The 115,343-nt window shown below is 46.1% G+C and carries 111 protein-coding genes, 1 other RNA gene, 1 pseudogene and 1 riboswitch (1 of these 114 only partly in view); of the genes and pseudogenes, 102 read left to right on the top strand and 11 right to left on the bottom strand.

Going from position 1 to position 115,343, the window contains the following annotated elements; genetic code table 11:
• A protein-coding gene (locus tag A8806_RS17820) for a transglutaminase-like domain-containing protein (RefSeq protein WP_109732509.1) crosses the window boundary here: on the top strand, positions 1-157 show its 3' end. It extends 2,312 nt beyond the left edge of the window; only the last 157 of its 2,469 coding nucleotides appear in the window; its start codon lies beyond the left edge, outside the window; the stop codon is at positions 155-157.
• Between the two features lie 145 nt (positions 158-302).
• Here the strand turns inward: A8806_RS17820 and A8806_RS17815 are convergent, their stop codons facing one another.
• Positions 303-1,184, bottom strand: a complete 882-nt coding sequence (locus A8806_RS17815; protein ID WP_109732508.1) for an Rpn family recombination-promoting nuclease/putative transposase — start codon at positions 1,182-1,184, stop codon at positions 303-305.
• Between the two features lie 378 nt (positions 1,185-1,562).
• On the opposite strand from A8806_RS17815, the gene A8806_RS17810 reads away from it, so the two are divergent.
• A complete protein-coding gene (locus tag A8806_RS17810) occupies positions 1,563-1,790 on the top strand; it encodes a hypothetical protein (RefSeq protein WP_181368770.1) in 228 nt (75 codons plus the stop codon).
• Between the two features lie 153 nt (positions 1,791-1,943).
• On the opposite strand, the gene A8806_RS17805 is transcribed toward A8806_RS17810, so the two are convergent.
• The 4 genes from A8806_RS17805 to ytvI form a co-directional block, all read right to left on the bottom strand.
• Complete coding sequence (locus A8806_RS17805) at positions 1,944-2,582, bottom strand: GNAT family N-acetyltransferase (protein ID WP_109732506.1); 639 nt, start codon at positions 2,580-2,582, stop codon at positions 1,944-1,946.
• Between the two features lie 15 nt (positions 2,583-2,597).
• The gene (locus tag A8806_RS17800; protein ID WP_181368769.1) at positions 2,598-3,200 is read right to left on the bottom strand and encodes an MATE family efflux transporter; all 603 of its coding nucleotides are present in this window, start codon (positions 3,198-3,200) and stop codon (positions 2,598-2,600) included.
• Positions 3,201-3,280: 80 nt separating this feature from the next.
• Positions 3,281-3,478 (bottom strand): oligosaccharide flippase family protein, encoded by a 198-nt coding sequence (locus A8806_RS17795; protein ID WP_109732504.1) that lies wholly within the window; start codon positions 3,476-3,478, stop codon positions 3,281-3,283.
• Positions 3,475-4,572 carry a sporulation integral membrane protein YtvI gene (gene ytvI, locus A8806_RS17790; protein WP_109732503.1) on the bottom strand — a complete coding sequence of 366 codons (1,098 nt, stop codon included), beginning with the start codon at positions 4,570-4,572 and terminating at the stop codon, positions 3,475-3,477. Before ytvI ends, A8806_RS17795 begins: the two co-directional genes overlap by 4 nt.
• Before the next feature lie 146 nt (positions 4,573-4,718).
• Here ytvI and A8806_RS17785 point away from each other — a divergent pair, with 146 nt between their 5' ends.
• Both A8806_RS17785 and A8806_RS17780 read left to right on the top strand, forming a co-directional pair.
• Positions 4,719-5,519 carry a MerR family DNA-binding transcriptional regulator gene (locus tag A8806_RS17785; RefSeq protein WP_109732502.1) on the top strand — a complete coding sequence of 267 codons (801 nt, stop codon included), beginning with the start codon at positions 4,719-4,721 and terminating at the stop codon, positions 5,517-5,519.
• 160 nt (positions 5,520-5,679) lie between these two features.
• Positions 5,680-6,873: an MFS transporter gene (locus A8806_RS17780; protein ID WP_109732501.1), complete on the top strand. Its 1,194-nt coding sequence runs from the start codon at positions 5,680-5,682 to the stop codon at positions 6,871-6,873.
• 93 nt (positions 6,874-6,966) lie between these two features.
• On the opposite strand, the gene A8806_RS17775 is transcribed toward A8806_RS17780, so the two are convergent.
• Together A8806_RS17775 and A8806_RS17770 are read right to left on the bottom strand one after the other, a co-directional pair.
• A complete protein-coding gene (locus A8806_RS17775) occupies positions 6,967-7,263 on the bottom strand; it encodes a hypothetical protein (RefSeq protein ID WP_109732592.1) in 297 nt (98 codons plus the stop codon).
• A gap of 126 nt (positions 7,264-7,389) precedes the next feature.
• Positions 7,390-8,628, bottom strand: a complete 1,239-nt coding sequence (locus A8806_RS17770) for a DUF6128 domain-containing protein (protein ID WP_181368768.1) — start codon at positions 8,626-8,628, stop codon at positions 7,390-7,392.
• Positions 8,629-8,911: 283 nt separating this feature from the next.
• Here A8806_RS17770 and A8806_RS17765 point away from each other — a divergent pair, with 283 nt between their 5' ends.
• Together A8806_RS17765 and tadA are read left to right on the top strand one after the other, a co-directional pair.
• On the top strand, positions 8,912-9,394 hold the full coding sequence (locus tag A8806_RS17765) for a hypothetical protein (RefSeq protein WP_109732499.1): 483 nt from the start codon (positions 8,912-8,914) through the stop codon (positions 9,392-9,394).
• A gap of 20 nt (positions 9,395-9,414) precedes the next feature.
• Positions 9,415-9,900: a tRNA adenosine(34) deaminase TadA gene (gene tadA, locus A8806_RS17760; protein ID WP_109732591.1), complete on the top strand. Its 486-nt coding sequence runs from the start codon at positions 9,415-9,417 to the stop codon at positions 9,898-9,900.
• Between the two features lie 88 nt (positions 9,901-9,988).
• Here tadA and ffs read toward each other — a convergent pair.
• Positions 9,989-10,252: signal recognition particle sRNA large type (ffs, locus tag A8806_RS17755), an RNA gene on the bottom strand.
• Between the two features lie 202 nt (positions 10,253-10,454).
• Here ffs and A8806_RS17750 point away from each other — a divergent pair.
• The 66 genes and pseudogenes from A8806_RS17750 to A8806_RS17420 all read left to right on the top strand — a co-directional run bounded on the left by A8806_RS17750 (position 10,455) and on the right by A8806_RS17420 (position 79,327).
• Positions 10,455-12,158, top strand: coding sequence for a B12-binding domain-containing radical SAM protein (locus A8806_RS17750; RefSeq protein WP_109732498.1), 1,704 nt, complete (start codon positions 10,455-10,457; stop codon positions 12,156-12,158).
• Between the two features lie 66 nt (positions 12,159-12,224).
• A complete protein-coding gene (gene nth, locus A8806_RS17745) occupies positions 12,225-12,851 on the top strand; it encodes an endonuclease III (RefSeq protein ID WP_109732497.1) in 627 nt (208 codons plus the stop codon).
• A 207-nt stretch (positions 12,852-13,058) separates the two neighbouring features.
• Positions 13,059-14,681 carry a VanW family protein gene (locus A8806_RS17740; RefSeq protein ID WP_109732496.1) on the top strand — a complete coding sequence of 541 codons (1,623 nt, stop codon included), beginning with the start codon at positions 13,059-13,061 and terminating at the stop codon, positions 14,679-14,681.
• 27 nt (positions 14,682-14,708) lie between these two features.
• Entirely contained in the window at positions 14,709-15,707 is a 999-nt protein-coding gene (locus A8806_RS17735; RefSeq protein ID WP_109732495.1) for an AIR synthase-related protein, read from the top strand.
• Between the two features lie 39 nt (positions 15,708-15,746).
• On the top strand, positions 15,747-16,238 hold the full coding sequence (locus A8806_RS17730; RefSeq protein ID WP_109732494.1) for an Lrp/AsnC family transcriptional regulator: 492 nt from the start codon (positions 15,747-15,749) through the stop codon (positions 16,236-16,238).
• Positions 16,238-17,407 (top strand): aminotransferase class I/II-fold pyridoxal phosphate-dependent enzyme, encoded by a 1,170-nt coding sequence (locus A8806_RS17725; protein ID WP_109732493.1) that lies wholly within the window; start codon positions 16,238-16,240, stop codon positions 17,405-17,407. Before A8806_RS17730 ends, A8806_RS17725 begins: the two co-directional genes overlap by 1 nt.
• Positions 17,408-17,413: 6 nt before the next feature.
• On the top strand, positions 17,414-17,905 hold the full coding sequence (locus A8806_RS17720; RefSeq protein ID WP_109732492.1) for a tRNA (cytidine(34)-2'-O)-methyltransferase: 492 nt from the start codon (positions 17,414-17,416) through the stop codon (positions 17,903-17,905).
• 14 nt (positions 17,906-17,919) lie between these two features.
• A complete protein-coding gene (locus tag A8806_RS17715; protein ID WP_109732491.1) occupies positions 17,920-18,639 on the top strand; it encodes a GntR family transcriptional regulator in 720 nt (239 codons plus the stop codon).
• A gap of 397 nt (positions 18,640-19,036) precedes the next feature.
• Positions 19,037-19,903, top strand: coding sequence for an aldo/keto reductase (locus A8806_RS17710; protein ID WP_109732490.1), 867 nt, complete (start codon positions 19,037-19,039; stop codon positions 19,901-19,903).
• A complete protein-coding gene (gene dctP, locus A8806_RS17705; RefSeq protein WP_109732489.1) occupies positions 19,900-20,928 on the top strand; it encodes a TRAP transporter substrate-binding protein DctP in 1,029 nt (342 codons plus the stop codon). The genes A8806_RS17710 and dctP overlap by 4 nt, the downstream gene beginning before the upstream one ends.
• Entirely contained in the window at positions 20,921-21,421 is a 501-nt protein-coding gene (locus tag A8806_RS17700; protein WP_109732488.1) for a TRAP transporter small permease, read from the top strand. The genes dctP and A8806_RS17700 overlap by 8 nt, the downstream gene beginning before the upstream one ends.
• A 1-nt stretch (position 21,422) precedes the next feature.
• A complete protein-coding gene (locus tag A8806_RS17695; protein WP_109732487.1) occupies positions 21,423-22,727 on the top strand; it encodes a TRAP transporter large permease in 1,305 nt (434 codons plus the stop codon).
• Positions 22,728-22,738: 11 nt separating this feature from the next.
• Positions 22,739-23,167, top strand: a complete 429-nt coding sequence (locus A8806_RS17690) for an HIT family protein (RefSeq protein ID WP_109732486.1) — start codon at positions 22,739-22,741, stop codon at positions 23,165-23,167.
• 30 nt (positions 23,168-23,197) lie between these two features.
• Positions 23,198-24,205: a TRAP transporter substrate-binding protein gene (locus A8806_RS17685; RefSeq protein ID WP_109732485.1), complete on the top strand. Its 1,008-nt coding sequence runs from the start codon at positions 23,198-23,200 to the stop codon at positions 24,203-24,205.
• A gap of 26 nt (positions 24,206-24,231) precedes the next feature.
• Positions 24,232-24,729, top strand: a complete 498-nt coding sequence (locus tag A8806_RS17680) for a TRAP transporter small permease (protein ID WP_109732484.1) — start codon at positions 24,232-24,234, stop codon at positions 24,727-24,729.
• Complete coding sequence (locus A8806_RS17675) at positions 24,722-26,005, top strand: TRAP transporter large permease (protein ID WP_109732483.1); 1,284 nt, start codon at positions 24,722-24,724, stop codon at positions 26,003-26,005. The genes A8806_RS17680 and A8806_RS17675 overlap by 8 nt, the downstream gene beginning before the upstream one ends.
• 43 nt (positions 26,006-26,048) lie before the next feature.
• A complete protein-coding gene (locus tag A8806_RS17670; protein ID WP_109732482.1) occupies positions 26,049-27,032 on the top strand; it encodes a C-terminal binding protein in 984 nt (327 codons plus the stop codon).
• 4 nt (positions 27,033-27,036) lie between these two features.
• Positions 27,037-27,810 carry an HpcH/HpaI aldolase family protein gene (locus A8806_RS17665; protein ID WP_109732481.1) on the top strand — a complete coding sequence of 258 codons (774 nt, stop codon included), beginning with the start codon at positions 27,037-27,039 and terminating at the stop codon, positions 27,808-27,810.
• Between the two features lie 19 nt (positions 27,811-27,829).
• Positions 27,830-28,660: a transketolase gene (locus A8806_RS17660; RefSeq protein ID WP_109732480.1), complete on the top strand. Its 831-nt coding sequence runs from the start codon at positions 27,830-27,832 to the stop codon at positions 28,658-28,660.
• A gap of 54 nt (positions 28,661-28,714) precedes the next feature.
• The gene (locus tag A8806_RS17655) at positions 28,715-29,641 is read left to right on the top strand and encodes a transketolase family protein (RefSeq protein ID WP_278321123.1); all 927 of its coding nucleotides are present in this window, start codon (positions 28,715-28,717) and stop codon (positions 29,639-29,641) included.
• A gap of 12 nt (positions 29,642-29,653) precedes the next feature.
• Positions 29,654-31,132 carry an L-arabinose isomerase gene (araA, locus tag A8806_RS17650; RefSeq protein ID WP_109732478.1) on the top strand — a complete coding sequence of 493 codons (1,479 nt, stop codon included), beginning with the start codon at positions 29,654-29,656 and terminating at the stop codon, positions 31,130-31,132.
• Positions 31,133-31,169: 37 nt separating this feature from the next.
• Positions 31,170-32,045 (top strand): D-psicose 3-epimerase, encoded by an 876-nt coding sequence (locus A8806_RS17645; RefSeq protein WP_109732477.1) that lies wholly within the window; start codon positions 31,170-31,172, stop codon positions 32,043-32,045.
• 303 nt (positions 32,046-32,348) lie between these two features.
• Entirely contained in the window at positions 32,349-32,657 is a 309-nt protein-coding gene (locus A8806_RS17640; protein ID WP_109732476.1) for an ATPase, read from the top strand.
• Between the two features lie 86 nt (positions 32,658-32,743).
• Entirely contained in the window at positions 32,744-34,762 is a 2,019-nt protein-coding gene (locus tag A8806_RS17635; RefSeq protein WP_109732475.1) for a V-type ATP synthase subunit I, read from the top strand.
• Positions 34,759-35,235 (top strand): V-type ATP synthase subunit K, encoded by a 477-nt coding sequence (locus tag A8806_RS17630; RefSeq protein ID WP_109732474.1) that lies wholly within the window; start codon positions 34,759-34,761, stop codon positions 35,233-35,235. Before A8806_RS17635 ends, A8806_RS17630 begins: the two co-directional genes overlap by 4 nt.
• Positions 35,236-35,321: 86 nt before the next feature.
• Positions 35,322-35,912 carry a V-type ATP synthase subunit E gene (locus A8806_RS17625; protein WP_109732473.1) on the top strand — a complete coding sequence of 197 codons (591 nt, stop codon included), beginning with the start codon at positions 35,322-35,324 and terminating at the stop codon, positions 35,910-35,912.
• 121 nt (positions 35,913-36,033) lie between these two features.
• Positions 36,034-37,005: a V0D/AC39 family V-type ATPase subunit gene (locus tag A8806_RS17620; RefSeq protein WP_109732472.1), complete on the top strand. Its 972-nt coding sequence runs from the start codon at positions 36,034-36,036 to the stop codon at positions 37,003-37,005.
• Entirely contained in the window at positions 36,998-37,318 is a 321-nt protein-coding gene (locus A8806_RS17615; RefSeq protein ID WP_109732471.1) for a V-type ATP synthase subunit F, read from the top strand. The genes A8806_RS17620 and A8806_RS17615 overlap by 8 nt, the downstream gene beginning before the upstream one ends.
• A 40-nt stretch (positions 37,319-37,358) precedes the next feature.
• On the top strand, positions 37,359-39,125 hold the full coding sequence (locus A8806_RS17610; protein ID WP_109732470.1) for a V-type ATP synthase subunit A: 1,767 nt from the start codon (positions 37,359-37,361) through the stop codon (positions 39,123-39,125).
• Positions 39,126-40,502 (top strand): V-type ATP synthase subunit B, encoded by a 1,377-nt coding sequence (locus A8806_RS17605; protein ID WP_109732469.1) that lies wholly within the window; start codon positions 39,126-39,128, stop codon positions 40,500-40,502.
• Between the two features lie 24 nt (positions 40,503-40,526).
• A complete protein-coding gene (locus A8806_RS17600; RefSeq protein WP_109732468.1) occupies positions 40,527-41,198 on the top strand; it encodes a V-type ATP synthase subunit D in 672 nt (223 codons plus the stop codon).
• 218 nt (positions 41,199-41,416) lie between these two features.
• The gene (locus tag A8806_RS17595) at positions 41,417-41,962 is read left to right on the top strand and encodes a hypothetical protein (protein ID WP_109732467.1); all 546 of its coding nucleotides are present in this window, start codon (positions 41,417-41,419) and stop codon (positions 41,960-41,962) included.
• A gap of 70 nt (positions 41,963-42,032) precedes the next feature.
• Positions 42,033-42,542 carry a shikimate kinase gene (locus A8806_RS17590; RefSeq protein WP_109732466.1) on the top strand — a complete coding sequence of 170 codons (510 nt, stop codon included), beginning with the start codon at positions 42,033-42,035 and terminating at the stop codon, positions 42,540-42,542.
• Between the two features lie 206 nt (positions 42,543-42,748).
• Positions 42,749-44,041, top strand: coding sequence for a UDP-N-acetylglucosamine 1-carboxyvinyltransferase (locus tag A8806_RS17585; protein ID WP_109732465.1), 1,293 nt, complete (start codon positions 42,749-42,751; stop codon positions 44,039-44,041).
• A gap of 329 nt (positions 44,042-44,370) precedes the next feature.
• The gene (locus tag A8806_RS17575; RefSeq protein ID WP_242996169.1) at positions 44,371-45,813 is read left to right on the top strand and encodes a CapA family protein; all 1,443 of its coding nucleotides are present in this window, start codon (positions 44,371-44,373) and stop codon (positions 45,811-45,813) included.
• Entirely contained in the window at positions 45,806-46,375 is a 570-nt protein-coding gene (locus tag A8806_RS17570) for a GNAT family N-acetyltransferase (RefSeq protein ID WP_109732463.1), read from the top strand. Before A8806_RS17575 ends, A8806_RS17570 begins: the two co-directional genes overlap by 8 nt.
• Positions 46,376-46,499: 124 nt before the next feature.
• Positions 46,500-46,597: riboswitch (SAM riboswitch) on the top strand.
• Positions 46,598-46,777: 180 nt separating this feature from the next.
• On the top strand, positions 46,778-47,965 hold the full coding sequence (gene metK, locus A8806_RS17565; protein ID WP_109732589.1) for a methionine adenosyltransferase: 1,188 nt from the start codon (positions 46,778-46,780) through the stop codon (positions 47,963-47,965).
• Positions 47,966-48,177: 212 nt separating this feature from the next.
• Positions 48,178-49,242: a sensor histidine kinase gene (locus A8806_RS17560; protein WP_109732462.1), complete on the top strand. Its 1,065-nt coding sequence runs from the start codon at positions 48,178-48,180 to the stop codon at positions 49,240-49,242.
• Entirely contained in the window at positions 49,235-49,927 is a 693-nt protein-coding gene (locus A8806_RS17555) for a response regulator transcription factor (protein WP_109732461.1), read from the top strand. The genes A8806_RS17560 and A8806_RS17555 overlap by 8 nt, the downstream gene beginning before the upstream one ends.
• Before the next feature lie 143 nt (positions 49,928-50,070).
• On the top strand, positions 50,071-51,450 hold the full coding sequence (locus tag A8806_RS17550; protein WP_109732460.1) for a TrkH family potassium uptake protein: 1,380 nt from the start codon (positions 50,071-50,073) through the stop codon (positions 51,448-51,450).
• A 43-nt stretch (positions 51,451-51,493) separates the two neighbouring features.
• Entirely contained in the window at positions 51,494-52,147 is a 654-nt protein-coding gene (locus A8806_RS17545; RefSeq protein WP_109732459.1) for a potassium channel family protein, read from the top strand.
• Between the two features lie 42 nt (positions 52,148-52,189).
• Entirely contained in the window at positions 52,190-52,969 is a 780-nt protein-coding gene (gene rlmB, locus A8806_RS17540; RefSeq protein WP_109732458.1) for a 23S rRNA (guanosine(2251)-2'-O)-methyltransferase RlmB, read from the top strand.
• A 308-nt stretch (positions 52,970-53,277) separates the two neighbouring features.
• A complete protein-coding gene (gene deoC / locus A8806_RS17535) occupies positions 53,278-53,967 on the top strand; it encodes a deoxyribose-phosphate aldolase (protein ID WP_109732457.1) in 690 nt (229 codons plus the stop codon).
• An 11-nt stretch (positions 53,968-53,978) separates the two neighbouring features.
• Complete coding sequence (locus A8806_RS17530; protein WP_109732588.1) at positions 53,979-55,292, top strand: transaldolase family protein; 1,314 nt, start codon at positions 53,979-53,981, stop codon at positions 55,290-55,292.
• 114 nt (positions 55,293-55,406) lie between these two features.
• Complete coding sequence (locus tag A8806_RS17525; RefSeq protein WP_181368767.1) at positions 55,407-55,958, top strand: DUF1097 domain-containing protein; 552 nt, start codon at positions 55,407-55,409, stop codon at positions 55,956-55,958.
• Positions 55,924-56,376 carry a VOC family protein gene (locus A8806_RS17520; RefSeq protein WP_109732455.1) on the top strand — a complete coding sequence of 151 codons (453 nt, stop codon included), beginning with the start codon at positions 55,924-55,926 and terminating at the stop codon, positions 56,374-56,376. Before A8806_RS17525 ends, A8806_RS17520 begins: the two co-directional genes overlap by 35 nt.
• 14 nt (positions 56,377-56,390) lie before the next feature.
• Positions 56,391-57,557, top strand: coding sequence for a phosphopentomutase (locus A8806_RS17515; RefSeq protein WP_109732454.1), 1,167 nt, complete (start codon positions 56,391-56,393; stop codon positions 57,555-57,557).
• 50 nt (positions 57,558-57,607) lie between these two features.
• Positions 57,608-58,777, top strand: a complete 1,170-nt coding sequence (locus A8806_RS17510; protein ID WP_109732453.1) for an iron-containing alcohol dehydrogenase — start codon at positions 57,608-57,610, stop codon at positions 58,775-58,777.
• A gap of 8 nt (positions 58,778-58,785) precedes the next feature.
• Entirely contained in the window at positions 58,786-60,111 is a 1,326-nt protein-coding gene (locus tag A8806_RS17505; protein ID WP_109732452.1) for an amidohydrolase family protein, read from the top strand.
• 25 nt (positions 60,112-60,136) lie between these two features.
• Positions 60,137-61,228 carry a BMP family ABC transporter substrate-binding protein gene (locus A8806_RS17500; RefSeq protein WP_242996168.1) on the top strand — a complete coding sequence of 364 codons (1,092 nt, stop codon included), beginning with the start codon at positions 60,137-60,139 and terminating at the stop codon, positions 61,226-61,228.
• A 17-nt stretch (positions 61,229-61,245) separates the two neighbouring features.
• Positions 61,246-62,094 (top strand): nucleoside phosphorylase, encoded by an 849-nt coding sequence (locus A8806_RS17495; RefSeq protein ID WP_109732451.1) that lies wholly within the window; start codon positions 61,246-61,248, stop codon positions 62,092-62,094.
• Positions 62,095-62,120: 26 nt separating this feature from the next.
• Positions 62,121-63,653 carry an ABC transporter ATP-binding protein gene (locus A8806_RS17490; RefSeq protein ID WP_109732450.1) on the top strand — a complete coding sequence of 511 codons (1,533 nt, stop codon included), beginning with the start codon at positions 62,121-62,123 and terminating at the stop codon, positions 63,651-63,653.
• On the top strand, positions 63,643-64,728 hold the full coding sequence (locus A8806_RS17485; protein WP_181368766.1) for an ABC transporter permease: 1,086 nt from the start codon (positions 63,643-63,645) through the stop codon (positions 64,726-64,728). Before A8806_RS17490 ends, A8806_RS17485 begins: the two co-directional genes overlap by 11 nt.
• Position 64,729: 1 nt before the next feature.
• A complete protein-coding gene (locus A8806_RS17480; protein WP_109732448.1) occupies positions 64,730-65,674 on the top strand; it encodes an ABC transporter permease in 945 nt (314 codons plus the stop codon).
• A complete protein-coding gene (gene tkt, locus A8806_RS17475; RefSeq protein WP_109732447.1) occupies positions 65,671-67,668 on the top strand; it encodes a transketolase in 1,998 nt (665 codons plus the stop codon). Before A8806_RS17480 ends, tkt begins: the two co-directional genes overlap by 4 nt.
• Positions 67,669-67,769: 101 nt before the next feature.
• On the top strand, positions 67,770-68,549 hold the full coding sequence (locus tag A8806_RS17470; protein WP_109732446.1) for a DeoR/GlpR family DNA-binding transcription regulator: 780 nt from the start codon (positions 67,770-67,772) through the stop codon (positions 68,547-68,549).
• A 172-nt stretch (positions 68,550-68,721) separates the two neighbouring features.
• A complete protein-coding gene (gene argF, locus A8806_RS27055; RefSeq protein WP_109732445.1) occupies positions 68,722-70,815 on the top strand; it encodes an ornithine carbamoyltransferase in 2,094 nt (697 codons plus the stop codon).
• 69 nt (positions 70,816-70,884) lie between these two features.
• A complete protein-coding gene (locus A8806_RS17460) occupies positions 70,885-71,865 on the top strand; it encodes a biotin--[acetyl-CoA-carboxylase] ligase (protein ID WP_109732444.1) in 981 nt (326 codons plus the stop codon).
• A 66-nt stretch (positions 71,866-71,931) separates the two neighbouring features.
• A complete protein-coding gene (locus tag A8806_RS17455; RefSeq protein WP_109732443.1) occupies positions 71,932-72,273 on the top strand; it encodes a DUF6145 family protein in 342 nt (113 codons plus the stop codon).
• Complete coding sequence (locus A8806_RS17450) at positions 72,257-73,027, top strand: type III pantothenate kinase (RefSeq protein WP_109732442.1); 771 nt, start codon at positions 72,257-72,259, stop codon at positions 73,025-73,027. The genes A8806_RS17455 and A8806_RS17450 overlap by 17 nt, the downstream gene beginning before the upstream one ends.
• A 13-nt stretch (positions 73,028-73,040) precedes the next feature.
• Complete coding sequence (gene dusB / locus A8806_RS17445) at positions 73,041-74,000, top strand: tRNA dihydrouridine synthase DusB (RefSeq protein WP_109732441.1); 960 nt, start codon at positions 73,041-73,043, stop codon at positions 73,998-74,000.
• 143 nt (positions 74,001-74,143) lie between these two features.
• Entirely contained in the window at positions 74,144-74,629 is a 486-nt protein-coding gene (gene greA / locus A8806_RS17440) for a transcription elongation factor GreA (protein ID WP_109732440.1), read from the top strand.
• Between the two features lie 51 nt (positions 74,630-74,680).
• Positions 74,681-76,195, top strand: a pseudogene (gene lysS / locus A8806_RS17435) (lysine--tRNA ligase); the annotation flags it as partial.
• 225 nt (positions 76,196-76,420) lie between these two features.
• Positions 76,421-77,026: a helix-turn-helix domain-containing protein gene (locus tag A8806_RS17430; RefSeq protein WP_003525258.1), complete on the top strand. Its 606-nt coding sequence runs from the start codon at positions 76,421-76,423 to the stop codon at positions 77,024-77,026.
• Positions 77,027-77,134: 108 nt separating this feature from the next.
• Positions 77,135-77,800 carry a phosphatase PAP2 family protein gene (locus tag A8806_RS17425; protein WP_022156502.1) on the top strand — a complete coding sequence of 222 codons (666 nt, stop codon included), beginning with the start codon at positions 77,135-77,137 and terminating at the stop codon, positions 77,798-77,800.
• 135 nt (positions 77,801-77,935) lie between these two features.
• Positions 77,936-79,327: a zinc-ribbon domain-containing protein gene (locus tag A8806_RS17420; protein WP_066733313.1), complete on the top strand. Its 1,392-nt coding sequence runs from the start codon at positions 77,936-77,938 to the stop codon at positions 79,325-79,327.
• 250 nt (positions 79,328-79,577) lie between these two features.
• Here A8806_RS17420 and ant(6) read toward each other — a convergent pair whose 3' ends face one another.
• Both ant(6) and A8806_RS17405 read right to left on the bottom strand, forming a co-directional pair.
• Entirely contained in the window at positions 79,578-80,450 is an 873-nt protein-coding gene (gene ant(6) / locus A8806_RS17410; RefSeq protein ID WP_002582178.1) for an aminoglycoside 6-adenylyltransferase, read from the bottom strand.
• Between the two features lie 54 nt (positions 80,451-80,504).
• Positions 80,505-81,272 (bottom strand): nucleoside phosphorylase, encoded by a 768-nt coding sequence (locus tag A8806_RS17405; protein ID WP_002582179.1) that lies wholly within the window; start codon positions 81,270-81,272, stop codon positions 80,505-80,507.
• Positions 81,273-81,891: 619 nt separating this feature from the next.
• On the opposite strand from A8806_RS17405, the gene A8806_RS17395 reads away from it, so the two are divergent.
• The 28 genes from A8806_RS17395 (at position 81,892) to A8806_RS17265 (ending at position 113,832) form a co-directional block, all read left to right on the top strand.
• Positions 81,892-82,716 (top strand): ParA family protein, encoded by an 825-nt coding sequence (locus A8806_RS17395; RefSeq protein ID WP_109732439.1) that lies wholly within the window; start codon positions 81,892-81,894, stop codon positions 82,714-82,716.
• Positions 82,673-83,617, top strand: a complete 945-nt coding sequence (locus A8806_RS17390; RefSeq protein ID WP_014635909.1) for a ParB/RepB/Spo0J family partition protein — start codon at positions 82,673-82,675, stop codon at positions 83,615-83,617. Before A8806_RS17395 ends, A8806_RS17390 begins: the two co-directional genes overlap by 44 nt.
• 232 nt (positions 83,618-83,849) lie before the next feature.
• Positions 83,850-84,554, top strand: coding sequence for a hypothetical protein (locus A8806_RS17385; RefSeq protein ID WP_041179104.1), 705 nt, complete (start codon positions 83,850-83,852; stop codon positions 84,552-84,554).
• A gap of 70 nt (positions 84,555-84,624) precedes the next feature.
• On the top strand, positions 84,625-88,875 hold the full coding sequence (locus tag A8806_RS17380; protein ID WP_109732438.1) for a SpaA isopeptide-forming pilin-related protein: 4,251 nt from the start codon (positions 84,625-84,627) through the stop codon (positions 88,873-88,875).
• Between the two features lie 148 nt (positions 88,876-89,023).
• A complete protein-coding gene (locus tag A8806_RS17375) occupies positions 89,024-89,317 on the top strand; it encodes an exodeoxyribonuclease VII small subunit (protein ID WP_066733310.1) in 294 nt (97 codons plus the stop codon).
• A gap of 9 nt (positions 89,318-89,326) precedes the next feature.
• Positions 89,327-89,920, top strand: coding sequence for a hypothetical protein (locus tag A8806_RS17370; protein WP_066733309.1), 594 nt, complete (start codon positions 89,327-89,329; stop codon positions 89,918-89,920).
• 13 nt (positions 89,921-89,933) lie between these two features.
• Positions 89,934-90,167: a hypothetical protein gene (locus A8806_RS17365; protein WP_066733305.1), complete on the top strand. Its 234-nt coding sequence runs from the start codon at positions 89,934-89,936 to the stop codon at positions 90,165-90,167.
• Positions 90,145-90,702, top strand: coding sequence for a hypothetical protein (locus tag A8806_RS17360; protein ID WP_066733303.1), 558 nt, complete (start codon positions 90,145-90,147; stop codon positions 90,700-90,702). Before A8806_RS17365 ends, A8806_RS17360 begins: the two co-directional genes overlap by 23 nt.
• Before the next feature lie 5 nt (positions 90,703-90,707).
• Positions 90,708-91,391, top strand: a complete 684-nt coding sequence (locus tag A8806_RS17355) for a hypothetical protein (RefSeq protein ID WP_066733301.1) — start codon at positions 90,708-90,710, stop codon at positions 91,389-91,391.
• Between the two features lie 841 nt (positions 91,392-92,232).
• Complete coding sequence (locus A8806_RS26665; protein WP_242996165.1) at positions 92,233-92,586, top strand: TnpV protein; 354 nt, start codon at positions 92,233-92,235, stop codon at positions 92,584-92,586.
• Complete coding sequence (locus tag A8806_RS17350) at positions 92,514-99,209, top strand: N-6 DNA methylase (protein WP_242996163.1); 6,696 nt, start codon at positions 92,514-92,516, stop codon at positions 99,207-99,209. The genes A8806_RS26665 and A8806_RS17350 overlap by 73 nt, the downstream gene beginning before the upstream one ends.
• Positions 99,199-99,591 (top strand): hypothetical protein, encoded by a 393-nt coding sequence (locus A8806_RS17345; protein ID WP_109732436.1) that lies wholly within the window; start codon positions 99,199-99,201, stop codon positions 99,589-99,591. Before A8806_RS17350 ends, A8806_RS17345 begins: the two co-directional genes overlap by 11 nt.
• 16 nt (positions 99,592-99,607) lie before the next feature.
• Complete coding sequence (locus A8806_RS17340; protein WP_109732435.1) at positions 99,608-100,561, top strand: DUF3991 and TOPRIM domain-containing protein; 954 nt, start codon at positions 99,608-99,610, stop codon at positions 100,559-100,561.
• Positions 100,558-101,475, top strand: coding sequence for a DUF3846 domain-containing protein (locus A8806_RS17335; protein ID WP_109732434.1), 918 nt, complete (start codon positions 100,558-100,560; stop codon positions 101,473-101,475). The genes A8806_RS17340 and A8806_RS17335 overlap by 4 nt, the downstream gene beginning before the upstream one ends.
• A 133-nt stretch (positions 101,476-101,608) precedes the next feature.
• The gene (locus A8806_RS17330; protein WP_074017777.1) at positions 101,609-101,752 is read left to right on the top strand and encodes a DUF3789 domain-containing protein; all 144 of its coding nucleotides are present in this window, start codon (positions 101,609-101,611) and stop codon (positions 101,750-101,752) included.
• Positions 101,733-102,074, top strand: a complete 342-nt coding sequence (locus A8806_RS17325) for a plasmid mobilization protein (RefSeq protein ID WP_109732433.1) — start codon at positions 101,733-101,735, stop codon at positions 102,072-102,074. The genes A8806_RS17330 and A8806_RS17325 overlap by 20 nt, the downstream gene beginning before the upstream one ends.
• A complete protein-coding gene (locus A8806_RS17320) occupies positions 102,065-103,435 on the top strand; it encodes a relaxase/mobilization nuclease domain-containing protein (RefSeq protein ID WP_109732432.1) in 1,371 nt (456 codons plus the stop codon). The genes A8806_RS17325 and A8806_RS17320 overlap by 10 nt, the downstream gene beginning before the upstream one ends.
• On the top strand, positions 103,419-104,213 hold the full coding sequence (locus A8806_RS17315) for a PcfB family protein (RefSeq protein ID WP_003525219.1): 795 nt from the start codon (positions 103,419-103,421) through the stop codon (positions 104,211-104,213). The genes A8806_RS17320 and A8806_RS17315 overlap by 17 nt, the downstream gene beginning before the upstream one ends.
• Before the next feature lie 5 nt (positions 104,214-104,218).
• Positions 104,219-105,103, top strand: a complete 885-nt coding sequence (locus A8806_RS17310; protein ID WP_109732431.1) for an LtrC-like protein — start codon at positions 104,219-104,221, stop codon at positions 105,101-105,103.
• Positions 105,104-105,112: 9 nt separating this feature from the next.
• Positions 105,113-105,316 carry a hypothetical protein gene (locus tag A8806_RS17305; RefSeq protein ID WP_003525217.1) on the top strand — a complete coding sequence of 68 codons (204 nt, stop codon included), beginning with the start codon at positions 105,113-105,115 and terminating at the stop codon, positions 105,314-105,316.
• Positions 105,303-107,099 carry a VirD4-like conjugal transfer protein, CD1115 family gene (locus tag A8806_RS17300; protein WP_109732430.1) on the top strand — a complete coding sequence of 599 codons (1,797 nt, stop codon included), beginning with the start codon at positions 105,303-105,305 and terminating at the stop codon, positions 107,097-107,099. Before A8806_RS17305 ends, A8806_RS17300 begins: the two co-directional genes overlap by 14 nt.
• A gap of 14 nt (positions 107,100-107,113) precedes the next feature.
• Positions 107,114-107,473, top strand: coding sequence for a glutamyl-tRNA amidotransferase subunit A (locus tag A8806_RS17295; protein WP_014635894.1), 360 nt, complete (start codon positions 107,114-107,116; stop codon positions 107,471-107,473).
• A 73-nt stretch (positions 107,474-107,546) separates the two neighbouring features.
• Entirely contained in the window at positions 107,547-108,383 is an 837-nt protein-coding gene (locus tag A8806_RS17290; RefSeq protein ID WP_080908666.1) for a VirB6/TrbL-like conjugal transfer protein, CD1112 family, read from the top strand.
• Between the two features lie 14 nt (positions 108,384-108,397).
• A complete protein-coding gene (locus tag A8806_RS17285; protein ID WP_015573063.1) occupies positions 108,398-108,583 on the top strand; it encodes a hypothetical protein in 186 nt (61 codons plus the stop codon).
• A complete protein-coding gene (locus tag A8806_RS17280; RefSeq protein ID WP_015573062.1) occupies positions 108,583-108,948 on the top strand; it encodes a PrgI family protein in 366 nt (121 codons plus the stop codon). Before A8806_RS17285 ends, A8806_RS17280 begins: the two co-directional genes overlap by 1 nt.
• Complete coding sequence (locus A8806_RS17275; protein WP_050618041.1) at positions 108,941-111,274, top strand: VirB4-like conjugal transfer ATPase, CD1110 family; 2,334 nt, start codon at positions 108,941-108,943, stop codon at positions 111,272-111,274. The genes A8806_RS17280 and A8806_RS17275 overlap by 8 nt, the downstream gene beginning before the upstream one ends.
• Before the next feature lie 37 nt (positions 111,275-111,311).
• Complete coding sequence (gene srtB, locus A8806_RS17270) at positions 111,312-112,082, top strand: class B sortase (RefSeq protein ID WP_109732429.1); 771 nt, start codon at positions 111,312-111,314, stop codon at positions 112,080-112,082.
• Between the two features lie 40 nt (positions 112,083-112,122).
• Positions 112,123-113,832: a CHAP domain-containing protein gene (locus A8806_RS17265; RefSeq protein WP_109732428.1), complete on the top strand. Its 1,710-nt coding sequence runs from the start codon at positions 112,123-112,125 to the stop codon at positions 113,830-113,832.
• Positions 113,833-113,870: 38 nt separating this feature from the next.
• Here A8806_RS17265 and A8806_RS17260 read toward each other — a convergent pair whose 3' ends face one another.
• Positions 113,871-114,329, bottom strand: a complete 459-nt coding sequence (locus A8806_RS17260) for a hypothetical protein (RefSeq protein WP_044761230.1) — start codon at positions 114,327-114,329, stop codon at positions 113,871-113,873.
• Between the two features lie 190 nt (positions 114,330-114,519).
• On the opposite strand from A8806_RS17260, the gene A8806_RS17250 reads away from it, so the two are divergent.
• Together A8806_RS17250 and A8806_RS17245 are read left to right on the top strand one after the other, a co-directional pair.
• Positions 114,520-114,894 (top strand): TnpV protein, encoded by a 375-nt coding sequence (locus A8806_RS17250; RefSeq protein ID WP_001129922.1) that lies wholly within the window; start codon positions 114,520-114,522, stop codon positions 114,892-114,894.
• 366 nt (positions 114,895-115,260) lie between these two features.
• Positions 115,261-115,343, top strand: an 83-nt coding sequence (locus A8806_RS17245; RefSeq protein ID WP_146203311.1) for a GTP-binding protein, incomplete at its 3' end; no start/stop codon positions are given.

Below are 115,343 nucleotides of genomic sequence, written 5' to 3'. Positions count from 1 at the left end.
GGTATCCGTCCTTGGAAGAAGGTTTTATGTAGACCCGGAAAGCATTCCGTTGATTCTGGTGACAGATAAAGAGGCAAACTGCGTATATGCGGCAAGCGGCTATAACGTAGGAACCGCGGATATGATATTGAAAATTCTGAATGCGGGGATACTATAAGGTGAGTTTAGAAAGATGTCCGGCAGTATGGCCGGCAGGGAAATAAGAGATCATAATACGGGGCACCATGATCGACTGGATCATGGTGCCCCGGTTCAGTTTTAGTCAAAAAAGGATAGCGTTCCTTCAGGCAATGGGAAGTGAGCTATTCTAATATTTGCTTCACGTTGTCTATACTGATATCACAGAGGTCTGCAATTTCTTCTTGAGATCTGCCCTGCATGTATAGTTTGAAAACTTGACGGGCCTCCTGAACCCCCAGTTCTTTGCCTATGCGTATTCCATCTTTGCGTCCGACCTCTTCTCCGGCTTTAAGCCCTCTCTTTTCGGCACTGCTGATTTGTGTATTATAATCTTTTAAAGCTTTTTCCCGTGCCTCATATTCCAACCGTTTTTTCTCATCAGCACTCAGATTGAGCAATGTATTGTATGCTTCATCGAGATATTCGTTTGTTTTAGCCATAGTTTGAAACTCCTCTCTACTTTTGCCACTGAAGAACCTCATCCATGCGAGAACATCCTCACTGGTTTTAAGTTCAGGGGGTAATTTTTTTAGCTCCAATATCTGAAGCTCCATTTTGTCCGAATATAGATCAGAGGTTTTATCATCCCGAAAATGAATCCTGCGGTAACATTCTTTGTCATTCGGAAAATGGATGAAATCTAAAATACTTACATGAATACACTTCTGCAATTTTTCATAGGATTCACCCTTGTGGATCTGACTGTCAAACATTTTGCTGAGATAAAACAAGGCACGCTCATCCCAGTATTCAAAGTATTTGACCTGCATTTCCATATTCATTTGCGTTCCATTCTTAAGCAGTACCCGTACATCCATAATCCCCTGCTTGTCATCAGCGGAGTCCCGTTGAAGAAGCGTTGGCAGAAGTATGGTATCTTCAACCTCATCAGGAGAAAGATTCAACAAAGCTGAAATGAAGCCTTTCCTGACTTTAGAGTTCTGCATCAGTTCCTTGAAACAAAAGTCTACAGTGGGTAACATAATAAAGTTGTCTTTGGTCATAAAATCTCCTTTCCTGTGCAGAAAATGAAGGTTACACATTTAAGGAGTTATTCTGATTTATAATTATCATATCACGAAATATAGAGATATAAAAGTCAGAAGTACCTTAAAAATGTAAAGGGTTCATTTTCTGCGGTCCTAATAAATAATTAATGGGATAAATCGACGATATGCCGACTGAAAAATGAAAGGCGAATACCTTTCGAAGTTTCTGAGGAAAGTATAGCATGTAGGGATAAAAAGAACAATTGGGCAATTTGACGAAATGAAAAAAGTCGGTTCTAAATAGGAACGCATATCATTTGGTGTACCTTCCTACACGGCATCGGAGTAAAAACAACAGATTGTACTACCATCTTGCTGTTTGGTTCGTCAATCGTGCAGCATGCGATAGTCTGGTATATAACTCTGGACCACGTAAAGGTCTTCAGTGGCTCCGTAGAAGAAAGGGAATCCTTCCTCGGAAGAAGATTCTATGTAGACCAGGAGAGCATTCCGATAGTTTTGGTGACAGATAAAGAAGCAAACTGCGTATATGAGGCAAGCGGCTATAACGTAGGAACCACGGATATGATATTAAAAATTTTTAATGCGGGGATACTGTAGAGGATTTTAGTAAGATGCACGGTAGAGGTATGGCCGGAGACGTCAGTAAATAAATGATTACAATATGGGGCGCCATGATTCAATTGAATTATGGCGCCCTGGCCCTGTTTCCGTCAGGAGATGAAACTGTTTCCTTAGACAATAGAAAATGAGCTATTCTAATATTTGTTCTAATTTGTAAAGAAAAAGTGTTATTCCATGACCATCGTTTAACATTGCATCTACGGAATCCAATCGTTCAAATCCCTGATGATCATAAAATTTATAGTTGCACTGTGTATCAGTATGAACATAAATCGCGAACTTACCTCTATGAGCTACATGGGATATAAAGTCTTTGACGAGGTTTTTCCCCACGCCTAGCCCCTGAGTGCTTTTCCCCACAATCAGCAACTCAATGTGCCCAGTAAAATTTCCTTTATGCATAGCCATCATTTTTTCATCTGCTTTAGAGATTTGTAGTACATTTTTTAAGTGCCGTCTCATTCGTTTGGTCGAATGAAAGAGCAGTGACACACTGCTCTTGACCAGTGCCCACAGTGCGGTACTTCGCTTGATGATGTTCTTCTGCCCATCATCCTTACCCAGCAGAACACCCACAACTTCTCCGTCAAGTACCGCCACCTTCCCATATGAAATATCGAGCAAACTGGATTGCAGATAAATATTCAGAGAATCCTCTAATTCCTGTCCAGTGTCACAAAATTGATTCAAATTCCATACTTCATCAATCAGTTTTTTGATTGAACTATAATCTTCCGGGCAGATTTCCCGATATTTTATTTCTTCCATTTCAATATCCTCCTGTTAATAGCCGTACCTTTTTCTGTATCGGAAAAAGCACATAATTGAAACTATGATTCCTAAAAATTCCGCAATGGGCGTTGCAAGCCAGATTCCGTTGGTCTGCAATATTCCAGGCAACAACAGAATCGCTCCCAGCGAGAATAAAAAGGTGCGGCAAAATGCGATCACTCCAGATACAACGCCATTGGAAAGTGCGGTGAACAGTCCGCTGGCGTAGGTGTTAAATCCGTTAAAAAGCAGTGCAAACATGAAAATGAAATTTCCATGTACTGCTATTTCATAGACCGCCGTTCCCGGTTCCGCAAAAATTCCAATCAAATTTCCGCCAAATATCCATGCGGTTAAAGCAGAGATACCGGACACCAGCGCTATAAAAATAAGATTTACTTTCGTGAGCTTCTTCAGCTTGTCCGTATCATGCTGACCGTAGTTGTAGCTAATTATAGGCGACACCCCATAAATATAGCCGATATACAAAGCCGTCATTGCACTGAACACATAGTAAATAACCGTATAGGCTGCAACGCCATTTTCACCGGCATATAGAAGTAGCGCTTGATTCATCAGAAGCGCGTTTATGCCGGAAACAAGTGTGGTGGCCATCTCACTCATTCCATTTGTTGCGGAGTCAAACAAGGTTCGTATTCTGAATACCGGCTTTACAAAATACAAAAGCTGGCTTTTTAGCGGTTCGGAAAAGAGGACTCCGATAACAGCGTTAATGCAGCCATTGCGTCCGTTCCGACAAATCTGGCTACGAAGATACCGTCAACTGTTGTGTACAGCACTTGGATCAATGCCATGACCATCGTGGGAAAAGTGAATTTCAAAATATTGTAAAATGTAACTGGTTTTTGATAGATTGTCAAATGATCGTTCATCTTTGTGTCACCTCACCGTTATTTTTATCGTTATCAAAGCCACCGTTTCTTTTTAACTGCACCAAAATCGTTGCCAGGATGGGAAATCCAAACAGCCCTATGATGCCGAAAAAGTAGGCTCCCACAAACATGCACATCATGGTTATTAACGGGTGCAGTCCAATCTGCTGCCCTACAACGCGGGGCTCTAATATCTGCCGCACGACTGTAATGATGATATATAAAATGAGAAGCCCCACGCCAAGAGGGATATTGTGAGTCAGGAAACTGGTTGCAATCCACGGGAGCAGGACGGTTCCAACCCCAAGTACAGGGAGAATGTCTACCAGTGCAATGATCCCCGCGAGCAAAATAGAATCCTCAATTTTGAGCAGTGACAGTCCGACAGCCAGCTCCACAAATGTCAAACTCATCAGAATTAGATATGCTTTTCCGAATTGCGACAAAACTGAAATTCCTTTTTTCTTTATTTTGATAAATACCTGAGTTGCTTTTGTAGGTAAATGTCTGCCCCCAAAAGCAATTATTTTTTCGTAGTCAATTACACAGAAAAAGGAGGCCACGATTGTAATGATAAAGTTCATCAGCATTTGGGGCGTTTTCGATGCAATGCCTGTGACCAGTGTTACAACGGATGAAGAAGCGTTTCCGACAAATCCAGATACCGCGCCAGAAACAGATTCTCCTATGTAAGTAAGCATTGTTTGAAAATCCGGGCTGAAATGTTCTGTAGCGGCCTCCATACCGTGTGTGGCCGCTTCCAAAGCGGGCAAAATCGTACTGTCATATAGTTCAGGAAACCCCGCTACGAATGTTTTTATAAAGTTTGCAATATCAGCACCGACTACTACAATGAACAGAAACAATATTGCGTAAAAAAGAATGAGTATTGTAACAGAAGCTGTTTTACGCCCGCAACGGCCTATTCTTGCAACGTGCCGGATGATCGGATTTAAAATAAGCACAATGATGAACGCCGCAATAAAGGGTTTCAGCACAGGTAAAATGTAGCTGATTGTTAGAAAGACCAATCCTCCAATCAATATCCAAAACAAGACCTTTATGATGAATTCCTTCATTTTTTCCACACGCATTGTTTGCCCTCCCTGTTTTCCTGTAAATACCTGAATTGTTCGTCTTTACTTTTCAAATTATTTTGTTTATAATACCACTATAAACTCTTGACTTACTCAAGAGTCAAGAGCGGAAATGCATTTATTGTTTTTTACGAAAGGATATTATGATGGGACAGTTATTAAGAATTGGGCAGGTTTGTAAACTCTATGGAATATCTCTTGATACATTACGGCACTATGACAAAATTGGACTTTTGAAACCCATCGTCACTGAGCCGTCTGGTTATCGGTATTATTCTTTTGAACAACTTGATATATTGGAAATGATTTTAGCGGGACGCTCTCTTGATATTTCTTTGGAGAATTTGCAAAAACGATTGGCTTCTGGGGAAATTGAAGATTATATACTTCTTGTCAAAGAACAGCAGGCAGCGATAGAGGAAAGAAAGAAGGCATTGCAGCAGCTCGAAAATCATTCCCGTCAAATGTCGGATTTACTGACGCAAATTTCTTTGCACAAAAACGATGATGATTTGGGGAGCATCCAGTATGAAACTTTAGATAAAGAGATTTACCAAATGCCCATCGAAATGTTTCCACCGGCAGGGTTTGACTGGAATAATACGGGCAGTTTCCTGCAAATGGAACAATGGAGTTTTTACCAGAGCGATTCAGCCGGGTTCGTTGCAGAGCTTCCGCGGAATGCCGGTATCTCTTATCAGGATGTGGAACATACAGGAAAAATGTTTTCTGAATCTGGAAATATAAAAACAGTAGAGATAACAGGAATGTTTGGGAAAACAAAGTTCTGGGGTAAGAACAGCGAACTACACACTTATCTTAATAAAATTTGCAAAAACTTTCATTTATGTGATGCCGAATTGCTTGTGAAGTACCTTTTTGCATTGGCACATGAAGATTTGGACAACGATTATTTTGTTGAGATTTACTTTCCGAATCACTGATAAAGGGCTGCCTAATCCGAACAAGTTTTTTTACTTTCGGTGTACCTCTCTGCATAGCATCATGGCTAGTTTAATATGACTGCATGTCCCACGGTTTCATATTGGAGAATATAAGGGATTTGAAGAATTATAGAAATGAATAGATGAAAAGGAACAAATTATGAATAAATCAAATTGGAAAAGCTCAATCAGCCGTTTTCTGACGGCACAGACGATCTCGCTGTTTGGTTCGTCAATCGTGCAGTATGCGATTGTCTGGTATATCACGCTGTCGACGTCATCCGGAAAAATGCTGACGATCTCGACGCTGTGCGGTTTTCTGCCGCAGATTGTCATTTCTTTATTTGCAGGTGTATGGATAGACAGATACGACCGTAAAAAAATGATTATGTTATCTGACTCGGTGATTGCTGTGTCAACACTGCTGCTGGCTGTTACTTTCTTATCGGGCCATAAGAGTATCTGGCTTCTGTTTTTGGTGTTGGTCATTCGTTCCGCGGGTACGGGGATACAGACTCCGGCGGTGAACTCGGTTATACCGCAGATTGTCCCACAGGAGGAACTCATGAGGATTAACGGCATCAACAGTACCCTGTCGTCTCTGATGATGTTTCTTTCGCCTGCTGTCAGCGGTGTGATCCTGTCTGTGGCACCATTCGAGACAACCTTACTGATCGATTTTTTGACAGCTGTCATCGGGGTCGGAATTACGGCTACAGTTTACATAAAACCTGTCCACAAGGAGAGAAGCCGCTTGAATTCAGGTATGGAAGAGATCAGAAGTGGTTTTTTATATCTGAAGGAGAACCATTTTATTAAAAGACTGCTTTCCTATCAGCTTATCATTCTTTTTTTGATCAGCCCGTCCGCTTTTCTGACGCCGCTCATGGTGAAACGGACATTTGGCGCAGACGTGTGGAGGCTTACTGCAAGTGAAATGACTTATAGCCTGGGCATGATCGCGGGAGGCCTTTTGATCGCTTCCTGGGGCGGATTCCGAAAAAAAATGAACACGACGATGTCGGCAGGTGCATTTTATGGGATGCTTATGATAGCACTGGGCAGTGCGCCGGTTTTTCCGTTTTATCTGGTGTGCAATGCCCTGATCGGGATAACATCACCCTGCTATAACGCACCGATTACGGTAACCATACAGGAAAAGGTGCCGCAGGAAATGCATGGGAGGATCTTCAGCTTTATGCAGATTGCAACGTCCTGTGCGCTTCCGCTGGGGATGGCGGTATTCGGGCCGTTGGCGGATGTGGTGAAAGTACAGACGCTTCTTACAGCCACAGGGATTTCAGTGGTGGCGATCTCACTGGCGGTGTGGAAGATGCATTTTTTGGAATATTGAATAAAAGAGCAGGGGATATTGAAATAATATACCCTGCTCTGCAAGAGATACTGCGGTATCCCTCTTAATTCGAATGTTTTTTGATAATGCAAACTAACTGAGTTCAATCTTTTCCGCTTCTTCTGGTTTGAAATCATTTTTCAGATCATATATATTATGCCCGGTTGATTCGCTTAACGTTCTGCCTTCCAGTGAATAGCAGCGGATAAATCTCTTTTTGTCGATACTGGACCAGTGCTCGACATCCCATGAAAGATACCCGTCCTCATCAGACTTCTTCTCTTTTAAATACAAGTCTACCTGCCGCCCGCCTTCTTCCATCAGACGGATCAGATCTTCTGTACCGGAGATTTCAACTTCTTCCTTTTTTACTGAATCATAAATCTTCATTGTATTTCCTCCTGCCGTTATCATAATATGGTAATTATACCTCCTGTACCTGAAAAACTCAATAGAAGACGACTTTAAATAAGCAGATGCCGTTACTATGAACACCCGAAGGGGGACACAGTAACATCAGCGGATGAAACGGCACCAGTATCCAAACTTTTCGCTGTCCTCACACTCATCACTGCTGAGGTCCAGCTGACTGGTATAAGTCTGCGTGAACTGTGGGAAACCGAAAAGTTCTGCGGCTCTTGCTTCACGGGGGGCGTAGATTCCCGGAACGCCGAGCCAGAAGTGTCCGTCTTCTTCTACAAGGAGCAGGTGGTGGTAATTGTGATAGCCATGCATCAAAAAGCTGTTGTTAGCCAGATTCCAGCACCGGCGCGGGAGCATGGAAAGATCGGACCGCTGAATCTTGTGTACTGTTTCGCGGGACTGCGGTTCTGGTTCAGGAACTGATACCGGTTCAGGAGAGGGGGCATTTTCCGGCATGTATTCCGGCACGGGAAATAACTCAGGCTGCGGGGCAGAATCACGTGCAGGATATGGAATATTTACCGGCGCATTCTCCAAATCAGGGATATTGCCATTACCAGGGAGATTCTCCTGTCTGGAATTATTTTCAGCTGCGGGTAGATGCTCCTGCCCGGAATCATTTTCAATGACTGGTAAGTTTTCCTGAACAGAATCATTTTCATTGAGTAGTAAGTTTTCTCTGTTTAAATCAATTTCATTACTGGGGAATCTCTCCAGATTTGAATTGCTGTCATTATTCAAGTAATTTCCGAAATTTGGATAATTACCATTTCCGTGATTATTCCTGTTTTCAGGGGTATTTTCCCGATCCGTATCATAATTGCGCTGTATCGTAGAATCATCCTGCATAGCAGATTCATAGTTCGAGGCATGCGGTGCTGCTTTTTCAACAGCCATCTCTGTATCCAAAGACATTTCAAGGTTTACTACAGAGGTTTCCTCAGCTGCTTCGTCGTTTGGAAGGATGCACGGGCACCCTCCCAAAGATTCTGCTTCCATAACCGGTTCCGGTGCAGCTTCCCACGGCCGGATGCTGGCTGTGTTAAATGGCAGGTTATCAGTAAATGCGGCGTAATATTGTCCTGCCTCCGTCTGGAGTAAAAAACCGCCCATATCAGCTAAGGTCCTGCCTTCGGGAAATACAGATTCATCCACGGACAGTCTGGCATAAATACTTTTATCGCCGCAGGGCAGTTTTTCAACTGGTTTGGCAATGATGCCGGAGTCTTTTTCATAGAATGTAAGCAGGGAAACAAAGTCCTGATTTTTAACAGGGACCCCCCGCACATTGATTTGCAGAATGCAGGCGTGATAGTGCGGTGTGACCTTCATGAAGCCTACATTCCTAAGTTTTTGATCATTTTTGTATTCATATAAATAACAGATACCGGGATTCATGATACACCTCTGGTCTTGTCTTTCTTTCAATCTAATTTATTCAGGGGTATGGGAAAAAAGAACAGTATTGGTAAGAAATTCTGAAAGCATCATTAGAAAAATGGTCAGGTATGGGCAATTGTGGTATACTATTTACACTTATCGAGGTATTTCACGAGTTTAGTGTTTATGATAAAATCATTACAGATAACTGAAAAAGGTCCGGGAGGAAAAGAGAATGAGGAAAAAAATAAATATGTTACTTGTGATAATTTTATCTGTTTTATTAGTGGCCGGCTGCAGCTTGAACAATGGGGCAAGAGTATATGATAATGAAAAAATGATTGTGGAAAACTTTAATACATATAACCTTGTTAAATCCAAACAATCCATGAGTGATAATCATCTTACAGGATCAGCAGAAAAAATGGAGGGGATGGGCACTGTCTGGGAATTTACGGCTTCAGAAGATACGGATGTGAATCTCACATACCAGATCACAGTTTCAGCCGGTAAGGCTAAACTGGTATTGATTTCTCCGGATGATTCACTTACAACTCTGGCAGAATTTACAGCGGATGTGGATATGGAACATGAATCCACGGACACCTTCAAGGCCATGAAGGGGAAAAACCGTATAAAACTCGTCGGGGGAAAAGGAACAAAGATTGAATATGAGATTACTGCAGACAAAGGGAATATAAAGGCCTTTGGTGATTAGGAAGAAAGCTGGGAAAAATGATGACTTTAGATGAAAAATATATGAAAGAAGCTATGAAACAGGCAAAGAAAGCCTATGCACTGGAGGAAGTCCCGATTGGCTGTGTCATTGTCTATCAGGATAAAATAATCGGAAGAGGGTACAACCGGCGTACAACAGATAAGAACACACTCGCCCACGCGGAGCTGATCGCAATCAAAAAAGCCAGTAAGAAAATGAATGACTGGCGTCTCGAGGACTGTACCATGTATGTTACACTGGAACCGTGCCAGATGTGCTCCGGGGCCATTATACAGGCCAGAATCAAACGGGTAGTAGTCGGGTGCATGAATCCCAAGGCCGGCTGCGCAGGTTCTATATTGAACCTGCTAGAAATGAAAGAATTCAATCATCAGGCAGAGCTCACAACAGGAGTACTCGGAGAGGAATGTAGTGCAATGATGAAGCAGTTTTTCAAAGAACTCAGAGAAAAACAAAAGAAGCAAAAGGAACGTCAAAAATCATAACCTATAAAAAGGAGCCTTTGATTACCGGAGGTATAAAACCCTCGTACAATCAAAAGCTCCTTATATCAATTAATGTCAGAATTATTTTACGTGCATTACGCTTCGAATGCGTCTCCACAGACGTTACCTCGGTAGTTAACTCAACCCAGGCACCCTCACGGCACCCGGAAGGTTCTGCTTAGTGCTGCTTCGTTCCCGACCTGACACGGTTCACAGATTTCCGTCGCGTGAGACCCAAGTCTTCAACGCCACTTTCCGAGGGCAGCTCTGCAAATCAGCACCCTCTGCGTAATATCACCCCTGCTATAGCGGATTGCAGGTACAAGGTACCGCTAACACCCCGGCTGCACGAGTCTTAATTTTACATTGTTTTTGCCAAAATGTCAACGGATAGAGGAGTTTTTATTTACTGAACAGCAAAATTATAGTAAAATAAGAAATCAAACCACCTGATTGGGGACGTAGTAAACCTCAGTTATACTACGTCCCCAATTGAGTTAAGTGGTGTACCTAATTGGAAAATGCCCTGTACCAAAATGGAGATTATTTTTATTATGAGAGTTTTATTGACAGCAATTAATGCAAAGTATATACATTCTAATCTGGCGGTTTATAGTTTGAAGAGTTACGCTTCCTGTTATACGCAGGATGTAGAGATCGCCGAATATACGATTAATCAGGATGTGGATGATATTCTGGCCGATATTTTTAAGAAGTCTCCGGATATTCTGTGTTTTTCCTGCTATTTGTGGAATATTACTTTTGTAAATCAGCTGCTTGTTGAGGTGAAAAAGGTAATGCCTCATGTGCATATCTGGCTGGGGGGGCCGGAGGTTTCTTTTAATGCGGGACAGGTTATGAAGTCATATCCGCAGGTGGATGGAATTATGTGTGGAGAAGGTGAGGAGACTTTTCATGAACTTCTTGATTATTATAATGGAAAAATTAAGAATTTAAATGATATTAAAGGAATTGTGTTCCGGGTGTGGAAAAATAATGAAAATCTGTCGGAGATTGTTGAAAACCAGAGTCGTCAGGTGATGGATTTGAGTAAGGTTCCGTTTGTTTATAATGATATGGGAAAGTTTAAAAATAAGATTATATATTATGAATCCAGCAGGGGATGCCCGTTTTCCTGCAGTTATTGTTTGTCTTCGATTGATAAATGCCTTCGTTTCAGGGATTTGGGGCTTGTAAAAAAGGAGCTTCAGGTATTCATTGATGCAGAGGTTCCACAGGTGAAGTTTGTTGACAGAACATTCAACTGCAGGCACGAGCATGTGATGGCCGTTTGGTCCTATATTGCACGGCACGATAAAGGGAAAACAAATTTTCACTTTGAAGTGGCGGCTGATCTGCTGAACGAGGAGGAACTAAGGCTTATTGAGACGATGCGTCCCGGGCTGATCCAGCTTGAAATTGGGGTTCAGTCGACCAATCAGGATACGATACGTGAGATCCACCGTGTTATGAAGTTTGATGAGGTAAAGCGGGTTGTAAATCGAATTCATATAGCAGGGAATACACATCAGCATTTAGATCTGATAGCAGGACTTCCTTATGAGGATTACAACAGTTTTCGAAAATCCTTTAATGATGTGTATTCTTTGAAGCCGGAACAACTGCAGTTGGGGTTTTTGAAGGTCCTAAAGGGATCCTTTATGTATCAGAATGTTGAAAAATATGAGCTCCAATATCAGGATCGTCCGCCGTTTGAAGTATTATCAACAAAATGGCTGCCCTATGTTGATGTTATCCGCCTTAAGGGGATTGAAGAAATGGTGGAGGTTTACTATAACAGCGGGCAGTTTTCGAATACTCTTCAGGAATTGGAGAAAAAATTCGAAGATGCTTTTTCCATATATGAAAAACTGAGCCAATTTTATGAGGAGAATAACCTTCATATGATCAATCATTCCCGGATTACACGCTATGAGATTATGCATCAGTTCATTCTTAAATATGATCCCGACAGGGAGGAAATTTACAGAAATGCACTGACTGTGGATTTGTATCTAAGGGATAATGTGAAAAACAGGCCCGGTTTTGCGGGTAATGATACAGTTACAAAAGAAGAAGCATCAGAATTTTATGACGGAGAGGCAAGCGAACACAGGTATCTAAAGGGATATGAACAGTATGATAAACGTCAGCTGCGGAAGATGACACATCTTGAAAAAATAGGTGGAAAACTATTATTGTTCGACTATAAAAACAGGGATATACTAACAAATCAGGCAAAGATTTTTTACGTTTAGGTACACCACTAAGATCAATTTGGGACGTAGTAAAAGTGAGAAATATTACGTCCCCAAGGAGGGGTTATGAAGAAGAGGACTTTGGAGATTCTTTCTATACTTGACGACCAGTATGGCCGTGAATATGTTTGTTATCTGAACCACAGCACGCCGTGGCAGCTGCTGATTGCTACGATGCTGAGTGCGCAGTGCACGGATGCGAGGGTGAATATTGTGACGAAGGATTTGTTCCGCAAATATGATTCTGTTGAAAAGTTCGCGAATGCGGATTTGAAGGAGCTGGAGCAGGATATTAAACCGACGGGGTTCTATCATAATAAGGCGAAGAATATTATCGCCTGCACAAAGGCTTTGGTTGAGCGGTTCGGCGGGGAGGTACCGTCTGACATTGATGATCTGACTTCTCTTGCAGGTGTGGGAAGGAAGACTGCGAATGTGATCCGGGGAAATATTTTCCATGAGCCGAGTGTGGTGGTGGATACGCATGTGAAGCGGATATCCAAACGGCTCGGTCTCACGAAGAATGATGATCCGGATAAGGTGGAGCAGGACCTGATGAAGGAACTGCCAAAGGATCACTGGATTCTTTATAATATCCAGATCATTACGTTTGGCCGGTCCATTTGCACGGCAAGGAGTCCGAAGTGCAGGGAATGCTTCTTGCAAAAATATTGCAAAGAGTATAAAATGTAACCTAACTAACGGTATGTATAGCGCCGGCAGACAGCCCGACGGATAAAAGAGGTGGATTTTATGAACATATATAATAAAAAGGTGAGAAAGATCATATCAATTGTTGTTATCGTTATCATTCTGGCAATGGTCGCGACAATGGTAATTCCGTATCTGGTTGTTTAGCAGACAAGCGGGATTGTTTCTAAGGAAATTTGAGGGATTTGTATGGGGAACAAAAGAAGAAGACGCAGGAGAAGATTACGAAGATCGGAGGCAAAAGCGATTTTCCGTTTGATTCAGGTGGCTTTCTGTGCACTTGTAGTGATCCTCTGTGTACAGTTTTTTCTTCACAGGTATATCAGGAAGTTTGACGAGCGTATCATTATTCAGGGTGTTTCTGTCGGGAATACCGATGTATCCGGCCTGAACGCTAAGAAAGCTAAGGAGAAGGTGAAAGAGGAGCTGTCTGCTTATGCAGATGAAAAGATGGAGCTGTCTCTGGAAGACGGCAGAAAAGGTGAGACTACTTTAGGCGAGCTGGGCTTTACGGTGAAGGGTCTGGACGCCGTGATTCAGGAAGCTGTTGATTACGGCAAAAAGGGGAACGCACTTTCCTGTTACAGAATCCTGAAGCGCGCCCAGAAGAATAAGAATGAGAAAGTTTTCGAGGTGTCCTATCAAGTATCGGAAAAAGCAGCCGGAAAAGTTTTGAATGCGGCCTTTTCTGATCAGCTGAATCTTCCAGAAAATGCAAGAGTAATCCTGGATGGCAACGATGTTAAGGTGATAGAAGAGAAGCCGGGGGAAGTTGTGGATACAAAGAAGACAGTTAAAAGTATCAACAAGTTTCTGGGCTCAGACTGGAATGGCAAAGGTGGGACGATTAAGGCGGCCCTGACCTATACGGATCCGGAGGTTACGAAAAAAGACCTGAAAGATATGACGGACCTTCTCGGAAGTTACACGACGTATTATGGAAGTGATGGTTCAGGCAGGTCACAGAACATAGAGAGCGGGGCAGACCATATCAACGGTGCCATTATAAAGCCGGGGGAAGAGTTTTCCGCGAATGAGGCAATGGAACCTTATACAGAGGAGAACGGATTTACCGAAGCGGCATCTTATGAGGATGATAAAGTTGTCCAGTCAATGGGCGGCGGAATCTGCCAGGTATCCACGACCCTGTATAATGCAGTGCTGTATTCGGAACTGGAAGTAACGCAGCGGTCCCCGCATACCATGCTTGTATCCTATGTGCAGCCGTCGCAGGACGCGGCGATTGCGGATGACGTACTGGATCTGAGGTTTAAAAATAATTTGGAGACACCAGTTTATATCGAAGGTGTACTCGCAGACGGTAATATTACGTTTAATATATACGGTAAAGATACAAGAGATTCCGGAAGGACGCTGGAGTTTGTCAGTGAGACGACGGGAACGGACCTGCCGGACGGGAAACGGTTTATAGCTACAGACGACAGTATTGGCAATTATTACACGTTAAGCCAGGCTCAGGCGGCTGTGTCCGCGCAGTTGTGGAAAGTGGTGTATGTAGATGGCGAAGAAGTCAGCCGTGATGTAATTAATAACAGCCAGTATGTGCCTTCAAAGGAAACAGTTGCGGTCGGAACGGCTTCTGCAAACGAGGCAGATACAGAAAAGATGAATCAGGCAATCCTGTCACAGGACGAAAGCCAGATTATGAATATGATCCAGCAGCTGACCGGCACCGGAAATGCTTCCCAGACGGGAGAATCGGACGGGGCAGCAGATACAAACGGAATAGCAGACGGGGCAGCCGGTACAAATGAAACGACAGACGGAACAGGAACAGCAGACGGCGTTTAAAACAGGAGCCGGCAGAAAGGAGGAGTCATGAAGGCAGGAAATATCTCTCAGACCGCATGGAAACGGTCTGTGCGAAGACAATTGAACAGCAGGCGGGAAGAAGCACTCTTCACTCCTTCTATGGAAGAGCCGTGCACGGCGCTGCGCATGGCAGACGGCGGTATTGTCGTGACGGCAACGGCGGATACGTCTGGGAATGTGCCGGAATGTGCGGACTATGCCATATTAAAGGCGGTAAATGACGTGGCATCCCGGGGAGCGGAAGTAATCGGGGTGTCGGTACAGCTGATTTTGCCGCTCTCTGCGACTGAGGCGCAGTTAAAGGCTCTGGCAGGTTCTATGGATGCTGTCTGCATGCAGGCCGGTATCCAGCTGACATGCCTGAAGGCGGAGACCAATCCTTGTGTAAACCAGATCCTGACAATCGCAACAGCCACAGGAGAAGCCGCCGGGGACAGCATTCTGCGTACAGAAGATGCGGCAGCGGGGCAGGATATCCTGCTGTGCGGCCACATTGCCCTGGAGGGCACTTTAAGAATACTGGCGGAGCGGGAAGAGGAGTTAAGCGGACGTTTTGTCCCTTCCTTCATCAGACAGCTGAAGGAACAGAAGAAAGAACTCTTTGCCGCCAAAGCCATTGCCGCGGCAGGAAAGGCCGGTGCGGCTGCCATTCACCAGATCGGCAGCGGGGGAATTCTGGCGGCACTTTGGGAGCTGGCGGAAGCTTCCGGTATCGGGATGGAGACAGAACTTTCAAAAATATCAATCCGGCAGGAGACTGTCGAGATCTGTGAATTTTATAATCTGAATCCGTACCAGATGACTTCTGCAGGAAGTTTTCTGATCACGGCAAAGAACGGTGATGCGGTCGTAAAAGCCCTGGAAGGGGCCGGCGCACGAGCCGTCAGGCTTGGGGTTGCCACGGACGGTAATGCCCGGGTGATCACAAGCGGTGAAGAACAAAGGTATCTGGACAGACCCGCACCCGATGAACTGATGCTATGGCGGGAGCGGAATTGTCATTGAGATAAAATAAAAACAGACATTTTTTAGGAGGTAATAGTTATGGATAACTTGAGGAACGAAATTCTAAGATATCTGGAAACAAACAGTAGGGTAAACCTTGGCGAACTTGCGGTTCTGCTTGGAGTGGATGAGGTTAAGGTAGCAAACGAGATCGCAGACATGGAGAAAGAAAAGATCATCTGCGGATATCATACATTGATTGACTGGGATAAAGCGGGAGTAGAGACGGTGACTGCGCTGATCGAAGTGCGTGTGACGCCGCAGCGCAACCAGGGGTTTGACCGGATTGCAGAGAGAATCTACAATTATCCGGAAGTACACGCAGTTTACCTGATTTCAGGGGGATATGACCTGCTTGTAACACTGGAGGGAAAGACTCTGAAAGAAGTTTCCCGGTTTGTATCTGAAAAATTATCCCCGATCGAATCTGTGATCAGCACTGCGACATATTTTATCCTGAAAAAATATAAAGACCACGGAACGATTCTTGTACCGAAGAAAGAATCAGAAAGGATGCTGGTGACGCCTTGATGAGAAATCCATTATCAAAGAAAATTATAGAAATCGAGCCGTCCGGTATTCGGAAGTTTTTTGACGTGGCAAACGAGATGGAAGACGCGATTTCCCTTGGTGTGGGAGAGCCGGACTTTGATACTCCGTGGCGTATACGCGAGGAAGGTATTTTCTCACTGGAAAGAGGCCGCACCTTCTATACGTCCAATGCCGGACTGCAGGAATTAAGAAATGAAATCTGTAAATATTTAGAAAGAAAAATACATATCAAATATGATCCAAAGAATGAGACACTTGTCACAGTCGGCGGAAGTGAGGCCATTGACGTGGGCCTGCGCTGCATGCTCGATCCGGGGGATGAGGTCCTGATCCCGCAGCCAAGCTATGTATCGTACCTGCCGTGTACAGTCATGGCAGACGGCGTGCCGGTAGTGATTCCGCTCCAGTATGAGAACGAGTTCAAGCTGACGGTAGAAGATCTGGAAAAATATACAACTCCGAAGACAAAGGTCCTGATCATGCCATTTCCGAACAACCCGACAGGTTCCATCATGACAAAGGAAGACTTGGAGCCGGTAGCAGAATTTGTAAAGGAACATGACCTGTACGTGATTTCCGATGAAATTTATTCGGAACTGACTTACAGCACACAGCATGTTTCCATAGCAAGCCTTCCGGGGATGCGTGAGAGAACCATCGTAATCAACGGATTTTCTAAAGGTTTTGCTATGACGGGGTGGCGTCTCGGCTACTGCTGCGGACCAGAGGCAATCATTGAACAGATGATCAAGCTCCATCAGTTTGCGATCATGTGCGCGCCGACGAACAGCCAGTATGCGGCGATCGAAGGCCTGAGAAACTGTGAAGAAGAAGTAGAAGAAATGCGGAAATCCTACAATCAGAGGAGGCGTTTCCTGATGCATGAATTTGCACGCATGGGACTGGAATGCTTTGAGCCGTTCGGCGCATTCTATGTATTCCCGAGTATTCAGGAATTTAGCATGACATCAGAAGAGTTTGCTACCCGCCTTCTGAATGAAGAAAAAGTGGCTGTTGTGCCGGGCACCGCGTTTGGCGAGTGCGGAGAAGGATTCCTGCGTATTTCCTATGCCTATTCACTGGATGATTTGAAAGAAGCTCTGGGACGTCTGGGCAGATTTATACAGCGCCTGAGGAATGAGAGGTAAGGAACCATGCTTAATATTGTACTGCATGAGCCGGAAATTCCGGCAAACACAGGCAACATAGGCAGGACCTGTGTGGCGTCGAATACGCGTCTCCATCTGATCGAACCGCTCGGGTTCAAGTTGAATGAAAAGGCTTTAAAGCGTGCAGGGATGGACTACTGGTCCGATCTGGATGTGAGGACTTATATTGATTATAATGACTTCATGGAACAAAATCCGGGAGCAAAGATCTACATGGCAACGACAAAGGCTTCCAAAGTTTATACAGAAGTCCAGTATGAGCCTGACTGCTTTATCATGTTTGGCAAAGAGAGCGCCGGGATCCCGGAAGAGATTCTGGTGGAGCATAAGGACACATGCATCAGGATCCCAATGGTCGGAGATATCCGCTCATTAAATCTGGGAAATTCTGTGGCAATCATTCTTTATGAAGCGCTGAGACAGAATCAGTTTGCGGGGATGAACCTGGAAGGGCATCTTCACCATTTAAGCTGGTAAAAGAAGGATAAGCAATGACAGAATATGTATTAAGTGATGATTTTAAAAAGAATGTGCAGCAGGAGATGGAGAACAATCCCTTCGCGATTCTCAGCCGCCTGATTTACCAGGAACTGTATCAGGAGGTAATTGAGGGACATCTCCTGCCGGAGCACAAGATCATTGAGTCCAAGATTGCAAAAGAACTGAATGTCTCCCGGTCCCCTGTCAAGGTTGCGCTTTCCGATATGGTTGATGACGGTATTTTCGTCCGGGGTGTAGGTAAAACTGTCCATGTAAAGCCGATTTCTTACGAGGAATGCCTGTGGATTTATGAAGCAAGGATGACTCTGGAGCCCAAAGCGGCATATCAGGCAGCCAAGCGGATCAAACCTGCGGAACTGCAGCAGCTAAAAGAACTCATTAGTAAATTCGAGGAAATTGACAGGACACTGAACCAGAGAGAGTATACGAGAACCGATAAACAATTTCATGAGATTATTATCAAGGCATCCCGTAATCCTTATCTGGTCAGCATGTACAAGTCTATAGAATGCCCGTTGGCGTGCTATCGTAATCAGCTCAACCAGCTGGCCTATGAGGAGTGTTTTCAGGAGCATGATATGGGGAGTGGCTCGGAACACCACAAGTCCATATTTAATATGCTGAAAAACCACCTGCCGCTGCTGGCGGAGGATGAGATGCGCAACGATATACAGCGAATGTACGGGACAATGTCACGGCTGAGAAAGTAAAGACATGTTTCGAGGTATAATGCTCGCACTTGGCGAGGTATTTAACGAGTTTAGTATTTATGGTAAAATATAATAATTGGAAGATAAGGCACTTTACAGTGAGGATACCGGTCAGGTTCCCATTGCAGGGGGCCTTATTTTTATACATATAATTCTATTACAAATCGGCAGTATCCCCCACAAAAGAACCTATATTTGTTGAAAATGTACACTGTGAAAGAAAAAAATAAAAATTAAAGTGCAATATGAACAATAAATTGAAGTAAATGCTTTCCAACACAAACAAAAAAAGCAAAAAATATGAATAAAAGCACTTATTTTGACACAGTTTCTGTTAGATTTATATAATTGTGAAAGAAGAAAGGGAGAAACTAATAAAAAACAAAGGAGGTCAGCTATGGAATATAAGACAATGCGGAACAAAACGAAAGTTCCAATGCTTGGGCTGGGTTGTTATAAGTCAGAGGCAGAGGAAGGAATCCGTGCAGTGAGAAGTGCCATTGAAGTGGGATACCGGCACATTGATACGGCAAACTTTTATGAAAATGAAGTATATGTCGGCAAGGGTATACGTGAGAGTGGCATTGAACGGAGTGAGCTTTTTGTAGTGAGCAAGATTTGGCCGACCAGCTATAAAACACCTGAAACCGCTGTAGAATACAGTATGAAGGCTTTAAACATCGACTATATAGACATGTACCTGCTGCACTGGCCCGGCCTGAATGAGTATGCACGTTATCATGCCTTTGAAGCCTTACTAAAGTATAAGGAAAAAGGATATTTCAAAGAAATCGGTGTCTCCAATTTTAAGAAAGAACATCTGGAAGCCCTGACAGAAAAATTTGGTATTGTGCCAGTTATGAACCAGATTGAACTTTCTCCCTGGCTGCAGAAAAAGGAAGACTATCAATACTGTCTGGAGAAGAACATTACGATGACCGCCTGTGTACCGTTTGCAAAAGGCTGCATCCTGTCGGAGCCACAGTTAGAACGGATTGCTGAAAAGCATAATAAAAATGTCGGACAGGTCATATTGAGATGGAACATTCAGCGGGGGAATTGTGTCATTCCAAAATCATCGAAGCCACATAGAATTGCAGATAATTTTAACATATTCGATTTTGAACTGGACGAAGAGGATATGTCAGTAATCGCAGGTATGGAGAACGGGAATTCATACTGCAGTGATTCATCGGTATTCACCGGTGATTTCTGGAACATAGAGGAGCATTTACTGGACAGGGAAAAAGGGAGGATATCATGAATTTAAAGAGAATTACCGCTGCAGGCTGTGCAGCCGCAATGATTTCCGTTTTACTTTTAAGCGGCTGCCAGAAAAAGGAAGTGGAAAAAGTGGATCACGGGGTGATCAGGATTGCCTACAATAACGCAGAAGATTACCCACATTATAAGGCTCTTGAATGGGCCTCCGAAGAGATTGAGAAAGTAACGGACGGAAGATTTACAGTAAAGATTTATTCAAACGGAACACTTGGAGACCAGAGGGCGGCACTTGAACTGACTCAGAATAATGCAGTTCAGATGTGTGTTGCGAATGCTACGATTGTGGAAAGTTATAACAGCGATTTTTCTGTCCTGAGCATGCCGTTTTTGTTCAAAGACAGTGGCCATCAAAGAGAGGCATATACCAGTGGGATTCTGGATGATCTGTTTGATTCCACATCGGAATATGATTTTAAGATCGTCGGGGCGTTTGGCTCTGGTTCCAGAAATATTTTCTGCGACAGAGAAGTACGTGAACCCGGGGACCTGAAGGGATTGAAGATTCGTGTCATGCAGTCTGACAATATGGTAAAAATGCTTCAGCTGATGGGCGGCACAGGAGTACCGATGTCTGCATCCGAACAATACTCAGCAATGCAGCAGGGTGTGGTAGACGGTGCGGAATCCAATGAGATTGATTATGTGGGCAAGAAGTACTATGAGGTGGCACCTGTATTTTCAAGGACAGAACATTGCTTCAGTACGGATTTTGTTGTGGCGGGCACACAGTTTCTGGATTCCCTTTCAGATGGTGACAGGGAACTGATAGAAGGCGTCATGAACGAGTGCGTTGAGAAGGAATTTGATTTCTGGGCAGAGATGGTAGAAGACAGCATTGAGCAGGCGCAGGCCCTTGGAATCGAATTTATCGATGATGTAGATAAAGAAGCTTTTGCAGAGAGCTTTACAGAATTCCAGGAATCAATTGCAAACAGCAATGACATGACAAAGAGCGTTTATCAGGCAATTGTTTCCCTGAGATCGGAGGGACAGGAGAATGAGTAAAGTACGAAAGGTAACAGATAAGATTTTAGAAGCTGTATCTATATTTATTCTCGGGATCATGACCGTTCTTGTAGTCTACCAGGTTGTGACACGGTATGTTTTTAACAGCCCCAGTTCGTGGAGTGAGGCGGTTGTTACATATGGTTTTATCTGGCTGGCAATGTTCTGCGGTGCTTATGTGTTCGGAAAAAGAGACCATATGGCAATGACCTTTATACTGGATAAGTTCAAGGGTAAGGCGAAGGTGGCCGTTGAAATGATAAATGAATTCCTGATACTCCTTTTTGCAGTGGGCGTCCTGCTGGTCGGGGGATACTTCGGCGCGTTAAAGCAAATGACACAGGCGGATTCAATACTGCCAATTTCTATGGGGGTGATCTATATTGCCATTCCGGCTGCAGGGATCTGTATGCTTATCTATTTTATCTGCAATGAATGGGATTTGGTCCAGCGTCTGAAGGGCATGAAGGAGAAAGAAAAGGAGGAAGAGTAAGATGGATGTAGCTGTATTGGCGACAATAGTTATGGTAGCAGCTTTAATTTTATTTCTGATCATGGGCGTGCCAATTGCAATTTCTATCGGATTGTCCTCGGCAATGGCAATGATGGTTATTCTGCCAGCAGATGTTGCGCTGGTAACATGTGCACAGAAAATGTTTACGGGACTGAATTCGTTCCCGCTTCTGGCGATTCCGTTTTTTGTACTGGCCGGGAACTTTATGAACAACGGGGGAATTGCCGTACGGATTGTCCGTCTTGCAGAGGCTCTGTGTGGGAAACTGCCGGGTCCCCTGGCACAGAGTAATATAGTAGCGAACATGTTCTTTGGGGCAATCAGCGGCAGCGGCAATGCAGCGGCGGCAGCAATGGGCGGAACAATAGGGCCGATCGAGGGTGAGAGAGGCTATGCAAAGGAATATTCGGCGGCAGTTAACATTGCATCTGCTCCGACTGGAATGCTGATTCCTCCCAGCAATGCACTGATTGTATTTTCCACGGTTGGCGGTTCCGTTTCTGTAGCGGCCCTTTTTATGGGAGGTTATATACCCGGAATCTTATGGGGAATTGCAGTCATGATTGTAGCCGGTTATATGGCAAAAAAACGCGGGTATATCAATACAGAAAAAGTATCAGGGAGAATGAAGCTCCAGTATTTTGTACAGGCAATCCCAAGCCTGATTCTGATCTTAATCATTATCGGCGGGATACTGAGCGGGATATTCACGGCTACCGAGGCTTCAGGAGTAGCTGTTGTCTACGCGATGGTCCTCAGCTTCATCTATAAAAGTATTACAGTCAGGGACCTTCCGAGAATCATTCTGGAGTCAGCGAAGACAACCGTTATCATCGTATTTTTGATTGGTGTTTCTTCCATCATGTCATGGATCATGGCATATACCAGTATTCCGGACATTATTGCCACAGCCATGCTGGCACTGACAAACAGTAAGATCTTGACGTTAATCATTATTAATATTGTGCTCCTGCTGGTAGGTACTTTTATGGACCCGACACCTGCAATATTGATTTTTACACCGATTTTTATGCCAATCTGTGTCGGTTTCGGTATGAGCCCGATCCACTTTGGTATCATGCTTGTTTATAACTTATGTATTGGAGCTATAACACCTCCGGTCGGAACCGTGCTGTTTACGGGCTGTAAGATCGGAAAGGTAACGATTGAACAGGTAATTAAGACATTACTTCCATACTTTGTGGCGATTATCCTTGTGCTGCTCCTCGTGACATATATCCCGGCTTTGTCAGAATTTCTGCCGTCATTGAACGGTTACATATAGGAGGGACTTGGATGACAGCGTGTTATTACTGCGAAAATGGCGAAGCTCTGAGAAGTCTCATGATTCATATCACAGATGTAGAGAATGCATCCGTGTACCTGTACCGTGACCAGACGCATAGAGGAAAATGTATTGTTGTCTACCGGACAGCACATAAAACCGAGTGGTATCAGCTTACAAAAGAAGAACAGGCAGAACTGATCCATGCAGTAAGCAGGACGGCTGAAGCTCTGAATAATGTATTCCATCCGGATAAGATTAACTACGCGACATACGGGGATAAGGTAAATCACCTTCATGTACATATTGTACCGAAGTATAAAGACAGCCCCGACTGGGGATTGCCATTTAAGGACACCCGTCCGCCGCACCTGCTGGAGGATGCAGAGTATGAAGAGCGGGCCAGGGCCATAAAGGAAGCCATAATGGATTTGAAGTAATGAGTATAAGAAGAAAGTGGGAGGTAAAAGGTGAAGCGAAGAAAATTTGTAAATCTCATGTTAGTATTTGTATTCCTGTTTTCGATTGTTATGACGGCAGGGTGCGGCAGAAACAAGGACGGTGTCAGGCGTTTGAAGCTTTCTATCAATACGAACCAGTCACAGGTTGATATGGCGGAGGCTATGCAGGAGCGGATTAAGGAACTGTCAGACGGAAAGATGGAGATTGATGTGTACGGGGACGGGCAGCTGGGCGGTGACCGGGAAGTTGCAGAAACCGTACAGTATGGAAATATCGATATGTGTATTGTTTCAACAACACCCGTTGCTGCATTTTACCCGGACCTGAATGTGTTTGATGCCCCGTTTCTGTTTAAAGATTCCGCACAGGCCCAGGAAATTCTGGATGGTAAGATCGGGCAGGAGATTGCGGCAGGGATGGAAGATATCGGATTTAAGGTACTGGGATTTCCTGAAAACGGATTCCGCCAGCTCTCAACTGCAGCGAAGGAGGTCCATTCACCGTCTGACCTGAAAGGCCTGAAAGTCAGAGTCATGGAAAGCGAGGTACATATTGAAACATGGAAGGCCCTCGGAGCCAGCCCGACGCCGATGGCATTCTCGGAACTGTTTACCGCGCTTCAGCAGAAGACGGTGGACGGACAGGACAATCCATTTGTAACAGACAGGGATAACCGTTTCTATGAGGTACAGAAATACATTATCGAGACAAACCATGTATATACCCCTTATCTGCTTCTGATGAGTAAAGACAGCTACGACAAGCTGACTGACGAGGAAAAAGAAATCATCGAGGAAGCAGGCGCCTATGGTGTTTCGGTGCAGCGTGAAAAAACGGCAGAGTACGACAAGGACGCAGTGCAGGAGATGCAGGACAAAGGGGTTACCCTCATATCACTGACCGATGAGGAAAAACAGCAGTTTCGGGATGCTGTTTCGGATATTTACAGTCTGGTGGAAACAAAAGTAGAGCATCCCGAGCTGTTCAGGAAAATTCTGGAGGAGACAGCGGAGTAGTTAAGGGAAAAGGAAGGAGTAAGGACATGTCCAAATTTTGGAAATTTTTAGATGAGCATGCGGAGGATATTATTTCAGCAACGCTTATGAGCGTGGCAACAATCGCGATCGTCGTGCAGGTAATCATGCGCTATTTGTTTAAAAGCTCGCTCTCCTGGTCTGAGGAGCTGGCAAGGTATGTTTTTGTGTGGATGACTTTCATATCCATCTCTTACGGTATCAAAATGAGGAAACACGTAAAAATAGAGGCGGCGCTGTCATTGTTTCCCAAGAAAATCAGGCCGGTTATCGTAATCATCGGTGATGTCATCTCTCTGGGATGGTGTGTGTTCGTGGTAGTGACGGGCTGGATGCTGCTGGGAAAGGTAATCAGGTCCGGACAGGTATCCCCGGCGATGTCCATCCCGATGTATTTCATCTATCTGGCACCCGCCGTAGGATATATTTTATCCTCAATACGCTGCATACAGACAATCATCCTGCGTGTACAGAATTATAAGAAGGGGGTGGAAATGAATGATTAGTCTCGTACTCTTTGGTGTCATGATTATACTTCTGATTCTGAACGTACCCGTAGCCATTGCACTTGGTCTTGCTTCTCTTGCGGCCATCCTGTATTCCGGCGACCTGACGACAGGATATATTGTACAGAATCTGGTGACCAGTTCCGACTCCTTTACGACAATGGCGATCCCGTTTTTCGTACTTGCGGGCGAAATGATGGGCGGCGGGGGCATCTCCAGACGTCTGATGGACAGTGCAAGGGTCTTCTTCGGCAGATTTACAGGCGGGCTTGCGATTGTGACCGTTGTAGTATGTATGTTTTTTGCAGCAATCTCCGGTTCGGGACCTGCAACGGTTGCCGCTGTGGGCGGTATGGTAATCCCGTCGATGCTCGCGGCAGGTTATGACAAGAAGTTCACGCTGGCAGTAATTGCGGCGGCCGGAAGTATTGGTGTTATTATTCCACCGAGTATCCCGATGGTTATCTACAGTGTATCCACAAACCAGTCGATTTCGGAACTGTTCATGGCTGGGTTCGTACCGGGAATCCTGATCGGCCTGACTCTGATTGCATACTCTTATTTCTACTGCAAAAAGAGAGGGTATCAGGGGGACAAGGAGCCGTTTTCATGGAAAAGGGCCGGAAAAGTACTCTGGGATGCGAAATGGGCGCTCATCTGCCCGGTTATTATTCTGGGAGGTATCTACGGTGGTATTTTTACACCTACAGAAGCGGCAGCAGTTGCAGCGGCATACGGGTTCATCGTTGGGGTATTTGTCTATAAGGAGCTGACACTGAAGGAAGCGGTCAAGGTTATCAAGTCAGCCGTGGTAACAACTTCCACGATCATGCTGGTTATCGGCTGTGCGGCCGTATTTACAAAGGTACTGGCAGTCGCGAAGATCCCTACACTCGTGGCAAATGCGATTACCGGACTGAATGCCAATAAGATTGTGATCCTGATTCTGATCAATGTTGTCCTGATTTTTGTCGGATGCTTCATGGAAACGCTGTGTGCAATCATGATACTGGCGCCGATTTTCCTGCCGATCGTGACAGCAGTCGGTGTAGACCCGATTCATTTCGGAATCGTTATGGTCGTAAACCTTGCGATTGGATTTATCACACCGCCGCTCGGCATCAACCTGTTTGTCGCCAGCCGTGTCGGAGGGGCCCAGCTCTCAGAAGTGATTAAGGGGATTGTCCCGTTTATTGTAGTCATGATTATCGACCTGCTTTTGATTACATATCTGCCGGCAATATCCCTGTTCCTGCCAAAACTGTTTATGCGCTAGCAGGAAATTAAACAAGAAAACTTGAAAAATGGAGGCTTAAGCAATGAAAGCAATTGTAGTAGATAAGAATTCAGCTGATGGTCTGGACTTCAGCATTCAGCAAAAGATTTTTGAAGAAAATGGAATTGAATTTGTTCTGGAAGATTGCCAGACAGAGGATGAGATTATTGAAAAGTGCAGGGATGCGGATGCACTTCTGGTCATATACCGGAAGATTACGCCGAGGATCATGGATGCGCTGACGAACTGTAAGGTAATTCTCAGGTATGGCATCGGATACGATGTTATTGATGTGGATGCGGCAACAGAGCGCGGCATTAAGGTATGCAACAGCCCTACACACTGTTTGGACGAGGTCGCTACACATACCATTGCGATGATACTGGCAATGGAGCGGCAGATTGTATTTTTTAATGATCTGGTGAAAGAAGGGAAATGGCTTGCAAATGCAGGATTCAAGCCCCACCGTCTGGCATGCCAGACACTTGGCTTCGTAGGGTTTGGCAATATCGCCAGACGCACAGCGGACTTTGCAAAGGGATTTGGATTCCACATGGTGGTCTATGACCCGTACCTCGACGAATCTGTGATAACCGATTACGGTGCTAAAAAGGCAGATCTGGATGAACTTCTGGAGGTTTCGGACGTCATTACGATTCACACACCTTTGTTTGACAGTACTTATCACCTCATTAATAAAGAGACGATCGCAAAGATGAAAGACGGTGTTATGATCGTCAACACCTCACGAGGTCCGATTATCGCAGTGGATGACCTGATGGAGGCGGTAAAGTCTGGTAAAGTCCGCGCAGCAGCGCTGGATGTTGTGGAAAATGAGCCAGTCAGTGAGCCGGGGCACCCTCTCTTCGAGACGGGAAAAATCATCTGCTCCCCGCACGCCGCCTATAACTCGGTTGAGGCAGAGGAACAGATGATGGCAGTCCTCGCACAAACAGCGGTCGATATTTTGAACGGCAGGAACCCGGAAAACATAGTAAACAAAAAAGCATTAGGAATAGGAGCGTAGAAAGATGAAAAATTTATTAAGAGAAAAAATTATGAACGGTGAGAAAACAGTCGGTACTTTTTTTGAGGCAGGAAATGCAAATGTGGCAGAGGCGCTTGCCCTGACGGATTTGGATTATATGCTGATCGATACGGAGCACGGCCCGTTTGATGTGGAAAGTGTCATGTCTATGTTAAGGGCGGCCGAACTTCATGACACGACCGCACTCGTAAGAGTGAAAGACTCAAACCGGAATTCCGTATTGAAGATGCTGGATATCGGTGCAGGCGGGCTGATTATCCCACAGGTACATTCAATCGAAGAGATTCAGAAGCTCGTTGAATATGCAAAATATTATCCGCTCGGACAGCGCGGCGTAGCCTTTGCAAGAGGTGCAGGATATGGATATCTGGAACATGCGGCGGGTGACATCAACGATTATTTCGCTGTCTGCAACAGGGAAACCCTGCTTGTTCCGCAGTGTGAGACGATGGGATGTCTGGAGAATATCGAGGAGATCGCCAAAGTTGACGGGGTGGACGGAATCTTTGTCGGGCCATATGACCTGTCTGTGGCAATGGGAATTCCGACACAGTTCGACAAGCCTGAATTCCAGGCTGCAATGGAAAGAATCGTGAAAGCAGTGAAGGCGGCGGGTAAGTTTACTATTATTTACTGCGCAAATGCAGAGGTTGCCAATACCAGACTTTCACAGGGATTTGACAGTGTAACGGTCGGACAGGATATTAACTACTATATTGACGCCATTAATGCAATGGTAAAAGAGATCCATGTATAGCAGGGCGGGAGGTAAGGATATGACAGGAAAAGAACTGAAAGCATTTGCAAATGAAGTCAGGATTGCAACAGTAAAATGCCTCGAAAAAAGAGGGTTTGGGCACATAGGCGGCTGTCTTTCCATCGCTGATGTACTGGCTGTGCTATATAACGGGGAGATGAAAATTGATCCAAAGGATCCCGGGAAGAAAGACCGCGATATGCTTGTTGTATCGAAGGGCCATGCGGGCCCCGCGGTATTTGCGGCATTAGCTTTGAAGGGATATTTCCCGATAGACTGGCTGGATACACTCTGCGAAGGTGGTACGAGACTTCCCAGCCACTGTGACAGGCTTCGCACACCGGGTATTGATGCATCCACGGGTTCCCTTGGACAGGGCCTCTCCCTTGCAAACGGACTGGCCCAGGGAGCGAAACTGAAGAAACTGCCCAACCGGATATACTGCCTCATGGGAGACGGTGAGATACAGGAGGGCCAGATCTGGGAGGCCGCTATGTATGCACACCAGTATAAGCTTAACAATCTGGTCGGCATCGTGGACTGGAATAAAAAACAGATAGACGGGACCACGGATGAATGCATATCCCTTCTTGACATAGAAGATAAATTCCGTTCTTTCGGATGGTATGCACTGACAGTAAAAGGGAATGACCCGGAAGCGATCCGGGACGCCTTTTCAAATGTCAGGGAGAATCAGGGGGACAAGCCGGCCATGATCGTACTTGACGGCACGAAGGGCAGCGGTGTGAAGTGCATAGAGGAAATGGTGTTCAACCATATGATTCCTGTCGACAGGGAACTGGCAGATAAGTGTCTGGCAGAACTTGAAGAAGTAAAGGCCAGTCTGTGAGGAGGTACATATAATGGCGAAAACAATTTATAACGGTGAATATGAAAAAAAGCAATTACAGAACAGTTTCTTGAGAACTTAGAAAATATGCTGGAAAACGATCCGGATGTTGTGTACCTTGATGCTGACCTTATGTTTGCATTCGGTGCGGGACTCTGGGATTTGGCTGCCAAATATCCGGACCGGGTACTCAGGTGCGGAATTGCCGAAGGAAACATGATCGGCACAGCGGCTGCAATGTCTGTGATGGGACTGAAACCGGTCATCCACAGTTTTGCTTCCTTTGTGACGCGCAGGGGGTTCGACCAGATATTTTTATCCGGTGCCTATGCGAAAAAAACGCTCAATATCATCGGCAGTGAACCGGGATATAAGCAGACATACTGGGGCGGGACACATATGGCATTTGAAGATATCGCGATGATGCGGACGGTTCCGGACTGCCGGATTTTTGATATCGCTGACGGTGTACAGTTTAACAAGCTTCTGGGCAGGACCATCAATATGAAAGGAATCTCTTATTACAGAACACCGCTTGCGGATAATATAGCTGTCTATGATGAAGACGCGGAATTTGAGATTGGAAAGGGCATTGTACTCAGGGAAGGAAAAGATGCTTCCATTATTGCCTGCGGACGGCTGGTGACGATTGCGCTTCAGGCGGCAGAGCTTCTGGCGGCAGAAGGTATTGATGCTACAGTTGTGGATATGTTTACCGTGAAGCCGCTCGATGAAGAATTAGTATTGAAATGTGCAAAAGAGACCGGCGCTATCGTAACAGCAGAAAATCATTCTGTGTACGGCGGGCTTGGTTCGGCGGTTGCAGAGTATTTAGGGGAGCACTGTCCGACGGTTGTAGAACGTATCGGTACGAGAGACGAGTTTGGTGAGGTCGGTTCCGAGGCGTACTTAAGAGAACGATTTGGCTTTACACCTGAGAAGATTGCAGAGCGGGTGAAAGAAGCGATAAAAAAGAAATAGAAAGGCGAAAAGATGGAATTACAGCGAAATTATAAATTCTGGTTCTGCCCCGGTTCCGTTGACCTGTATGGGGATGCCGAGATACAGGTCGTTACGGAACACAGCAGGATCATTGTAGACGAATTGAACCGTTCCGGACTGATACCGTTTGAGATTGTCCTGAAACCGACACTGATATCGAATCCGACAATCAGGAAGACTTTTCACGAGGCGAATGAGGATGAAGAGTGTGCAGGCATTATCGCGTGGATGCATATGTTTTCACCGGCGAAATCATGGATTTTAGGACTGAAAGAATTGAGAAAACCGCTTTTACATCTGCACACGCAGTTTAATGAGGAAATCCCTTATGATACGCTGGACATGGATTTTATCAATATCAACCAGTCCGCCCACGGCGACAGGGAATTTGCCTACATGCTTGCAAGGATGGGGCTGGAACATAAGATCGTGGCAGGGCACTGGAGTGCGGAATCTGTACAGAAAAAGATAGGCGGCTGGATGCGCACGGCAGCGGGGATTATCGAGAGCAGCCATCTCAGAGTACTCAGGCTTTCGGATAACATGAGAAATGTGGCAGATACAGAAGGCGACAAAGTGGATGCGCAGATACGGTTCGGATGGGAGGTAGACACTTATCCGGTCAACGAGGCTGCCGAAGCTGTAAGCGCGGTATCCCAGTCCGATGTGAATGCACTCACGGATGAGTATTATAAAACATATGGCATCATATTAGATAGAAGGGATCCTTCAGAATTCCGCCGCCATGTGGAGGTGCAGGCACAGATAGAGCTTGGAATTGAACGGTTTATGAAGGAGAAGGACTATCAGGCAGTCGTAACCCACTTTGGGGATTTAGGCAGCTTAAAACAGCTGCCGGGTCTGGCTATGCAGAGGCTGATGGCAAAAGGCTATGGATTTGCAGCTGAGGGGGACTGGAAGACTGCGGCGCTCCTTAGGCTCGTCAAGCTGATGACGGCGGGGATGGCAGATGCAAAAGGAACATCCTTCATGGAGGACTATACATATAATCTTGTCCCGGGCAGACAGGGGATTCTGGAGACACATATGCTGGAAATTTGTCCCTCCATCGCGGATGGCCCGGTCAGTATCCGGGTAAACCCACTCGTGCTCGGTGCACGGGAAGATCCGGCGAGGCTGGTGTTTACCGCAAAAGAAGGAGACGCCATTGCAGCCTCACTGATTGATATGGGAGATAATTTCAGGCTGGTCATTAATGATGTTACCTGCAAAAAAACAGAAAAACCTATGCCTAACCTCCCGGTAGCAACCGCGTTCTGGACTCCGAAACCGGATTTTGAGACCGGGCTGGAGGCATGGCTCATGACCGGAGGGGCACATCATACAGTCATGACATACGATCTCACGGCTGACCAGCTTGGCGGCTGGGGGGAGGCAATGGGGATTGAAACGATCTATATAGATGAACATACGACGATCCGTGACCTGAAAAAAGAACTGAGAAGATAATCTATGATATCTGAAATTTTAAGAGAGGCGAAATACAATGAATAAAATAGGAATTCACTTCGGATACTTTAATACAGACTGGAACACTGACTTTATCAGGCAGATCGGGCAGATTAAGCGGATCGGGCTGGATATACTGGAAGTTGCCCCCGCGCCTCTGCTTGCACTGACGAAGAAGGAACGGGATGCGATCGCAGAAACGGCAAAGGAAAACGGCATTACACTCACATTTTCGGTGGGACTTGGGGCAGACCAGGATCTGGCAAGTGAAGATGAAAATGTCAGGAACAGAGGGATTCAGTTTACCCTGGATACATTTAAAATTATGAGTGAAATGGGTGCCAACATGTATTCCGGTGTAGATATCGGGGCATGGAACCAGCCTTTTACTACGGGTGTTGTTGATAAAAGCGCTGTAATCCAACGCAGTGTGAACTCTGTAAAAGAGATCATGAAGGCGGCCGGGGCGCTTGGAATTACATTTGCAGTGGAAGTCGTAAACCGCTACGAGTCTTCACTGGTAAATACGGCGAAAGAGGCAATGGCATATGTGGACATGGTGGATAGTCCCAACTGCAAGATCCTGCTTGACACCTACCACATGAATATAGAAGAAGACAGTTTCGCAGACGCAATCAGGCTCGTCGGCGGCAGGCTCGGCCATTTCCATGTGGGAGAGTCCAACCGCAGGCCTCCGGCAAGAAACGGCAGAATGCCGTGGGATGAGATCACCGGTGCACTGAAAGAGATTCATTATCAGGGAGCGGTAGTCATGGAGCCTTTTATTAAAATGGGTGGTGAAGTGGGCCGCGACATCAAAGTGTGGAGGGACATCAGCCAGGATGCATCCCCGGAGGAAATGGAACAGCTTGTAAAAAATGCGGCTGCCATGCTTAGGGAAAAACTGGGTTAATTATCATGACCTGAGTGGAAAGTGTTCTGCAATAAGTAAATGGATGTAACTGTTCATGAATCTGAGCAGTTATAAACGGAGTATAAAATGCCCTGTGGATGACACGGGGCATTATGTAATTACAAAAATTGGGTATAATAAAACCGGAAACAGATGCATTATAAATAGATATCATAAATTTTTAGGCAGACCATACAAAAATTATGCACAATTTCTAAAGAAAAAGTCAATATTTCATTGTAGACTATCAACAAGATGTATGATATCCTAAAATTGTGTACGTAGAAAGGCGGTGACTAATATATGGTAGAAGAAACCATTCAGGTGATTAGAGAGACAGAGGCTAAGGCCGAGGCGATTGTAAAAGATGCCGAAGTACAGTGTAAAGGAATACTGGAAGAGGCGTCCAAGCAGGCTGAAGATCTGAAAGCCGGACAGATTCTGGAGGTTCGTAAGAAAGCAGATGCCATAATGGAGAATGCGAAAGAACAAGGTGCACAAGCTCAAGAGAATGCAATGTCTGATGTTGAGAAAGAGATCAGGACATTAAAAGAAACTGCAGCATCCAGGGAAGATGAGGCAGTAAGTCTCGTGATATCACAACTGGTTTAGACCTGAGCCGGTACCGGCATCTTTGCTTAAGGATGGCGTGTTGAGCGGCCGGCAGGAGAAAAGCGGGATAAAGGAGGGATAGTATTATGGCAGTATTGCAGATGCAACGAATGAGTATCTGCGCATTGAAGAAAGACCGAAAGGCCATTCTTGAGAAACTACAGAGTATGGGCGTTATGGAGATCAACCATGTGCTCGAGGAAGACGAACACTTCCGCCGGATGGATACAGGGAATGCCAGGATGAGTTTTGACAAGGCAGCCGCATCGGCTGACCAGGCACTGGACATCCTGCAGCAGTATGCACCGGTGAAGCAGTCTATGCTGTCATCGCTGGCGGGGAAAGACCTTGTCGACCAGAAAAAGTACCAGTCCATTATCGAGGATAAGGACGAGCTTTTGAAGAGGGCAAAGAGAATTCAGGCGCTGGACAAGGAAAAGGCAGAACAGCATGCCAACATCCTGAAGATTGAGAACAGCATTGAAAGTCTGATGCCCTGGCTGAAACTGGATGTACCCATGAATTTTCCGGGGACAGAGCACATCGTTATGATTCCGGGAACCATGCCCGGCATGCTGACGCTGGAGAATGTATACGCCATGCTGGCGGCACAGGCTCCGGAACTTGAGGCAGATTTCCATATCATCTCGGCGGAACAGGATACCACCTATCTGACGGTATTCTGCTTAAGGAATGATGCACAGCAGCTTGAAGAGGCGCTGCGCAGCATAGGTTTTGCAAAGCCGTCCCAGATGATTGGCGAGATTCCGGCAAAGGCAAAAGAGGAGATGGAAGCGGAGATTTCTGAAATTAAGGGAAGAATCGCTGAAATCGAGAAAGAAGTATCTGACCTTGCGGCGAACCGTGAGGGACTGAAACTGCTGGCAGATTATTTCCGTGTCCGTGCAGATAAGTATGAAGTACTGGGGCAGCTGCCGCAGTCGGAGCGTACTTTCCTGATCAGCGGATATGTACCTGCAAAAGCGGTTCCAAAGGTACAGAAGGCTCTGGCAGACAAATATGACTGTGTTGTGGATGTGGAAGAACTTAAGGAAGATGAGGAAGCACCTGTGCTTCTGAAGAATAATAAGTTCTCATCCAGCGCCGAGGGAATCCTCGAGGCGTTCGGGCTCCCCGGAAAAGGAGAAATGGACCCGACAGCGATCATGTCATTTTTCTACGTTTTTCTGTTTGGTTTAATGCTTTCAGATGCGGCATACGGAGCAATTGTTGCTATCGCATGCGGAGTCCTGATATTGAAGTTCCCGAGAATGGGAAAGGGCATGAAGACATCGATTCAGTTATTCTTCTGGTGCGGCCTTTCCACTCTGTTCTGGGGAGTCATGTTCGGGGGATATTTTGGAGATGTGATTAATGTAGTGTCAAGGACATTCTTCGGACACGAGGTCAGAATCCCGGCCGTATGGTTTGTTCCGCTGGATGAGCCTATGAGACTGCTGATATATTCCATGCTGTTTGGTGTGATCCATCTGTTTGTAGGACTGGGCATCAAAGGTTACATGTGCATAAGGGACAAAAGATACATGGATTTCTTCTGTGACGTAGTCCTTTGGTTCATGCTTCTGATCGGACTTCTGATCATGCTTGTCCCGAGTGAACTGTTTGCGTCTATCGCACAGATGTCAATCACATTCCCGCCGGTGGCTGTTACACTTGGTAAAGTACTGGCAATCGCAGGTGCCGCCGGCATCCTTCTGATGTCAGGAAGGGCAAAGAAGAATATCGGGCTTCGGCTCGCGCTTGGAGCGTACGATCTGTATAACGTCAGCGGATGGCTCAGCGATGTACTTTCATATTCAAGACTTCTCGCCCTGGGACTGGCGACAGGCGTTATCGCTTCCGTTGTCAACCAGATGGGAAGTATGGCCGGTAAGAGCGTATTTGGTGTGATTGTCTTCATATTTGCCTTCATAGTAGGCCATACGTTCAATATAGCGATTAATCTTTTGGGTGCATATGTGCACACAAACCGTCTGCAGTTTGTAGAGTTCTTCGGAAAGTTCTACGAAGGCGGCGGACGCGCATTCAACCCGTTTAAAGAAAATACAAAATATGCAGATATTAAGGAGGAAACAAATTTATGAGTCAGTTAGGTATTGTTTATGCGCTTCTCGGCGCAGCGGTTGCGGTATTGCTTGCAGGAGCAGGTTCAGCACTCGGAGTTGGTATTGCAGGTCAGGCTGCATCAGGTGTTATGTCAGAGGATCCAAGTAAGTTTGCTAAAGTATTGATTATGCAGCTGCTTCCGGGTACTCAGGGTCTTTATGGATTGATCATCGGATTCGTTACACTGTCCAAGATCGGCCTTCTCGGAGGAGGAGTTGTGGATATTTCTGTACAGACAGGTCTTATGATCCTGGCAGCATGCCTCCCAATCGGTATTGTTGGCCTGATTTCTGGAAAGTCACAGGGCAAGACTTCTGCAGCAGCAATCGGAATCATCGCTAAGAAGCCGGACCAGTTCGGTAAAGCAATGCTTTTCCCTGCAATGGTTGAGACATATGCGATTCTGGCACTTCTTATCTCATTCCTCGCAGTTTCAGCTATTCCGGTTTAATTATCGGATAGATCAGGCAGCAGGATAACGATGGCCGGAGGTATCTGTGGCCACGTAGTATAAAGAATGAAAGGGAGAGCTTATAAATGAGTGGATTAGACAATATGAAAAGTCAGATCCTGGATGAGGCGGCCCACTCAGCGGAAGTGAATATTGCGCAGGCTAAGGCAAAGGCAGAAGAGATATTAGATGCTGCCAGAGCAGAGGCGGCAGCGCAGGTTGAGAAAATCTCCGATAAGGCGGAAAGAGATGCCGTTAATTATGCACAGAGAGTTGCGTCTTCCTGTGAGATGCAGCGTAAACAGATGCTCCTGCGGGCAAAGCAGGATGTCATTGCGAATGTGCTGAACAAGGCATATAACAGAATTCTGGCTCTGGATGCAGAGGCATATTTTGATATGATCCGCAGGATGCTGGATGAGTTTGTACTGGGAGAGTCCGGCGTGATTTATTTTTCAGCCCGTGACTTAGGCCGTATGCCGGCAGGATTCGAGGCTGAGATTCAGGGCGCTGCAGCGAAAAAAGGCGGTGCTTTGAGCCTTGCGAAGGAGTCAAAGGAGATGGAAGGCGGTTTTATCCTGGTTTATGGCGGGATTGAAGAAAACTGTACGATAAAGGCATTGTTTGATGCCAAACGAGATGAGTTATCCGATAAGGTGCATGGATTATTATTTTGAGGAAGGAAACATCCGTGTCGCTAAGGTTCGAAAGAACCGAACCTAAGCCGACAGGATGTACTTTACAACATAAGGTTCGATAGGACCGAACCTAAGTTGTCAAAGCAAGGAGGTTTATATTTTGAATGATTTAGAATATACTTACGCGGTTGCGCGTATACGTGCTTTGGAGACCTCTTTGATTTCCAGTACCGATATCGAGAGGCTGATGGCCTGCCAGGATGAAGAGCAGTGTCTTCAGTTCTTAAGCGAGAAGGGCTGGGGAGACGGGACAGGGTCTATGGACGCTTCTGCCATGCTCACCAGGGAAGAGGAGAAGACATGGGAAGTCATTGACGATGTCGCTCCCGACTTGTCCGTGTTTGATGTGCTTTCTTATCCGAAACTTTACCACAATCTGAAAGCAGCAATCAAGGAAGTGTGTACGGAGATGGAGAATAAGAATATTTTCTATGATGACTGTGCCATTCCGGGGAAAGAGATGCTGCAGATCGTGCAGAATAAGGAATTTAGCCGTTTGCCCGGGAGAATGGGCGAGACGGCACAGGAAGCTTATGAGACACTGCTTCATACAAGGGACGGGCAGCTCTGCGATGTGATCGTGGACCGGGCGGCCCTGGAATCCATCTATGAGGCAGGGCAGAAGGCAGAGGACGAGATCATCAGGAATTATGCCGAGTCTACAGTGGCAATTGCTGATATCAAGATTGCGGTACGCTCCCAGAAGACTGCAAAGTCACTGGATTTCATGAAGCGTGCTATGGCGCCCTGCCAGAGCATTAATGTGGACCAGCTTGCAAAAGCGGCGGCAGGGGGGATGGATGCAATCCGTGAATACCTGCTTGGAACGACCTATGCAGAAGGTGCACAGGCGCTGGAGGATTCTCCGTCCGCATTCGAACGCTGGTGTGATAACCGCATGATGGAAACGATCAGGCCGCAGAAATACAACTCGTTTTCTGTAGGTCCTCTGGTAGCATATGTGCTTGCCAGAGAAAATGAAATAAAGACAGTTCGGATTATCCTGACCGGAAAACAGAATGATTTTCCGGATGAAGCGATCCGGGAAAGGATAAGGGAGATGTATGTATAAAATAGCAGTGCTTGGCGATTATGACAGCATATATGGTTTTGCGACACTGGGTTTAAGCATCTGCCCTGTCCAGAGCCGTGAGGAAGCGAAGGATAAGTTGAAACAGCTTGCTGAAGGAAAGTATGGGGTTATCTATATTACGGAAGCAATTGCTGCACAGCTGACCGATGTAATAGAAATGTATAAAGAACGCACTCTGCCGGCGATTATCCAGATACCCGGAGTATCCGGCAATACCGGGGCGGGAGTGGAAGGCGTGAAAAAGACCGTGGAACAGGCGGTCGGATCAGATATCCTGTTTTCACAGGAATGATCAAACTTAAGCAGCACAAGAAGGAGGTAAATTCGTCGAAATGAGTACTGGCATAATTAAAAAAGTTGCAGGACCTCTCGTTATTGCAGAGGGAATGCGCGACGCGAACATGTTTGACGTAGTTCGTGTAAGTAATCAAAGACTGATTGGCGAAATCATAGAGATACATGGCGACGAGGCTTCTATACAGGTATATGAGGAGACATCAGGACTTGGACCGGGAGAACCGGTTGAGTCAATGAACGTTCCTATGTCTGTAGAATTGGGGCCTGGCCTGATTTCAAGTATCTATGACGGTATCCAGAGACCGCTGGATGATATCATGAAGATTTCCGGCAACAATCTGAAACGTGGAGTTGAGGTCCCGTCTCTGAAAAGGGACCTGAAGTGGGAATTTGTTCCGGTAAAAGCAGTCGGGGACGAAGTAGAGGCCGGAGACGTTATCGGTACGGTTCAGGAAACGATCGTTGTACAGCAGAAGATCATGGTGCCTTATGGTATCAAAGGAACGATTAAAGAGATTAAATCAGGAGAGTTTACGGTTGAAGAGACAGTAGCGGTAGTGGAGACTACTGAAGGGGATAAGGAACTTACCCTGATGCAGAAATGGCCGGTTCGTAAGGGCCGTCCGTATACAAAGAAACTGCCGCCGGAGATGCCGCTTGTAACCGGGCAGCGTGTTATTGATACGTTCTTCCCAATCGCAAAAGGCGGTGTGGCAGCAGTTCCGGGACCTTTCGGAAGCGGTAAGACTGTAATCCAGCACCAGCTTGCAAAATGGGCGGAGGCAGATATCGTTGTTTATATCGGATGCGGTGAGCGTGGAAACGAGATGACGGACGTTCTGAACGAGTTCCCGGAACTGAAGGATCCGAAGACAGGACAGTCACTGATGGAGAGGACGGTTTTGATTGCCAATACCTCTGACATGCCTGTTGCAGCCCGTGAAGCATCTATTTATACAGGAATTACCATTGCGGAGTATTTCCGTGACATGGGATTCTCCGTGGCCCTGATGGCCGATTCAACATCACGCTGGGCAGAGGCACTCCGTGAGATGTCTGGACGTCTGGAAGAGATGCCCGGTGAGGAAGGTTACCCTGCTTATCTGGGAAGCCGCCTTGCACAGTTCTATGAGAGGGCCGGCCATGTCATCTGTCTTGGAAAAGACGGAAGAGAGGGCGCGCTTTCAGCGATCGGAGCCGTGTCTCCTCCGGGTGGTGATATTTCTGAGCCGGTATCTCAGGCGACACTTCGTATCGTAAAGGTGTTCTGGGGACTGGATTCCGCACTTGCATATAAGAGACATTTCCCGGCAATCAACTGGCTGAACAGCTATTCTCTGTATCTGGATGATATGGAAAAATGGTTCAACGCGCAGGTTGCCCCTGACTGGATGGAAAACCGCCAGAAGATGATGTCACTTCTGCAGGAAGAGGCAGAATTGGAAGAAATCGTTAAGATGGTTGGTATGGACGCCCTGTCTCCGACCGACCGTTTGAAAATGGAAGCTGCACGCTCTATCCGTGAGGACTTCCTGCACCAGAACTCCTTCCATGAGGTGGATACCTATACCTCACTGAAGAAGCAGCATATGATGATGAAACTGGTAATGGCATTCTATGAGAAGGCGGTGGCGGCGCTCGCAGAAGGCGCACCGCTCCAGAAGCTGATTAACATGCCGGTCCGCGAGCAGATCGGACGTTTCAAGTATACACTGGAGGATGATCTGGATAAGGTATACGAGGAAGTTAAGAAAGAACTGCATGTAGAGATTGCCAATTCATTAGGGAAGGAGGACTTCTAAATGCCAAAAGAGTATAGAACTATACAGGAAGTAGCCGGCCCTCTGATGTTGGTGCGCGGCGTAGAGAATGTCTCCTATGATGAATTGGGAGAAATAGAACTTGCAAGCGGCGAGACCCGCCGGTGCAAAGTACTGGAGATCAACGGAAGTGACGCTCTGGTACAGTTGTTTGAAAGTGCAACAGGTATCAACCTGTCAAATAGTAAGGTACGTTTCCTTGGACGGAGCATGGAGCTCGGTGTATCGGAAGATATGCTTGGACGTGTATTCGACGGTCTGGGACGTCCGATTGATGAAGGCCCGGAGATTCTTCCGGATGCCCGTATGGATATCAACGGCCTGCCTATGAATCCTGCGGCAAGAAGCTACCCTGAGGAGTTTATCCAGACAGGTGTATCCGCTATCGATGGTCTGAATACGCTTGTACGTGGACAGAAACTGCCTATTTTCTCGGCTTCAGGTCTTCCACATGCCCAGCTTGCGGCACAGATTGCAAGACAGGCGAAGGTCCGCGGAACCGATGAGAACTTCGCTGTTGTATTTGCTGCAATGGGTATCACATTTGAGGAATCAAACTTCTTCATTGAAAGTTTTAAAGAAACAGGCGCAATCGACAGAACCGTCCTGTTTGTCAATCTGGCGAATGACCCTGCGATCGAGCGTATTGCGACACCACGTATGGCGCTGACGGCAGCGGAATATCTTGCATTCGAAAAGAACATGCATGTCCTTGTTATTCTGACAGACATCACGAACTATGCAGACGCCCTGCGTGAGGTATCCGCCGCACGTAAGGAAGTACCGGGACGCCGTGGCTATCCAGGATATATGTATACGGACCTTGCTTCTCTTTATGAGAGAGCCGGACGCCAGAACGGCAAGACAGGAAGTATCACCATGATACCGATCCTCACAATGCCTGAGGATGATAAGACCCATCCGATTCCTGACCTGACAGGATATATTACAGAGGGGCAGATCATCTTAAGCCGTGATCTTTACCGGAAAGGTATTGCACCTCCGATCGACGTACTGCCGTCCTTGTCCCGTCTGAAGGATAAAGGTATCGGTGAAGGCAAGACACGTGCAGACCACTCCAACACGATGAACCAGCTTTTTGCCGCGTATGCGCGTGGTAAAGACGCGAAGGAACTGATGGTAATCTTAGGTGAAGCGGCACTGACAGATATTGACCTGATCTATGCTAAATTTGCTGATGCATTCGAAGCGGAGTATGTATCCCAGGGATATAATACAGACCGTGGAATTGAAGAAACATTAGACATCGGATGGAAATTACTCTCCATGCTGCCGAGAACAGAGCTCAAGCGTATCGATGATAAATTCCTGGATCAGTATTACGATGCAAAGGAATAACTGCAGAAGGAGAGGTGAGTATATTTGGCATCCACACAAGTGAACCCGACCCGAATGGAACTGACCCGCCTGAAGAAGAAGCGGATGACAGCCATCAGGGGCCATAAGCTGTTGAAAGATAAACGAGACGAGCTGATGCGCCAGTACCTGGACCTGGTAAGGGAAAACATGGAAGTGCGTTTACGGGTGGAAAAAGGAATACTTTCCGCCAACAAGAACTTTGTCATTGCCAAAGCCGGCATGTCAGAGGCGGCACTGAATACTGCCCTCATGGCACCGAAGCAGGAGATCAACTTAGCCTGCGGCGAACAGAATGTCATGAGCGTTAATATACCGACCTTTGATTATAAAACAAGGACAGCAGATGAAAACGACATCTACTCCTATGGATTCGCATTCACGTCCAGCGACCTCGACGGCGCTGTAAAATCACTGGCAGACATCCTGCCGGATATGATCAGGCTTGCCGAATGCGAAAAGGCCTGCCAGCTGATGGCAGCAGAGATAGAAAAGACAAGAAGACGTGTAAACGCCCTGGAACATGTAATCATTCCAGAGGCAGAAAAGAACATCAAGTACATCACGATGAAACTCGATGAGAACGAAAGAAGTACCCAGATCCGTCTCATGAAGGTGAAAGACATGATGCTCGAAGAGGCACACCACTACAAAGAAAAACAAGAATGCATGACCTAAGAAAGTGAACAATTGTAAAAACATCCGTTATGAGAAATCATGGCGGATGTTTTTTTGGTGGGGAAAAGCCGATTAGGTACACCACAAAAGCCAAAAAGGTACACCACAAAAGCTAATTGGGGACGTAGTAAACCTTAAAAAGATTACGTCCCCAATTAACGGTTTTTTGGTTTTCGCATATACTAACCATATAATGTCTTGAAATGGAAGTGTGTATTATGAACCCTAAACTGCCGTATTACATGGCATATCCTATGCCGCTTGCTTATGATGATGAGAAGATTGAGCGCAGAGACTATGAATATATGAAGAGCCTCTACCCGGGGGTGGCTAAAAAAGTTCTTCCATATGTGGAGGATGAGTGTGACAGGATGGAGTATCAGTGCAGTATGATGTATGATGAATACCCGGATAAACTGCAGCTGCGAATGATGGGAAACCGGATTTATGATAATGTGAGAAAGCATGAGAAGGCCTTCTACGGGGATGGATATGAGGATGTTTTTCCGGAAAACGAAGTAGAGGATCAGGCAATACGTTTCCCCGGACGCCCATCAAGGCCGGAGCAAGGGGGACGTCCGCCAAGGCCGGGCAGGCCAGAGCAGGAGGAACGTCCGCCAAGACCGGGCAGACCGCCGCAGAACAGGCCGGGCCAGGGTGGCGGAAACCGTAACTGGCTGCGTGATCTGATTGATGTCATGCTGTATCAGGAACTGTACAAACGAAGATGCGATAACCGCCGGTGTCAGCGTAAATTTTACTAATTGAAAAAAATGTGATATAATGTCGCAGTATATATAATTAAAACAGGATAAAAACAAGGTGGAAATACTTATGAGAAGTAATCTTATTTTTATAGGCATGCCTGCTGTCGGCAAGAGTACCATCGGTGTTGTTGTTGCAAAGAGGCTGGGCATGCATTTTATTGACACGGATCTTCTGATCCAGGAACAAGAAGGCCGGCTCCTGCGGGAGATTATTGCTGATGTTGGCGAGGACGGATTCCTGAAAATTGAAAATCAGGTCAACCGGGATGTGAATGTAAAAAATGCGGTGATTTCACCCGGAGGCAGTGTCGTTTACTGCCATGAGGCGATGCAGCATTTTAAAGAAATTGGAACAGTCGTATATTTAAAGGCTTCCTATCAAACAATAAAAAGAAGGATTCGGAGTCCCAGGAAAAGAGGAGTCGTCTTAAGAGAAGGGCAGACTTTTAAAGACCTGTACCATGAAAGGACAAAGCTGTTTGAACAGTATGCGGATATTACTGTCTGTGAGGATGGGTACCGGATTGAACAGACGATTGAGAACGTGCTGAATGCGGTGGAAAGTCTTGGAAAATAAGGTTACTGTTTACACCTTTCTGGCGTGCACGGCACGGTCTGAACAGTAACCAAATAGGGGCTTTGCGGGTACTGGAGGAAAAAATGATTTTACAAATGTTCATTTTATGGTATAATAACTTCGCATATCAAAAATCAGACTTGAAGGTAACAGGGGAATAATGATAAGGGATCACGATAACAATATCGGATAATCGAGGTGCGTTTATGGAGCAATATATTATTAAAGGCGGCAGTCCGCTTGTAGGGGAAGTAGAGATAGGCGGGGCCAAGAATGCAGCACTTGCAATTCTGGCCGCGGCGATTATGACGGATGAGACCGTCCTGATTGACAATCTGCCGGATGTAAATGATATCAATGTTATGTTAGAAGCAATTGCCGGTATCGGTGCTATGGTACAGAGAATTGACAGGCATACAGTCAAGATTAACGGAAGCACGATCGGTGACTTTAATATCGAATATGATTACATTAAGAAGATAAGGGCGTCCTACTATTTACTGGGAGCGCTGCTTGGCAAGTACAGAAGGGCGGAGGTTGCACTCCCGGGCGGATGCAACATAGGGAGCCGCCCTATCGACCAGCATCTGAAGGGGTTCCGTGCCCTCGGTGCTGATGTAGACATTGAACACGGTAAGATTGTAGCAGATGCGGAAGTTCTCAGGGGAACACACCTTTATTTTGACGTTGTCACTGTCGGTGCTACGATCAATGTAATGATGGCAGCTGCTATGGCAGACGGTATTACAATCATGGAGAACGTTGCAAAGGAACCTCATGTCGTTGACGTGGCGAACTTTTTGAACAGTATGGGTGCCAATATCAGGGGAGCCGGAACAGATGTGATTAAGATCCGCGGAGTAAAGTCTCTCCACAAGTCTGAATATTCAATCATTCCGGATCAGATTGAGGCAGGAACATTTATGTTTGCAGCAGCAGCTACAAAAGGTGACGTAACCGTTTTGAATGTAATTCCGAAGCATTTGGATGCAACTATTTCCAAGCTTGTAGATATCGGGTGCGAGGTAGAAGAATTTGATGATGCAGTCCGCGTGGTAGCCAAAGGCAGGCTGCGTTCGACGCAGGTCAAGACACTTCCATATCCCGGATATCCGACAGACATGCAGCCGCAGATCGGCGTAACACTTGCACTGGCAACGGGAACAAGTACGATTACGGAGAGTATTTTTGAGAACCGTTTTAAATACTTAGACGAGCTGGCAAGGATGGGTGCCGTGATTAAGGTGGAAGGTAATTCCGCAACGATCGAGGGTGTGGAAGCGTTTTCAGGAGCACGGGTAAGCGCCCCGGACCTTCGGGCGGGTGCAGCACTGTGTATTGCAGGGCTGGCTACAGATGGAATTACAATTATTGACGATATCGTATATATCCAGAGGGGATATGAGCGGTTTGAAGAAAAACTCCGCGGCATAGGCGGAATGATTGAGAAAGTATCCAGCGAGAAGGAGATTCAGAAGTTTAAGCTGAAAGTCGGCTGAAGAGAATCTGGAAGTGTCAGAAGGGCGCCTGCTCCATATATCTGGAAAGGCACATTTTTTCCGGTGCCAAGGCAGGACAGCTGTGCGAACTAATAAGAACAGGCGGGAAGATACAGGCCATGAGGCTATGTATTTTCCCGCTTTTTTACGAAGAAAATGCATCATGCGAAGTAAAAAGTCCTCCGGGCGGGATGCACATTCCCAAATAAGGTATATAACAGGAGAAAAATTCCTGCGTAAATTATCAGGAGAAGGTCTTGACTTTTATTCCGTGGTATGCAATGGTTTTGTATATATGGTTTGGATTTGCAAATGAGGAGGCTGTAAATATGGGGAACGACAGATACGATGCAGAGGTCCGCAGACAGCGGATTGAGAAGCGTAGAAAACAGGTGCGTCAGAGGATGCTGATGGTCATTGGGGGAGCCGTGCTGATTCTGATAGTGATAATCAGTTTATGTATTGCGGGAGTGAAGCGGCATTCGTCGAAAAAGCAGCTGGCTGCGGGAAAAGAAGCGGTGCAGGCTTGCTACGATACATTTGTTAAGACGCTGGATGGTGCGGTGGAGGCTTCGTCTGCTACCGGGAAAGGGGAAAAAGGCTCTTTTTCCGACTGGTTCATGGAGGCTTATCCGGAAAAAAAGGATGCAGTTTTGAAGGCTGCACAGGATGGAAAGATTTCCGGTGAAGATATTTATGCCGCGGTTGGAGAAACGATGCATGTCGTTAATGACCGCTATAAAGGCTGGCTTGATGACACAAAAACTGCAAAGAAGCATGGGATTTACGTGAAAAAAGGAAGTTCCGGTAAGGCTGCGGAAGTGGTTGTTGCAGGGGACATCTGTTTTGCAGAGGATGGATTTGTGCTGGATCACTATGACACGGTAAATGACCTGTCGAAATGCATTTCTCCCGAAATATTGAAAATAACAAATGATGCGGATGTTTTTTACCTGAACCATGAGTACTGTATCAGTGAAAGAGGGGAGGCTCTGGAGGGGAAGCTGTACACGTTCCGTGCAAAACCTGAGCGCATGGCCCTTCTTGAGGAGATGGGGACGGATCTCGTATCTCTGGCCAATAACCATGTTTACGATTATGGCGAAGATGCCCTTTTAGATACGCTGGACCTTCTGGATGAGGCCAAGATCCCTTATGTTGGCGGCGGGAGGAATATCGGGGAGGCGAAGCGGCCGGTTTATTATGTGGTAAACGGTGTGAAAATCGGTTTTGTCGCGGCGACGAATGCAGAAGTGGTGTATTACACCCCTGCGGCAGAAGAAGACTCTCCGGGGGTTCTGGAGGCTTATGATACGGCGGAATATAACCGGGTCATTCAGGATGCAGCTGGACAGTGTGATTATTTGATTGCATATATCCACTGGGGACCCGAAGACACGAATGTTTACGAACAGTATCAGCACGATATGGGAAAAGAATTTCTGGACGCCGGGGCCGACATTGTAGTCGGAGGACATCCCCATGTGCTTCAGGGGATGGAATACATAGACGGAAAGCCTGTTATTTACAGCATGGGGGATTTCTGGTTTAATGATGAGACAAAATATACCGGCCTTTTGAAGCTGGATATTAATGATAAGGGATTGAAAGAAATGTCCTTCGTGCCCTGTCTGCAGACGGAGTATACAACCCAGTATATTAAAGATAAGGACGAGCAGACCGAATTCTATGAGTTTTTCAACGGTTTGTCCCCCAATGCAGAGCTGAACGATAAAGGGGTATTCAAAGAGGTGGAAAAGAAAGATGAATAAAGAAGAGATTATAATCAGGGCGGCTGATCTGCGTGATGCAGAAGCCCTCCTTAATATTTATATCCCGTATGTGACGGATACGGCTATCACTTTTGAATATGAGCCGCCGACTCTGGAGGAATTCAGGGCCCGCATGGTCCGTATAATGCAAAAGTATCCTTATCTGGTGGCGGTGGCTGACGGAAAAATCGCCGGATACTGCTATGTTTCCCAGTTTAAAGACAGAGATGCTTATGACTGGTCTGTCGAAACGACGGTCTATGTCGGCCGTGAACTGAAAGGCAGGGGAATTGGAAGAAAACTCTATGAGAAGCTGGAAGAGGTTTTGAAAGAACAGCATATTCTGAATCTGAATGCCTGTATCGCCTATCCCCATCCGGAAAGCATCGCGTTCCACGAGAAGCTCGGGTACAAAACGGTCGCACATTTTCATAAATGCGGCTATAAACTGGGTGTCTGGTACGATATGGTATGGATGGAAAAAATGCTGGGTGAGCATACGGAGAATCCGCTTCCGGTTATTCCGGCCTGTGAGCTGGAGTTGGAAGAGCTGCTTTCATAAGAATTTCAAAAACGTAATCAGGAGATTAATGGAAGGATACAAAAATTGAAAGATGTATATTGACATTTTTCATAATACGGTGTAAAGTTCCTATTGTACTTAACAACTTAACAAAGCAAGCTTTCTCTTATTCAGAGCGGTGGAGGTACAAAGGACCTGTGAAGCCGCGGCAACCCCTAACACGGAAGGTGCCAACCTGAGCGAGTAATCGAACAATAAGAGGATTGATTTATGAGATATAAACAGTCCGCTTCTTGTGGGCTGTTTTCTTTGTTTATAGAGGAAATTTTTTGTGAACAAGGCAGGCAGTCCCAGAGAGAAAGAGCTGATTCGGACGTACTGGTGGTTTATTATACGAAAAGAACCGCGGACGGTCCGGACATTTCAGAAGGGAGAAATGACATGGAAAAATTATTATTTACATCAGAATCAGTAACAGAAGGACATCCGGATAAAATGTGTGACCAGATATCCGATGCTATTTTGGATGCGCTTCTCAAGGAAGACCCGATGAGCCGTGTGGCGTGTGAGACATGCACAACAACAGGTCTTGTCATGGTCATGGGGGAAATCACGACGAATGCGTATGTGGACATCCAGAAGCTGGTACGTGATACCGTACGTGAGATTGGATATACAAGGGGGAAATTCGGCTTTGACGCGGATACATGCGGCGTAATCACTGCGATTGACGAGCAGTCAGCAGATATTGCACTCGGGGTTGACAAGGCTCTCGAAGCAAAAGAAAATAAGATGTCCGACGACGAGATTGAGGCAATCGGAGCCGGAGACCAGGGAATGATGTTCGGATATGCAACAGATGAGACAGAGGAATATATGCCATACCCGATCGCTATGGCCCACAAGCTCGCCAGAAGGCTGACAGAGATCAGGAAAGATGGAACACTTCCGTACCTGCGCCCCGACGGGAAGACCCAGGTAACGGTAGAATATGACGAGAACGGCGTTCCCGCGAGACTGGAAGCAGTTGTATTATCCACACAGCATGACCCGGAGGTTACACAGGAGCAGATCCACGAAGACATCAGGAAATACGTGTTTGATGAGATTCTTCCGTCAGAGATGATTGATGAGAATACAAAGTTCTTTATTAACCCGACGGGGCGCTTTGTCATCGGAGGACCTCACGGGGACAGCGGCCTGACAGGAAGAAAGATCATCGTAGATACTTACGGCGGAATGGCACGCCACGGCGGCGGGGCTTTCTCCGGAAAAGACTGTACAAAAGTAGACCGCTCCGCGGCATATGCAGCTCGTTACGCAGCAAAGAACATTGTAGCGGCGGGCCTTGCAAAGAAATGCGAGATCCAGTTATCCTATGCAATCGGTGTTGCACAGCCGACTTCCATCAACGTAGATACATTCGGAACAGGAAATGTATCCGAGGAGAAGCTGATCGAAATTATCCGCGAGAACTTCGACCTGCGTCCGGCCGGAATCATCAAAATGCTTGACCTTCGCAGACCGATCTACAAACAGACAGCAGCATATGGACATTTTGGCCGTAATGACTTAAATTTACCTTGGGAAAAGTTAGATAAAGTTGACGCATTGAGAAAATATCTGTAATATAACAGTATTAGGTGCGTTAAAAAAGAAGGGGACAGGCACCGGAAAGTGTCTGTCTTTTTCATATATAACTATATGGGCCGGATATAACAAAAATCCGGTAAACATGAGGGCGGCGGGGCGTACCGAAGAAAAACAGGCAGCATAATTTTAAGAATATTCTGAAAACGGAGCGCAAAAGGGTCTGACCCCTTTGCAGAAGAGGTGACAATATGAAGCTTAAGACGAAATTGATTCTCGCGTTTATGACGGTTATGATTCTTCCTACTATTTTTGCGATTATTGCGATGTATACGTTTGCGCCGAAGGGGGCGGGCGAGCTGGGGGAGATCCAGCAGCTGTATCTGCTGGTTGTATTCCTGACAGCAGCACTTTTGATTTACTGGATCTACAGGACGGTTTCACTGCCGCTCTCGAGACTGCAGATCGCAACCCGTAATATTAAGGAGGGGAATCTGGATTTTGAGATTAAGAGTGAGACTGACGATGAGATCGGCATGCTCTGCCGGGACTTCGAGGAGATGCGTCTCCGGCTGAAGGCGAATGCGGAAGAAAAAGTTGCGTATGATAGAGAGAATAAGGAACTGATCAGTAATATCTCCCATGATTTGAAAACACCGATTACGGCGATTAAAGGTTATGTGGAGGGAATCATGGATGGTGTTGCGGATACGCCGGAAAAGATGGACAGATACATCAAAACAATATACAATAAGGCTAATGAGATGGATCTGCTTATCAATGAGCTGACGCTCTATTCCAAGATCGACACGAACCGTATTCCTTACAATTTTACGACCTGCTCAGCCAAACAGTATTTTGGCGACTGTGCAGAGGATTTGTCGCTGGAACTGGAAGCGAAGGGTGTGGAGTTTACGTACCGCAATTATGTGGAAACGGACTTTAAGGTAATTGTAGATCCGGAACAGCTTCGGCGGGTAATTAACAATATTGTTAATAACTCCCTGAAATATATGGACAAGCCGAAGGGAAAGATTTTTATGAATTTAAAGGATGTAGGGGATTTTATCCAGATTGAGCTTGGAGATAACGGCAAAGGGATCGCCCCGAAGGACTTACCGTATATATTCGACAGGTTTTACCGGACGGATGCTTCAAGAAACTCTTCGAAAGGCGGAAGTGGTATCGGACTTTCCATCGTCAAGAAGATTGTGGAAGAACATGGCGGTAAGATTTGGGCGACCAGTGAGGATGGGGCTGGAACAACAATGTATTTTGTAATAAGAAAATATCAGGAGGTACCGGTGGATGAGTAAGAAGATTTTGATTATTGAGGATGAAGAAAGTATTGCAGATCTGGAGAAGGACTATCTGGAACTGAGTGACTTCGAGGTTTCTGTAGCAAATGATGGTGAGATTGGAATGAAAAAGGCGCTGGAGGAGGATTTTGATCTGATTATACTAGACCTTATGCTCCCGGGGGTGGATGGATTTGAGATCTGCAGGCAGGTCCGTGACCAGAAGAATACGCCGATCATTATGGTATCAGCGAAGAAGGATGACATCGACAAGATCAGGGGTCTGGGACTTGGCGCAGATGATTATATGACAAAGCCTTTCAGCCCGAGTGAGCTTGTGGCCCGTGTGAAGGCACATCTGGCACGCTACGAGCGTCTGATAGGAAGCAATGTGGAAGAGAATGAGATCATCGAGATCAGGGGGCTGAAGATTGATACGACCGCGAGACGTGTCTGGGTCAATGGAGAGGAAAGGTCCTTTACAACAAAAGAGTTCGACCTTCTGACATTTCTGGCCGGGCACCCGAACCATGTATACACGAAGGAAGAACTGTTCCAGCAGATCTGGGATATGGAATCCATCGGGGATATTGCCACTGTGACCGTGCATATTAAAAAAATCCGTGAGAAGATTGAATACGATACCTCACACCCTCAGTATATTGAGACAATCTGGGGTGTAGGATACCGCTTCAAGGTGTAATGTAAAACCAGTAACACATACAAGGACAGTTCCGAATGATTTCGGGGCTGTCCTTTTCAGTTCGCCTGTGTTAGAATGGTAACCAAAGTTAATATCATAATACACCGGCTTATCCGGAATAATAAAACTTAAGGTGCTAAGACATGAAAAATAAAAGTTTAAGGAAAATCAGCCTCAATACGATGCAGAAGATTGCGGTTGGTTTTTTAGGCGTTATCCTGCTGGGGGCACTGCTTTTATGGCTCCCTGTCAGTAACCGGCAGCCGATCGCATTTGCGGATGCGCTGTTTACGGCGGTCTCTGCCGTCTGCGTGACAGGACTTGTGACAATCACCCCGGCCGTACAGTTCACGGTATTTGGAAAAGGAATACTCCTGGTACTGATACAGATCGGCGGTCTGGGAGTGATTGCATGTATGATGGCCTTTTTCCTGATTATTAAGAAAAAGATTACATTGAAGGAACGCGTTGTGATTCAGCAGACCTACAATCTGGACACACTGAGCGGCCTGGTGAAGTTTATTATCCGCATCCTGCGCGGAACTTTCATCGTGGAAGGGATCGGTGCCATTCTCTATTCGATAAAATTCATTCCCGAATTCGGTATGGTAAAAGGTATCTGCTATTCCATTTTCCATGCGGTATCTGCGTTCTGCAATGCCGGGATTGACATTCTGGGAAACAGCAGTTATATGGAATATGTAAAATCACCGGTCATCAGTTTTACGACGATGTTTCTAATTGTCATCGGGGGGCTGGGATTCACGGTTTGGCATGACATTTATAAAAACACGAAGAGAGTGATATGGGAGAAGCAGCCGGCAAGAAGGCTGTTTACGCGCCTGAAGCTTCAGACAAAGATCGTGCTGACGATGACCCTTGTTCTGCTGGCGGCCGGGTTTGTCGGATTTTTTGTACTGGAGTATCATAATCCGGATACAATGGCAGGACTCAATCTGGGGCAGAAGCTGATGGCTGCCGGGTTCCAGTCCGTTACGACAAGGACTGCCGGTTTTGCAAATATTTCTCAGGACGGACTGGCGCCGGGATCAAAACTGCTGGCATGTATCCTCATGTTTGTCGGCGGTTCTCCGGCAGGAACTGCAGGCGGGGTGAAGACGACGACCGTTGCGATGCTGCTTCTGACATGCATCGGCGTCATTAAGGGAAAGAGGGATACGGAATGCTTCGGAAGGAAGATCGAGCCTTCTGTTGTCCGCTCAGGTATCGCCATTATCCTGCTTACTTTTTTATTCTGGCTGTCAGGAGTAACACTGGTTACCGTTCTGGAGCCACATGTGGATTTCCTCAGGATCATGTATGAGGTAACATCTGCGATGGCAACCGTGGGGCTGACGGCCGACCTTACCCCGGATTTGTGCCGGGCGAGTCAGGCCGTTCTGATGGTGCTGATGTATATCGGGAGGATTGGACCCATCACGATGGCCCTTGTCTTCGCGGGCAGGGCAGACACTGGTGCCCAGTTACGAGATCTTCCGGAAAAACGGATTATGCTGGGTTAATAGGCTGGTAATGACAAACAAAGATGTTGCAAGGAGAAGATGAATGAAGAAACAATATGCGGTATTTGGACTGGGAAGCTTTGGGCGGAGCGTTGCGCTGACTTTGGAAAGTCTGGGCTGTGACGTGATTGTGGTAGATAAATCATATGAGAAGGTGCAGGAAATCTCTGATTCGGTATCTTATGCCATGAGGGCGGATGTATCCGACCCCGAGGCACTCGTGTCTCTGGGAGGTAAGAATCTGGACGGTGCTGTCGTGGCAGTATCAGAAAGTCTGGAAGCAAGTATCATGGCGACGATTGCGGCTAAGGAGATCGGCATTCCTTACGTTCTTGCAAAAGCCAGAGACGAACTTCAGGGCATGATTCTGGAAAAGATCGGGGCAGATGCGATCGTCTATCCGGAGCGGGACATGGGCAGCAGGGTGGCGAAAAGTCTGGTCTCAACCGCGTTTACGGACTGGATTGAACTGTCCGCGGAATACAGCATGGCAGAGACTGTGATCCCGGATAAATGGGTCGGGAAATCACTTGCCGATCTGAAGGTAAGGGAGCGCTACGGGCTGAATGTCGTCGGGATCATGCGGGGGGAAGAAGTAGATGTTACGTTTGACCCTCACGAGCCGCTTCCGTCAGACTGCATCATTATCGTGATCGGGGCCAACTCGGTTTTGTCGAAGTTCCATTCTATGAAGTAAGAGCAGAAAATGAATAATTCCAGAAAGTAATGGTAGAAAGATATGATTACAAGTACAAGTAACCAAAGGGTAAAAGAACTGCTGCAGCTGCAGAAAAAAAGCAAGGCGAGAAATCAGGCGGGAGTATTTCTGGCCGAGGGGACAAGAATGGTCATGGAGGCGCCGCAGAAGCGGGTGCGTAAAGTATATGTCTCAGAGTCTTATATGAAGAAGCATGAAAAAGAACTGGAAGAAAAAGGGTTTGTGCCGGAAATTCTGTCGGATACGGTATTTGATTATGTATCCGACACGAAGACGCCCCAGGGGATTCTGGCGGTAATCCGGCAGATGGATTACACGCTGGAGGAGATCCTGAAACAGAAATCCCCGCACATTCTGGTTCTGGACAATCTTCAGGACCCGGGAAACGCAGGCACCATATTCAGGACGGCGGAAGCCGCAGGTGTGACAGGAATCCTGATGAGCAGGGATTGTGTAGACATTTATAACCCAAAGACGATCCGATCCACGATGGGGGCCATTTACCGGATGCCGTTTTTATATCTGGATGATGTAATGGCGGGAATTGAAACGGTAAAAGAACACGGTGTACGGGTTTATGCGGCACATCTGGACGGGAAAAATGCTTATGACCAGGAGGATTACCAAAAGGGGACTGCATTTCTGATCGGAAATGAAGGAAACGGTCTGCGTAAGGAAGTAGCGGAATGCGCGGATGCGTGGGTGCGTATCCCGATGTCAGGACAGGTGGAGTCACTGAATGCGGCTGTAGCGGCCACAGTGCTGATGTTTGAAGTAAGCAGGCAGAGGAGAGTGCAATAGAGGGGCGCGCCAAAGCAATATGATATGAATAACTGATAGTTTGATCGAAAGAACAGCGGACTTGTTCCGGCTGTTCTTTTTTGATGGAATTCTCCCCAGATTTGTTACAAATAAGGCAAATTATTCAAACAAATGATAATATATAAACATTTATAACAAATAGAAATGTGAAAAATATGAAATAAAAATAACAAATGTTATTGACAAAACAAAATCAGGGTGGTATATTGACATTGTAACAAACAATATATTGAAAATGCGCATCAATATACAAAGCAAGGAAAAGTGGATTATTAGGAGGATTTACAATGTTGACAGTGAATGAATTTGCAAAACATTTGGATTTGGCTTATCTGGCACCGAATTTACAGAAGGAAGATATTATCAAGGCATGTGATATTGCCAAGAAGTATCATGTAAACGCAGTAAATGTGAATTCCTGCTGGGCAGAACTTGTCGTGGAAGAGTTAAAGGGAACAGATGTAGGACCGAGTGCAGTCATTGGTTTTCCTTACGGTGCGATGTGCACAAAAGCAAAATTGTTTGAACTGGAAGAGATGGTAAAGCTTGGATGTACGGCCTGCGACATGGTTGTAAACATTGGAGCTGTAAAAGATAAAAATTATGAGCTGGTCCGCCATGAAATCAGTGAATTTGTAAGAATCTGCGGGGACGGCTGCGATACAAAGCTGATATTCGAAGTCGGTTTCCTGACAGACGAAGAGATTGCCGAGCTGACAAGAATCTGCTGTGAATGCGGCGTTACATATGTAAAGACTGCAACAGGCTCACAGGCATTCCCGACGATGGAACAGGTACAGATTATGAAGGATAATCTTTCCGGCGATACAAAGATCAAGGTATCAGGTGTGCCGAGAACATTTACCATGCCGGCGGCCCTCCATATGTTTGAACACATGGGCGTCAGTCTGGTAGGGACAAGAAGTGCAGGAAAGCTTGTTGAAGAATACAGCAGATATCTGGAAGAGCTGAAGTAATGGAGGGTATTATGCAGACAGTGAATTACAGTTTGGCGTCTCTCGTAGGCGGAGAGACACAGATCATATCAAGTGACGAGGGGTATGTTAGAAGAGCACTCCATCAGAATATAAGCCTGGAAGAATACGAATTTCTTCAGAAGACAGTCCGCTACATCGGTGTCAGCGAACGGTTTAAGGATGTCATCGACTTATTCAAGGTTCCGGAAGGAGAGACTCCCGCAGGCTTCAAGATTGAGTACAACATGAAAGAGAACCAGATAATGGAAATAGATTTGGTCAGAAATATATCGTATGATAAGAACGGTAAAAAGAGGCCGACCAAGTTCATCTATTCGGCAGATACGGCTAACCCGTATGAAGTGGAACCGATCAAGCACCTGATCGGCAACCTGACCTGTAACCCGGGTATTATTTATGACCTGTTCATCAATAATCCAAAGGCAAACGTCGGTCATAAGTTCAAGACCAGAAATGAAGTCATGGGTGAAATTTCCAACATACTCGGTCCCGGCTGCGATATCAGCGTTGAGGTGAATAACCCGTTTGCTGATTTCAGCCAGATTCTGGAGGAGGCGGAAGAATTCAGGGAGATGTTCTCCGATTACCGGATGGTAATCAAAGTTCCGCATACAGGTCCTGTTAATGCAGATAATGTCGGGGAACTGCTCACCGGAAACAAAAAGCTGTCCACACGCTGGAACCAGGGCACGACGAAGGACTACCTTTACGGGCATAATCTTGCACTGAAGCTGAAAGAACACGGATTCCGTGTGAATTACACGCTGATGTTTGAACCGTGGCAGACAGGTATGGCGCTGCAGGCAAAGCCGTACTTCATCAACAGCTTCGTACGCCAGCGCTTCGGGGTTACAACTTACATCAACGGGCTGCTGAACGCATACCAGACAACGTATGATGACCGGTTCCTGCAGGCACTGCGCAGCTTTATGATCGAATGGGACTTCCTCTCCAGAGACGATCAGGATGCAGACCTGCGTCTGGTTGAGAAGGTAGCAAGGGAGACTGTGGAATACAGGAAGATTAATGAGCATGAAGGGTTTGACGGCATGGATGGTGTAAGGCATAACTTAAGAATGCTCAGGAATTCGAATCTGGATGATACCAGACTGATTATCTGCAGTATCGAAGGTTCCAGAATGTATCCGGAACTCGACAAGCTGATGACGGAGGATGAGTTCAAGGATATGACAGACCGGATTGTGATTACAACAGAACCGAGTTATCTGGCCCAGAACACATCTGCCCCACAGATTATTACATATCAGAGAAGATTCATGAATGCTGCAAATGGTGAGAAATAGCATATCTGAAAAGATGGCCGGAAACTTACCATGAAAGGCTGTGACTGATAAGGAGACATCATGGTCGGGCCAGGGTGCCTCCTTATTATGGACTAAGGATGAATGGGTGGAGAGATGAAGAAAAGCCAGTATCTAATATTTGCCGTTTTTGTAGGAATCCAGTCATTCCTGCTCCAGCTCGTGGACCAGTTGATTGGCACACACCTTGTACCGGGCGGACACAGCGGATTTGTCTTTATCGCCTTTCAGGGGTGGGCGCTATATTTTCTGCTGGGAAGCAGCGTGAAAGGGGCCGTGAAAGGGTTCTGCGGCTATGTTCTGGGAATCGTTTTTGCGGTCATCATGATCGGGATGCCGGCCGTGCTCCCGGATTTGAAACTCCTGACAGTACCGGTTGTAGCGCTGATCGTCGTTCCATTTATGATGTATTTCGAATTTGCACCCTGGTGTATCAGCAATGTGGCAGTATTTTTTGTTGGTGCAGGTGCTTTTTTCGGAATCAACAGCTATGTGGAAGGAATCAGGATATGGCAGTCGGCCGGGATTGTGCTGCTGTACTGCGTCTTTGGACTGGCATCTGGCTGGATGAGTATTGTATTTCGGAAAAGAATAACGGAGGTGCATCAGGTATATGAGCAAGCTGGAAATGTTAACGAAATTAAATGATATCTGTTTATTTGTAAAAGACTTTCAGGGAGCGCTTAAATTCTATACGGAGAAGTTCGGATTCAAAATAAAGCGGCTCCAGCCGGACCCGGAGCATGCGAACTATGCGGAGTTTGAGTTCTGCGGGACGGCAGTAACACTTTGGGATAAAAAAGGGCTCTGTGAAGTCGTGGACCATACATATATAGATGGGGAAGGGCATCATTTTATGATGGCCGTAAAAGTCCCGAAACTTCAGGATGTAGATGATATTGCACAGGAACTGATTGGCAACGGGGTGAACTGCATCAAGGAACCGACTACATATGGTTTTGGCTCCAGGGCGGCTTATTTTCAGGATTTTGAAGGGAATGTGTGGGAAGTGTTTGCCTGGGAAGAGGGCAACGGACCGGGACTTCTTGACGAAGCCGGTGAATAGGAGGAAAACGGGCCATGCCAAAGTTTACAATTATCGTGCTGGACAGCGTCGGGGTAGGAGAACTTCCCGATGCTGATGAGTTCGGGGATACCGGAACCAACACGCTGAAACATGTTGATGAATACAGAGGTGGTTTACATATTCCGAACCTGAAGAAACTAGGGTTATTTCATATTCAGGGCACAGGCCTTGCGGCCGCCGGGGAACCGGAAGGGTGTTTCGGGAAAGCAGCAGAGCTCGGGAAAGCCAAAGATACGACAAATGGGCATTTCGAGATCGCAGGGCTGACGGTGAAGAAACCGTTTAAAGTGTTCGGTGAATCCTTTCCCCCGCGGATCATAGAAGAGCTGGAACGCAGGATCGGTACAAAGGTGATCGGGAATTACCCGGCATCCGGTACAGAGATCATAAAGGTGCTGGGGGATGAGCATGTAAGGACTGGCTATCCCATCGTCTATCTGTCCGCGGACAGCCTGATGCAGATTGCCATGCACGAGAGTATCATTCCTCTTAAGCGGCAGTATGAGATCTGCAAGACGGCAAGGGAGCTTCTGACAGGGGATGACACTGTAAGCAGGGTGATTTGCAGGCCATTTACCGGGGAGAGCGGCAATTATTACCGCACCGAGAACCGGAAGGATTTTTCTGTGGACCCGCCCGGTTATACCGTTCTGGACCTGCTCAGTGAAAAGGGGAAAGACGTAATCGGCGTCGGCAAGATAGAGGACATCTTTAACAGGCGGGGACTGACAGAAATCAACCATACAAAGAATAACAGAGAGGGCATCCAGGCGGCACTGTCTTATCTGAGAACAGGATTTGACGGACTTTTATTTGTGAATCTGGTTGATTTTGACATGCTGTACGGCCACCGGAATGACCCACAGGGGTATGCAGAGGCGCTTGAATATTTCGATACCTTTGTACCTGAGATGTTAAGCCTTCTGGATGAGGAAGACATCCTCCTGATTACTGCCGACCACGGGTGCGACCCCACAACTCCGGGAACAGACCATACCCGTGAGTATATACCGATCGTCGTTTATGGGAAACAGTTAAAAAAAGGAACAGACATAGGAACAAGAAGTACCTTTTCGGATATTGCGGCAACCGTTTCTGAATATTTCGGATATGAATTTCAGGCGGGAACCTCTTTTCTGAAAGAGATTCGTAACTCGTAACTGATCACAATGTGGGGCAGTTACAGAGATGGAAAGGTAAGGTAGAGGATATGGATAGTTTTGAATTTATGTCTCCGACAAAGTTTATCCTGGACAAGGATGCAGACCAGCTTTGTGGACAGGAAATCAGAAAGATATCAGACAATGTATTATTCGTCCATTATGGTGACGGATATATGTATAAATCAGGGCTTCACGGGAGGATTATGGATGCTTTGGAAGCGGCGGGAGTTACCTGCTATGAACTTCCCGGAGTAGAGCCGAACCCGAAGGTCGGGCTTGTCAGGGAAGGCATCGGGCTATGCAGGGAGCACCAGATCGGCTGTGTACTGGCAGTAGGCGGGGGCAGTGTCATCGACACCGCAAAGGCAGTAGCACTTGGTGCAAAATATGACGGTGATGTATGGGATTTTTACAGCAAGAAAGCCGTCCCGACAGAAGCACTTCCCGTGGGCACGGTTATGACACTCCCGGCAACAGGCAGTGAAGGCAGCAACGGAAGTGTTCTGAATAATCCGGAAACGGGTGAGAGTGCCGATGTTATGGCAGATTTCTTAAGACCTGCATTTACCCTGATGAATCCGGACCTGACGCTGACGATACCGAGGCGGCAGACAGTCTTTGGAATTGTGGATATGTTTTCCCATGTACTGGAACGTTACTTCTCCAGTTCGGTCAATGTAAACCTGACAGACTATATGTGTGAGGGTGTTATGAAGGCAATCCTGGTAAATGCCAGGGCGCTGATGGAAAATATGGATGATTACAATGCCAGGGCAGAGTTCATGTGGACGGCAATTGTGGCACATAACGGACTGCTCGCGGCAGGGCGGAATCAGGACTGGGCAACACACACGATAGGCGCGCAGCTAAGCGCACAGTACAACGCGGTGCACGGCTCCACGCTCTCTGTTTTGTTCCCGTGCTGGGCAAAATATGTGTACAAAGAAAATATTCCGCGGTTTGTGCAGTTTGCAAACAGGGTATTTGACGTAGAGGTTGATTTTTACGATCAGGAAAAAACGGCGCTGGAAGGCATCCGCAGGCTGAAAGAGTTCTTCCTTTCTATGGGGGCTCCGGTAACCTTAAAAGAGATCGGGGTTGAGACCGATGAAAAGTTCAGGAAAATGGCGGAGGATGCGTGCAGATTTGGCAGTATCGGAGGGCTTAAGAGCCTCAATGCCGATGATGTGGAAGCAATCTATAGAATGGCACAGTAGGTGGGGTTATGAAATATCAAACAGGTATCAGCGGGGCAGTTATCGTCTCGGCACACAACCGGTATCAGCCGTTCATCGGATCGGTAGGCGTGTCAGAAGGACGGATTGCAGCCGTATCAGAAGGACAACTGAATAAGGAAGACTGTGAGGAATGGATCGATGCAGAGGGGAAAATCCTGATGCCCGGACTTGTCAACGGGCACTGCCACGGTGACATGACACTGGCGCGGGGGCTCGGGGATGACTTAACTCTGCTCGAACAGAACAGGAAGTTTGCTGATACCGGATGGTTTTATACCCTGATCACAGACGAGGACAGGTTCTGGTCCAGACAGCTTACATATTGTGAAGCGTTACTCTCCGGTACGACATTTATTATGGAGAACATGTACTGGGGACTTGGAGAAGATTCTGTACGCGCGATGAAGGAGGTTGGTATACGAGGCGCTCTGGCGGAAGATGTCCGGGTAGATTTCCTGAGACCGGATGAATTCGTATCAGAACAATTTCTCACCGGTTTTATCAGGCTGTGCCGGGAAAATGGTCTGGTGCCCGTTCTGGGCGGGGTCTCAGAAGAAGACTATGACACAGAAAGACTGCGGAAGATTCAGGGGATCCAAAAGCAGTACAAAGTTCTGCTTACCTGTCATCTGGCGGAAAACACATGGAGACAGGAAATGGTGGAGGAAAAATACCACACCACGGCAGTTGACTATCTGCACCGGAATAACCTTCTGAACAAGGGGCTGATTGGTTCCCATGTTGTATATGCCTCGAAGGAAGAGGTGCGCCAGCTTGCCCGGACGGATACAAAGGTAGTGAATACGCCGCTGTGCGAGATGAAGATCCAGGACGGCATTGCCCCTGTTCCGGAAATGATAAGACAGGGTGTCTGCGTATCTCTGGGCACGGACGGTGCGATGTGGAATAATTCCAACGACATTTTCCGTGAAATGAAAGGAATGTCGCTGCTCCACACAATCAGTGGGGGAATCCGCAGCCTTAAGAAGACAGATATTCTGGATATGGCAACGATCAACGGGGCTAAGTGCTTCGGTCTGGAGAAGGATTACGGGACCATCGAGGCAGGGAAAAAGGCCGACTTTATCCTGATTGAGACGAGGGTTCCCCATATGCAGCCGATGCTTACAGGGACACCGGAGACGGTAACGTCCGCACTTGTCTATAATGCGACGGGACGAGACGTGACCGATGTATTCGTGGATGGAAGACATGTAGTAAAAGATGGGGTTTTACAAACAATAAACGTAAATGATGTCATGAAAAGAGTGCAGGAGGCTTCTGAGAAAATAGCGGCGGCACTTTCTTCATAGAAAAAGAAAAGGAAGGAAATTATTTATGAAAAAAAGAGTTTTGGCAGTTATGCTTGCAGCAGTGATGGTGGTTGGACTTGTAGCAGGGTGTGCAAAGAAATCTGAGCCGGCTTCTTCCGACAAAGGAAAAGACGACGGGGAAAAACAGTTGAAGGTTGCCCTTGTAGTAAACCAGAAGTTTGGTGACAAGGCTTCTATGGATGACCTCGCAAAAGGTGCCGACCAGGCGGCAGAGGATTTTGGCGTTGAGATCAAGAAGCTGGAGTCAGCAGAAGCTTCTAAGTTTGAAGAAGATGTGCGTGCAATGTCTAAGGCCGGATACGATTTGATTGTAACAACCTATGGATACATGACGGATGCGACAAAACTTGTCTCAAAAGAATATCCTGATACGAAATATGCAGCCATTTTCCAGACAATCAATGATGGCAGCGAGAAGTATGAGAACGTGTGGGATACAGAATTTCATGGTGAAGGAGCATTTTACCTTGGCGGATATATTGCCGGAAAACTTACGAAATCCAATCATGTAGGCTTCGTGGTAGGTGCAGAAGAGCCGACTCCGAATGCAGAAGGCAATGGTTTCATGATGGGTGTAAAAGCGGCAAATCCGGATGCCACAGTGGAATTCTCCTATGTAGGCAGTTATGAAGACCCGGCTAAGGCAAAAGAGATTACAAGCGCTATGATTTCAAAAGGCTGTGACGTCATCCAGGCAGATTCAGGGGCTTCCAATGCAGGTGTGGTTGAGGCATCTAAGGATGCAGGCATCCTGTGTGCAGGCGAAATCAGTGACTATTACGACACATACGAAGGATTCTACGGTATCGAAGGCATCGGCTTTGGCGATACAGTATATAAAGCGATTGAAATGTTAAAGAATGGGGAATACCCGGGCGGAGAGCACGGAATCCGTGACCTGACGAATGGCGGATATTTTATGGACTGGGATTCTTTCAACAGATTCGCAGATGGTAATGCAGAGTATAAAGATGTCATGAAGGCAGCAATTGAAGAAGCACAAAAGATGGAAGAACAGATCAAGGACGGTTCTCTGGAAGTTCCATTTAATACAGATGTACCGAACTGGGATAAAATCAAAGCTTCAGCAGAATAAAAGGAGAATCAGTCATTATGAAAGAAAGCATAAATAAAGCATCAGCTCCGAAGGCCGAAAATGAAGGCGTATATCATCTTCAGTTAAAACCGGGGGATGTCCCCCCTTACGTGATCCTTCCGGGGGCTCCGGAGAGGACTGTGAAAATAGCGAAGAACTGGGACGATGTTAAGGAAGTGGCATCTTACCGGGAGTATAAAACAGTGACCGGAAAATATAAGGGTATGGATATGGCATGTACGTCTACAGGCATTGGCGGACCGAGTTCTGAGATCTGCCTCCACGAACTGAACACACTGGGCGTTCATACCTGTATCCGTGTGGGCACGACAGGCTGTATCGTACCGCAGTTTGACCTCGGCGACCTGATTATCCCGGTTGCCTGTGTCCGAAAGGACGGAACATCCGCAACGTATGTGGAACCGGAGTTCCCGGCATTTGCAAATACCTATGTTGTCATGGCCCTGATGGAGGCCTGTGAACGGCTTGGATTCCGCTATGGACTGGGTCTGGATTACACGGTCGGGTCTTTTTATATCGGACAGGGCCGCCCGCTGAACGAGGACGGAAGCGGTTACTGGCCGTCCTTCGCGGAGAAGATTATTCCGGACCTGCAGACTGCAGGCGTGACGAATATCGAGATGGAGACATCCGGGCAGTATGTTGTAGGCTATCTGCATGAAATGAGGATGGGTGCAATTCTATCGGTTATTTCCAACAGGGTGTTAGACCGCTGGGGAGATAATGGCGGAGAAGAAAAGGCGTGCCTGGCAGCGGCAGAAGCTATGAAGATACTGAAAGAATGGGATGAAACTGGTGAAGTAAAACTGAGCGTTAAGAAAAATCGTATCTGTACTAAAGCATAGCAGATAAGCAGAAAAGGAAGGATATTATGGCAGTAGCGGTTGAAATGTTGAATATATCGAAATTCTTTCCCGGTGTAGTGGCGAATGATAACGTTTCTTTAAGCGTAGGTGAGGGGGAGATACTTGGACTGATCGGCGAGAACGGTGCCGGAAAATCTACAATGATGAATATGCTGTATGGAATGATGGAGCCGGATCTCGGTGTAATAAAGCTCTTTGGAAAAGAGGTCCGTATCCAGTCCCCGAATATGGCGATTAAACTGGGAATCGGAATGGTACATCAGCATTTCATGCTGATGCCGAACTTAAGTGTTTTACAAAACATTATCTTAGGGAAAGCACCAACTAAAAAAGGCCTGATTGACACAAAAGAGGCAAAAGAAAAGATTCGGGAGATCATGGATACATATGATCTCCCGGTGGATCTGGACGAGAAGGTATACCAGCTTTCCGTTGGGGAAAAACAGAGGGTTGAAATCATCAAGGCGCTGTACAGAGAGGCGAAGGTGCTGATTCTCGACGAGCCTACGGCGGTACTGACACCAACAGAGACGGATAAGCTTCTGGATGTACTCCGTCTCCTGAAATCAAAGGGATGTGCCATTATTTTTATCACACATAAGCTCCGTGAAGTGATGGCCATCACCGATAAAATCGTTGTCATGAGAAAGGGGCTCGTCACTGGAAGTCTGGATACTTCGGAGGCGAATACAGAAGGGCTTTCCGACATGATGGTGGGAAGGAAGGTAAATCTGGAGATTGACCGTAAGCCCTACCAGCCCGGCGAAGATGTTCTGGAGGTTAAGGATATCCATGCTCTGAACCAGAGAGGCCTGCCGGCATTAAACGGAGTCAGCTTCCATGTTTCAAGAGGGGAAGTTGTGGGAATCGCAGGCGTCGAAGGGAACGGGCAGACAGAACTGATTGAAGCAGTATCAGGGATGCTGAAGCCTACAGGCGGACAGATTATTTTCAAAGGGCAGGATGTTACCGCCCGGAATGTGCGCCAGAGGCGGGAGAGCGGCATGTCCCACATCCCGGAGGACAGGCTGAAAATGGGAAGTGCGGTAAACTGTACCATCAGGGATAACCTGATTCTGAACAGGTACTATCAGAAACCATACTGCAAGTCAGGTATCCTCGATAATAAAAAGCTCCATGCCTTGTCAGAGGAGCTATGTAAGAATTTCGACGTAAAGACGCCGGATTCTGATTATAAGCTGGGAACACTTTCCGGCGGAAACATGCAGAAGGTCATCTTTGCACGTGAGATGGAAGCTGACCCGGACCTGTTGATTGCGGCGCAGCCGACAAGAGGGGTTGATATTGGCGCGATAGAATCAATCCACCACAAGATCATTGAAGTACGCGATTCCAACAGGGGTGTCCTGCTGGTCAGTGCGGAGCTGGATGAGATCCTTTCCCTTTCTGACAGGATTCTGGTTATGTATGAAGGAGAAATCATGGCAGAATTCAAACGCGGGGAAGCAGATGAGAGAACGATTGCTGTTTACATGACAGGAGCAAAGAGACAAGGCGGTGATGACGATGAAAAATAAAGATAACAACAGAATATTATCCGCAGTGGGTGTTGTGGGAAAACAAGTTGGCCTGATTGTCATTGCACTGATCCTTGCAACGATCTTCCTGGCCGTATCCGGCTATGAGCCGCTGGCGATCGTAAATGGTATATTTGAGGGACTTACCCTTGATATTGCAGGTACTATCCGCTGGGCTACCCCGTTAATCCTCGCCGGGCTTGCAATCTGTGTGACTTACAAGGCGGAAGTTTTTAACCTTGGTGTGGACGGGCAGCTGTATATGGGTGCCGCGGCGGCGACAGCAGTAGCGGTGAATATCCCGAAATCAATGAACCATGTGGCTGCGCTCGTTCTTGTATTTTTAGCGGCTATGGCAGCAGGGGCGCTGTTTGCAATGATTCCGGCCCTGATGAAGGTATATCTGAACACGAACGAAGTTGTTTCCACACTGCTTTTGAACTTTATCGCGGCTCTGTACGTGGAATATCTCGTAACCGGTCCTTTACGTGATCCGGAAGCCGGGACGAACTTAAATGCCAGTGCCATATTAAATGAAAACACATGGCTCCCGCGTATCTCTTATTTTGAGCCATCCTCGGCAAACATTGGTTTTTACATAGCAATTATCGTAATGCTTGTTCTCGCATTCGTTTTCTTTAGGACGGCATTCGGACACGAGATTAAAGTGGTCGGCTCGAATCCTGTTCTGGCAAAATACTCCGGTATGAAGCCGAAGAAGACGATCCTTCAGGTTATGGCGATGAGTGGTGCAATTGCAGGAATTGTCGGGGCTGTAGAGGTTACGGCGGTCCAGCACAGACTTCTGGCAGGGTTTAACCCGGATTTCGGGTTTGACGGTATCGTTGTGTCCCTGCTGGCAAACAATAACCCGATCGGTGTGCTGTTCTCCGGTATCTTCTTTGGTGCATTGAAGAACGGCGGAATCAACATGGAACGTATCACGGATGTACCGTCCGCAGTAACTGACATTGTAACAGCGATCATATTCATAACAATCAGTGCCAAGTTTGTACTTCCAAGGTTAAAGAGAAAAGCGGCCGGGAAGAAACAGGCAAGTGAAGGAGGTAAATAGGATGAACATAGCGGTTATTTCTGACACACTGGCATCTATGATAAGAATTGCCACTCCTTTAATGCTCATGGCATTGGGCGGTCTTTTGTGCCAGCGGGCGGGTGTCTTCAACATTGCATTGGAAGGTTTCTCTCTGGTAGGCGCATTTGCGGCAGTCGCAGTGGTACAGTTTACCGGTGGTAATGTCTGGGCGGGACTCATCGGCGCGATGCTGGTCGGGGCGTTGTACAGTGCACTCTTTGCTTTATTTGTTACGAAATTTAAAGCCGATAATATCATTGCCAGTATCGCCATGAACATGCTGGGCGCGGGCCTGACTTCCTACCTGCTGCGGGCCATGTTCGAAGTGCAGGGGGCATACAGCCCGGACAAGATCCATAAGCTGAATATGATCCACATTCCTGTTATTAAAGATATCCCGATCCTGAACTGTATAAGCGGGCAGAGTATTGTGACTTATTTTGCAATCTTTCTTGTTGTTGTCATTTACATTATGCTCTTCAAGACAAAGATGGGCTTAAGTATCTGTGCAGTCGGGGAATCCGAAGTGGCAGCTAAGACGGCGGGCATCAAACCGGCGCTGGTGAAATGGCAGGTCATACTGATTTCAGGTGCACTGTCAGGACTTGCGGGTGCATACTTATCCACAATTTCAGTCTCACAGTTTTCAGAAGACATGATTCAGGGACGAGGCTTCAATGCATTTACGGCACTCGTTTTTGGAAATGCACACCCGGTCTTCTCTTCACTCGTCACACTGCTTTTTGGACTCGCAGACGCTGTCGGAATCAGGATAGAACTGGTAGGCATGAATATTTCGCCGTCAATTATTAAGATGTTCCCGTTCCTGTTCGCGATTTTTGCACTTGCGATCAGTTCTTATACGACAAAGCTGAAGGTGAAAGGTGTGATCGGACATAAAAAGAAAAAGGAGAAAACAGCATGAATAAGCAATTAGAGACTTTGGCAGTGAATGCAGTCCGCATCTTATCCGCGGATATGGTGCAGAAAGCAAATTCAGGGCATCCGGGGCTCCCGTTAGGGGCGGCTCCGATTGCATATGAGGTCTGGGCGCACCAGATGGACCATAATCCGGCGGACCCGGAATGGATCAATCGTGACAGGTTTATACTGTCGGCGGGGCATGGTTCCTCCATGCTGTATTCTCTGCTGCATTTATTCGGATATGGGGGGCTTGGGACTGAAGACCTGAAGAATTTCCGCCAGTTAGGTTCCCTGACCCCGGGACACCCCGAATATGGACATACAACAGGTGTGGAGGCGACAACAGGACCGCTGGGCGCCGGACTCGGGATGGCAGTCGGAATGGCGATAGCGGAGAAACATCTGGCTGCGAAATTCAACAGGGAAGGATACCCGGTCTTCGACCATTATACATACGCATTGTGCGGGGACGGCTGCCTGATGGAAGGGATTTCTTCCGAGGCCATGTCTCTGGCAGGTACGTGCGGCCTTGGGAAACTGATCGTCCTGTATGATTCAAATTCGATTACAATCGAGGGAAGTACCGGGATCGCTTTTACGGAAGATGTGGAAAAGCGTTTCGAGGCGTTTGGGTTCCAGATACTTACAGTGGAAGACGGGAACGACACGGAGGCAATCGGAAAAGCGGTTGCACAGGCAAAGGCTGATAAGGAAAGGCCTTCCTTTATTAAAATCACGACAAAAATCGGGTATGGCGTCCCTGCAAAAGAGGGCAGGGCGAGTGCACACGGCGAGCCGCTCGGAGAGGAAAATGTAAAAATCCTCAGGGAGTCGTTAGGATGGCCCGAACAGGAGGCATTTGCGGTACCCCAGGAAGTTTATGAACACTACAGCACTCTGGCGCGCAGCGGGGCTGCGAAGGAATATTTCTGGCAGCAGATGTTTGAAGAATATGGAAGAAAGTATCCTGAACTGAAAGCAGGACTGGATGCCTATTATGATGAAGAAGCTCCGCTTAAACTGCTGGATGACGAAGAATTCTGGGCAAGAACCGGCAAAGCGGAGGCTACAAGGAGCATTTCCGGAAAGGTATTGAATGTTATAAAAGACCGGATGCCGAACCTGATCGGTGGTTCCGCAGATCTGGGGCCGTCGAATAAAACTGTTATGAACGGGGAGCCTGATTTCTCGAGAACATGTCCGGAGGGAAGAAATATGCATTACGGGGTCAGAGAATTAGGAATGACGGCCGTGGCAAATGGAATCCTGCTGCACGGAGGGCTGCGCACTTATGCCGCGACATTCTTTGTGTTCTCAGACTATATGAAACCAATGCTGCGCCTGTCTTCCCTGATGGGGCTGCCAATGATTTCCGTTCTGACCCATGACAGTATTGGGGTCGGGGAGGATGGCCCGACCCACGAGCCGGTTGAGCAGCTGACCATGCTGAGGTCCCTCCCGAATATGCATGTGTTCAGGCCGGCCGATGAGATGGAGACGAAGGCGGCATGGTATTCGGCCCTGACATCACTTAAGACGCCGACCTGCCTCGTTCTTTCCAGACAAAACCTTCCTGTATTAAAGGACAGCGGGAAAGAAGCACTGCGAGGGGGATATATCCTGAAGAAGGAATCCTCTGACACGGCAGATATCCTGTTCATAGCGACAGGGTCAGAGACAGGCGTTGCACTGGAGGCTGCCTTAAAGCTGGAGGAGGAAGGAATTTCCGCCAGAGTAGTAAGCATGCCGTGTCTGGATGTATTCGAGGAACAGGACAAAGCCTATCAGGAGTCCGTACTTCCGAAGAATGTAAGAAACCGTGCCGTTGTCGAAGCTGGCAGCAGTGTATCCTGGGGAAAGTATATCGGCATAGACGGATGCTATATTACAATGGATGAATTCGGGGCTTCCGCACCGGCGGGCCAGTTATTCGAAAAATATGGATTTACGGCTGATGCAGTAGTTAAACGTGTGCGGGAGTGTTTCGCGTTATAAATAGTTATTGAGGTATTTCACGAGTTTCGTATTTATGTTATAATGATCTTGGTGTTATAACGCATTCTCGGCGGGAGATTGTAGAGTGAGAGGTATTTCTTTTGAGTAAAAAAGAGGATAGATTAAATAAGTTGGTAGAAATATTAAAAAAGCAGAATGGTGCCACGATCCGTGATCTTGCACAGATGCTGGATGTGTCCGAGATGACTGTGCGCAGGGATATGGATACACTCAAAGCAAAGAATGTGATATTAGACATTCCGGGTGCGGCAGTCTTGAACACCCAGTATACATATGAAGTGGAAGATGATGCGTATCAGCTCTCTATGGCGACCCGCTCACATACAAAAGAGAAGGAGCGCATCGGGAAGTTTGCTTCTTCGCTGATTCAGCAGGACGACTGCGTGATCATTGATAATGGCTCTACGGTGGAATATCTGGCGGACAATATCGCGAAGGATACGAAGATGACGGTGTTTACATGCAATCTGAATATCCTGAACAGGATATGCAACAACCCCAATATCTCTATCATTTTCGGCGGCGGTTACTACCATCCGGATACGACGTTATTTGAATCCGCGGAGAATATTACGCTGATTAAGAATATCCGGGCCACTAAGGTTTTCGCGTCGGCGGCGGGGGTCCATGATACGATGGGGGTTACCTGCATGAATAATTATGAACTGGAGATCAAGCAGACGATCATCCAGTCGGGAGCAGAGAAGATACTGCTCGTGGATTCCAGCAAGTTCGGGGTGATTAAGCCGTGCTTTGTGACGGATCTGGATATCTTTGACAGAATCATTACAGATACAAACCTTTCAGAAGACTGGGTGCAGCTGATCCGGGAGAAGGGGATACGTCTGGATATGGTCTAATGCTCGTACTTGGCGGGGTATTTTCGAGCCTGGTAAGACATACACCTGAATTCTTAGCGAGGATCTGGCAGATGCCAGGTCCTTGTTATCGTTATTGTATTCTATTTGCTTGGAATAGAAGTTGCATTTTTATACCAGAATATAGTATACTATCATAAATCGAGGTGAGCGTATGGAAGTATTACTGGATCTGTCTAAGGAATATGGAATTGTACTGGATGGAGGGGGCGCCAGGGGTGCCTACCAGATTGGTGCATGGAAGGCGCTGAAGGAAGCCGGGGTAAAGATCAATGCCGTTGCAGGAACGTCTGTTGGAGCGCTGAACGGTGCCCTGATCTGTATGGATGATGTCGAAAATGCAGAGAAGATCTGGAGTGAGATGACATTTTCCAAGGTTATGGATGTGGATGATGGCTGGATGGAGCGGCTGTTCAGCCATGAGAATAAGTTTACGGAAGTCATCGCAGAGATCTGGAAGACCCTGTCAGACGGCGGTGTGGATGTGACGCCCCTGCGTGAGCTGATTCATGAAGTCATCGATGAAGAGAAGATTCGTGCATCGGGGAAGGAGTTCTGCCTCCTGACCTTTTCACTGACAGACTTTAAGGAACTGGACCTGAGTCTGGAGGATATCCCGGAGGGGATGCTGGAGGATTTTCTGCTTGCCAGTGCATACCTTCTTGGTTTCAAGAATGAAAAGCTGCACGGCAAACGGTATATAGATGGCGGTGTCGTGAATAATGTACCGCTGAAGTCACTGGTGCGCCGGGGATACTCAGACATCATAGAGATCCGCATTTACGGGCCGGGCCGGGAACCGAGGGTGAAGATGCCTGATGACAGTGAGAAGTACCATATCGGGCCGCGGGTTGGTCTGGGAAGTATCATTGAGTTTGACAGCAGGAGAAGCCGCCAGAATATGAAGATCGGGTACTTCGATGCAAAGAGGATGCTGTACGGGCTGGAGGGATTTATTTATTATCTGGCATGTACCCATGACGAAGTATGGTTTGAAGAACGGTTTTCAGATATCAGTGAGATAGAAAAGGCGGAGATGGCGTTTATCTTGAAGCTGCCGCCGACATTTACCGGAAAAGAGTTATATATGGCGATGCTGGAAGCCAGCGCGAAGCAGCTGCGGATTCCAAAGTACCAGATATATACAGTGGATGAATTATTTGACCTGACAGCGAAGAGATATGAGGAACTGGCGGACAAGATTCACCTGCCCAGATTTACACACGTACTAATGAACATAGGAAGGGAAAATGAGATGAATTTAAAAGGAAGAAATTTTTTGACACTGAAAGACTTTACACCGGAAGAAATTACTTATCTGCTTGACCTTGCTGCAGACCTGAAAGGAAAGAAGAAAAACGGAGTGCCTGTAGACCATTACAAGGGAAAGAACATTGCCCTGATCTTTGAGAAGACAAGCACAAGGACCCGCTGTGCATTTGAGGTTGCCGCACATGACATGGGAATGGGAAGCACATATCTTGATCCAAGCGGTTCCCAGATCGGCAAGAAAGAGAGCATCCGGGATACGGCAAGAGTATTAGGAAGAATGTATGACGGAATTGAGTACCGCGGATTTGGCCAGGAGGTCGTAGAAGAACTGGCAAAATACGCAGGCGTGCCTGTGTGGAATGGCCTGACAAATGAATACCACCCGACCCAGATGCTGGCGGACCTTTTAACGATCCGTGAACATTTCGGAAGACTGAAAGGCATTAAATTAGTATACATGGGGGATGCAAGATACAACATGGGCAATTCCCTTATGATTGCATGTGCAAAGATGGGAATGCATTTTGTGGCATGCACCACGGCAGAATACTTCCCGAATCAGGAACTGGTCGACACCTGCAAAGGCTATGCAGCAGAATCAGGTGCGACAATCACCCTGACAGAAGATGTTGACGCAGGGACAAAAGGTGCGGATGTCATCTATACGGATGTATGGGTATCAATGGGCGAGCCGGATGAAGTCTGGGAAAAGAGAATCAAAGAATTATCACCATACAAAGTAACAAAAGAAGTTATGGAGAACGCTGGCGACGGAGCGATCTTCCTCCACTGCCTGCCCGCATTCCACGACTTAGAGACAAAGATCGGTAAAGAGATGGGTGAGCGTTTCGGCGTGAATGATATGGAAGTAACGGACGAAGTATTCGAATCCGTGCAGTCAAAAGTCTTCGATGAAGCAGAGAACCGTATGCATACAATCAAGGCAGTCATGGTGGCAACATTAGGCGAATTTTAAGAATATTCAGAAAACGGAGGGCAAAGGGGTCAGACCCCTTTGCCAATCGTTTGAATTTGGGGTGAAGTTTTGAAGGCGGAAATATTGAAAATGCTGCGTGAAAGTGACGACTATGTCTCAGGCCAGCAGATATGTGAGAAGTTTGGTGTCTCCCGCACCGCAGTGTGGAAGGCAGTCAACCAGCTGAAAGAAGAAGGCTATGAAGTCGAGGCCGTGCGCAACAGAGGGTACCATATTATAGACAGCCCGGATGTGATCACGCTTGAGGAACTGACGAGTCAGATTGATACCGTCTGGGCAGGAAAACAGGTATATTATTATAATGAAACTGACTCCACGAACATCAGGGCAAAACAGCTGGGGGAGGAAGGTGCACCGCACGGAACACTTGCAGTGGCGGACCAGCAGAATGCAGGCCGGGGCAGGCGCGGCAGGGGATGGGAATCTCCAAAAGGCTGCAGTATCTACATGTCAATTCTGCTGCGCCCGGAAATACCGCCTGTAAAAGCACCGATGCTGACACTCGTCATGGCATTAAGTGTAGCCGAAGGCCTGAAAGAAAGCACGGAGCTCGATGTCGAGATCAAATGGCCGAATGATATTGTACTGAACGGGAAAAAGCTGGTGGGAATCCTGACGGAAATGAGTACAGAGATTGATTACATCAATCACGTTGTAATTGGAGTAGGGATCAATGTCAATATGACAGGGCTTCCCAAAGAGTTAAGTGAAAAAGCAACATCTCTGCGGCTGGAAACAGGGCGGATCGTAAAGAGGAGCCCGATCATTGCGGCAGTCATGAGAAGTTTTGAAAAAAACTACAGCCTTTTTCTGGAAACACAGGATTTGGAAAAGATGCAGGAAGAGTACAACAGCCTGCTTGTAAATAGAGAAAAAGAAGTTAGAATCCTCGGGGCAAAGGAACAGTATAATGCATATGCCCTCGGGGTGAATAAGGAAGGCGAACTGCTGGTCCGCCGCGGGGATGGAACAACAGAAGCAGTCTTCGCCGGAGAAGTATCGGTAAGAGGCGTGTACGGTTATGTGTAGCCGGCAGTTGAATAGATGAATTGGGTCAGACCCCTTTAAACTCATTGAAGAAAGGAACACTGATATATGGAAGATGAGATTGTACTTTGTGCCGCCAGTTCTTATGAACGGAAGTTCTATCTGAACCCGGAGTTTGAGTCACTCCCGGACAGCATCAGGCAGGAGCTTCAGATCATGTGTGTGCTGTATACGGAAGATGTGGGCGGCGTGTTAATGGTCGTATACGACGAGAATGGAAATCTGGAACTGAAGGTCGAGCATCAGGAGGATGACCTGAGGTTTGATGAGATAGGAAGCGCACTGAAGATCAAAGAGCTTCAGCGCACGAAAGTAGAATTGTTTGAATCTCTGGAGCTGTTTTTCAAGGTTTTCTATTTAGGGGAGGATATTGATGTTACTGACGATTGATGTTGGAAATACAAATATTACGCTTGGTGTGTTTGACCACGATAAGTTAGCCGGTACGTTCCGGATGACGACAAAGCTGCCGAGGACGTCGGATGAATACGGACTGACGATCTGCGGCATACTGGAACACAGAGATGTGGTCCCGAAGGATATTGATGCGGTTATCATCGCATCGGTCGTGCCTGACATCATGCATTCTCTTGGGAATGGAATTATTAAGTATCTGAAGGTAAAGCCGCTGATTGTATCGGCCGGAATCAAGACAGGCATCAGAATTGTGACAGAGAACCCGAAGGAAATCGGTCCTGACCGTATTGTTGATGCGGTGGCCGGTTATGAAATCTGCGGAGGACCGGTGATTGTAGTCGACTTTGGAACTGCTACCACATACGACCTCATCGGACCGAACGGAACCTTTGAAGCAGGCATCACGGCACCCGGCATTGAGACGGCGGGACGCTCCCTGTGGGGCGGGGCGGCTATGCTGCCGGCGATCGAGATCAAGAAGCCGCAGTCCATCCTGGCAAAGGAAACGATCTCCAGTATGCAGGCGGGACTTGTGTATGGAGCCATCGGACAGACGGAATATATTATAGAAAAGATCAAGGAAGAATCAGGTTATCAGAATGCGGTTGTTGTCGCGACAGGCGGCCTTGGAAAAATCATCGCACAGGAGACGGACAGTATCGATGAGTACAGGCCGGACCTGACTCTGGAGGGACTTCGCCTGATTTATAATAAAAACAGAAAATAGTGAGATAATAGAGATGAAACAGTTGAGAATTGGTAATGTACAGCTTGAAAATTCTTATATTCTGGGACCTATGGCAGGAGTAACAGACCTGCCATTTCGCTTGCTGTGCAAAGAGCAGGGGGCGGGCCTTGTATGTATGGAAATGGTAAGCGCCAAAGGAATCCTGTACAACAACAAGAATACAGAAAGCCTTCTGGAAATCCATCCCGAAGAGATGCCGGCTTCCCTCCAGTTATTCGGTTCCGATCCGAAGATTGTAAGTGAGATGGCAAAACGAATCGAGGAGCGCCCGTTTGCGATTCTGGATATCAACATGGGCTGCCCGGTCCCCAAGGTTGTCAAAAACGGGGAAGGTTCAGCACTTATGAAGAACCCGAAACTTGTATTTGAACTCGTATCAGCAGTGGTAAAAGCAATCGAAAAACCTGTTACCGTTAAAATAAGAAAAGGTTTCGACGACGATCATATAAACGCGGTGGAAATCGCTAAGATCATTGAGGAGGCCGGTGCGGCGGCAGTTGCCGTGCACGGGAGGACGAGAGAGCAGTATTATTCCGGAAAAGCAGACTGGGACATCATCCGGCAGGTGAAGGAGGCTGTCACCATCCCCGTGATCGGAAACGGCGACGTAAACTCCGGGGAAAAAGCGATAGCCATGCGTGAGCAGACAGGCTGTGACGGTATCATGATAGCGAGGGGCGCCCAGGGAAACCCGTGGATTTTCTCAGAACTTCTGGAGTATGAAAGAAGCGGCACACTCCCCCCGAGACCTTCGGTTGAGGAGATTAAGAAAACGATGCTTCGCCATGCCAGACTTCAGCTGAAATTTAAGGGGGACTTTATAGGCATGCGGGAAATGAGAAAGCATGTGGCATGGTATACGAAAGGGATCCACGGCGCGGCCAGATTCAGGGAACTGATTAATAAGGTAGAGACTTACGAAGAACTGGAAAATATCTTGACATCATTATAGGGATTGGGTATAATATTGAAATTGTGAAATATAAATTTAAACAGGACAAGAATCAGGACTATCCGGTTCTGGTATTGGGGCATAAAAAGCGGAAATGAAGTTACAAAAGCAGAGGAAACGAATAAGAAAGGGAGCAGTTAACAATGGCAGAATCAAAGAAAAGATTACTTACTTATGCAGGTCTGAAAGCACTTGAAGACGAACTTGAGAATTTGAAAGTAGTCAAACGTAAAGAGGTTGCAGGAAAGATTAAAGAAGCCAGAGAGCAGGGAGACTTATCCGAGAACGCAGAATACGATGCAGCGAAGGACGAACAGCGCGACATCGAGGCCCGCATCGAGGAACTGGAAGGTATCCTTAAGAATGCAGAAGTAGTTGTAGAAGATGAAGTTGATTTTGATAAGATCAACGTAGGGTGTAAAGTAAAGGTATTTGACGTGACATTCGATGAGGAGATGGAATTCAAGATCGTAGGATCTACAGAGGCTAACAGCCTTGAAGGCAAGATTTCCAACGAGTCACCGGTAGGTCAGGCATTGATGGGCAAAAAAGTAGGCGAGACCGTAGACGTAGAGACACAGGCAGGACAGATCCAGTACAAAGTACTCGAGATCAGCCGTTCAATGTAATAAAAACCAATGAAAGCAGACCCCTTATCAACAAGGGGTCTGAATTCGCTTATGAAGGAAGGAGAGAATACAGTGGCCGAGCAGCAGAAAAAGAATCAGAACAACGCACAGGAACCGGACCTGAATCAGTTAAGAAAGGTGCGCCGTGAGAAACTGGCAGACTTACAGAATAATGGGAAGGATCCGTTTGCCATAACAAAATATGACCAGTCACACCACAGCCAGGAGATTAAAGATAACTTCGAGGAACTGGAAGGAAAGACCGTATCCATCGCAGGACGTATGATGTCCAAGCGTGTCATGGGAAAGGCATCTTTCTGTAATGTTCAGGATTTAAAGGGGAATATCCAGTCATACGTGGCAAGAGACAGCGTCGGGGAAGAGCCATATAAAGAATTCAAAAAAATGGACGTGGGTGATGTTGTGGGCATCGTCGGAGAAGTATTCCGGACGAAGACAGGAGAGATTTCTATCCATGCAGCAAGCGTGACACTGCTCTCCAAGAGCCTCCAGATCCTGCCTGAAAAGTTCCACGGACTGACGAATACAGACATCCGTTACCGCCAGAGGTATGTAGACCTGATCATGAACCCGGAAGTAAAGGATACCTTCATCAAGCGCTCCAAGATCTTAAGCGCAATCAGAAGATACCTCGATTCAGAAGGTTTCATGGAAGTCGAGACACCGATGCTTGTAAGCAATGCAGGCGGCGCTGCTGCAAGACCATTCGAGACTCATTTCAACGCTTTGGATGAGGATTTTAAGCTTCGTATTTCTCTCGAATTATACTTAAAGAGACTAATCGTAGGAGGAATGGAACGCGTCTATGAGATTGGACGGGTATTCCGCAACGAAGGTCTGGACACAAGACATAATCCGGAATTCACACTTATGGAATTATATCAGGCATATACAGACTACCACGGCATGATGGACCTGACAGAGAACCTGTACCGCCATGTGGCACAGGAAGTACTTGGAACTACGAAAATCGTTTATAACGGCGTAGAGATGGATCTTGGAAAACCGTTTGAAAGAATCACGATGGTAGATGCTGTCAGGAAATATGCAGGCATTGACTTTAATGAAATCAAGACAACGGAAGAAGCAAAGGCACTTGCAAAAGAAAAAGGCATCGAATTTGAAGACAGACATAAGAAGGGGGATATCTTAAGCCTGTTCTTTGAGGAATATGTAGAAGAACATCTCGTTCAGCCTACATTCGTTATGGACCACCCGATCGAGATTTCACCGCTCACAAAGAAGAAGCCGGAAAATCCAGACTACGTAGAGAGGTTCGAGTTCTTCATGAACGGCTGGGAAATGGCAAATGCTTATTCCGAGCTGAATGACCCGATCGACCAGAGAGAGCGGTTCAAAGCTCAGGAAGAACTGCTGGCACAGGGCGATGAGGAAGCGAACACGACAGATGAGGACTTCCTGAATGCACTGGAGATCGCTATGCCTCCTACAGGCGGAATCGGATTCGGAATCGACAGAATGTGCATGCTGCTTACAGATTCAGCTGCAATCCGTGATGTGCTGCTCTTCCCGACAATGAAGTCCTTACCGAACGACAAGTAAGAAAACCCCAGTATTTATGCGGGTTTCGGGACTTTCCAAACCGAATAAATTTACCTCTTTACACCAAATTTACACCAATCGGTGCTAAAAACGGTGCAGAGACTAAAAAATCGCATAATTTACGGAATGAATGGGCAGTCCCATAGTGGGATTGCCCATTTCTAATAAAGGATACATTCGTATCTGAGTGCAAAAGGAATGTTTATTATGGAATTAAGTGAAAAATTACAAGAGTTGAGGAAAGAAAAAGGACTCACGCAGGAAGAACTTGCGGAAGCGTTATTTGTGTCTCGCACTGCAATTTCTAAGTGGGAATCCGGCAGAGGAGTTCCCAATATCGAGTCATTAAAAGCAATTTCAAAGTTTTTTTCAGTGTCAATAGATGAGTTATTGTCCGGTGAAGAAATACTTAAAATTGCTGACGAGGATAATAAGCAAAAGGAAAAACATACAAGAGACTTAGTGTTTGGTTTACTCGATTGCAGTTTGATTATGTTTCTGTTTCTGCCTTTCTTTGGACAAAAGGGTGATGAGATTATAAAAGAGGTATCTTTACTTTCGCTGACAGGTACCCCGCAGTATATCAAAATACCGTATTTAATTATTGTATTTGGAATTGTACTTACAGGTGTTTTGCTTCTCGCTCTACAAAATTATGAAGCAGTGTTTTGGTTGAAACACAAACATCAAATATCCATTGTGTTAAGCACAGTTGCTACAATAGAATTTATGATAACACTTCAACCTTATGCAGCCTTTTTCACTTTTGTTTTCTTGGCGATAAAGTCTCTGATGCTGATAAAATGGCGATGATACGAAGCGTGTCGCCAATGTGACGGTGAAATTCTTTTCATTTTTATTCATTCCACCTATATTGTAAACAGGCGAAAGCCAAATAATTATGGCAAAGGATTGATAAAAATGAAAAAAGAAAAAAGTCAAAAAGTATTGCTTTCAGGAATAGCAATGGTAGTGTTATTTATTTTGTGGACAGTGGCAATAAGCCTTATTGATGTTCAGCCCATCGGGCCACAAAACTCTTCTGTTGGATTTGCAACCTTGAACGGCTTTATCCACAGCCTGACAGGTGTGCATATGGCAATATATACCGTTACGGACTGGTTAGGACTGATACCGCTTTGCTTTATTTTGGGATTTGCGTTGCTTGGACTTATACAGCTTATTAAAAGAAAAAGCTTATTCAAGGTCGATTCCAGTATTTTGGTGTTGGGAGCATTCTATATTGTTGTAATGGCGGCATATTTGTTTTTTGAATTTTATGTTGTCAATTACCGCCCGGTATTGATTAACGGTTTTCTTGAAGCTTCGTATCCATCATCGACAACCTTGCTTGTTATGTGTGTTATGCCGACAGCTGTTATGCAGCTAAACAGTAGAATTAGAAATACAAAAATGAAAAGAGCATTTGCCTTTGCTTTAATTGCATTTACTGCTTTTATGGTAATTGGCAGGTTGATATCCGGTGTTCATTGGATTACTGATATTATTGGCGGGGCAATTTTAAGTGCGGGTTTAGTGATGATTTATTATAGTGTAACCACTCTTATTGCCCGACAGGAAAGATAAAATTCTAACTGAGGAATCACTTATTGACCTTGAGAGATATTTTCTCCCAAGGTCTTTCTTATTATTCGCAAACTACACCAATCCCGATTTTCTCAATATAATTGGGATAATCACAAAGGAAGGGGTGGTTGTACTATGACGGGCAGTTTAGCAAGCGTTCATCCGGAGCTTATTCCTGAATGGTCAGAGAAGAACTTACCGCTAACGCCGGATAAGATAACCTTCGGTTCAAATAAAAGAGTGTGGTGGAAAGGTGCTTGCGGACACGAGTGGGAAACGAGCGTCAAAGCTCGTTCAAAGGGCGAGAAATGCCCGATATGCTCAGGAGCGAGAGTAATAGAGGGTATCAATGATTTAGCCACATTGAAGCCCCTGTTGGCTCAGGAGTGGTCTAAAAAGAACAAATTAAAGCCTACCGAGGTATCTGTCGCTTCTCATAAGAAGATTATTTGGAAATGTAAACACGGACACGAATGGGAAGCAAGCGTTAAAAGCAGAACGGTAAACGGCACAGGCTGTCCATACTGCTCACATAATAAAGTCCTTGCCGGATTCAATGACCTTGCTTCACAGTATCCCGATATTGCTGCTGAATGGTCTGACAGAAATCTTCCGTTGCTGCCTACAATGGTAACAGCCTTTGCAAACAGTAAGGCTTGGTGGAAATGCAAAGATTGCGGAAACGAGTGGTACACTCTTATTTCAACCCGTTCCGGTGGGAGCAGATGTCCGTATTGTAGCGGATATACATTGCTCAAAGGATTTAATGACTTGGCGACTACGCACCCTGACCTTGCGGCTGAGTGGTCAGAAAGAAATTATCCCCTAATGCCTGATGAGGTAAACGCAAAATCAAGACACAATGTTTGGTGGAAGTGTAAGACCTGTGGCAATGAGTGGAAGTCCGTTATCAATGCTCGTGTAAAAGGAACAGTATGCCCGGTTTGTGCGGACAGGGCGGTTCTTGCAGGATACAATGATTTAGCCACAACGGACAGGAAACTGCTTGCTGAATGGGATTACGAAAAAAACTCTCTGCTCCCGACACAAGTGTCAAGAAAGTCAATGAAAAGTGTGTGGTGGAAATGTTCACTTGGACACTCTTGGAAAGCAAAAATCAGCGACAGAACAATTATCGGAGAAAAATGCACTGTGTGCGAAAACGAATATCGCTCCGTGTTCCCCGGCTTGGCTGTCGCCTATTACGCCAATCAAAAAGGACTAAAGGTACAGCTCGGTTCGGATAAACTATTGGGAATACCTCTTGAAACATACATTCCGTCAGAAAAGCTGGCGATAGAATTTACGAACGGCTCAGAACATATGGAGGTTCTCAAAAGCCACTTATGCAAGCAACGAAATATAAAACTCGTAAAACTCCCTTTTAAGACAACCGAAACGGAAGCGGAGTATGCCGACAGAGTAAAAGCAGTTTTCAAAAGCGTACATATCTTTATTTATTCTGATGTCGAAGCAGATGTTTCGGTAATCAGAGCAAAATTCAATGAATGGAGGAAGCGACTGTGAGAGAAGAAAAGTTCCATATCTATCTTAATGATGACGAATATAGCAGAGTAATACAAACACTTATCCGCTTAAAGAACAGTCTGATTTCACAAGGCAGATACACCGACGGAGTTGACGATGTTCTCTGCAAGGTGCTTTCAACCAAGAAAAGAAAGCTCAAAATCAAATATATCTGAACACGAAAAGAGACCGCCTACACGATGTAAGCGGTCTTTGCTAATTTAGAGTAAGTTCGACAAATTGGAATTTGTCAATACCTATTACCATAAAGATATTTATTTGAAATTCTCTTTTGTGTTTCCAAATATTTTGTAACGTTTTCATCATAATCAGGATAATTATAACCAAGTGAATCTGCCACTTTTTTAGATATTTTTTTGAACAAACATAGACACAAATCAAACGATTTCCACATTTCTTCATACGAACTCATTGAATATGTATTTAGTAAGTTATCCCACAATTCTTTTGAAATATGCTTATCTAAAAATTTATAGTTTTTACCCAAACTGAAATTAAATCCTTTTTCAGTACCGACATACCAACTAATCATCCTAAGAAGCTCATGACGTAATACTTCATTCATATGGTCTATTGCAAATAGTATTTCACCACGAAGTAAGCCCTTGGATACATATGTTGCAACATTCCAAAATTCGTTACAACAGTCATCAAACTTTCTTTCTGTTGGACACTTAATGTAATAATCTTCATCTGTGGGAACTATTTCTGTTTTAATCATATTATCTTTATCTAACATGATTTTTACAAGTTTATCGCGAGTAAGATACTCCTCAAGCATTGAAACAGGTAACAAAGTTAAATCAATCTTTACACCATCATCAAAAAGCATTATATAAGAAAATCCTTTTTCTTCTGGAGGAAATAATTCCATATCTTCAGGTTTTTGCATCATAATTCTGTTACCAAAAACACTAAGCCAGTCATCGCTTTTCAAAAATTCTCCCATATCTATAACAAAAAAAGTAATATCATAATCTTGAAGATTGTCTTTTGGTATATTAACATTAGTGCGAGACCCCTCAAGAGTTACAATTCTAATTCTCTCATCTTGAAAAGCAAAATTCAAAACTAAATCGTATATTTCTTTTTCAGTCCTCATTTCATTCACCTCAATAAAATTATATCACAAAAAAAAGATTGATTCTAACTGTTCTTATAATTTGATAACCGCATCAAGGCAGAGCGTAAGTGCATATTCGTATGCATTACCGCCCCAGTTTCTTTCGTCGTATTTGTCAACATCTGCAAGACTGTCTGCGGTATAAAGTATCATACCCCAGGTTGCCCCTCTGAAATCAGCACAGGCCGCCAGAGCAGAACATTCCATTTCTACAACTGCACAGCCTTCACTTTTGCGATAAGCCACCTTTTCTTTGGTTTCACGGAAAAATCCATCCGTTGACCAGGTTATAACCTCCTGATATTTCATACTATGCTCAAGAATGGTTTCTTCAATTGCTTTTCTTGCCTTCTCGCTGATTTCCACAAATCGAGAAGGGGGCGCATAGTGATAAGATGTTCCCTCATCACGCAGAGCCTTGTTTGGTACGAGGAATGTACTTTCGGGGAACTTTTCCAGAGCACCGCAACTACCTGCCGAGATTACCTCTCTTACACCATAACCAATCAGCCAATCAAGTATCTGTGTGGCTGCTGCCGCACCAACGGGTGCTTGACAAAGCACAATGTCCTCACCCTTGTATTTGGTGATGTAAATGGGATAATGCTTCGTTGCACTCTCAAAAGTGGATACCTGTTTGGTATCACTTTTACTGGCATATTCATCTATGTAAGCACCAAGAAATGCGAACACACATTTCTTGGGTAAGTTCAAACCAAGATTTTCATGAGTGGGATTAAGAACTGCTGTCTGCTCTGTATCAAACTCCAAAATCGGTATTTCGTTTTTAATAATAGCCATACTATCTCTCCGTCAAATTCTTATTTGTCTTTCTCTTAATTTCCTATTATACACCAAAATTATGAATATTTCTACCCGCCGTCTATTGACCTCAATTACGAGGGAAATAGGCGGCTTTTTTGTTTCTAAAAAAATATTTTCAAGAATTTTTTGAAAAAGGGGTGATTTTGGGTGTGCATTTTGACCCCCTTTGTCCAAATGAGTGAAGGGGTTAATTCCGAACCACGAAAAGGTCAGCCCATTCACTTGTATTTTGACAACTGAATAAATCATTCACTAAGACTTTATTTCTGATGATTTTAGCCACCTTATCGGGTACGCCGTGACTTCTGCATTGCAGAACAGCGAGAACTCCCGGTATAAGTAGTAGGTTGTCCCTGTTACGGCGATGACAGTCAGAAGGATAATGATACTTCTCTACGGAGCTGGCGGAGTACCCGGCAGAGGTGAAATTCCTATGATACAGATTAGCAGTCTGTTCCTTAGTGACTTCCCGTGAGCTTATTGCTCGGCAAGGGGTGTTGAGAACAAATATTGCCCGACCGGTTAGGAAATGAGCCGGTCAAGTACATAGCCATACTGCGATGGCTATGAATTTTACGAAAGGAGGACGCACAAAGTGTCGAACTGCAAAACGATTGCGATATGCAATCAAAAAGGCGGAGTTGGAAAGACAACCACTACGGTAAACCTCGGCGTCGGTCTTGCAATGCAGGGAAAAAAAGTGCTGCTCATAGACGCAGACCCACAGGGCGACTTAACCACTTGTCTCGGTTGGCAGGATACAGACAACTTGGGTATCACGCTTGCAACGAAACTCACAGATGTCATAAATGAAACGATGAATGACCCTACGGTCGGTATTCTGCACCACGACGAAGGTGTTGACCTTGTTCCTGCAAACCTTGAGCTTTCTGCAATGGAATTTAACCTTGTCAACGCAATGAGCAGAGAAACAGCCTTGAGAAATTATCTCAGCGAAGTGAAGGACAAATACGACTATATCCTTATAGATTGTATGCCTTCTCTCGGAATGGTAACAATCAATGCTCTATCTGCGGCTGACAGCGTTATTATCCCTGTTCAGGCTCAGTATTTACCGGCAAAAGGAATGACGCAGCTTGTTCAGACCATTTCACGAGTAAAGAAGCGTATCAATCCGGGCTTAAAGATTGACGGTATTCTTCTCACTTTGGTGGATAGCCGTACCAACCTCGCCAAAAGCACGATAGAAGCTCTGAGAGAGAACTTCGGTAGTCAAATCAAGATGTATAGAACATATATCCCGATTGCCGTAAAAGCCGCAGAGACTTCTTCCAAAGGCAAGAGCATTTTTGCCTACGAACCCAACAGTACGGTGTCAAAGGCGTACACCGAATTTACAAAGGAGGTGTTAGCCGATGGCAGGAAGAAAGAGCGACTTCACTCTCACGAAGCTCGATGACTTATTTTCTACGCAGGAACAGAGAGATGAAGAAAAGCTTTCAAAAATCCGAGATATTCCCTTGACTGAGATTGACGATTTCCCCGACCACCCTTTTAAGGTGCGTGATGACGAGGATATGGCACAGCTCATTGAGAGTATTAAGGAACGAGGGGTAATCACTCCGGCGACGGTAAGGCAGAAAGAGGACGGCAGATACGAACTCATTTCAGGACACAGGCGAAAGCGAGCCTGTGAGCTTGCCGGGTTTGATACGCTCCGTTGTGAAGTCGTTGAACTGAACCGAGACGAAGCCACGATTTTAATGGTTGAGAGCAACTACCAAAGGTCGCAGATACTTCCCTCGGAAAAAGCCTATGCCTACAAAATGCGTTTGGAAGCAATGAAAAGGCAAGGAGAACGCACGGATTTAACTTGTGACCCACTGGGGGACAAGTTGGTGGGAACAAAATCTGTAATGTTGTTAGCTGATAAATCAGATGACAGCAAAACGCAGATTCAGCGATATATTCGCCTTACAAACCTTGTTCCCGAACTTTTGGAATATGTGGACGAGGGGCGAATTAAAATGCGACCGGCGGTTGAATTGTCTTTTCTCGATGAGGACAGTCAGCGTGATGTGGTTGATGAAATCGACCTGAACGACGCAACCCCGTCCCACGACCAAACAATCCGTATGCGAAAGTTCTTTGAGGAGGGCAAGCTAACAACCGAAGCAATCCAAGCGATTATGTCGGAGGAAAAACCAAACCAAAGGGAGAAAATTGTTTTGAGGGGCGACAGGGTTCGACAGCTTATCCCGAAGAATATTCCCATAAGCCAAACGGAGGATTTTGTGTGCAAGGCGTTGGAGCATTACAACAAGTTTCTGCGAAGCAGAGCCGACCGTGACAGCCGATAGCCTTCCCCCTTTCTCACACTCTAACCCCTATATATACCGGCTATTAACCTGCTGAAAAATATACTCTATCTCCCTTGAGTATATCTATCTCTAATAACATATAGCTGTCTATAAAAGGGTTCGCACATTTGGAGCAAAAGCAAAATGTCTGCTACGATAAAAAGTTCAGCCAATCGCACCTTTGATGTTTTTTGCCTGATTGAGTACGATTAAGGCGAAAGGAGCGATGGATATGAAAAACAGGCTAATACCTTGTGTTCTTGCCTGCCTGATGATTTTTCTCGTAGGTTGTAGCGGTAACACAGCCAAAGAAGCTGCACAGGAGATAACGAAAACAGAGACTTCTTTTCCGGCTGGTAATACCGAAACAAATTCTCAGGAAGAAACGGCAGAAGAACCGGAAAGCACGGCAGTTCAGGAAGAAACACCATTTACGGCAGAAGAAAGCCAGTCAACCGCTGAAAGTCAAACGGCTGAGACTGTTCAGACAAAACCGGCGGAAGAAAAAACGGCTGATACTCCCGCAACCGAAAAGCCAAAGGCAGAGCCACCAAAGCAGACAACCACGCAGGCTGAATCCGAAAAACAAACGGAGCAGCCGAAAGAACAGACAACTGCCGAACAAAAGCCGGTTGAAAAGCCGACTGAAAAGCCGGCAGAACCGAAACCGACAGAGCCGCCCAAGCAGACATTCGATGTCAGCCCTTATGTAAGTTACGCAAAAGAGTATGCGGTAAGCATAGGACTTTCTCTTGACAGCACGGCGACAGAATGTTGGGACAATCCCATATCCGCAAATCCTAACCGAAGCGGTATCAAGTCTGATATTGAGAGCAGACTTAACCGATACAAGAACAGCGAGGGTTTTACCGCTGTGTGGATATGGACAGAAAAACTATCCGATACGGAGTACAACATCTATATCGGCTACTGCTAAAACAAAATAATTTTAAGCAGACGCACTGAGTTAAATCGGTGCGTTTTTGCATTTCAAGGAGGAAAACGCAATGGTTAAAACAAAATTCAAGAAAGCCGTCTCGCTTATGTTGGCGACGGTTATGAGCCTTACTGCTTTTATGGGCATTGGGGCAACGACAGCCTTTGCAGCCGTTGGAGAAAAAGCCGATGTGTACCTCGTCGATTATCCCCGAAGCGGAGATACCAATAACAACGGCGAATGGGGACACGGCAATCTCAACTATATGAACGGTTGGAAAGGCTTGTCCACGAAATACACAGGACTTCGTGCAATGGGTTCGTATTCAGGCAATATTGCCTACTGTATTGAACCGGGTACAGGTCAGCGGACTGGAGATACTCTCACTGAAAAGGACGAGAACTTCTTCAATAATATCAGTCCGAACGGTACTATTTCCGGCGATGATATTCGCCTGCTTATCGGTCGTATCTTGCAGTACGGGTATCGTGGAGGTATTTCGACAAGCTGGAAGTCGCAGAATGAAAGCGACGCAAATTGTATCGCACACGCTTATGCCACTCAGATTTTGATTTGGGAAACGATTGTCGGCGAAAGAGACGCAAGCTTCAATCACGTTTCTACCGGCGGGTATAATGCAGTGCTTGAATGTGTAAGCTCTGCACACCCACTCCGCAGTAAAATCTTGTCGTACTACAACAGTATGGTAACAAGTGTTCAGAATCACACCAAAGTACCGAGCTTCTGCACAAGGTCAAGCGGTTCTGCAAAGGTAAATGAGCTTGAATGGAACGGAAGTAAGTATGTTGCTACTCTCACCGATACAAACGGTGTGCTTGGCAATTACAATTTCTCGGCAAATATTGACGGCGTTTCGTTCTCTGTCAGCGGAAACAAATTGACTGTTTCGATGGATACCGCACCGAGCAAGGAATTCACTATCACAGCCACAAAGAAAAACGGTGTCCGCAGAGGTGTAGTTGTATGGTCTGACGGTATCCATCAGAACGGAAACGGCATTCAGGATGTGGTCACTTACGCTCAGGAGGTCAGCGACCCTGTCAGCGGCTTTGTCAAAATGAAGGTCAGCTACGGCTCTTGTCAGATTGTAAAGACAAGTGAGGACGGAAAGGTTGACGGCATTCAGTTTACTGTCAGCGGTAACGGTGTAAATCAGACAGTCACAACCGCAAACGGCGGTAAGTTCCAGCTTGATAACCTTATGCCCGGTGTTTACACGGTCACAGAGCAGTCTATTGACAAGTATGTGCCGCAGGAGGTTCACAGAGTAACTGTCGTTGCCGGTCAGGTGGCAAAGGTCAACTTCAATAATGTTCTCAAGAGAGGTAATCTTCAGGTTATCAAATCTTCGGAGGATAATCTTGTAGAGGGCGTTACCTTCCACCTTTACGGCACTTCTCTTGCGGGTATTGCCGTAGATGAATATGCCGTAACAGATAAGAACGGTGTTGCTTCTTTCAATGATGTGCTTATCAGCGGTACTACCCCTTACACTGTTGAAGAAGTAGATACGGCTATCCGTTATGTTGTGCCTGCAAATCAGACCGCACCGATTAACTGGAAAGATGTTACAACCCGCAATTTCACGAACATTCTCAAAAAGTTCAGCGTAACTGTAACAAAGAGCGACCGTGAGGAAGGAACGCCGCAGGGCGACGCTACCCTTGCCGGAGCAGTTTACGGTATCTATAAAGGCGAAACCCTTGTGGACAAGTATGTAACGGATAAGAACGGTCAGTTTACCACAAAGGAATATATCTGTGATGACGACTGGACAATCCGTGAAATCACTCCGTCCGAGGGCTATCTGCTTGATACCACAATCCATAAGGTCGGTGCTGAACCGCAGCTTTATACGGTTGAACACAATCAGACAGCAAATGATGTTACAGAGCAGGTTATGAAAGGTAATATCGCCATCATCAAGCATACCGATAACGGAGAAACACAGATTGAGACACCTGAAAACGGTGCAACCTTTGAAATCTATCTCAAATCTTTCGGCAGCTTTGACGCAGCAGAAGAAGATGAAAGAGATGTTATCGTCTGTGATGAAAACGGCTTCGGTCAGACAAAGAATATGCCGTATGGTGTATATACCGTTCATCAGACCTCCGGTTGGGAAGGTCGTGAGCTTATGAAAGACTTTGATGTGTTCATTGCTCAGGACGGTCAGACCTACCGCTATCTTATTAACAACGCAAACTTTGAAAGCTATATCAAGGTTGTCAAGGTGGACGCAGAAAGCGGTAAAAACATTCCGTATGCCGGTGCAGGCTTCAAAATCTTTGACCCTAACGGTAATCAGGTAACAATGACCTTTACTTATCCTACTCCGACAACGATTGATACTTTCTACACCGACGCAAACGGACAGCTTGTTACACCGGAGAAACTGGAATACGGCAAGGGATATTCTCTTGTGGAAGTTCAGGCTCCTTACGGATATGTGCTTGACAGCTCACCGGTGTACTTTGATGTGGCAGAGGAACATTCTTCCGATGAGGGTGGTATTACCGTGATTAAGGTAGATAAGCCTAATATGGCACAGAAAGGTACTGTCAGCATTGAAAAGACCGGCGAGGTATTCTCAGGGGTAAACATCTCCGGAGAGGAAAATACCGATGTGATTTATCAGCCTGTCTATGAAGTGAAAGGTCTTGCAGGTGCGGTCTATGAGATTACCGCAGCAGAAGATGTTATCACGCCTGACGGAACACTCCGTTATGCAAAGGGCGAGGTCGTAGATACTGTTACCACATATGAAAACGGACTTGCAAAGAGTAAGGAGCTTTACCTCGGCAGATATACGGTAGTTGAAATTACCGCACCGGAGGGTATGGTTATCAACAAGGAAGCACACGAGGTCGAGCTTACCTACGCAGGTCAGGAAGTCGCCGTGACGGAAACTGCAACCAGCTTCGTAAACGAGAGACAAAAGGTTACGGTAAGTCTTGAAAAGGCAATCGAAAAGAACGACATCTTCAATATCGGCAACGGCGATGAAGTAAAAAACATCAGCTTCGGACTTTTTGCCGCCGAGGAACTTGTTTCCGCAAGCGGTACTTCTATCCCGGCAGACGGACTGATTGAGATTATCTCTCTTTCCGAAAACGGCAAGGCAGTTATCAAAACCGACCTTCCTTTCGGAAGCTACTATGTAAAGGAGCTTGCAACCGATGAGCATTATATCCTTTCCGACAGCAAGTATCCGTTTACTTTCAGCTATGCGGGACAGGATACCGAAAATGTTGAGATTGCAGTCAACGACGGCAAGCCGATTGAAAATAAGCTCATTTACGGCTCTGTCTCCGGTAAGAAGATTACCGAGAACGGCGAAGAACTCGGAGGTGCAGTTATCGGACTGTTTAAGGCTGATGAAACCAAATTTACAAAAGAAAATGCTTTGATGACTGCTACCTCTGAAAAAGACGGTAGCTTTTCTTTTGAGAAAGTGCCGTATGGCAACTGGCTTGTAAGAGAAATTGAACAGCCGGAGGGATTTGTTCTCAATGAAACTTCTTATGAAGTTAAAATCTCCGAAGTCGGTCAGGTCATTGAGGTTGAAATCGTCAATGAGTATGTTCACGGCAATATCAAGTTGACTAAGGTCGATGAAGATTACCCGGACAACAAACTGACGGGTGCAACCTTTGAGGTTTACAAAGATGTAAACGGCGACGGCAAACTGGACGACGGCGACGAGCTTATCGGTACGCTTACTGAAACAACTACGGGTATTTACGAGATGAAGGAGCTTCTTTACGGAAAATACCTTGTAAGAGAAACCAAAGCACCGGAAGGCTTTGAGCTTGATAAGGGTGTGTACTCTGTTTTCATCGAAAAAGATGAAAACACATACGAGGTAGAAAACAAAGCCGGCGTCGGCTTTATTAACACGGCAATGAAAGGAAACCTGAAAATCGTTAAGACTTCCTCTGATGGTAAGGTTGAAGGTTTCACTTTCAGAGTTACGGGAGTAAACGGTTATGACCGCAGCTTCACGACCGATAAGAACGGCGAAATCATTATCGAGGGACTTCGTATCGGCGATTACACCGTTTCCGAGGTTCAGGATACTGTTTCTGCTTCCTATGTGCTTCCTGCGGATAAGATTGCAACCGTAAAGGTCGGCTCTACTACCGTTGTGGAAATGCACAATGAGCTGAGAGACACACCAAAGACCGGAGATAACAGCAATGTCGGCTTGTGGACTGCACTTGCGGGACTTTCTGCCCTCGGTATTGTAGGCACAGCCGTTGTTGCGTACAGAAAAAAGAAGAAGGAGGACAATGAGTAATGGACGCTAAAACAATCGTAGCAGTTGTATTGGTCGCCTTTATTATCGGCGGCTTTATCTTCTTGCAGATTAAGAACAGAAAGAAATAAGGAACGCTTGTGTGGGCGGAGTGAAAACTTCGCCCACGGTTCTTTTACGGAGGTGCATTATGAACAAGCTAAAGACGGTTGACAGCAAGGTGCTTGCAATACTCAGAGAATGCCCCGAAACGAGGTATGACGATATGCAGCTTATCCTTTGCTATTACAACCGATACAGCTATATGAGAGTCGGAGATTTACCGCTTGAGGATATAGTCAACAACTATAAAGGGTACGGCTTGCCGTGCTTTGAGACTATCCGCAGAGCAAGACAGAGAGTGCAATCCCTGTTTCCCGAACTGTCAAGGCAGTGCAGTGGCTGCGACTGCGGAAACATCAGAATTGTGATTGAAGTAAGCTGAGGTGTGGATATGAACGAGGAAAAAAGAAAAATCGGTGAATACACCGTTCTCTGCTCGGTCAATGTGGGCGAAAAGGAGGTTATCTTGGCTTCCAATGAGCAAAGCACAAACGGCAATAAGTTTTTGTGCGGCTTTGCGGAGCGAAACGACCTGTTTGAACTGTGTTCGGAATGTATGGTAAGCGATGACTATATCGAAATCGTACACCTTTTCGGAAGCCGTGTGACAAAGGAAGCGGAGCTTTTCAAGGAACAGGTCGAAAAACTGGATATTCCAATCACAATCATAACGGAAGCCGACTGTATCCCCGACCACTATTCCAAAGACATCAACGGCAAAATCATAGCCATTGACCCCAAGGTATTAAAGCCTGAATTTCAGAGAGCTGACAGACAGCTTTATTATGTTACAGGTGGTTTCGGTGCGTCGGCAAACAGCCGTGGAAGTGCCGTGTTTTGTACCAATCTTCACACCGGCAAATCAACCCGATATGAAAGAATGGATGTTATGGGCGAAATAAAGCCTGAGCGTCTGCCTGAATGGGCAAAGGAAAAGGCACAAGAGCTTTCAAACAAGAAGCGAAATAAAGACAAAGAACGATAAGGAGGACAAAGCAATGAAGGAAAATTTCACTTTTCAGCAAAAGACAAAGCTTCTGACAAAACTGTTTGACGCAGGCTGCAATACCGAAAAGAAATTGCAGCAGCTCGACATGGAGAGCATTTTGAAAATTCCGGGTATCACTATTCCGGATATGAGTCTGATTATCGAGCTTCAGAAGCAGACCAAAGCCAATAAGCTGTTCTCTTATTTGGGAGGTGGCACTGATGAGCAGGCAGGAACAGAATGACCGTCATATCATTTGGAGCGACATTAGCCTTGACCTTGATGATTGGCGAGAGTCTTTGGAGGAACTGTATCCCGGATATTCCGATGATGAGCTTTACGACATTATGGTAAAATCCAATGCCGAAAACCTTTATGATGAACGAGTAAATCTCAACATTCAGTTTTCACAGCCGATTATCGTTATCGGCGACCTCGGCAGATGGAACGGCAGAGTGTCGGGCTACAAGATGATTGATTCCGGCAACATTAAGGACTGCCTTTACTCCGATACCGATTACACCGAATGGTATGTGGATAAGTACGGCGACCTTAGAGCCGATGCCGTTCATCACGACGGAACAAACCATTATCTATACCGTGTATTCAAAGACGGTGTTACCGATACGCAGATTGAAAATCTGCAAGATAAAATCTACAACGGAAAAGCCACAAGAGCCGACATCACACGAGTTACCAAAAGACTCGGCGATGATATTGCCGGCGTATATGGTTTTTCTATTCCAAAGCAAAGACAACCAAACGAACAAGCGAGGTGATGAAAATGGATTACAGAGTATTGACCGAAGCAGAGCGTAAATACACCTTCAGCCAAAGTCAGCAGCTCTCTATGCAGACCGGTCTTATCGGATATTTGCGAGCCGACTTCGGTTCTACCGGGAACGAGTTTTGGACGACTTGGAACGATTTCAGAAAAGACCTGAAAACCGATGAATTTAAGGCTGAATTTGACGATGTGATAAACGGATTGCGTGACGGCGATGTTTTGTCCGGCAGAAAGGCTATGTCCTCTTACTGTTATTCCACTCCCGACAGTTCCTTCAATGATGACCGCAACCACTACGGCATTCGTCTTGATACGGAAAAGTACAGCTATCTTATGAGGTTTAACCCCAACAGGGGCGAGTACAATCTGTACTGCTATTGCTATCAGAAAGAGTGGCTGAACAGCCACTTGAAAAATGCCGAGCGTGGTATCCGATTTATCGACCCGCACTATCAGGAGCAGTTTCGCATTGCGGACGGAGAGAAAATTTCAATTAAGCTCGGCGACGGAAAAACAATGGAGAGGACTTGCAGATATATTGATGACTACCATTTGGAGGTCGGTACAAATCTCTACCACATCTGCGAATTTGCCGAGCTTTGCGAGAGAAACGGTCATACCGTAGAACCAGCCGCAAAAGAAAACACGAAGCCTGCAAAGGACAAAGAAAAATCACGATAAGGAGGTGCAGACGAGGTGGCAAGGAAATTTGACCTGATTTCGGAGCTATACGAAAGAACCTGTTTTGCAGTTACAGACAACCCGGTAAACTGGCAATCGTTTCTGAAAACAGCAGGCAGAAATTTCAGGCTCCGATTTGATGAACAGCTTCTTATTTATGCCCAAAGACCCGACGCAACAGCCGTGCTTGAAATCGAACGATGGAACGGCACTTTCGGTCGCTGGGTAAATCGAGGAGCAAAAGGTATTGCCGTATTTGAGGACGCAGACAGAAGCCGTCAAAGGCTGATTCATTGCTTTGATATATCGGACACCCACGAAAGCAGATATTCCCGCCCTGTTCCGATTTGGGAGATGAGACCCGAATTTGAAGCAGAGGTTATTGAAACGCTTGAAAACACTTTCGGTGCGGTAAACGATACAACGAGTATTGAAAATGTCGTCAAAGAGAGCATTGCCAATGCCGTCGAGGACAACATCGCAGACTATATCTCCGACTTTATGAGTTTGGGTGCAGGAAGCGATATTGAGTATTTGTCTGCCGACGAAGCAAATGCCTTGTATTTGGAGCTTGTCAGAAACAGCGTATCATATATGGTTATGGCACGATTGGGACTGGACGCAGACAAGGTTTATTCTCCCGATGACTTTGCCGGTATTTCAAACTTCAATTCACAGGAAGTTCTCAATGCGGTGGGTATTGCTACAAGCGACATTGCTGAAATGGCGTTGCTTCCAGTCAGCAGAACAATCAGCACGCTCAGCAAGGAAAATCGCATAATTGATGAACAGGGGCAATCCGAATACAATAAAGACATCAAAGACGAAAGGAGTCAAAGCGATGAGCGAAATCACATACACGATGGTGGGAGATTACAATCTTCCGAACCTGAAGCTGCCGGAGCAGACGGAAGTGACTCTCGGCAGATGGTCGCAGATGAGGAGAACTTATCTGAAGGAACATCACAAAATCCTGTACTACAATCTTCTGACGAAAGGGATTCTGAACAGTCACTTGGCGGAGGTTCAGCAGAGAGCGAGCGAACTGGAGGAAACTCTCGTGAAGCAGATGGCAGAGAAAGCCGGGCTGACGGAGCAGATGAAGGCGGGAGATATGATGAAATGGGTTTGCCTGATGAACAACATCAGGAACTCGGCACAGGAAATCGTGAAGAATCAGGTAATATTCGCTTAGAGTATTACGACAGAAACCACGAGGACAAGAGCCTGCCGTTTTTCGGTGGCGACGATACTATCCGAGAAATACTCGGTACTACCCCGCATTTGTCCGCTTCAAAGGAAGAAATCAAAGACTTCTATGAGAGAAATACGGATAATGCGACCCGTACCGAATATATCAAGGGTATTTTCAACAACGATTACACCCAGCTACCTTTAAGCGACGGCAGGCTTGTTGGATACAAAACATTTCAGAATGTCCTCCACTTGTGGGAAGGCGAATACGAAAACAGAACAGCTCAGAGCTTCTATGACTGGGGCGTTATCGCACAGCATTTTGAAGCAATGAGACTTTTGGGAGAACTGACCGATACAATGAAACCGCTTCCGTCTATGGACGGTCAGTTGACTCTCATAATGGGCAATCAGGCAGAGGAACAAAAAACCTCTGCCTTTACTTTTTCTCAGGAAGTCATAGACGCTGTACTGACCCGTGGAAGCGGAGTTTCCGAGGGCAAAATGCGTATCTATGAGCAGTTTGAAAAGAGCCTTTCCGCCAAAGAGAACGCCGACTTCTTGAAGAATGAATATGGTTGGGGCGGCTCTTATCCTGTCATCATCGGTGCAGGCATTGACGAACAGCACGACGGAAAAGGTATCACAATTTCAAAAGGTATCGGAAGCGACAAACCGCACATTACGCTTTCTTGGTCTCAGGTTGAAAAGCGTATCGGAGACCTTATCCGTATGGAAAGATACCTAAACCCAAAGGAAAAAGAAAAGTACCCGGAATGGCTTGAAAAGCAGGAAGAAAGGCGAGCCGAGCTTGCAGAGCAGAGAAAAAACCGTGAGATACTCTCTACCGCACCGCCTGAGCCTGAAAACAAAGTGGACGAGCCGGAAGCACAGTATGAATATCATCTCGGCGACAGCGTGTATATCGGAGCTTCGCAGTATGAGATTTTGTCCTTTGATGAAAACCGTGTAAAGCTCTATAACTTCGATATGCCCCTATTCAACAAGGAGCTTTCAAGGGAAGAATTTGACCGCAAAGTGCGTGAAAATCCAATGAACGACCACTTGAAGGTCAGTGCATTACCGGCGGAAGAAAAAACCGTTACAGGCGAAAATGAAGCTCAAAATGATACCGAAACCGTACAGGATTTCAGTCCGAAAACCGGTTATGACGACGCCTTCTTTATCAACCGGGAGAATGAAAGTGTAACTTGGATGTACTATAACCCCGACAGCAATGCAGGAGGACAGTATATTATAAATACGCTTTCTTTCGACGAAATACAGCAAGCCGCACAGGAGTATGACTCGGCTGAGGATTTCTTTGATTACCTCGGCAGTATTGCAAATCAGGAGCTTGCCGATGTAGGTACGGAATGGTTTGAGGAAGCAGAAAGTCAGTTTTCACAACAGCCTGATTTCACAGACTGTACCAAAGCGACAATGCAAAGCCTTGTGGCTGCTGTTTCTGAAGTCCCGGTTTATGACCGAGAAACAGAAATTCTTTATTCCGTGCTTGGCAGATTAAAGATTGACGACATTGGACTCGGTTATGATGAAAACGGTCTTGTTGCAAGGGACGGCGATAACGAATGGCACGGTGCAGAGTTTTATCATTTTCTTGTTGATGAAGCCTTTGTATTTGAAGATGACGGTTCTGTGCTTGGTATCAGACCTGACTTGCTTGATGACTTTAAGGCTTTATCCGAACACAACGGTGTTGAGGTTAAGGACAACCGAGAGAAAGAGCCTGAACCGATTGTCCCCGCTTGGGAGCAAAAGAAAAAGTCAAAGGTAAAGAGCTTTGACCTCCACCCGGATATTCCGATGGCAGAGCGACACAACTTTGACCTTGCCAATAATCAGGTTGAAGAAGTGAACAAGAAAGAACGCTTCCACCGAAACTATGCAGCGATTAAGGTCTTGAAGGATTGTCAAAGCGAAAATCGTTTTGCAACACCCGATGAGCAGAAAATCTTGTCGAGATATGTCGGTTGGGGCGGTATTCCCGAAGTCTTTGACGAACGAGCCGGAGCTTGGCATACCGAATATGCAATGCTAAAAAATATCCTGACGCCGGAGGAATATGCGTCGGCAAGAGAAAGCACCTTGACCGCCTTTTACACTCCGCCCGAAGTATCTACTGCCATTTACAAGGTGTTGGAACAGATGGGATTTCAGGAGGGCAACCTGCTTGAGCCGTCTTGCGGTATCGGTAACTTCATCGGTATGCTGCCTAAGTCAATGGAAAACGCAAAGGTTTACGGCGTGGAGCTTGATACCGTTTCAGCCGGTATCGCTCAGCAACTTTATCAGAAATCTTCTATTGCGGCACAGGGCTTTGAGGAAGTAAATGTCCCCGACAGCTTCTTTGACGGCGTTATCGGCAATGTGCCTTTCGGAGATTTCAAAGTCTCCGATAAACGATACGACAAGTACAATTTCTTAATCCACGATTATTTCTTTGCAAAATCGCTTGATAAGTTACGCCCCGGCGGTGTGATGGCTCTTGTGACAAGCAAAGGAACTATGGATAAGGAAAACTCCAATGTGCGTAAATATATCGCACAGAGGGCGGAGCTTCTTGGAGCAATCAGACTTCCGAACGACACCTTCAAAGGCAATGCCGGAACAGAGGTTGTATCCGATATTCTGTTCTTGCAAAAGCGAGACAGGCTAATAGATATTGAGCCTGACTGGGTTCATCTTGACACCGACGAAAACGGTATAAGGATGAACTCATATTTTGTTCAGCACCCGGAAACGATACTCGGCGAAATGAAAATGGTAAGCGGTCGTTTCGGACCGGAAGCAACCTGTGAGCCGTTTGAAAACGCCGACCTTTCGGAGCTTTTGAACGAAGCTGTTTCAAACATTCACGGAGAAATCTCCGAATACGAAGTAGCCGATGAGCTGGAGGAAGAAGATAATTCTATCCCGGCAGACCCTACGGTAAGGAACTTCTCTTACACGGTTTTGGACGACAAAATCTATTTCCGTGAGAACTCCCGTATGTCCCCGGTGGAGGTATCGGCAACCGCCGAGAACCGCATTAAGGGTATGATTGGGATAAGAGATTGCGTCCGCAATCTGATTGAACTGCAAACCGAGGATTACCCGGACAGCGAAATCAAACAGGCACAGGAAAAGCTGAACACTCTGTATGACAGCTTTACAAAGAAGTACGGACTTATTAACAGCCGTGCCAATACTTCTGCCTTTTCCGACGACAGTTCCTATGCTCTGCTCTCTGCTCTTGAGGTCATCAACGAAGATGGCGAACTGGAACGCAAGGCAGATATGTTCTTCAAAAGGACGATAAAACCGCACAAGCCGGTAACGGAGGTTGATACCGCAGACGAAGCTCTCGCTGTCTCTATAGGTGAAAAAGCAGCCATTGATATGGAATATATGATGGAGCTTTCCGGCAAAAGCGAGGAGGAATTATTCGCTGACCTAAAGGGTGTAATCTTTTTAAATCCTCTTTATGAGTACGGTAATTCTTATGAGCCGAAATATTTGATGGCAGACGAATATCTGTCGGGCAATGTTCGTGAGAAGCTGGCGACAGCCAAAAGGTCTGCGACTCTGTATCCCGAAGATTACACCGTCAATGTGCAGGCACTTGAAAAGGTTCAGCCAAAGGATTTGACGGCAAGCGAGATTTCCGTAAGGCTCGGTGCGACTTGGATTCCACCCGAAATATTCCAACAGTTTATGTTTGAGTTTCTCGACACCCCACGCTATGCACAGTGGAATATCAAGGTTCACTACTCTCAGTTTACCGGAGAATGGAACATTGAGGGAAAGAGCTATGACCGTTCCAATGTTAAAGCGTACAGCACATACGGCACTTCCCGTATCAACGCATATAAGATAATTGAGGAAACACTGAACCTGAAAGATGTCCGAATCTTTGACTATATAGAAGATGAGGAAGGCAAAAAGAAAGCCGTTCTCAATAAAAAGGAAACGGCAATCGCACAGGCAAAGCAGGAACTCATAAAGCAGGGCTTTCAGGACTGGATATGGGCTGACCCTGCCCGCCGAGAAAAACTCACGAAGATGTATAACGATAAGTTCAACAGCATAAGACCCCGTGAGTACGACGGAAGCCACATTGTTTTCAACGGTATGAACCCGGAAATCGAACTCCGTGAACATCAGAAAAATGCGGTTGCACACATTCTGTACGGCGGCAATACGCTGTTGGCACACGCAGTCGGTGCAGGCAAAACTTTTGAAATGGTGGCGGCTGCTATGGAGTCCAAACGACTTGGACTTTGCAATAAGTCGCTGTTCGTAGTCCCGAATCACTTAACCGAACAATGGGCGGCGGAGTTTTTACAGCTCTATCCGGCGGCGAATATTCTTGTTGCGACAAAGCGAGATTTTGAGACAAAGAACCGCAAAAAGTTCTGCGGTCGAATTGCTACGGGCGATTATGACGCAGTGATTATCGGTCATTCTCAGTTTGAAAAAATACCGATGTCCATTGAAAGACAGAGGGCAATTCTTGAGCAGCAGCTTGAAGAACTGACAGACGGTATTATGGATTTGAAGCGAAACCGTGGAGAAAACTTTTCCATTAAGCAGCTTGAAAAGTCTAAAAAGTCCGTGAAGCAAAAGCTGGAAAAGCTCAACGACCAAAGCAGAAAGGACGATGTTGTTACCTTTGAAGAACTCGGTGTGGACAGACTTTTTATTGATGAGAGTCATTATTACAAGAACCTCTATCTTTACACCAAAATGCGTAATGTGGGCGGTATCGCTCAAACGGAAGCACAGAAATCCTCCGACCTGTTTATGAAGTGCCGATACCTTGACGAGCTTACAGGCGGTCGAGGAACGATATTTGCGACCGGTACTCCTATCTCAAACAGTATGGTGGAACTCTATACCATTCAGCGATACTTGCAGTACAACACGCTTGTGAAAAACAACTTGCAACACTTCGACTCGTGGGCAAGTACCTTCGGAGAGACTGTAACAGCTGTTGAGCTTACCCCGGAGGGAACGGGTTACAGAGCGAAAACCCGCTTTGCAAAATTCTATAACCTTCCGGAGCTTATGGCGATGTTTAAGGAGGTTGCCGACATTAAGACGGCGGATATGCTGGAGCTGCCTGTGCCGGAAGCACACTTCCACAATGTTGCGGTCAAGCCGTCGGAAATGCAGAAAGAAATGGTTGCTTCCCTTGCGGAACGAGCCGAGAAAGTCCGTGGCGGCGGTGTGGATTCGAGTGTGGATAATATGCTCAAAATCACAAACGACGGCAGAAAGCTGGCACTTGACCAGCGTATGCTAAACGATATGCTGCCTGATTTTGAGGGCAGTAAAATCAACGCCTGCGTCGATAACATCTACCGTATTTGGGAGGAAACAGCCGATAAAAAATCGGCACAGCTTGTGTTCTGCGACCTCTCAACGCCAAAAAACGACGGCACATTCTCGGTGTATAACGACATCAGAAAAAAGCTCATAGAGCGTGGTGTCCCCGAAAGCGAAGTCCGCTTTATCCACGAAGCAGATACCGATGTGAAGAAAAAAGAACTGTTCCAAAAGACCCGTAAAGGCGAGGTCAGAGTGCTTCTCGGTTCTACGCAGAAGATGGGAGCCGGCACGAATGTTCAGGACAGACTTATCGCACTTCACGATGTCGATTGCCCGTGGAGACCGTCAGACTTGGAGCAGCGTTCCGGTCGAATTATCCGTCAGGGCAACTCAAACCCTGATGTAGATATTTACCGCTATGTAACGGAGCAGACCTTTGACGCATATCTCTATCAGCTTGTAGAGGGAAAGCAAAAATTCGCCAGTCAGATTATGACGAGCAAATCTCCGGTGCGTTCTGCCGAGGATATTGATGAAACCGCCCTGTCCTATGCAGAGATTAAAATGCTTGCCACCGGCAATCCGTATATTAAGGAAAAGATGGATTTGGATATTCAAGTCCAAAAGCTGAAGCTCTTAAAATCCAACTTTCTATCAGAAAAATACGCTTTGGAGGATAAGATAATCAAATATTATCCGCAGAGAATTACAGCTTTGGAAAACCGTATTGAAGGCTTGAAGCAAGATGTAGAAACTGCGAAACAGCACCCGAAACCAACGGACGACCGCTTTGTCGGTATGGAGGTTAAGGGTGTTTTTTATTCCGAAAAAGCCGACGCCGGTAAAGCAATCATTGAAGTCTGTAAGCAGATGAACAGCCCCGACCCTATTTCTCTCGGCAAGTACCGAGGGTTTGAAACGGAGCTGCTTTTTAATACCGCAGAGCGAAATTATGAGGTTCGACTGAAGGGTGCGACAAGCAGAAATGTTCCTCTCGGCGATGACGCACACGGCAATATTATCCGTCTTGATAACGGAATTGAGAGATTTGCCGAGAGCTTATCGCTTGCGGAAAATGACCTTGAGAACACCAAAAATCAGTTGGAAACCGCAAAGAAAGAAGTCCAAAAACCATTTATCCAAGAGGAAGAATTGAAAACAAAGCTTGCCCGACTGGACGAGCTGAATATTCTGCTCAATATGGATAAGCGGGAAAACGAAATTGTCGGCGGCGAACCCGATGAGGGCGAAGTGCCGAACACACGAAAGGAGAAAACCTATGAACGATAAAATGACACCCGATAAAGAAAGAGAAAACTGCCCTTGCAGAAAAGCAATCATCAACCCTTTTGACGCAATGATGATGGTTGTGGTCAGGAGACTTGATAAAGCATATCTCGAATTGAAAAGAAGCAAACCACCCGCAAAGGAAGCAGAATTTGCTCTTAGAAATGCAAAGCTTTCTTTCTATGGAGAGTTGGTTCGACAGAGCATTGAAACGGTGTTTTCGCCGGAAGAAATCATTGCTTTGTATGAAAATGACGACCTTGCGGAAGATGCTTGGACTGTTTGGAATGACATCGGCTGCCCTGTTGACAAGATACTTATCATCATTGCAAAGCTCAGTATCAACGAACCGATACAGAAAGCTGTTGCCGATTTGCTGATGTAGAACGGCGGTGATACCTATGCCGTATATAGCACCGGAAGTCATAACAGAAGCCAAGCGAATGGACTTATTAACCTATCTCAGAGAGTATGAACCGGGCGAGCTTGTCAAGTTTTCAAGTAACACCTACACCACAAGAACCCACGACAGCTTGAAGATATCCAACGGAAAATGGATGTGGTGGTCGAGAGGTATCGGGGGCAAATCCGCCCTCGATTACCTTATCAAAGTCCGTGGAATGGATTTTGTGCAGGCGGTTCAGACCATTATGGGAAACGGTTCAGTCAACTTTCCGACTTGCGAAAACATCAAGAGCTATGAGGAACAGCCTTTGCTTCTGCCTGAAAAAAGCCCCACTACCGATGTGGTATTTGATTATCTTTTCGGGCGTGGCATTGATTTTGAAATCATCAACTACTGCTTGGAACAGGAGCTAATCATTGAGTCGCTTCCGTATCACAATGCTGTTTTTATCGGCTATGACGAGGACAAAGAACCTAAATACGCCGCATACAGAGCGACAAATCAATCAAGGATTATGGGCGACTGCACCGGCAGTAAAAAGCAATATTCTTTCCGCCTGACTGCCGAAAACACCGGAGAGGTTCATCTTTTTGAGTGTGCCATTGACCTGCTTTCCTATGCAACTTTGATGAAGCTGGAGGGCAAAGACTGGCGACAGTTTAACCTTGTTTCTCTTGCGGGAGTGTATTCCCCAAAGCAGAAAATTGAGGACTCGAAAGTGCCTGTTACACTCGGCAGGATGCTTGAAAAGGACAAAACAATCAGGCGAATTGTTCTTCATTTGGACAATGATATTGCCGGAAGAAAAGCTACCAAAGCGTTGCAGACTATTCTCTCAGATAAGTATGAAGTCGTTGACGACCCTCCCCAATACGGGAAAGATGTCAACGATTTTCTTTGTAAACGCTTAGGGATAAAGGATAAAACCGAAAGGAGTTTTGCACGATGAAACTAAAAGAAATCAGAGAAATGTACCCGGAGGGTACGCAGATTGTACTCACTGAAATGGCTGGCGAAAGTCAAATGCCATACGGTCTGAAAGGAACGGTTAAGTTTGTTGACGACGCCGGACAGATTCATATGAGTTGGGAAAACGGAAGCTCCCTCGCCTTGAATATTTACGAGGACACCTTTGAGAAGGTTGAAGCACCGGAGAAGATTTCTGTCATTCTCGTTGAGCCGGGCAGGTATCCGAAGCTCATTGAGATTGAGGATACGCTGGAAGCAATGCAGTCTCTTGTGGAGGGAGATATTGAAGAATATATGCCCTTTGAGGACGAGGTTGCCATCATCTGCAACGAGGAAGGAAAGATGAACGGTTTGCCGTTGAACAGGGCTGTTTATTCCGAACCTGAGAATGTTGAGATGAGTTATCCGCAGTTGAAAGCTCATTTCCGGCAGGCAGAAAAAGAAAGAAACCACACGACCGGATATATTGTTTTTACGGCAGACAGCTTTGACAAGCCATACACAGAGGAACAAAGAACCTATGTTGTCAGCAGTAACAATAAGGCTTTCATTGAGGGTATGGGCGGATATTCTATCTATGCTTCTTCCCTTGACGGGTCGGATAAATGTGTGCGACTGGAAGCGTATATGGCTGATGAACACGGTGGCAAGGACGGTTGGAAGATTGAAAAATGTTATGTGAAAGATGACAGCAACCGTGAAATGCTCGACATTATTGCCGGCAAGTTCTTCATTGCTTACGCACCGATTGAGTCGGAAAAGTTTCTCAGTATGCCGAAAGAACTGGCTCGTAAGTACGAGGAAAAGTTCAAATACCCGGAGAGATTTTACAAGTCTATGGACGGTATTGAAGCAAAGCCGTATAAGCCTGTCTCAAAGGATATGGAGAGATAAAAGTCAATCTATGGGGCAACCCTGAGTGTCTGCATAATCTTAGCGAGCAGACCATTTATGGACAGAAATGTCCAAAACGGTACACTCGTTAGGGGTTGCCCCTAATACCCCAAGCAAGAAAGGAGCATAAACTATGCGGGAGATAGTATTGGTCGCCGCCGGGTTAATCATCGGCGGTTTTTTCGGAGTAACAACAATGTGCCTGTTTCAGATAAACCGGGACAGGCACTATATTTACAGAAAGGACAGCGATAAAAATGAGCAAGAGAAACATTGAAAAGCACATTCTGATGAACAAGGCAGAAGCTCAGGATTTGCAGAAAAAAGCAAAACGGGCGTGTCTTTCCGAAGGAGGTCTTATCCGTTTACTTCTCAAAGGCTATGAGCCGAGAGAAAAGCCCGACGAAAGATTTTACGATGTTATGCGTGAGCTTTCTGCTATCGGGAACAACATCAATCAGCTTGCGGTAAAAGCAAACACCCTCGGATTTGTGGACGCACCGCAGCTTAAAAAGGAAGCCGAGCGTTGGCACAAGTTTCAGGCTGATGTGGAGCGTACTTTTTTAAGACCCGATAAGAGCGATATGAAATGGCAGTAAGTAAATTGTGGTCTGTCACATCAAGGCTCGGTCAGGTAATCGACTATGCCGCCAATCCCGAAAAGACTGCGGCAGATATTTACACCGAGGAACAGTATCAGGCTCTCCGTGATGTGCTTGCCTACGCAAAGGACGAAGAAAAAACCGAGCGTGAGTTTTTCGTTGAGGGTATCAACTGCAATCCTGCGACCGCAAGAGACCAGTTTGTTTCTGTGAAAAAAGCATACGGCAAAGACGACGGCATACAAGCCTATCACGGATACCTGAGCTTTAAGGAACAGGACATATCCCCGGAGCTGGCACAGAAAATCGGAATGGAATTTGCAAACGAAGTGTGGGGCAAAAGATTTCAGGTGGTGGTTACTACACATCTGAACACGAAGCACCTGCACTGCCACTATGTAATCAACTCCGTTTCCTTTGTGGACGGCAAGCGGTTATGGGGCGATGAAAAAGCGTGGTTCAAGTTTCGCTTGGTTGCCGACCGTCTCTGTGAAAAATACGGACTGTATTACAATCCGAACCCAAACCGCAGTAAGCAATCCTCTTATTACTATAAGCAGGAGCAAGCAGGTATGCCGAGCCGATATTCAATGACCCGTAACGCCATTGATGAAGCGATTGCACACAGCACCAACTTAAAGACCTTTGATTATATCCTGACTCAGATGGGCTATGAGCATTGTCTCAGCGACAGCCGAAAGTATTGGACGATTGTTCCGAAAGGATACAAGAAGCCGATACGACTTAAATCCCTTGGAGAGAATTATACCGAGGAAGCAATCAAGCGTAGGTTGACGGAAAATCAAAAGGTTCTCATCGTTCCTTTTGCAAAGGAAACGGTAAGAGTCAGACAGTACCGATTGCCCACAAGAGAACACAAAATCAAAAAAGTCGGCGGACTGTATGGGCTGTATCTGCATTACTGCTATAAGCTGGGTTATCTGCCGAAGTACAAAAAACAGAATACCGCAAGGCTTCACTATCTTTTGAAAGAAGATTTGCTGAAGCTCGACAAAATCACTCAGGAGACAAGGCTGCTTGGACGGGAGAACATTTCTACCGACGAGCAGCTTTTCTCATATAAAGAGTCCGTGTTGTCCCAAATCAAATCCCTGACTGACGATAGAACGCACCTGCGAAAACAGTTAAGAAGAAATTTGAGTGACGATGAGCTATCAAATGTCAAAGAGCAGATTACGGCAATCACGAGCAAGCTGTGGACTCTCCGCAAAGAGGTCGGTCTTTGTGATGACATAGCCGAAAGGTCAAAGGTCATTGAAGCCAACCTTGAAACGGTTAGAGTTTACGAAGAAAAACAAGAAAGAAAGGAGCAGAACCGTAATGACAAACGGAGGTGATGCGGCAGAACAGGTCGTCAGGCTATCGCTTGAGGGCTTTGAAGTAGCCGCAAAATTAAGTGGAGCGGCAGCAAAGAATATTGCCGTTCTTTTAGTCTCTGTTCTCAAACAGGAACAGAAAACAAAGGGCAAGGCTCGACTTACCAATATGATTAAGTCGGGCAAGGAGCTGAAGGTGTTTTCTATCCCCAACAAGGACTTGAAAAAGTTTACCGAGCAGGCAAAACGCTACGGCGTTCTCTACTGCGTACTCAGGGATAAAAACACAAAGGGCGATAATGTACCGATTGATATTATTGCCCGTGCAGAGGACGCTTCCAAAATTCAGCGAATCGTTGAGAGATTTGAACTCGGCAAGGTTGATAAGGCTGCGATTGTCACCGAGTCTCAGAAGGCTGTCGAAAAGCGTGAAGCTTTGGAAAAAGACAAGCCGACGAAAACCAAAAACGAAATCATCACTGAGGAAGCCGTCAGAAAACCTATTCAAAAAGAGGGGTATTCCCAGTCAAACCCCACAGTCGCCAAAACGGACAAAAACCCTCCGTCAAGGCACGACTCCGAGCCGGTAGATATGCAAACTGATAAGGGTACTGTCAGCGACAGACAGAGAAAGCCGTCGGTGAAAGCAAAGCTCGACCGATATAAGGCACAGTCCAAGCAGCAGAAAGAAGCAGAACGCAAAGAGCCGGAGGTATCCAAGCCGGAGGTCAAGAACGCCCCGGCACAGACCGTACACCAGCAGCCGAAACCCAAAAGCAAAAATGTGAAAGAGAGGTAATCACAATGACAAACAATTTTACCCCTGCTAAGGCAGGACAGCAGAGCAAACGACTTTCCAAAGAGGAATATGCCGAGAAGATGAAAGCGGAAAAAGAAGCCGTATATCAGATGGCGGACGACACCGCAAAGGCGATTGTTTCCGACCCGGAAAAGTTCAAAGCCTTCCTTGATACGCAGAGCCGTCTTGACCGATACTCTGCGGTCAACGCACTTCTGATTTTCAAGCAGCTTCCCGAAGCAAGCCAGCTTAAAAACTTTGACGACTGGAGCAAGGACAATGTGAAAATTCAGAAAGGTGCAAAAAGCATTTCCATTCTTGAACCTGTCGAGTATGCCAAGAGAGACGGTACGACCGGCATTTCCTACAATGTGAAAAAGGTCTTTGATGTTTCTCAGACCAACGGCAAGAGACCGCCTGCACCGACTGTCAACCGAGACCCGAAAGCACTCATTACCGTTATGCTGGATTCTTCCCCGGTTGAAGTGGAAGCAACAAATGAGCTTCCGTATCCCAATATGGCGGCGTTTTACAACAACGAGGAACAGACCTTGTATGTAAAGCGTGATGTGGGAGACAGCGTAGCAGTCGCTCAGTGCGTAGCACAGGAGCTTGGCCACGCACAGCTCTCCATCAACAGCGACAGTTACAGCAGAGCGGATATGGGCTTTCAGGCAGTATGTATCGGCTATATGCTTTGCAAAAAGTACGGCGTCGATACACAGAATTTTGCTATCAACCGTATCCCTGAGAAGCTCGCCAGCAAAGAGCCGAAGGACATTCGCTATGAGCTTTCCAAAACGAGAAACGCAATGGCGGATATTCACTCCCGTGTTTCCGATGAGCTTTACAAGAAAAAGCAGGAACGAAGCAAAGACTACGAAAGATAAGGTGAGACTATGGCGAAGGAAGAAATGTATCATATCGCATTGGACGATTATGAACACGGCATTATTATCCGTTCTCTCAACGACGAGAAAACAGATTTGATGAACGAGGGAAAATCTACCGATGCGGTGGACGACCTTATCATCAAGGTCGGAACTGCCCCAAAGAAAAAGTTCAGAGTTATCGAAAAGGAACGCTCCTGTGAATCGAGATAACGAAAGGCAGTCTGCGATTATTCTTTCCGTCATCGGTATTATCCCGGTCGTATGGCTGGCACTTCTGATTGCACCCTCTGTAAAAGGAGGATTGCCGGAAATACTGCCGAGCCTATTAACAGCGTTCAACAACCCATTCCATATTGAGCTATGCGAGGACAGCCTAAAAACTGTCCTCGTTTTGCTTCTCTGCTATGCAATGGGTATCGGGATTTACTTCTCAACGCAGAAAAATTACCGAAGGCGTGAAGAACACGGCTCTGCAAAATGGGGCAACGCAAGAGCCGTAAACAAAAAATACAGACAGTCTCCGGCTTCTGCAAATAAGCTGATGACGCAAAATGTCTGTATCGGACTCAATGCGAAGAAGCACCGAAGAAACTTAAACACCCTTGTGTGCGGCGGTTCGGGAGCCGGTAAGACAAGGTTTTACTGCAAGCCGAATCTTATGCAGTGCAACACATCATTTGTCATTCTTGACCCAAAGGGCGAAATACTCCGAGATACCGGAAAGCTGCTTGAAAGCAAAGGCTATGAAGTCCGTGTTCTCGATTTGATTTCAATGGAGAAAAGCCATTGCTATAACCCGTTTGTCTATTTGCAGAATGACAACGATGTGCAAAAGCTCGTGACGAACCTTTTTAAGAGTACCACTCCGAAAGGCAGTCAGGCACAAGACCCCTTTTGGGACACCTCGGCTTCAATGCTTCTGCTTGCACTTGTATTCTATCTTCATTATGAAGCACCCGAAGATGAACAGAACTTTGCAATGATAATGGAAATGCTCAGAGCCGGTGCGATTGAGGACGAGGAGGACACAAGACCTTCTCCTCTTGACGAACTGTTTGCGGAACTGGAAATGTCAAATCCCGACCACATCGCTTTGAAGTATTACCGTTCCTATCATTCTGGTGCGGCGAAAACCTTAAAGTCCATACAGATAACCCTTGCGGCAAGACTGGAAAAGTTTAACCTTGAAAGTCTTGCTTCTTTAACTACCACAGACGAGCTTGACCTCCCGTCACTCGGAGAAAAAAAGGTCGCTCTGTTTGCTTTGATACCGGATAACGATTCCAGCTTTAACTTCTTGGTATCTATCCTTTACACACAGCTTTTTCAGCAGTTGTTTTATGCTGCCGACCATATTCACGGAGGCTCGCTTCCCGTTCCCGTTCATTTCCTGATGGACGAATTTGCGAATGTGAGCCTGCCCGATGACTTTGACAAAATACTGTCGGTTATGCGTTCCCGTGGAGTGTCGGTAAGTATCATCTTGCAGAACTTGGCTCAGTTAAAAGCCTTGTTTGAAAAGCAATGGGAAAGTATTGTCGGCAACTGCGACGAGTTTTTATATCTCGGCGGTAACGAGCAAAGCACCCACAAATATGTGTCCGAGCTTCTCGGCAAGGAAACCATTGATACCAACACTTTCGGAAAGAGTACCGGGCGAAGCGGTAACTACTCCACCAATTATCAGATTAGCGGTCGAGAGCTTCTTACCCCTGATGAGGTTCGTATGCTTGATAACCAATATGCAATTCTGTTTATTCGTGGAGAACGCCCCGTTATGGACTTCAAGTATGACATCTTGAAGCACCCGAATGTGGCACTTACAACCGATGGAAAGGCTTCTGCATATAAACACGGCGAAGTGACCATCAAGCACTCATCAATTTCTGTTCTTTCTATTGACCCGGAAGAACTTCCGGAGGAAAGCTACGGAGAAACCAATTACGAGCTTCTGTCCGATGAGGATTTTGAAGTAAATAAAAACTTATTTTAACGGAGGAAAACACAATGAACATTTTTAAGAAGAACAACGAAAAGAAAACTACTCAGAAGCTGCCTATGACTGGAAAGGTTCAGAAAGGCTTCCGTGCTTACTGCGCCGTAATCGCAGCAGCAACTCTTGTTTGCGGCATGAGCGTTACCGCTTTTGCCGCCAGCGACCCGATTACCGTAGTCAACAATCTGTCCGATTTCATTTTCGGTCTTATCCGTGCCATCGGTCTTATACTGCTTGGCTTCGGTATCGTTCAGGTCGGTCTCTCTTTGAAGTCTCACGACCCGTCTCAGAGAGCCAACGGTTTCCTGACTCTTGCGGGCGGTATCATCATTACCTTTGCAAAGGAAATCCTGACCCTTATTACCGGCTAAGAGAACACAGTTATCAAACGGGGCATACCTGGCATTTCAGGTATGCCCCTAATCTTAAAGGAGGTGCAAACAGATGAGTGATAACTGGGTAGTTCAGAACCTCGAAAATGCCCTTGAAACTTGGAACAGCAAGCTATCGGAAATATGGCAGTTGCTAACCACTTCGCCGCAGGAGTTCAAAGGCGGCAGTATTTGGTCGGTAATGGTGAATATCAACGGAGCGGTTCAGGCTATCGGTCTTGCCTTACTCGTTCTGTTTTTTGTTGTCGGTGTGGTTCGCACCTGCGGAAGTTTTACCGATGTAAAGAAACCGGAACACGCATTAAAGCTGTTTATCCGCTTTGCCATCGCCAAAGGTGTGATTACCTACGGGCTGGAGCTTATGCTTGCCCTGTTCAACATCGTACAAGGTACGATTTCAACCATTATGACATCTGCGGGATTTGGTACACCCAATCAAACAACCTTACCTGCTGAAATGGTAACAACCATTGAAAGCTGCGGATTTTTTGAGAGTATCCCATTGTGGGCGGTTACTCTTATCGGCGGACTGTTTATCACGGTCTTGTCGTTCATTATGATAATGACGGTGTACGGACGATTTTTCAAGCTGTATATGTACACGGCTCTCGCTCCGATACCGCTTTCCACTTTTGCCGGAGAACCGTCGCAGAATGTGGGTAAGAGCTTTATAAAGAGCTACTGTGCTGTTTTGCTTGAGGGAGCCGTAATTGTACTTGCTTGTATTATCTTCTCCCTATTTGCTTCTACGCCGCCGGTAGTGAACCCTGACGCAGCAGCCGTTACTCAGGTATGGGCATATATCGGCGAACTGGTATTCAATATGCTTGTGCTTGTCGGTGCGGTTAAGATGAGCGACCGAATTATCCGTGAAATGATGGGCTTATAACGGGAGGTTCTCTGATGAAGAAAAACAAGAATAATAACGATAGATGGCAGGGCTATACGCCTGCCGACTGCGACTGCAAATATTGTGTGTATTACGGAGGAAAGAAAAACGGCAATGTAATTTGCCTTGCGGACACCTGCGTCTGCTCTGATGAAATCCGTCACGCAAAACAAGCATATCGCAGAGAAAGGAGCTTTTGATGGAAGTCAAAATTAACCGAGAGATACGAAATTACACAGAGTCAATGTTTTTTGGACTGTCGCTCAGACAGTTCATTTTTTCTGTCCTCGCCTGTGCGGTAGCGGTAGGACTTTACTTCCTCCTAAAACCGTACCTCGGAACAGAAACCGTATCGTGGGTGTGCATTTTGGGAGCTGCCCCTTTTGCGGCTCTCGGCTTTGTGAAATACAACGGAATGACGGCTGAGAAATTTATATGGGCGTGGATAAAGTCCGAGTTCCTTATGCCGAAAAAGCTGGTCTTTCATTCCACCAACACCTATTACGAATTGATGAAACCGACAATCGAACAAAAACAGAAGGAGGCTTATAAGAACAATGATTAAAACCCTTACAAACCTGTTAAAGCAGGACAAAGAAAAGTTTGTAGTACCAAAGGGCGTACAGGATTGTATTCCCATTACCGCCATTTATGACGACGGTATTTTCCGTGTGGGCAAGGACAAGTATTCCAAGAGCTTCAAGTTCACGGATATTAACTTTGCCGTAGCAAGCCGTGAGGACAAGGAAGCAATGTTCCTTGAATACTCCGAGCTTCTCAACTCTCTTGACAGCGGAGCTACTACAAAGCTGACTATCAACAACAGACGGCTTAACCGTTTGGACTTTGAGAAAACCATTCTTATCCCCGAAACCGGCGATGAGCTTGATGTTTACCGAGAGGAATATAACAAAATGCTTCTCGACAAGGCGACCGGTGCAAATGCCATCGTTCAGGATAAGTATGTTACTATCTCTATCAACAAAAAGAGCGTGGAGGACGCAAGAACCTATTTTGCCCGTGTCGGCGCTGACCTGATTGCCCACTTTGCAAGACTCGGAAGTAAATGTGTGGAGCTTGAAACCGATGAGAGGTTGAGAATTGTCCACGATTTCTTCCGTGTCGGGGAGGAAACCGCCTACCACTTCAATATTAAGGAAACGAGAAAAAAGGGACACGATTTCAAAGATTATGTTTGCCCGGATACAATGGAATTTGAAAAGGACTACTTCAAAATGGGAAACCGTTACGGGAGAGTCCTTTTTCTTCGTGAGTACGCTTCCTATATCAAGGACAGTATGGTAGCCGAGCTTACCGACCTGAACCGCAACCTGATGATGTCTATTGACATTGTACCCGTTCCGACCGATGAAGCGGTGCGAGAAGCAGAGAGCAGACTGCTTGGGGTTGAGACGAATATAACCAACTGGCAGAGAAAGCAGAATCAGAACAATAACTTTTCCGCTACCGTTCCGTATGATATGGAACAGCAGAAAAAGGAAATGAAGGAGTTCCTTGATGACCTTACCACTCGTGATCAGCGAATGATGTTCGCTGTACTCACTATGGTTCATACTGCGGACTCCAAAGAACAGCTTGATAACGACACCGAAGCTCTGCTTACGACTGCAAGAAAGCATTTGTGCCAGTTTGCGGTTCTCAAGTATCAGCAGATGGACGGACTGAATACGGCTATGCCCTTTGGAACACGCAAGATTGACGCATTCAGAACCCTTACCACAGAAAGCCTTGCTGTCTTTATTCCCTTCAGGGTTCAGGACATTTACCACGAAAACGGCATTTACTACGGTCAGAATGTTATCAGCAAAAATATGATTATCGCCGACCGCAGGCAGCTACTCAACGGTAATTCCTTTATCCTCGGCGTATCCGGCGGCGGTAAATCCTTTGCGGCAAAGGGAGAGATTGAAAACATCATTCTTTCCTCCAACGCAGATGTTATTATCATCGACCCGGAGCGAGAGTATTCTCAGCTTGTAAAGGCTCTCGGCGGCGAAATCATCAATATTTCCGCTACTTCACCGAGCCATATCAATGCAATGGATATGAACAAGGAATACGGCGACGGAGCAAACCCGGTAATCCTGAAATCCGAGTTCATTATGTCCCTTTGCGAACAGCTTATCGGCGGCACAAACCTCGGAGCAAAGCAGAAATCTATCATTGACCGTTGTACGGCGAGCGTTTACCGAGACTATCAGCAGAGAGGATATACCGGTACTGTTCCTACCTTGCAGGATTTCCGTGCGGAGCTTCTGAAACAGGACGAGCCGGAAGCAAAGGAAATCGCCCTTGCTATTGAGCTGTTTACACACGGCTCTTTGAATACCTTCGCAAAGCCGACCAATGTTGATACGGATAACCGACTTATATGTTATGACATTCTTGACCTCGGCAAACAGCTTATGCCTATCGGTATGCTTGTCGTCCTCGACTCTATCCTGAACCGTATTACACAGAACCGTGCAAAAGGTAAGCAGACTTTCATCTTCATTGATGAAATCTACCTCCTGTTCCAGCACGAATACTCCGCAAACTTCCTGTTTACTCTTTGGAAGCGTGTAAGAAAGTACGGTGCTTATGCCACCGGCATTACGCAGAATGTGGACGACCTTTTACAGAGCCATACGGCAAGAACTATGCTTGCAAACAGCGAGTTTTTGATTATGCTCAATCAGGCGTCAACCGACAGAATTGAGCTTGCCAAGCTCCTTAACATTTCCGACCTCCAGCTTTCATATATCACGAATGTTGACGCAGGACACGGACTGATTAAGGTCGGCAGTTCGCTTGTGCCGTTTGCAAATAAGTTCCCGAAGAATACGAAGCTGTATAAGCTGATGACAACCAAACCGGGCGAGGGTGCATAACCCTTGCCCTATTCTGTAAATGAGAAAGGAAACACCTATGAAAAACAAAATCTATATTGCCATAATCTGTGCTTTCAGCATTGTATTTGCCGTCAGCTCAGGTTTTCTCATCAAGCACTATTGCGACTCTGCAAAGCAGGCTGAGATGTACGACAATCTGATTGAGGTTGTGGAGACCGAGCCTGAAGAAACCAAAGAGCCGATGAACTACTCCGAAGAAAAAACCTTTATCCCGGAGTATCAGGAGCTTTATCTGCAAAACAACGATATGGTCGGCTGGATTAAGGTTGAGGACACAAAAATCAATTATCCCGTTATGCAGTCAAAGGACAATCCGAACTTCTACCTGAAACACGGATTTGATAAGGCATACACCGACTACGGCTGTCCTTATGTTCAGGAAAACTGCGATATGGAGCTTCCAAGCGACAATATCATCATCTACGGTCATCATATGAACGACGGCTCTATGTTCGCCGGTCTTATGAAATTTAAGGACAAGAGCTTTTGGGAAAAGCACAAAACAATATCCTTTGATACGCTGACCGACAGACAGACCTATGAAGTGATTGCCGTGTTCAAAACCGTGGTTTATACGGACAGTCCCGATAGCTTCAAATACTATCAGTTCGTTAATGCGGAGACCGCCGAGGATTTCACTGCCTATGTAGAGAAGTGCAAGGAACTGTCGCTTTACGATATCGGCGTAACCGCCGAATACGGCGACAAGATCCTGACCCTTTCCACCTGTGAGTATTCCCGGACAAACGGCAGACTTGTTGTAGTGGCGAAGCTCATTAACGAATAACACAACAGGTGGTTCAGCCTGCATAGGAAGGAGGGATTGTATGGCTGATATTAAAACGAAGGACAATGCAAAAGGTACGATACGAACCATAGATAAGGCTGCCGTTGCAACCCAACGAATGAAGCAGGCGTATATCGCAACAAAAGAAAAGGCAGAGCGGTCGGTAAATGCCAACAGCAGTTCAGCCGAGGAATACGCTTCCGATAAGCTGGAAAGCGGTATTGACGAGGTGGTTCACGATGGTGCTTATGTGTTTGACAAGGTGGGACGAAAAGGACTTGAAACCACAAAAGAGAATATCCGCACCGCAAAGGACGGTATTCAGCGTTTCAAGCAGCAGCGAGCCGAGCAGTCTTTACGAAAACAGGCTTCGCATAACACAAGCTCTGCGATTAAGACTGTTGACAAGGCGGAAAAGACCATAAAGCAGTCTGCCACTTCCTCCGGAAAGAAAACCATTAAGTTTGCCGGAAAAGAAGCAACAAAAACCGCACAGAAATCAGTTAAGACGGCTGAACAGACTGCAAAGACGGCGATAAAGACAAGCCAGCAAGCGGCGAAAGCGGCACAGAAAACAACTCAGGCGACGGTTAAGGCTTCGCAGAAAGCGGTACAGGCGGCAAAAGCCACAGCCAAAGCAACAGCCGCTACGATTAAAGCCGCAGCCAAAGCCACCGTTGCCGCAGTAAAAGCAATCATAGCGGCGGTAAAAGGTCTTGTTGCCGCTATCGCTGCCGGCGGCTGGGTTGCGGTGGTAGTTATTATTGTTCTATGCCTTGTAGCTCTGATTGCGGGTTCTGTGTTCGGTATCTTCTTTTCAGGAGAAGATTCCGGCACGGGAATGTCAATGCAGACAGTCGTTCAGGAAATCAATCAGGAATATGATGACCGACTGGAACAGGAAAAGAATTCCGTAAGCTATGATGTGCTTGAAATGAGCGGAAGCCGAGCTGTGTGGAAAGAGGTTCTTGCGGTCTATTCTGTTAAAGTGAATACCGACCCCGACAATCCGATGGAGGTTGCTACGGTTGATGAAACCAAGAAGCGGCTACTGTCGGATATTTTTTGGGAAATGAACGATATTTCTTCCCGAACGGAATCAAAAACCCATACCGAAATCGAGGAAAGCGACGACGGACACGGCAACATCGTACAGACTGAAACCACAGTAACCGAAACATTCCTGTATATCACGGTATCGCACAAGACCGTTGATGAAATGGCGGCTATGTACGGCTTTACTCAGGAGCAGAAAGATTATCTTGCTGAGCTACTAAAGGACGAAAACAATCAGCTATGGTCGCAGGTGCTTTACGGTATCGGATACAGCGACGACCAAATCGTTACGGTTGCTCTGTCTCAGGTTGGTAATGTAGGCGGTCAGCCTTACTGGTCTTGGTACGGATTTGACTCCCGTGTAGAATGGTGTGCCTGCTTCGTTTCTTGGTGTGCCAACGAGTGCGGATATATCGACGCCGGTATTATTCCGAAGTATGCCGGCTGTGTAAACGGCGTTCAATGGTTCAGAGACCGAGGACAATGGGCAGACGGTTCGTATGAACCTTCGCCCGGTACAATCATCTTCTTTGACTGGGAGGGCGACGGTGTGACAGACCACACCGGAATCGTACAGAAATGCGAAAACGGTACAGTCTATACCGTCGAGGGCAACTCAGGCGACACTTGCAGAACCAAAACATATCCTGTTGGAAGCTCAGTTATCTACGGATACGGTATTCCGGCATATTAAAAAAAGATGGCTGCTCGTTTGAGTAGCCATCAAGTACATTATTCAAAATCAGTTATTTCTCTATCTTTCAGATAGACATTGTGCGTGTGATAAGTAAAACACATCAACAAATCGCTGTCTCTATTATCTTTTGCTTTGAACATAGAAAAGTCGTCGGACAGGATAAAAATAAGTCCCAGCAGTTTCTTTATATATCCATTATATGAAGCATAGTTCATATAGAGAGATGCGGTATATCCGTCATCGTCCTCTATCAAATCTGCGTCAATTTCATAGGTTTCTGATAACTCACGGACTGCCCAAATAAATTTATCTTTATTAGCTATACGCCTTTCATTGGGGATAGTCCTTCTGTTTTTCTTCATAAAATCAAGAAATTCTTCTGCTGACATCAAGTTTTCGTTATCATCGTAATTCTCTTTTTTCATTTCTTCTTCAATTTGTTCAAGCGTCGGTCGGTCAAACCGATTACTGAATATCACTCTTTCTTTCCCCATCCTCTTTTACTCCTAAGTTGATTATTTTGAGTTTTTTCTTCTTGGCTCTCTCATAAGTCTTGGCAGCACCGCCCCAAGAATGAGTGACGAAACAGATTGCATAGCTGGAATTATCCACCATATATCTGTTTCTTGCGGGAATGGCTGATTTGAAATTGTATTTTTCAAATCCATCGGGATATATTATCGAATGGCAAAATCATTATTTGAGGAACTGGGCGGCAAATACGAAAGGCAAGGGGATTATTTGATACCGTGCTTAACTGTACCCGCCGAAGAAGAACAGGCAATAGGCATCTGGGGGCAACGGCATTTAGATTATCTAAAACAGTACCGTAAAGTTACATACACCAATCTTCTTACAAGCGGCAGGCTAAACGCCTACCTTGCCGACATCAACAGACAGGCACAGGAACGCTTTGAAAGGCTCATAGAGGGTATGAAACAGGCACAGGGCATAACGGAACAGCTAAAGGCAGAAAACGCCTTAGAATGGACAGGATGCCTCAATAACATAAGGGCTTGTGCGAGGGAGATTGTGGAAAAGGAAATTATTTTTGCATAAACAGATGATTAGTGGCAGGGGGAAATCCTGCCGCTTTTTCTGCTTTAGTTTGTCAGCTTGACAAATAAAGGGTTAAGGAATATAATTAGATTCAGTATTATACAAGGAGTTAATAAATATGCGGCAAGGTATTCTTAAATAAACTGTCAATTTGATAGTGGGAACAAAAAGTAGCAGTCCCGTTTCACTTTTAATATGGGGCTTAGTTTTTTGTACCCAGTTTAAGAATACTTTTATCATGTAATTTTATATGCCCGAAAACATATAAGTGTTTTGGGGCTATTGGAGTTATTTACCCAGTGATAGGAGTATTTATCACTGGGTATTTTTATGCCCTTTTTTGGGTGTTGATAGGAGGAAAATCACATGAAAATAATTAACATAGGCATTCTGGCTCACGTTGACGCAGGAAAGACAACATTAACGGAAAGTTTATTGTATACCAGTGG

The sequence above is a fragment of the Faecalicatena orotica genome, assembly GCF_003149245.1.
GTDB classification, from domain to species: domain Bacteria; phylum Bacillota; class Clostridia; order Lachnospirales; family Lachnospiraceae; genus Faecalicatena_A; species Faecalicatena_A orotica.
Note: the sequence above shows the minus strand (reverse complement) of the source record. Positions and strands in the feature narration are given on the sequence as shown.

Excerpts from the sequence above, each read along its gene's own strand:
- A8806_RS17815 (WP_109732508.1), bottom strand. The coding sequence starts at position 1,184 with ATGACCAAAGACAACTTTATTATGTTACCCACTGTAGACTTTTGTTTC.
- A8806_RS17805 (WP_109732506.1), bottom strand. The coding sequence starts at position 2,582 with ATGGAAGAAATAAAATATCGGGAAATCTGCCCGGAAGATTATAGTTCA.
- A8806_RS17800 (WP_181368769.1), bottom strand. The coding sequence starts at position 3,200 with ATGGCCACCACACTTGTTTCCGGCATAAACGCGCTTCTGATGAATCAA.
- A8806_RS17795 (WP_109732504.1), bottom strand. The coding sequence starts at position 3,478 with ATGAACGATCATTTGACAATCTATCAAAAACCAGTTACATTTTACAAT.
- ytvI (WP_109732503.1), bottom strand. The coding sequence starts at position 4,572 with ATGCGTGTGGAAAAAATGAAGGAATTCATCATAAAGGTCTTGTTTTGG.
- A8806_RS17785 (WP_109732502.1), top strand. The coding sequence starts at position 4,719 with ATGATGGGACAGTTATTAAGAATTGGGCAGGTTTGTAAACTCTATGGA.
- A8806_RS17780 (WP_109732501.1), top strand. The coding sequence starts at position 5,680 with ATGAATAAATCAAATTGGAAAAGCTCAATCAGCCGTTTTCTGACGGCA.
- A8806_RS17775 (WP_109732592.1), bottom strand. The coding sequence starts at position 7,263 with ATGAAGATTTATGATTCAGTAAAAAAGGAAGAAGTTGAAATCTCCGGT.
- A8806_RS17770 (WP_181368768.1), bottom strand. The coding sequence starts at position 8,628 with ATGAAGGTCACACCGCACTATCACGCCTGCATTCTGCAAATCAATGTG.
- A8806_RS17765 (WP_109732499.1), top strand. The coding sequence starts at position 8,912 with ATGAGGAAAAAAATAAATATGTTACTTGTGATAATTTTATCTGTTTTA.
- tadA (WP_109732591.1), top strand. The coding sequence starts at position 9,415 with ATGACTTTAGATGAAAAATATATGAAAGAAGCTATGAAACAGGCAAAG.
- A8806_RS17750 (WP_109732498.1), top strand. The coding sequence starts at position 10,455 with ATGAGAGTTTTATTGACAGCAATTAATGCAAAGTATATACATTCTAAT.
- nth (WP_109732497.1), top strand. The coding sequence starts at position 12,225 with ATGAAGAAGAGGACTTTGGAGATTCTTTCTATACTTGACGACCAGTAT.
- A8806_RS17740 (WP_109732496.1), top strand. The coding sequence starts at position 13,059 with ATGGGGAACAAAAGAAGAAGACGCAGGAGAAGATTACGAAGATCGGAG.
- A8806_RS17735 (WP_109732495.1), top strand. The coding sequence starts at position 14,709 with ATGAAGGCAGGAAATATCTCTCAGACCGCATGGAAACGGTCTGTGCGA.
- A8806_RS17730 (WP_109732494.1), top strand. The coding sequence starts at position 15,747 with ATGGATAACTTGAGGAACGAAATTCTAAGATATCTGGAAACAAACAGT.
- A8806_RS17725 (WP_109732493.1), top strand. The coding sequence starts at position 16,238 with ATGAGAAATCCATTATCAAAGAAAATTATAGAAATCGAGCCGTCCGGT.
- A8806_RS17720 (WP_109732492.1), top strand. The coding sequence starts at position 17,414 with ATGCTTAATATTGTACTGCATGAGCCGGAAATTCCGGCAAACACAGGC.
- A8806_RS17715 (WP_109732491.1), top strand. The coding sequence starts at position 17,920 with ATGACAGAATATGTATTAAGTGATGATTTTAAAAAGAATGTGCAGCAG.
- A8806_RS17710 (WP_109732490.1), top strand. The coding sequence starts at position 19,037 with ATGGAATATAAGACAATGCGGAACAAAACGAAAGTTCCAATGCTTGGG.
- dctP (WP_109732489.1), top strand. The coding sequence starts at position 19,900 with ATGAATTTAAAGAGAATTACCGCTGCAGGCTGTGCAGCCGCAATGATT.
- A8806_RS17700 (WP_109732488.1), top strand. The coding sequence starts at position 20,921 with ATGAGTAAAGTACGAAAGGTAACAGATAAGATTTTAGAAGCTGTATCT.
- A8806_RS17695 (WP_109732487.1), top strand. The coding sequence starts at position 21,423 with ATGGATGTAGCTGTATTGGCGACAATAGTTATGGTAGCAGCTTTAATT.
- A8806_RS17690 (WP_109732486.1), top strand. The coding sequence starts at position 22,739 with ATGACAGCGTGTTATTACTGCGAAAATGGCGAAGCTCTGAGAAGTCTC.
- A8806_RS17680 (WP_109732484.1), top strand. The coding sequence starts at position 24,232 with ATGTCCAAATTTTGGAAATTTTTAGATGAGCATGCGGAGGATATTATT.
- A8806_RS17675 (WP_109732483.1), top strand. The coding sequence starts at position 24,722 with ATGATTAGTCTCGTACTCTTTGGTGTCATGATTATACTTCTGATTCTG.
- A8806_RS17670 (WP_109732482.1), top strand. The coding sequence starts at position 26,049 with ATGAAAGCAATTGTAGTAGATAAGAATTCAGCTGATGGTCTGGACTTC.
- A8806_RS17665 (WP_109732481.1), top strand. The coding sequence starts at position 27,037 with ATGAAAAATTTATTAAGAGAAAAAATTATGAACGGTGAGAAAACAGTC.
- A8806_RS17660 (WP_109732480.1), top strand. The coding sequence starts at position 27,830 with ATGACAGGAAAAGAACTGAAAGCATTTGCAAATGAAGTCAGGATTGCA.
- araA (WP_109732478.1), top strand. The coding sequence starts at position 29,654 with ATGGAATTACAGCGAAATTATAAATTCTGGTTCTGCCCCGGTTCCGTT.
- A8806_RS17645 (WP_109732477.1), top strand. The coding sequence starts at position 31,170 with ATGAATAAAATAGGAATTCACTTCGGATACTTTAATACAGACTGGAAC.
- A8806_RS17640 (WP_109732476.1), top strand. The coding sequence starts at position 32,349 with ATGGTAGAAGAAACCATTCAGGTGATTAGAGAGACAGAGGCTAAGGCC.
- A8806_RS17635 (WP_109732475.1), top strand. The coding sequence starts at position 32,744 with ATGGCAGTATTGCAGATGCAACGAATGAGTATCTGCGCATTGAAGAAA.
- A8806_RS17630 (WP_109732474.1), top strand. The coding sequence starts at position 34,759 with ATGAGTCAGTTAGGTATTGTTTATGCGCTTCTCGGCGCAGCGGTTGCG.
- A8806_RS17625 (WP_109732473.1), top strand. The coding sequence starts at position 35,322 with ATGAGTGGATTAGACAATATGAAAAGTCAGATCCTGGATGAGGCGGCC.
- A8806_RS17615 (WP_109732471.1), top strand. The coding sequence starts at position 36,998 with ATGTATAAAATAGCAGTGCTTGGCGATTATGACAGCATATATGGTTTT.
- A8806_RS17610 (WP_109732470.1), top strand. The coding sequence starts at position 37,359 with ATGAGTACTGGCATAATTAAAAAAGTTGCAGGACCTCTCGTTATTGCA.
- A8806_RS17605 (WP_109732469.1), top strand. The coding sequence starts at position 39,126 with ATGCCAAAAGAGTATAGAACTATACAGGAAGTAGCCGGCCCTCTGATG.
- A8806_RS17595 (WP_109732467.1), top strand. The coding sequence starts at position 41,417 with ATGAACCCTAAACTGCCGTATTACATGGCATATCCTATGCCGCTTGCT.
- A8806_RS17590 (WP_109732466.1), top strand. The coding sequence starts at position 42,033 with ATGAGAAGTAATCTTATTTTTATAGGCATGCCTGCTGTCGGCAAGAGT.
- A8806_RS17585 (WP_109732465.1), top strand. The coding sequence starts at position 42,749 with ATGGAGCAATATATTATTAAAGGCGGCAGTCCGCTTGTAGGGGAAGTA.
- A8806_RS17575 (WP_242996169.1), top strand. The coding sequence starts at position 44,371 with ATGGGGAACGACAGATACGATGCAGAGGTCCGCAGACAGCGGATTGAG.
- A8806_RS17570 (WP_109732463.1), top strand. The coding sequence starts at position 45,806 with ATGAATAAAGAAGAGATTATAATCAGGGCGGCTGATCTGCGTGATGCA.
- metK (WP_109732589.1), top strand. The coding sequence starts at position 46,778 with ATGGAAAAATTATTATTTACATCAGAATCAGTAACAGAAGGACATCCG.
- A8806_RS17560 (WP_109732462.1), top strand. The coding sequence starts at position 48,178 with ATGAAGCTTAAGACGAAATTGATTCTCGCGTTTATGACGGTTATGATT.
- A8806_RS17555 (WP_109732461.1), top strand. The coding sequence starts at position 49,235 with ATGAGTAAGAAGATTTTGATTATTGAGGATGAAGAAAGTATTGCAGAT.
- A8806_RS17550 (WP_109732460.1), top strand. The coding sequence starts at position 50,071 with ATGAAAAATAAAAGTTTAAGGAAAATCAGCCTCAATACGATGCAGAAG.
- A8806_RS17545 (WP_109732459.1), top strand. The coding sequence starts at position 51,494 with ATGAAGAAACAATATGCGGTATTTGGACTGGGAAGCTTTGGGCGGAGC.
- rlmB (WP_109732458.1), top strand. The coding sequence starts at position 52,190 with ATGATTACAAGTACAAGTAACCAAAGGGTAAAAGAACTGCTGCAGCTG.
- deoC (WP_109732457.1), top strand. The coding sequence starts at position 53,278 with ATGTTGACAGTGAATGAATTTGCAAAACATTTGGATTTGGCTTATCTG.
- A8806_RS17530 (WP_109732588.1), top strand. The coding sequence starts at position 53,979 with ATGCAGACAGTGAATTACAGTTTGGCGTCTCTCGTAGGCGGAGAGACA.
- A8806_RS17525 (WP_181368767.1), top strand. The coding sequence starts at position 55,407 with ATGAAGAAAAGCCAGTATCTAATATTTGCCGTTTTTGTAGGAATCCAG.
- A8806_RS17520 (WP_109732455.1), top strand. The coding sequence starts at position 55,924 with ATGAGCAAGCTGGAAATGTTAACGAAATTAAATGATATCTGTTTATTT.
- A8806_RS17515 (WP_109732454.1), top strand. The coding sequence starts at position 56,391 with ATGCCAAAGTTTACAATTATCGTGCTGGACAGCGTCGGGGTAGGAGAA.
- A8806_RS17510 (WP_109732453.1), top strand. The coding sequence starts at position 57,608 with ATGGATAGTTTTGAATTTATGTCTCCGACAAAGTTTATCCTGGACAAG.
- A8806_RS17505 (WP_109732452.1), top strand. The coding sequence starts at position 58,786 with ATGAAATATCAAACAGGTATCAGCGGGGCAGTTATCGTCTCGGCACAC.
- A8806_RS17500 (WP_242996168.1), top strand. The coding sequence starts at position 60,137 with ATGAAAAAAAGAGTTTTGGCAGTTATGCTTGCAGCAGTGATGGTGGTT.
- A8806_RS17495 (WP_109732451.1), top strand. The coding sequence starts at position 61,246 with ATGAAAGAAAGCATAAATAAAGCATCAGCTCCGAAGGCCGAAAATGAA.
- A8806_RS17490 (WP_109732450.1), top strand. The coding sequence starts at position 62,121 with ATGGCAGTAGCGGTTGAAATGTTGAATATATCGAAATTCTTTCCCGGT.
- A8806_RS17485 (WP_181368766.1), top strand. The coding sequence starts at position 63,643 with ATGAAAAATAAAGATAACAACAGAATATTATCCGCAGTGGGTGTTGTG.
- A8806_RS17480 (WP_109732448.1), top strand. The coding sequence starts at position 64,730 with ATGAACATAGCGGTTATTTCTGACACACTGGCATCTATGATAAGAATT.
- tkt (WP_109732447.1), top strand. The coding sequence starts at position 65,671 with ATGAATAAGCAATTAGAGACTTTGGCAGTGAATGCAGTCCGCATCTTA.
- argF (WP_109732445.1), top strand. The coding sequence starts at position 68,722 with ATGGAAGTATTACTGGATCTGTCTAAGGAATATGGAATTGTACTGGAT.
- A8806_RS17455 (WP_109732443.1), top strand. The coding sequence starts at position 71,932 with ATGGAAGATGAGATTGTACTTTGTGCCGCCAGTTCTTATGAACGGAAG.
- A8806_RS17450 (WP_109732442.1), top strand. The coding sequence starts at position 72,257 with ATGTTACTGACGATTGATGTTGGAAATACAAATATTACGCTTGGTGTG.
- dusB (WP_109732441.1), top strand. The coding sequence starts at position 73,041 with ATGAAACAGTTGAGAATTGGTAATGTACAGCTTGAAAATTCTTATATT.
- greA (WP_109732440.1), top strand. The coding sequence starts at position 74,144 with ATGGCAGAATCAAAGAAAAGATTACTTACTTATGCAGGTCTGAAAGCA.
- A8806_RS17430 (WP_003525258.1), top strand. The coding sequence starts at position 76,421 with ATGGAATTAAGTGAAAAATTACAAGAGTTGAGGAAAGAAAAAGGACTC.
- A8806_RS17425 (WP_022156502.1), top strand. The coding sequence starts at position 77,135 with ATGAAAAAAGAAAAAAGTCAAAAAGTATTGCTTTCAGGAATAGCAATG.
- A8806_RS17420 (WP_066733313.1), top strand. The coding sequence starts at position 77,936 with ATGACGGGCAGTTTAGCAAGCGTTCATCCGGAGCTTATTCCTGAATGG.
- A8806_RS17405 (WP_002582179.1), bottom strand. The coding sequence starts at position 81,272 with ATGGCTATTATTAAAAACGAAATACCGATTTTGGAGTTTGATACAGAG.
- A8806_RS17390 (WP_014635909.1), top strand. The coding sequence starts at position 82,673 with ATGGCAGGAAGAAAGAGCGACTTCACTCTCACGAAGCTCGATGACTTA.
- A8806_RS17385 (WP_041179104.1), top strand. The coding sequence starts at position 83,850 with ATGAAAAACAGGCTAATACCTTGTGTTCTTGCCTGCCTGATGATTTTT.
- A8806_RS17380 (WP_109732438.1), top strand. The coding sequence starts at position 84,625 with ATGGTTAAAACAAAATTCAAGAAAGCCGTCTCGCTTATGTTGGCGACG.
- A8806_RS17375 (WP_066733310.1), top strand. The coding sequence starts at position 89,024 with ATGAACAAGCTAAAGACGGTTGACAGCAAGGTGCTTGCAATACTCAGA.
- A8806_RS17370 (WP_066733309.1), top strand. The coding sequence starts at position 89,327 with ATGAACGAGGAAAAAAGAAAAATCGGTGAATACACCGTTCTCTGCTCG.
- A8806_RS17365 (WP_066733305.1), top strand. The coding sequence starts at position 89,934 with ATGAAGGAAAATTTCACTTTTCAGCAAAAGACAAAGCTTCTGACAAAA.
- A8806_RS17360 (WP_066733303.1), top strand. The coding sequence starts at position 90,145 with ATGAGCAGGCAGGAACAGAATGACCGTCATATCATTTGGAGCGACATT.
- A8806_RS17355 (WP_066733301.1), top strand. The coding sequence starts at position 90,708 with ATGGATTACAGAGTATTGACCGAAGCAGAGCGTAAATACACCTTCAGC.
- A8806_RS26665 (WP_242996165.1), top strand. The coding sequence starts at position 92,233 with ATGAGCGAAATCACATACACGATGGTGGGAGATTACAATCTTCCGAAC.
- A8806_RS17350 (WP_242996163.1), top strand. The coding sequence starts at position 92,514 with ATGGGTTTGCCTGATGAACAACATCAGGAACTCGGCACAGGAAATCGT.
- A8806_RS17345 (WP_109732436.1), top strand. The coding sequence starts at position 99,199 with ATGAACGATAAAATGACACCCGATAAAGAAAGAGAAAACTGCCCTTGC.
- A8806_RS17340 (WP_109732435.1), top strand. The coding sequence starts at position 99,608 with ATGCCGTATATAGCACCGGAAGTCATAACAGAAGCCAAGCGAATGGAC.
- A8806_RS17335 (WP_109732434.1), top strand. The coding sequence starts at position 100,558 with ATGAAACTAAAAGAAATCAGAGAAATGTACCCGGAGGGTACGCAGATT.
- A8806_RS17330 (WP_074017777.1), top strand. The coding sequence starts at position 101,609 with ATGCGGGAGATAGTATTGGTCGCCGCCGGGTTAATCATCGGCGGTTTT.
- A8806_RS17325 (WP_109732433.1), top strand. The coding sequence starts at position 101,733 with ATGAGCAAGAGAAACATTGAAAAGCACATTCTGATGAACAAGGCAGAA.
- A8806_RS17320 (WP_109732432.1), top strand. The coding sequence starts at position 102,065 with ATGGCAGTAAGTAAATTGTGGTCTGTCACATCAAGGCTCGGTCAGGTA.
- A8806_RS17315 (WP_003525219.1), top strand. The coding sequence starts at position 103,419 with ATGACAAACGGAGGTGATGCGGCAGAACAGGTCGTCAGGCTATCGCTT.
- A8806_RS17310 (WP_109732431.1), top strand. The coding sequence starts at position 104,219 with ATGACAAACAATTTTACCCCTGCTAAGGCAGGACAGCAGAGCAAACGA.
- A8806_RS17305 (WP_003525217.1), top strand. The coding sequence starts at position 105,113 with ATGGCGAAGGAAGAAATGTATCATATCGCATTGGACGATTATGAACAC.
- A8806_RS17295 (WP_014635894.1), top strand. The coding sequence starts at position 107,114 with ATGAACATTTTTAAGAAGAACAACGAAAAGAAAACTACTCAGAAGCTG.
- A8806_RS17290 (WP_080908666.1), top strand. The coding sequence starts at position 107,547 with ATGAGTGATAACTGGGTAGTTCAGAACCTCGAAAATGCCCTTGAAACT.
- A8806_RS17285 (WP_015573063.1), top strand. The coding sequence starts at position 108,398 with ATGAAGAAAAACAAGAATAATAACGATAGATGGCAGGGCTATACGCCT.
- A8806_RS17280 (WP_015573062.1), top strand. The coding sequence starts at position 108,583 with ATGGAAGTCAAAATTAACCGAGAGATACGAAATTACACAGAGTCAATG.
- A8806_RS17275 (WP_050618041.1), top strand. The coding sequence starts at position 108,941 with ATGATTAAAACCCTTACAAACCTGTTAAAGCAGGACAAAGAAAAGTTT.
- srtB (WP_109732429.1), top strand. The coding sequence starts at position 111,312 with ATGAAAAACAAAATCTATATTGCCATAATCTGTGCTTTCAGCATTGTA.
- A8806_RS17265 (WP_109732428.1), top strand. The coding sequence starts at position 112,123 with ATGGCTGATATTAAAACGAAGGACAATGCAAAAGGTACGATACGAACC.
- A8806_RS17260 (WP_044761230.1), bottom strand. The coding sequence starts at position 114,329 with ATGGGGAAAGAAAGAGTGATATTCAGTAATCGGTTTGACCGACCGACG.
- A8806_RS17250 (WP_001129922.1), top strand. The coding sequence starts at position 114,520 with ATGGCAAAATCATTATTTGAGGAACTGGGCGGCAAATACGAAAGGCAA.